The organism is Bacillus sp. MRMR6, from assembly GCF_001940785.1.
GTDB lineage: Bacteria > Bacillota > Bacilli > Bacillales > Cytobacillaceae > Neobacillus.
The window spans coordinates 57,672-173,014 of sequence record NZ_MSLS01000004.1; the positions used below are offsets into that span (position 1 = coordinate 57,672).

Consider the following 115,343-nt stretch of genomic DNA (forward strand, 5'->3'; position numbering starts at 1 on the left):
CTTCACGGGTTCAGGTATTGATTATCTTGCTGGAACTGGAGAAAAATCACTATATAATTTTGAACTTGATGGTGTTGATATGGGGAACTTTGCTACAAAGCCTGATGGCTTAAGGTATTCTGTAAGAGGTCTTGAAGAAAAACCGCATACACTAAAAGTCTCTTTGAAAGATAATCCAAGACTAGACACCTTTATGGACTACCGTGGCGTCAATATCTATAGTACACCAAAATTTGATGCTCCTAACAGCAGTATGATCTTCAATTTCGAAGGATCTGGTTTCAATTTATTTGGTGCAACCTCTGATGCATTAATTGATGTCTATATCGATAATCAATTAATGGATGAGAATTTTAGAATATATGCAAAAGGAGATAGACAAACATCTTATAACATCCGAGGCCTTAAAGATACAAAACACACCGCTAAAGTTGTAGTTAAAGGTGGGACGTTTATCTTAGATGGAATTGATATCATTACCGGCAGAAATAAAGTGGAAGTTAATAAAACAAAACTACAGGTGCTGTATGATGCCCATCAAGATAAAGATCATAAAAACTACACAAAGGAAAGTTGGAAAGTCTTCCATAAAGCATTACAAGACGCTAAAATGGTATTACAAAATCCAAATACTACATTAGAGCAAGTAGTTGCGGCAAGAACATCCTTACAAAACGCGGCAGACGAATTAGTAGAAATCATGAATAATTAAGTTCTTTTACTTTCAATCCTGGGCAAAGTAGTAGTACTGCTTTAACCCAGGTTTGTTTTTTTATATTTAATTTTTGATAAGAAGTAAAAAAAACCTCTAAAGTGGTCAAAAAAGTGCTTATACAAGTCTATAACTTCCAACTAAACTATTTCAATAAGTTTATATTAGAGGGAGGAATTATGGTTATGGAATCAACAGAATGGTTAGGCAGGTTTTATAGTATCTGCCAATGGATTACCAGGTTAGCCTATATTAATCTCTTATGGATGCTTTTTATGTTGTTTGGCTTATTGATCTTCGGTGCTGCTCCTTCAACAGTAGCATTGTTAACGATTATTCGTAAATGGCTTCAAGGTGAAACTGATTTGCCTATATTTAAAAACTTTTTGAAAATTTATAAAGAGGAATTTATTAAAGCAAATACTCTTGGGGTGCTATTACTAGGGATTAGTATTATTTTATATTTAGATTGGCGTTTAATCAGTTCTGTCCAAGGTTTTTTATATCCAATCCTAATGGGATGTTTACTAGGAGTAGCTCTCCTATTCCTAGTTGTGTTGATCTATATCTTTCCTGTATATGTTCATTACGAATATAAAACTTTGCAATATATAAAAACTGCCTTCTTGCTTGGAATCTCCTATCCAATGTATACAATGGTTATGGTTTCTTCAGTAATATGTGTTTCTATCATTTGTATATTTTTTCAGGGCGTTGGCCTTCTCTTTTTTGGGAGTGGTTTAGGTTTTGTTCTTATGTATATTTCTAATCTACTTTTTAATAAAATTGCAAAGCAATTTAATGTATTATCTTCATAATCAATAATTTTAATAATGTTTAAGTAGTTAATTCCTAAAGAATGTCAAAATTGTCTTATTAATAGTAAATTTATTGATATGTTGGTAAAAAGGGAATTTGTTAAACTTGCAATGTAAGGGTTTACAATTAACAAACTTATTAATAGGGGGCATGAAAATGAAGAGAAAGTTATGGACAGTTCTGCTATGCACGGTAATTTTTACTCTCATGTTATCTGCGTGTTCAGGTAGCGGCAGTAAAGAACAGGTAACGTCTGATGAAACGAAAAAAGACGAAAAAGTAACAATCAAATTTCATACACATGGGAACGAGGCATCCTACAACTGGAAATCTACAATTGCGGGTTTTGAGGAAGCTAACCCTAACATCAAAGTTGATCTTGTCATCCTTAGTGAAAAGGGAGATACACAGGAAGCATTAAAAAAGCTAGATCTAGCAGCAGCCTCTGGAGAACAACTTGATGTTTTAATGTTTAGTGATCCAGCTAGTTACGCACAGCGTGTAAGTATGGGAATGGTTGCACCAATTGATGAGTTAATTGAAGAAGAAGGATACAAGGTTTCAGAAGAGTACAAAGTTGATACACAAATCGATGGTAAATATTATGCGCTGCCTGGTAAGTTTAATCCGTGGTACGTTCTTATTAATAAAGACCATTTGACAGCAGCTGGTCTTGATGTACCAAGTGATTGGACATGGGATGAATATACAGAGTACGCAAAGGCAATGACAAAAGATGGTCACTACGGAACATACTTCCATGGTCCCCAAGGCGGAGGCTGGATGGAGTTTATGAAGCTTGCACTTGCAAGTGAAGCTGATAATACCGAATTCACAACTGCAGATGGTAAATCAAATCTGGAGAATCCACTTTTCAAGAAGACACTTGAGTTAAGAGTGAAGATGGAAAAAGAAGATAAATCAGCTGTTCCGTATACAGATATTTTATCTCAGAAGCTGCATTACCGTAACCAGTTCTTTGGACAGGATGCAAGCTCCATCCTAATTGGAAGCTGGATGAATACTGAGCTGGGAGGAACAGACCAGTTCCCATTAGAATTTGATGTGGCGGTTGCTCCGTATCCGAAGAATGAAAAGGGTGACCAAGGTGGTTATACACCCGTAACAACAGACTTTATGTCAGTTGCAGGTACTTCTAAGCATAAAGAAGAAGCATATAAGTTTATTCGCTGGTACACAACTGAAGGTCAAATTGTTCAAGGCAAAAATATCCCTTCATGGAGTAAAGTAAGCGAAAGTGATTTAACGGGTATTATTGATAAGATTCTTAGTGGAACAAAGAATCCTGAAAAGGTCGATAAAGAATCTCTAGTAAATGTTTTAACAAATGCCAAATCATCAAAGATTATTTCTCCTGTTTCATATCAGTCTGAAATTTATAAAGTAATTAACGAAGAGTATGAGAAATTAATTTATGGTGAACAGGATGTTGATCAGACAATTAAAGCATCACAGGAAAGGGTTCAGGAAATTATTGACAGTAATAAATAATATAGACAATAACAAAAAATAGTATAATATGTTAAAAAAGGGGTTGTAATCGTTTACAACCCCATCTTTCTTTTAGAAGGGTGGTCTGCATATGAAGAATGAAAAACAGCCTATGCTGGCACCTCGTTCTTTCCGTTTTAAGGTCCTATTTATCTCTATTATATGTCTAGTTATTCCTGCAACTATAACTCTATTTATCTATAACTACTTAACAAAGGATACCCTTAAGGAACAAGCTTTGTCCAATGCTACTCGCGAACTTACAATAGCAAATGAATATGTAGAAAAGCTACTAGAGGATATGCTCTACATTACCAACTTCATTCAGCTGGATGCTGAAATGAATACGATACTAAAAGAGAAAGCAAAAAACACATTGGAAAAAGATACAAGCCGTTCAGAATACCAACAGTACATGGATGAAAGTAGAATAAATAAGACAATTGAGAATATTACCCTAGTTGGGGAAAAATCGTATGTAACCGTCCTATTAAAAAATGGTGTATCTTATACCAATTACTCCAACTGGGACTATAATCCAAAGGAATTGGTTAATAAAGAATGGTTTGAGCAGCTGAATCAATTACGAGGATATGAATCAATTTGGATTGACAGCCAACCAACAATGATTAAATCGGAGAAAAAAAACAATCCACACCAAATATCTGTTGCTAGAACATTAAGAGATGAAAACTATAAGATTTATGGCTATGTAATCGTAACGATTATGGAAACTAAGATTAATCAAATATTTGAAAATATGGATGGCCATGAGGATATGATGATCTTGAACTCATCTAATCACATACTTTCACATGTGGATGATTCTAGAATCGGTGAACTTTTCCAGTATAGTGCCCATCTAAAGCAAACGAATTCTTCAAATATTTTTCAAATATCAAATCAAGATTATTTAATTGCTGAACATGACATTGCATTTAATGGATGGAAGCTCGTTTCCATCATTCCATATAAGCAAGCTATAAATAAAATCAATTTAATTTTCAATAAAGTCTTTGTTGTTCAAGTTGTTTCCTTCACACTTTTCCTTATCTTGATGGCATATCTATTACGAACCATAACTAAGCCTATCGTCCATTTAGGTAATGTAGCCGAAGCTGTAAAGAAAGGAAATCTAACGGTTCGTTCCCGACTTCGCAGCAAAGATGAGGTTGGACAATTGTCTGATTCCTTCAATCATATGCTTGACCGTGTCAATGAGATGATCAATGAAATTACTGATTCAGAGGCAAGAAAAAGAAGAGCAGAGCTTGCAATGCTCCAAGCGCAAATAAATCCTCACTTTCTTTTTAATGTCCTCAATTCAATCAGAATGAAGGTGCTAGTAAAAGGTGACAAAGAAAGTGCAGAGATGATTAGCTCTTTGTCAAAATTATTACGAATGACCATTGATAAAGATAAAGAAACAATAACCTTTTATGATGAAATTCAAATTGTCTTGGATTATATTAACATCATGAATATGAGGCAAAAAGATAAGGTGAATGTTGAAATTTCGGTTCATGAAGAAGCATACGGGTTTAGAATTCCAAGATTTATCTTACAGCCTATTATCGAAAATTCAATTATTCACGGGTTAAACCAAAGTGCTGGGATTATTATCGTAAACGCAGAAATACGAGAGCATGAACTAGTGATCACGATAGAAGATAATGGCCAGGGGATGGATGCTCATGCATTGCATCATTTAAAAGGAAAACTTGTTTGCTCTAATGGACTAGAAAATGCTAAAAGCATAAATAACAAAGGTTTTTCCTCTTTAGGTGTATCGAATGTTTACGAACGAATGTATATATTATTTGGCAAAGCATTTAAAATGGATATTAAAAGTGAGCTGGGAGTGGGAACGAAGGTCATTTTGACGATTGAAAAAGGGGGCAGTAACTCTGATGTACAAAGTAATGCTAGTTGACGATGATTATCCGGTATTACAATTGTTATCCGAGGCAATTGAATGGGAACAGTTGGGGGTAACGCTTCAAAGTACACACGAAAATGGTGCCAGTGCCTACGACAAGGCAATGATTGAGATGCCTGATATATTAATAACTGATATCGGAATGCCTAAAATGAATGGTATAGAATTGACGAGAAAGCTAAAGAATTTAAATCCAAAACTACAAGTTGCTATTTTATCCTGTCATTCTGATTTTGAGTATGCCCATCAGGCATTAAAGTTACAAATCCAAGATTATCTAGTTAAAGACACCTTTGTTCCTGAGGAGTTATCTAAATTAATAATGAAGTTTAGAGATTCCCTTGATGTCCAACATGACCAAGCTTTTAAACAAACTCAAATTAAGAGTATGCTTGATAGAAACCGAGAAAGTGTGAAAGAAAGATTCATAAAAAAAACGATCGACCCTACGGCGATTAATGAAAAGGAATGGCTGGCAGAAGCAAGATCTTTAGGTCTTCACCTTGGGAATATAGGATATATTGGATCTCTTGCTACGATACATAATTTTAATCTATTAATTGAGAGATTCAAATCAGAGGATACGGTCCAATTTGCGATTAATAATGTCATTACAGAGGTAATACAACGGTGCTGCCCAGGTACAGTGCATTTCAAACTAGGGCCTAGAGAAATGATTGTATTTTTCCCGTCAGCATTATCATTTAAGATGAAAGTACTTAATGAAGTATCTGAAGGTATGAGAAGAATTCAACAAGAACTGAAAAAATCATTAAACATTTATCTGTCATTTATAATAGGTGAAGGATGTACAAATATTTTAGAATTAAAACAAGAGTTAGTGCATCTTTTGGATAGCACGCATCAGAGCTTTTATTTAGAGCCCGGCAGCATTGTAGAAATGAAAAAACAACTGGATATAACTAGTAATTTGTTTTCGGTATATGATGAAGCAGCGGCTGAAATGCGAGAACTGATTTTGAAAAAAGAGGATGCTAGAGTTATCATTTTTGTTGAAAAATGGACTTCTTTTCTTGAAGAAAAACAATATCCTCCTGAATTAGTAAAGGATTGGGTCCTAAAATTATTATTAGATTTAAGAGTAAAATTGCAAGCATTACAGTTTTTCCGTTCAGACCATCCCATCGAATCCATCCACAATGAAGTTTTAGAGATTCAATTTCTTAGTGAGCTAAAGATGTGGCTTATGGATTATTTTAGAACAATCACGTCATTTGTTAATCAGGTATATGATCAAACAAGACGGAAGGAAATCATAGATGCATTTAAATATGTCTCTATGAATATAGAAAAGAAGATCAGCCTTGATGAAGTTTCTAGTTATCTATACTTAAACCCAAGTTATTTTAGTCGGTTGTTTAAAAAAGAGGTTGGCGAGACGTTTGTTGAATATGTAACTAAAATGAAAATAAACAGGGCAAAAGAATTGCTAGAGCAAACGGCAGAATCAGTAGGGAAGATTTGTGAACGGCTTGGGTATGACAATCAGAGCTATTTTATTAAAATATTTAAAAATTACGTTGGAGTAACACCGATTGAATATAGAAGCGGAAAGTGACCACTGTTGCTTTCATAGTCCAGACCATAATGGTACTGGGCCTTTTTGTTATTTTTCATTGAAAATTGATTAAATTAAATCATTAAAGAGAAGAAGTCAAAATTGTATGCGGATACATCAAAATAGCGTTAATAAGCGAATCTAGTGGTACTTTATAATAATAATATACTAAAAAATGAGGTGAAATAAATGAGTGTCAAAACAGAACTCACCACACCCGCAAAGGTTGTAGAAAAAGTAAAAAAGAATAGGATTGGCAAGGAGAAAAGTGAGAATTTAGTAGGCATTTTCTTTGTATCTCCCATGCTTATTGGTGTGTCAATCCTAGTTTTACTCCCCATTTTTGCTACATTTGCTCTTAGCTTTGCAGATTGGAGTTTCATTACCCCCTTATCTCAGTTAAAGTGGGTCGGCTTTGATAATTTTAGCAGATTATTCGAGGATACAGTTTTTTTGAAATCACTTAGAAACAACGCTATTTTCATTCTTACTGTCCCCATTTGTATGATCATTTCACTTGTGTTGGCGATTACCATTGACAGAAATGTTTATCTAAAAGGCTTCTTTAAAGTAGCATTTTTTATGCCGTATATCTCCAGTGTTGTTGCAATTGCTGTTGTTTGGCAGGTTTTGTTCCATCCATCAGCAGGACCAATTAATCAATTCTTAATGTCATTAGGAATTGAAAATCCTCCTTTGTGGATCGCAGATCCTAATTTCGCGCTCATTTCAATCATGATTATACAAATATGGATTTCAATTGGCTTTAATATGATTATTTATTTAGCAGGATTACAATCAATTCCAAGAGACCTTTATGAAGCTGCTGATATTGATGGGGCAAATGGATGGGTAAAATTCAAAAATATCACAGTACCAATGATATCTCCAACATCCTTTTTCTTATTTATAACCGGTATCATTTCAACATTTAAGGTATTTGACTTGGTTGCTGTATTAACAAAGGGTGGACCGATGCATTCTACCTCAATGATTGTTTGGAACCTTTATGATACCGCTTTCGTTAATTTGAAAATCGGCTATGCTTCGGCGATGGCAGTTGTTCTATTCTTAGTTGTTTTCGCAATTACCATTTTCCAATGGCTTGGACAGAAAAAATGGGTGAATTATTAAGGAGGGTAAGGGTATGGTAAAGTCATTAACAATTAGAAAAAGTATTATTACATTGATTATGCTCGTTAGTAGCGTCCTGTTCCTTTTGCCTTTTGTGTGGATGCTTTCAACGTCCTTTAAAATTGAGGCAGATGTTTTTAAATTCCCAATCCAATGGATTCCGGAAAGATGGAATGGTTTTGATAACTATAAGGAAGTATGGTTCGGGGACTACCCCTTCTATATCTATTACTGGAATACGATTAAGGTTACGGTAATCACTACAACTGTTTCCGTTGTTGTTTCAGCACTTGCAGCATATGGTTTCTCAAAAGTTAAATTCCCGTTTGGAAAGTTCCTGTTTATTATTGTATTAGCGACTTATATGGTCCCGCCACAGGCGATTCTCGTCCCACAATTCATTTTATTCCGAAAGATAGGATTATTTGATAGCCATTTGGGTTTGATCTTGTTAGGAAGCTTTAGTGTTCTCGGGACGTTCATGCTACGTCAATTTTTCATGAGTATTCACAACGATCTAATAGAAGCGGCAAAAATTGACGGAGCTGGGCACTGGAAAATCTTTTGGAAAATTGCGCTGCCGATTGTAAAGCCGGCAATTGCTACTTACGGAATACTAAGGTTTATTTGGACATGGAATGACTACCAAAATCCATTAATTTTCTTGCGTACTGATAGTTTATTAACGATTCAAATAGCAATGCAGAAATTTACGACCATTAATGGTGAGTTCTATTCCTTGATAATGGCTGCCGCTGTATCTGCAATCCTTCCATTGGTTATTGTGTTTATTATTGGCCAGAAACAAGTAATTGAAGGAATTGCATTAGGAGGAGTAAAAGGGTAGGAGGTTGAACTTTATGAATTCTGCAGATTTAAGTAGGTTATTGGTGTCTGAATCTCCATTATTTCTAGAAATAGATTCAAAGTATAAGTGGTGGACAAATACAAGAACGGATCCGGAATATCAAGTCCACCTAGATGAAATTAGAGTTGAGGCAAAAAGACTGCTGCAGGAAGAGGATCAAGAGTTAACATACTCGTTGTTTAAGATTTTTGCAGAGAATGGCTCTAGGGTTGAATTTGAAAAGGTGTATTTTAAAAAGAGAAGACGTCTTACCACATTTGCCATTATGATATTTCTTGAACCTGAAAATAAAAGATATGTAACTGCCTTAGAAAACACGATTTGGTCTATATGTAATGAGTATACTTGGTGTTTACCTGCACATTTAACGGATGGTCCAGAAGCATCGACGGAATTAAACTATACATTGAAAGAGACTTCTGTAAAAAGATGCTCAATTGATTTATTTGCAGCTGAAACGGCTTTTTCTTTAGCTGAAATTCTGCAGTTGAACAAAAATACTTTAGATCCACTAATATGTAAGCGTATTTATGAAGAGGTATTTACTCGGGTGCTTATCCCCTTTAAAACAACAAAGTACAAATGGGAAAACGAGACGCACAACTGGGCAGCTGTGTGTGCCGGATCAGTGGGTTCGGCTGCAATATATTTAATTCATGACCTCCAGGAACTAACCGTAATTTTGGAGCGGATACTTCCAGCAATGAGTTCTTACTTAAGCGGCTTTAATCCTGATGGTATTTGCCTGGAAGGCTATGGATATTGGCAATATGGTTTTGGGTACTTTGTATATTTTGCGGATTTACTTAAGAAAAGAACGGCTGGACAATTGGATTTATTTAAAAATGAAAAAGTACATGAGATTGCATTATTTCAGCAAAAGTGCTTTCTCGATGAGAATTTAGTTGTCAATTTTTCAGATGCCAGTCCGACTGCAACGATCTTTTTAGGGCTCAGCCATTATTTAAGTAAGGAGTATCCTGACTTTGATATACCCAAAAAACATCTGCGTGCTAAATATACGGATGATCACTGCAGCAGATGGGCTCCAGCTATTCGGAACATTATCTGGTTTGACGATTCTCTACCTGATAAATCCTGGCGAACGGGAACGATTTATTCAAAGGATTCTCAATGGTTTATATCAAAATACCAATCCACATTTGGAAATTTTTCCTTTGCCGCTAAAGGTGGACATAATGATGAACCCCATAATCATAATGATATCGGTCATTTTATCCTTCAAGCTAATAATGAAGTGTTTTTAAAAGATTTAGGTTGTGGATTGTACAATAAGGAGTATTTTGGTGAAAAGCGCTATACCTTCTTATGCAATGGCTCACAAGGGCATTCTGTACCGAGTATTAATCATCAGTTTCAAAATGAAGGATTTCTGAGCCATGCTCGTGTTATTCAAGTGGACGTCGGGGATGAAGTTGAAATCTTTGAGATAGATATAACGAGAGCATATGAAATAGAGCCTCTTCAAACATTGCTTCGCAAATTTTCCTGGATTAAAAAGGCTCAGCCAAAATTAATTTTGGAAGACTTCTATACCTTTACGGATCAGCCGATTTCAGTCATAGAACGTTTGATTACTCCAGCTTTTGCTATCACTGAGGAAGAAGATGAAGTCATCCTAGAAGGAAAACAGAGATTAAGAATTTTATATGATCGAAGCCAGCTCTATTTAGAAGTGAAAAAATTGAGTTTTATCAATCATTTCGGTGAAGTAGAAGAGAATTTTGCACTTGATTTTACAGTGTTAGCACCAGTAAAAGAGTTCAAGGTTCAACTAGCTTTCCAATTTGAATAGAAAAGGGTGAAGAGGATGACAGAACAATTACTTTGGGTAAATGAAGCATGGCAGAAAGTAAATGAAAAGGTAGCAAAAACTAGCAAAAGAATTGGAGCAAATTTCCCTCATGCGAGTGAGAACGGACAATACGTTTTAGCAGAACCATACTGGTGGACAGCCGGATTTTGGCCGGGATTATTATGGCAATTATACCGTGAACAGAAGACCGATGAATTTAAAAAAATTGCGGAAGAGTGTGAAGTAAAGCTTGATGCTGTTCAACACGATTATTACCGGCTTGATCATGATATCGGCTTTATGTGGACTCTAACAAGTGTTGCGCGTTATAAGCTTCTAGGTGATGATGAGTCCAAAAGGCGTGCATTAGTGGCAGCCAATCTCTTAATGGGGCGCTTTAACGTAAATGGTAACTTTATCCGAGCTTGGAATCCTTGGACAGAAGGAGAAGACAATAGTGGTGTAGCAATTATCGACTGCATGATGAATCTTTCACTATTATATTGGGCATCTGAAGAAACGGGTGACCCTAGATTTAAAGGCATTGCGAAAAAGCATGCGGATACTGTTTTAGAGCATTTTATTCGAAGTGATGGCGCTGTACATCACATTGTGAGATTTGATCCTGATAGTGGAGAAAAGATTGAGCCTTTGGGTGGCCAGGGATATGCTCCTTATTCAGCCTGGTCCAGAGGGAATGCCTGGGCAATATATGGTCTCGCTTTATCCTATTGCTATACAGGAGAAGAAAAATACTTAGAGGCGTCAAAAAAAGCAGCTCATTTCTTTATTTCTCATTTGTCAGACGATTTTGTTCCGAATTGGGATTTTCGTATTCCGGAAGATGTTCCTGCCCTAAAAGATTCTTCCGCTGGTTCCATTGCGGCATGCGGTCTTCTTTTACTTGCCGAACAAGTTACTGCATTAGAGTCACCTGTTTATCAAAGAACTGGAGAGAAAATCCTCGAATCTTTATACAGAAATTATGGTGATTGGGAAGGTTCTGAAGAGGGGCTAATCTTACACGGAACAAGTCATTACCCTGAAGGTAAATTCACCAATAATCCTCTAATCTATGGAGATTATTACTTTGTTGAAGGACTTGCTAGATTAAAAGGTTACAAGGACTTATTTTGGTAAAAATCCACTAATAGATCTTGATCCGCTATAGTTAGGAGGTTTGTGTAAATGGCAGAATATGAATTACCGATACATAGGAACCCGCTCAACTCACGAGAAGATTTTGTGGAAGCGGTAAAGCAAGTTGTAAACCCTCTAAGGCAATACTACAGCGCGGGCAAAGCACATCTTGAAATCGGAAATACTGGTGCAAGCTATTCTAGTTCCATTGCTGGTCTAGAAGGGTTCTCCAGGGTTCTTTGGGGTTTGGTGCCTCTTTTAGCCGGAGGGGGAAAATCAGAACTTTGGGATGTATGTTTGCAAGGAATTAAAAATGGTACAAACCCTGCCCATGATGAATATTGGGGGGGGATTTCGAATTTCGATCAGCGTGCTGTTGAGATGGCAGCTTTCGGTTATGCGCTTGCGCTGATACCTGATAAAATCTGGTCACCGCTGAACGACGAAGAAAAAGAGAACCTATACTCATGGTTGAATCAAATCAATCACATCAATGTTTATGATTGTAACTGGCTGTTTTTCCCTGTGGTTGTAAACTTAGGTTTCAAACAGGCAGGATTACCATTTAATGAACAAAAAATAAAAGAAAACTTAGAGCGAATCGATGCGTTTTATTTAGAGGATGGATGGTACGCGGATGGTGTGGATGCTCATTGTGATTATTATGGTCCGTTTGCAATCCATTTTTACAGCCTGATTTATGCAAGATTAATGAAAGAAGACGATCCTGTAAGGGCACAGAAGTATAAAAGCAGGGCAAAGTCTTTTGCTAAAGAATTTATCTATTGGTTTGCAAAGGATGGATCCGCTCTTCCCTATGGCCGGAGCCTTACTTACAGGTTTTCACAGTCTGCCTTTTGGAGCGCACTTGTATTTGCGGAAGTAGAGCCGTTTTCTTTAGGCGTGATAAAAGGAATCCTTCTCGGTAATTTACGTTGGTGGTTCAAGCAGCCAATCTTTGATTCCAGCGGTTTGCTGACCGTAGGCTATCGATATCCGAATTTAGTTATGGCAGAAAACTATAATGCACCTGGTTCGCCATACTGGGCACTCAAAACTTTTATATTCCTAGCTTTGCCGAAAGAACATCCTTTTTGGCAGGTAGAGGAAGAGTCATTACCATCCTTAGAGGAGAAAATTGTCCAGCAATCACCGCATTTTATTCTATGTAGAAATGAAGAACAAAGCCATGTTGTAGCATTTAACGCTGGTTATAAACATACAAATGAGCACTCACATGTAGCATCTAAATATGAGAAGTTTGCCTATTCTAATGTGTTTGGATTTAGTGTCCAAAAGGGAGATTGGGGGCTTTCACAAGGTGCGTTTGATTCCATGTTGGCTGTCAGTGAGGATGACAATATTTATCGAGGTAAAAGAAAGTGTGAGGAATATGAGGTTACGGAACATACGATTTATACTAGATGGAAGCCATGGAATGATGTTGACATCAAAACATGGCTAATAGCAGGAACACCTTGGCATATCCGAGTTCATTGCATTATAACAGGTAGAAAGATTGATGTTGCTGATGGCGGGTTCGCTTTAGGTTTAGAAAAGAAGGAATATAAAGGTCAGCAAGCAGAAATCATTCAAAATTCACAAGAAAGCTTGGTAGTATATCCTTGGGGAGCCAGCGGTATTAAAAGTATATATGGAGACAGCCAGCCAGAGCTGATTTATCCGAATGCCAATACCAATCTCATCCATGACCGGACCGTGATTCCTGCCATTAAAGCAAGTTTCAAGTCAGGAAAGCATTGGCTGGTACATGCTGTTTTTGGAGAACCAGGAAGTGTAAACATTAAGCAGAAATGGAAGAACTGTCCGAAAATTGAAGTCACTGATGGAGAAATTATTATTAGACAAGGAACAGAAAAAATTGTTATTCCCACAGAGTGTTGAATAGGAGGAGAAAATATGGAAACACGTTATGCACATCATCCTGTAGATATGAAGAAATATACAACAGAAGAATTAAGAAGAGAGTTTCTCGTAGAGACTTTGTTTGAACCAGGTCAAGTACACTTAACCTATACTCACGTTGACCGAATGATTTTCGGAGGAGTGACACCTGCTGAAAAGGAATTAACGATTAAACTTGATAAAGAACTGGGTGTTGAATACTTCCTAGAGCGCAGGGAGTTAGGCATTATTAATATCGGCGGAGAAGGTACAGTGGTCCTTGACGGAACAGAATACGAAATGAGTATGCGTGATGGCCTTTACGTAGGAAAAGGAACAAGAGAGGTATTTTTTCGTTCGAAAGATACCAATAATCCAGCAAAATACTATATCAATTCAGCACCTGCACATCATACTTATCCAACTGTAAAAATCGATATTAAGAATATCGATCCGCTTCAAATGGGCTCACCGGGAACATTAAATGAACGGAAAATCTATCAATATGTTCATCCTAATGTTTGTCAAAGCTGTCAGCTTCAAATGGGATTGACGATGCTTGAACCAGGCAGTGTTTGGAATACAATGCCTTGTCATACACATGAGCGGCGAATGGAAGTATATTTATATTTTGATATGGAACCGGATACTCGTGTGTTCCACTTCATGGGAAAACCAGATGAAACTAGACACATTATTATGAAAAATGAGCAAGCCACCATTTCTCCTAGCTGGTCTATCCATACTGGTACTGCTACTAGTAATTATACGTTTATTTGGGGTATGTGCGGGGAAAATATTACCTATTCTGACATGGATCAAGTAAAGATGGAAGAGTTGAGATAAGTTTTAGAATGTAGCCTAAAATTGGAGGTTAAAAATGATTTAAGGGCATTTTCACTAGATTATTTTAACTTAACCGGAAAAATTGCAATTCTAACCGGAGGAAATACCATCCGTGCCGACGAAAAACATAATGCTGAGATTTTGTCGCGTATTCCTGCAGGCCGTTGGGCAACACCTGCAGATCTAATGGGTGTAGTGGTATTCTTATCAAGTAGAGCTTCCGATTATATGAACGGACATATCTTAGCAGTTGATGGCGGCTGGTTAGCAAGGTAAAGGTTAGAAAAAATAGGGATCTTGAAGCTTAGAAGAATATTCAATCAAAGGTATATTATATATAAATTACTAAAGTTGAAAACAACAGATGGACCTTATCGTCTGTTGTTTTTTGTCGATACTATCTTCGACAATCTTCTTCCGATTTCCCGGGAAAAAACCCTTTATTTCCAAGGATTAATGAGGAACTAATCAAACGTTTAATTAAATGACAAAATTCTACCTAAATTACGCTAAAAAGGCTGTATTACCAGGGGAAAAGGACAAATTAATCAAACGTTTAATTACCGCTTCGTGGAAAAAAACTTGTCGATTATAGCAAGTGGTTAGCCATTCTGTAAAAAATCTCAAAAATCCACCCATGATTCGACAATAAATACAGCAGATTTTTATGCTAAAGCTTAATTTAGCAGGCTTAAGGAATAATCTAATTAAACGTTTAGTTAACCGACAAAAAACTGCCCTTATTTAACTAGAATTCTAGACTTTTCAAGGGGTTAATGCCCTTTTAACCAAACGATTAGTTAACAACAAAACATGACAATGACAAACTGGCTTAATAAGCACTATCGTTGTAAGGAAAACTGGAAAGGATTATCATGAAGGAAAAGGAAGGGGTTTTGGAATTGAATTTAAATGAATGGTTTGAAAAAGGAATGACCGCAGAAGAATACATCAACTCCATGACGAAAAACAAGGAAGAAATGCTTTCGATTTATGAGGGTTTCAGAGCAACGGCTGCCGACAAGCAAACACTCGAATCAGTAAAAGAAAAAGGATTGCGTGTTCTCGTTTTAACAGAGGATTGGTGCGGGGATGCGATGCTCAATAATCCAATTTTATTAAGGATCGTAGAAGCTGCTGGCATGCAGGTCCGGTTCCTTTTGCGTGATCAGAATCTAGAGTTGATGGATCAGTACTTAACAAATGGTACCTCAAGGGCTATCCCTATTTTTATTTTTATTGACCAAGAAGGAACCGAAGTAAGCGTATGGGGGCCAAGGGCTACAGAAATGCAGGAACTTGTCGCCAAGGGACGAGCGGCCTTACCTGATAAGGAAGCACCAGATTTTCAGGAAAAGCAAATAGCTTTGTATAAGAGCCTCGGTAAAGCCTATCAAGAAGACTCTTCTATATGGCAAACCGTTGCAACCAGTATCATTAAAAATCTTATCAAATAAATAAAACATCCCTAGGCCGTGGCCAGGGATGTTTACATTTTAATTCCTCCGCCTTTTGGCGGAATTCGGTCATTGATTAAGTTCTTATCATTGATTTTTGGCTCAATTCCAAGGATAAGGTTGCGAATATTGGAGCGGTGTAAATAGAGTAAGAATAAAGTAAATAAAACAAAAATAAGTTGATAATTAACATTAGTTGAAATTAAAGAATAAATCAGCAGGCTAAGTCCGACTGAGATACTGCCAAGGAACACATACTTTGTGAGGAAAATGACTAGGAAAAAGGTAGCAAAGGCAATAACCGCCAATGGGAAATTAGCAACAGCTAGTGTTCCAGCGGTTGTAGCAATGGCCTTGCCGCCACGAAAGCCTGCAAAAACCGGAAAACAGTGGCCCACAACAGCGATAAGCCCAAAATAGAGCGGCTCGGCATCAAGATTGAGTATAAGAGGCAGGGAGGCGGCCAAGGCACCTTTTCCAACATCGACAATGACAACGATGATGGCTGAAGTTTTGCCGAGAACTCTCAAGGTATTTGTCGCGCCAGGGTTTTTGCTGCCATGATCTCGAATATCAATGCCAAACAGGAGCTTGCCCACAATTAAGGCAGTAGGAATACTGCCAATTAAGTAGGAAGCAATAAGCAGCAGCCAGATCATAAGTATCATTCCTTTGCTCACGAGTATCTTTATCCCGCATTAACGGGCAGTTAGCCCCCCACCTCAGTTATAGGTAAATACGAGAAATGCTAGGTGGGGGCTAACTGCCCGTAAAAGCTCGGGTAGGTTCAACTTACCATCAGTGAGGGATGAAGCCCCCCACACTAATGGAAGATTCACTTTATTATTTAATAGCATTGTACCATAACTCAATGGTATTATTTTGGTAGAATCCTAATTTATAGAAAAAGGGGATACTTTGATGGATATAATTAATTATGGCCAAGTTGCTAATAGTTATGCTCGGTCAAGAGAAGATATACCAGTAAGTTTAATAGATAGTCTTTATATTCGAGGGATCTTTCTTGATGGAAAAAAAGTAGCTGATATTGGTTGTGGAACAGGTGTATTAACTAGAAAATTGGCGATTAGAAAGGCAGAAATGGTTGGAGTAGATCTTTCAACAGAAATGCTGGAAGAAGCAAAAACCTTAAACCGGTTAAAAAATTTCCAAATTCCCTATTATGTAGGAACATCTGAAAACACAGGTCTAGCAGCAAATCATTATGATATGGTAACAGTAATGCGTGCCTGGCACTGGTTTGACAGAGAAAAAACACTTGAAGAAATCAAGCGGATACTAAAAGCACAGGGGACTTTAATTGTCATCGACTCTGGATTTTTAAAAGATTCAGATGTTGTTAATAAGACCATCGGGGTTGTCTCTAACTTATTCGAGGGAGGGTTAAATCCTTCTGGAACTAAAGCAAAATCGAAGCAGATGATCAATGATTTTCCAGTAGAGTGGTTTGAAGAATGGAGCAACAGCGGCTTTGAGTTAAGGGATTTTTATAAGCTGAATTATTCAGTAAGTTTTACTAAAGAAACCTGGTTAGAACGAATCGAGTCTGTTTCATGGTTAGCTAGGTTAGATTCAGAAACGAGAAAAAATGCGCTAAATACACTTGCGGAAATATTGACTGACCAAGAACCATATGCCATTCCTCATGAGTGTAATGTTTGTATATTAAAATTAAGAGAATAACGGATATTAGATAAAGAGGACAGCGATCCTCTTTTTTTTTTGGCAAATTTACTAGTAATTTTTCTACTATGATGAAATAACCAAAAATATTTTTAACTATCGTGTAGGGTTTTGGCAAATTCATTTCGTCTAATAGTTGTACGATAAAGAGAAAGGGGGAGAGAGCGATTAACGATATAGTTTTAATAGAGAAAGTGTTGGCCGGTGATGATGATGCCTTCCGTCTTTTGGTTGAGAAGTACCGCAATGATGTGTTCCGGACTGTCTTTGCCGTACTACGTGACCTAAAGGAAGCGGAGGATGCTGCGCAAGAAGTGTTCTTGAAAATTTATACCTCTCTCCCCCGTTACGAGCATCAAGGTTTTAAAACATGGATGACCAGGATTGCAGTTAACCATGCGATTGATGTGCAAAGAAAGCAGGCAAGGCAGAGCGTTGAGGTCGTTGAGGCTTTAGAGCAGCAGGCATTTGGGACACCAAAGGATAGTATTGAAAAAGAAATGATTCAAAACGAGCGGCAGAGGCAGGTCAGAAAAAGACTAAATGAACTGCCTGACAATTATCGTGATGTCATCTATGGATTTTATATAGCAGAAAAAAGCTATCAGCAGATGGCTGAGGAACAAAAGGTACAGGTGAAAACGATTGAAACGAAACTTTACCGGGCCAGGCACTGGATGAAGAAGAATTGGAAGGAGGACGATTTTTCGTGAAACATTATAGCTTTGATGAGTGGTTGAAATATGTAAGAGATGAAGTTGAGGAAAAAGAACGTGGGAAAGCAGAAGAGCATTTATATTCTTGTGACACATGTCTAGAGGAATACCTGCAAGCTTTATCGGAACATGAATCTTCCTTTCCAGTTTTATCCGATGAAAGTGTATTTACAGACGCTGTAATGGCTGAGGTATTAATGCATAAGGAAATACAAACTGACGTAAAGGTAGCTAAGGTAGTAAAAAAGAAAAAGCCTTATTATCAGCAGGTAGCCTTTCACTATTTTCTCGCAGCAGCTGCGACTCTAATGCTAATGTTATCAGGTGTTTTTCAATCACTTGTATCGTATGCAAGTACGATAGAAGGAGCTAAAACGAAGGAAGTAAAGCCCTCTGTAACGGAAGGGATGATTGATAAAACGTTTGCGTGGATGGATTCATTAGAAAAAAAGGAGGCAAATAAGAAATGAAAAGTTCAACAAAGGCATTAACACTCTCGCTTTTCCCAGGCCTCGGCCATATCTATTTCGGAAACATGTTTCGTGGTGTCTTTTATTTATTAAGTGTTATCGGATGTGCATTTATTACCGTAATTGGGCTGTTAACAGGTACCGGAGAAATTGCCATCTTGGCCTTTATGGCAGGAATCTTTCTCTACTTAATCAGCTTTATTGATATGGGTGTTCAGATCTCCAAACAAAAGAAAAGGATAAAAGCTTCGATAAATCCAAACGATCCGCAATTTCAAAGCTCCCAGGATTCAGAACGTTTTTATACGATTGTCTTGTCGTTTATTCCGGGGTTAGGACATTTCCAGCTTGGCTTGATGAATCGTGGACTGACTTTATTAGCAGCGTTTTTAGGTCTTGCTGTCATGGTCATTTTTGTAACAGCATTAAGTAATCGTTCGGAGTTCCTTGTTTTCTTAGCAGCATTACCTGTTATCTGGGTATATGGTTTCTTTGACTCCGTCCAGCAGCTCAATAAAAAGCAGCGCGGGGAGGAGCTTGTGGATCGGACTATTTTTGAAGACTTTGAAACCCGTCGTGAGGACGGGAAGAAAAGCAAGGCAATTGCCACATTCTTATCAATCTTTCCAGGTGCAGGGCATTTATATTTAGGTCTTCAGCGCCGGGGAATTCAATTAATGGCAGCCTTTCTCTTTTCTATCTATATCTTAGATGTTTTACGGCTTGGAATCTTCTTATTTTTAATCCCGATTATTTGGTTTTACAGCTTTTTTGATAGTATGCAAAAGGTATCACGCTATGGTGAGGAAGAAATCGAGGATGTTCCGATTATTTCTTATTTAATTAACCATCAAAAGTGGGTAGGAATTGGGCTTATTCTTTTAGGTTTATATTATCTGCTGTTGAATGTATTTATTCCTGTTGTGTCACCGGTCCTGACGAATGCCCTCAATTTTGATTTTATGTATTGGTTCAATACTTATTTCCAGACGGGGCTTGTATGTGTGCTGTTAATTGGCGGCGGGATTAAGCTTTTATCTGGCAGTAAACATAAGAGGGAGGCTGGAAGTCATGAGTAAATGGAAAAACACGTTAGCAGGAGTAGTCTTAATCGGAGCCGGGATTGGGTTCCTTTTTAGAAATAGAAAGGAGGGGCAGGAATGAGAACATGGCGTGTTGGTACGTTTTCGATGGGGGCATCGCTCATTTTTCTTGGGATCTTCCTTTTTGTATCTAAATTATCGGGTTTTAATCTGGCCCATGTGATGATGGGGTGGTGGCCGCTCTTATTAATTGTGCTTGGTGCTGAGATTCTTCTTTACTTATTATTCTCAGGTCAGGAAAAACCTGTACTAAAATATGATATTCTTAGTATTCTCTTTATAGGTGTGCTTGGAACGGTTGGAATCGGGTTTGCTATTCTTAGTACTTCTGGGATCATGGGGAAGGTTGAGGAGGTTGTGGCCAGGGAGGAGCGGTCATTTTCACTTCCTGATTTTTCTTATCAAACCGATGAAAGTATTAAGCGTGTTGTCTTAAGACCTGCAAGCTATCAACTAACGATTGAAGCAACCGACGAGGCGGAGGTTTCGATGTTTGGGACATATCGGACGCAGGCTTCTAGAGATAAAGTGATTGTATCGCAGGTGGATGAATATGTTTCTGCAACTAAAAAGGGAGATACTCTCTATGTGAATGTGAAGACTCTTCCAAATGAAACAGGACCATTTTATTCTCACCAGGAAGTGGCGGCTACCATTTTGATTCCGAAGGACATGAAATTGGAGGTAATCGGCAATGGAAATCAGTTTAACTTAAAACCACGGGCGCTTGAAAATGATTGGAGTATTCATAGTGCATCATCCTTGGATATTGAGGTAGAAAAGGAAAGTGATTTAAGGATTTCTGCGGTTGGCATTACGGATGTATTTGATGAGGACAGTGAGTGGGAAGTTACGGAAACAAGTGATTCAGGCAGTGAATATGAAGGTGTTGAACGAAATGCGGTTTATCAGTCAGGGGACGGAACGTATCAGATTAACATCAATAATACTCATCGTATCAGTTTGATTACTAATCAATAATCATCTTACTTTTTTGCAAAATAATAAAAATCGAGTATGATATTAGACGGTAGGTAAAAAGGACAAACTAGAACTTATGGATTCACAATGATTGTAAGCTTTAATTGTAATTGATAGAATAAAGTAGAGAAAATATACTGGATTTGATTTCAAAAATAGGATGATGAAACTTGAAAAGAGCACGACTAATCTATAATCCTACATCCGGACGGGAAATTCTTAAGAGGCATCTTCCGGAGATTCTTGAAAAGCTTGAACAGGCTGGCTATGAGGCATCCTGCCATGCAACAACGAGTGCTGGTGATGCAACGAATGCGGCACGGATCGCAGTTGAACGACAATATGATGTGGTGATTGCAGCAGGTGGAGATGGAACGATTAATGAGGTAGTAAACGGACTCGCTGAACAGGAGTATCGGCCGAAATTAGGGATTATTCCTGCAGGTACAACAAATGACTTTGCGCGTGCCCTTCATATCCCAAGAGATATTGGTGCTGCTGTCGATATTATTACCAAAGGTGACCGAATCCCGGTAGATATCGGCCGCATTAATGATCGTTACTTCATCAATATTGCAGGCGGCGGAAGAATCACCGAGCTTACATATGAAGTGCCAAGTAAGCTAAAGACGATGCTCGGTCAGCTTGCCTATTATTTAAAAGGTATGGAGATGCTCCCATCCATTAAAGCTTCGGATTTAACAATTGAGTATGATGGTAAGCTGTTTGAAGGTGAAGCGATGTTGTTCCTTGTTGGACTCACGAATTCAATTGGCGGATTTGAGAAAATTGCTCCTGATTCCTCGATTAACGATGGTTTATTTTCATTGTTGATCGTGGAGAAAATTAACCTGGCAGAGTTTGTACGCATTGCTACTTTAGCGATTCGCGGAGAGCATGTGAATGACCCGCATGTGATTTATACAAAAGCCAGTAGAATTAAAGTTCATTCACAAGAGAAGGTCCAGTTAAACCTAGATGGTGAATTTGGCGGCCTGCTCCCAGCTGAGTTCGCGAACCTATATCGCCATTTAGAAGTATTTGTTCCGATTGACGACATCCGGCCGCTCGATTTACCAATAGATTGGGTGCCGGAAAAGAGATATAGCTAAAAAAGCTTGTTCCTTAGTGGAACGGCTTTTTTGTTTTATAAAAAAAGGAAATTGTTTACTATACCGTATTAAGTATATAATGAAAAAAAACGGTTTGAAAGAAAAGGGGCGAGGGGAATGAAGGCATTCATTAATATCGATTATACATATGATTTTGTTGCAGATGCTGGCAGATTAACATGTGGACTGCCTGGCCAGGCAATTGAAAAGAAAATCGTGGAGTTGACGGAGGAATTTATCGCTAATGGTGATTATGTTGTCTTTGCCGTTGATGTACATGATGAAGGCGATGAATATCATCCGGAAACTAAGCTATTTCCACCACATAATATTCGCGGGACTTCTGGCAGGGATTTGTTTGGCAGCCTGATGGGGGTTTATGAGTTGAATAAAGAGCGTGAAAATGTTGTTTATATCGATAAAACAAGATATTCTGCCTTCGCCGGTACTGATTTAGAAATTAAGCTCCGTGAGCGCGGTATAACTGAGGTTCATTTGGTTGGAGTATGTACAGACATTTGCGTTCTTCATACGGCTATTGACGCCTATAACAAAGGCTTTAAAATTGTAGTCTACAAGGATGCTGTTGCCTCTTTCAACCAACAAGGTCATGAATGGGCATTGGGGCATTTTGAACAAACGCTTGGAGCTATGGTGAAATAGATTTTATCATGATAAAATGATGTAATATGTTGAAAAAGCAGGTTTTCGGAGGTTATTATGAAACACATTTATCAGGATGATAGTTTGACGCTGCATACCGATCTGTACCAGATCAATATGGTAGAAACCTATTGGAGAGATGGAATCCATAATAAACGTGCAGTATTTGAACTATTTTTCCGCAAGCTCCCGTTTGGAAACGGCTATGCTGTTTTTGCAGGTTTAGAAAAAGTAATCCAGTTTATCCAAGGCTTCGGCTTCACTGAAGAGGACCTTAACTATTTGAAAAATGAAGTCGGCTACGAAGAGGACTTCCTTGAGTATTTGAAAGGAATTCGGTTTACAGGAACCATTCGCTCCATGAAAGAGGGAGAGCTCGTATACGGAAATGAGCCGATCTTAAGTGTGGATGCCCCGCTGGCTGAAGCGCAATTGATTGAAACGGCTTTGTTAAATATGATTAACTATCAAACACTTATTGCGACAAAAGCATCACGGATTAAGCAAGTGGTCGGTTCTGAGGTGGCGATGGAGTTTGGTTCCCGCCGCGCGCAGGAAATGGATGCAGCGGTCTGGGGAACAAGAGCAGCTTACTTGGCTGGATTTGAAGCGACAAGTAATGTCCGTGCCGGTAAAATGTTTGGTATCCCAGTCTCTGGAACACATGCACACTCCATGGTCCAGGCTTATAAGGATGAATATACCGCATTTAAAAAATATGCCGAGTCACATAAGGACTGTGTGTTTTTAGTGGATACCTACGACACACTGCGTCTCGGTGTGCCAAACGCGATTAAAGTGGCGAGAGAAATGGGCGATAAGATTAATTTTAAAGGAGTCCGTCTCGACAGCGGCGACCTTGCTTATCTTTCAAAAGAGGCGCGCAAACAGCTTGATGAAGCAGGATTTAAAGACGCGAAAATCTTTGCGTCAAGTGATTTAGATGAGTACACGATTTTGAACCTGAAGGCTCAAGGGGCAAAAATTGACAGTTGGGGAATCGGTACGAAGCTGATCACTGCTTACGAGCAAGCGGCACTTGGTGCGGTGTATAAGATTGTTTCTATTGAAAACGAAAAAGGCGAGATGGAAGATACAATAAAAATTTCATCAAATCCTGTTAAAGTCACTACACCTGGTTTAAAGAAAATCTACCGGATAATAAACAATAAAAACAACCACGCTGAGGGAGATTACATCGCGCTAGAGGAAGAACGGATCCCAGAAAAGCGTTTGAGAATGTTTCACCCAACCCACACTTACATTAATAAGGTGGTAACAAACTTTACAGCTCGAGAGCTTCACGAAGATATCTTTATCGGCGGTGAACTGGTCTACGAAACACCATGCCTTAGTGTATCAAGAGAGTATTTGAAAAAAAACCTCGATGCCCTTTGGCCAGAATACAAACGCACCATGAACCCAGAAGAATACCCCGTCGACCTAAGCCAAAAATGCTGGGACAACAAAATGAAAAACATCCAAGAAGTACGCGAAAAAGTAAAAGCAATGAAAGAATAGGAAGCATGGGGACGGTTCTCCTGCTTCTTTTTTTTATTCCACCTATTTTCCAATAATTGTAGAAAGGGACCTATTTATTGTAGAATAAGCCTTCAATTTTGTAGAATAAGGGCTGGATTTTGTAGAATCCCGAACTCAAACCACTCAAATAACAAGATAATGAACAATGTGGAGGAGACATTTCGTTTTTTACTAGTTAGTATGTTACAATTTCCTAGTCAAAACTGAGAAAAGGAAGAAACCAATGACAAGAACAATACCTGTAACTAAAAATGATTACATAGATGTTGTATTTGAAGACTTAACCCATGATGGGGCTGCAGTTGCTAAAGTTGAAGGCTACCCGTTATTCGTTCCAAATGGTTTGCCTGGTGAAAAGGCTAAGATAAAAGTCATTAAGGCGAACAAGGGATATGGCTTTGGGCGTCTAATGGAATTATATGAAAAGAGCCCCTATCGGGTGGAAGTTCCAAATGACGAGGCTCATAAATATGGTGGAACCCAGCTTTCACATATCAATTATGAAGGGCAGCTAAAGTACAAGGAAATCCAAGTTCGCCAGGTGTTGACCCGAATTGGCAAACTGGAGGATGTAAAGGTGCATCCAATCCTAGGAATGGACAACCCATGGAATTATCGAAACAAAGCGCAAGTTCCCGTTGGTGTAAAAGATGGAAAGCTGGTAGCTGGCTTTTTTAAGCCGAGAAGCCATGAAATTGTGGATACGGATGAAAGTGTGATTCAGCTTCCAGAAGTAAATGAAGCCATTCAGACGATTAAGGAAATATGCATTGAGCTAAATATTTCTGCTTATGATGAAGAGAATCATAAGGGTGTACTTCGCCACATTATGGCTCGATACGGTAACCAAACTGGAGAACTAATGGTGGTTATTGTTACTAGATCTTTAAAAATTCCAAATAAAGAACAGTTAGTTGAAAAAATTGTTGCGCGGCTGCCTAAGGTAAAATCGATTGTCCATAACATCAATTCAATACGTACGAACGTGATTCTTGGTGAAAAGACAACAGTCCTCTGGGGCAATGAGGTCATTTATGATTATATTGGTGATGTGAAATTTGCGATTTCTGCTTTGTCGTTTTATCAAGTGAATCCAGTCCAAACGAAGGTACTCTATGATAAGGCCCTTGAGTATGCTGGGTTAAGCGGTGATGAATCTGTTATTGATGCGTACTGCGGGATCGGGACCATTTCATTATTTTTAGCGCAAAAAGCAAAAAAGGTTTTCGGTGTTGAAGTCGTAAAAGAGGCAATTGAGGATGCAAAGCGGAATGCTGAACTGAACGGATTTACAAACGCTGAGTTTGCTGTAGGGGAAGCAGAAGTAGTGATACCGAAGTGGTATAAGGAAGGCAACAGAGCAGATGTACTGATAGTTGACCCGCCGCGCAAAGGCTGTGACGAAGCGTTGCTGCAAACGATTATTGAGATGAAGCCGAAAAAGGTTGTCTATGTCTCCTGCAACCCAGCAACATTAGCACGGGACCTAAGAATTCTAGAAGACGGGGGCTATAAAACAGTAGAAGTCCAACCAGTAGATATGTTCCCACATACGACGCACGTGGAGTGTGTATCGCAGTTAATTTTGAAATAGTCTGCGATTACCACTCAAGCCATGTTGAATGCGTTGTGCAGCTAGTATTTAAATAGTAGAGATAACGTTCAGCCCAGCTACAAAACTGGGCTTTTTGTATGCAAGCTTTTTTGTCGTTCATATTTGGGACATAATGATAAAAATCGCCAAAATGAGGCTTGTGCCAGGCACCTGATTGTTAAAATTCTTTTAAATGTATAGATAAAATCTATACCATCTGCTTTTTTGTTTATAAAAAGTACCATTCAGGACCGATTTTCGTTAAAATAATATTGCCGATTTCACAATAGTTTTGCACAAATTAAAAATGTCCAAATGTACTTGTGTTTGATAATAAGTTATTAAGCATGATATAAGTGTAAAAGAATTAGAACATTTGGTTTTATATTTTTTGACCGAGAGTTTGAAGTTGTATCCATATTGAGGGGATTTGAGTTTAAAATGATAAATAATTTTTGGCGTGATTTACCACGACCATTTTTTGTACTTGCACCTATGGAAGATGTAACAGATGTTGTTTTTCGTCACGTAGTAAGTGCAGCCGGTCGACCGGATGTGTTTTTCACAGAGTTTACAAACTCGGATAGCTATTGTCATCCAGAGGGCATGAAAAGTGTGCGTGGTCGTTTGACTTTTACAGAAGATGAACAGCCATTGGTAGCACATATTTGGGGGGATAATCCCGCATATTTCCGTCAAATGAGTATTGGCATGGCAGAGCTAGGATTTAAAGGCATCGATATAAATATGGGCTGCCCGGTACCGAATGTGGCATCGAGAGGGAAGGGTAGTGGCCTTATTCTCCGTCCAGACGTTGCGGCAGAACTTATTCAAGCAGCAAAAGCGGGCGGTCTGCCTGTTAGCGTGAAAACACGACTTGGCGATAAGGATGTCAATGAGTATGAGGAGTGGCTAACGCATATTTTAAAACAGGATATTGCGAACCTTTCTATTCATTTACGTACGAGAAAGGAAATGAGCCAAGTAGATGCGCATTGGGAGTTAATTCCGGAGATTAAAAAATTACGTGACCGTATTGCACCCAATACGCTATTAACAATCAATGGAGACATTCCTGACCGTCAAACTGGGCTGAAGCTTGCTGAACAATATGGTATTGATGGCGTTATGATCGGGCGAGGGATTTTTAAAAATCCTTTTGCTTTTGAAAAAGAGCCAAGAGAGCATAGCAGTAAAGAATACCTGGATCTTTTAAGACTGCAGCTTGATCTTCAAGATCAATATGCGGAAGTACTGCCACGTTCAATCACAGGACTTCACCGCTTTTTCAAAATTTATGTCAAAGGATTTCAGGGAGCTGGAGCATTAAGAAATCAATTGATGAACACGAAATCAACAGATGAAGTACGAGCATTGCTTGATAACTTTGAAAAGAATGTTGATGGGACGGGGACAGTGAAATGATGTAACTCTCAAAAAGTTAGAGAGAAAATGAGTCACATCAACTCAGGTGTACTTATTTTATTTAGTTTTAAGTTCCTTTGCAGCCGGCAACTTTATCTATAAGGAGTCATAGGGAATTTGTGGATAAGGGTGTGAATAAAACGCAGGACAAAGAGGGTGGGAAGAGAAAAATCCTACCCTTTTTCCTGTGCAAAAAGCTAGAGGGGAACACAACTTTAGTCTAATTAAAAGCTCTGTTAAAATTTAATGTTGATAACGGATAAAAAACGATGGCACACACTGCATTTGTTTAAATAGAAAGCTGGTTGAACGGAAGTTTTTTAAGAGTGAGGCATTAAAAAAACATTAAAGAAAATATTAATAAAGATTTGATATGAACGAGGGTTAAAAATAGATAATAAATTTAAATTGGAGGGTAATAGTTGAAAACGATATACAACTTTTTATTTATTTTAAGTGTACTCTGTTTAGTTGCATTTGTTTTATTAGCTAATATATATGATTCTGATTTCGTGAAATACTTCGATATTCAAACAATAAAGTCTATTCAAGGATTAGAACAACCAATCCTAACTACTATCATGAAATTTTTTAGTTATATCGGCGATACAATACAAGTAATCATTATTTCCATAATAATACTAGTAATTCTCTATAAGGTGTTTCATCAAAGAGTTGAGTTAATTCTCTTTACGATTGTGTTAGTTGGGTCCACAACCTTAAATGTGTTACTAAAGACCTTTTTTCAAAGAGAACGTCCTATCTTTTATCAAATGGTTATCGAAGAGAGTTTCAGTTTTCCTAGCGGGCACTCAATGGCAGCATTATCATTGTATGGAATCATTAGTTTTCTGTTGTGGAGGCATATACCTAAACAAAGTGGTCGTATCGTTTTAATTACAGTAAGTGCTATTTTCATTCTTGTTATTGGGATAAGTCGAATATATCTAGGTGTTCACTATCCGAGTGATATAGTAGGTGCCTATTTAATTAGTGGTTTTTGGCTTATGTTTACAATATGGGGATTCATAAATATTAGGGAAAGAAGTTTAAGAAAAGATAGAACAGCTGTAAATGATTCTCCTCAATGAAATAAAAGCAATATAGCTAAAATCCATTCATATTAGAAAAAAGAAATTAATTGTAAAGTAAGGCGGTTACCTTCATGTTTTTATTTGAACCTATTCCGTGGTATTCAATTCTGATGTGGTTTATAGTGGTTGCTTTCCTAATACTAGTAAATGAAATTGCTCGGAGGAGCAAGTGGTTTTCACTCTTTTTGTTTTTGCTATTGCCGATTATGTTAGCTTTTGCAGTTTGGCCAAAAACAGTTGAAAAAGACTCTGAAATAGGGACATGGTTTGATTGGTTAAAAGTCTATTCTGCATTATTAAGTTGTTTAGGCTTCCTTGCTATGAGGTTTATTAAAGGATTGATCACCAACAAGTATATTTTAATGTTTCCTGCAATTGCTTTAGTATTAAATATTCTTTTAGCTGTTATGGTTGATTTTCAAGTCTATCCTCTTAATGGAAATGTAAATGGGGTAATGCGGATTGGTGGACCTTGGAACATCATGAATGGGATTGCTGGTATCTTCAACATGGTCACGATTTCAGGCTGGGTTGGTATTTTTAACAGTAAAGATAAATATAAAGATTTAATATGGCCAGATCAAATGTGGTTTTGGATCATTGCATATAATCTTTGGAACTTTGCTTTTGTCTATAACTGTATTACAGACCACGCCTTTTATTCAGGTGCAGCCTTATTAATTTCATCAGTAATTCCAGCCTTTTTGATTAAAAAGGGAGCCTGGCTTCAACATCGGGCACAAACCTTGGCTATTTGGATGTTATTTGTCATGTCCTATCCGGCCTTTGTTAGTGATTCTATATTTGCTGTACAATCCTCCCATAGTATAGCAGCACTTTTGTTTATTAGCAGTCTTTCACTAATTTCAAATCTCGCAGTTTTGGTTTATCACTTGTATAAAATAATAAAACATATGCGTAATCCGTTAAAAGAGGAAGTCTATATTGATTTAGCTGGGTACAAGAAAATAGTTGAACTACACTCATCAGCAAAAGGAAAGTAATGTTTTACATTTAGACCATTGTAAATAATAGCTCATTTCAAGGACGAAGAACCTATATATTGCAGTAGTGCAAAATTGTCGTACTAACAATGTTTTTTATTTATAAGAGGTAGTATAAGGGGGTCATAAAAATAGATAAAAAACCATAGCAACATGGTAATTGCAGAATGGGCAAACGAAGAAGAGGAAAAATTGAAAGAAACTATTCGAAGGCATAGAGAAAATGAATTGAACATGGAAAAGCAAAGAAATGAACGTTTTGAGTAAAAAGTGTTAGATTTTAATTGGACGTAATGTAAAAAAATAAGGTGAGCTTATTACATCTCATAATGTTAATTTCCTACCGTCAGCATTCCACACATGTTGAGTGCGTAGCTCAACTCCAGAAATAAATACTGAGAACCCCATGCAGTCCAATATTACACAAAACCCTCGATAACTCTTATTGGAGCAGCGAGGGTTGAGAGTTTATATAATCGTTAGGAAGTTTTGCATCAATTTTGAATGGTAAATACCTGGTGTGAGAGGCGGGGGAGAGTTACCCCTACCTCTCATTTCTGATTTATTCTTGCTTTTTTGCTAGACCCGCAGGCATTTGTTTTACATGAATATCTAAAGCAGCCTGCATTCCATTATAGACAACAGATACCTTCGATTTCCCCTTTTTAACTGCCTGAACTATATTTTTCTCAATAGAAACGATAGAATCATCTTCGCTTGTGAAAACTAAACCTGAAGATAACACCTTTTCAGAACCATCAAAATAAGTCCCTTTAATGACAACTTGGGCGGTTTCACCCTCTCTCAACGAGCCAGGGCCTTCAATAGAAATGGATACTGGGTTGGCAGCAATTGCTCCCACTATCCCATTTTCTGTGCCTGCAGTATTCAATACACTTTCAGGAGTAATTCGCAAGAAATTGCCATAAAGAATATTACCTTCTTCATCTCTTGCAAACTTCTCAGGAACTTCAATACTGACAAAGTCTTTTGCTGAAATGACGGTTCCTTTGCTATTAGATGTTTGTGTTCCGTTAAAGAAGAAATTCGTATGATCCCTGTTTCCTGAAACAAAATCCTCTACCGCACCAGATTTTGTTCGGAAGGAAAGATTGTTTCTAAATGTCCCTTGCTCTTCTGCCGAAAAATACGGATTGATTCGAAATACATAGTTAAAACGCTTGTTATCAAAAGATGTATTGTTTTCAACAATCATTTTACCTGGGTTAAAGTTGTCTGTGAACCCATCCATGTTGTTGTCAAACGCGATATTGCTGCGGAGAATATGCGCAACTGGCAGACCTTCTCCACCGACTTTAAAGCCACTTCCAGAAGTTCCTTCCTCGTTGTAGCCATTGCTAAGCTTTCCATTGGAGTAAGAAATATTTCCTTCTAGCGTGACTGGCATATTAGCGCCTTCGTTTGTTCTGTTGTACAGATCCCAACCATCATCGATATTGTGATGAGCAATGTTCCCTCTAAACACGTTGCCAACACCGACACCTAGTTTCGCTGCAAACCCATCTGCATTGATATCAGAGGTATCACGGTTATCATGCGATTCACAGTTTAAGATCAAATTATACTTTGGCCATAAGTCAGGGTTTGAGCCACTTCCGCTGATATGAAGACCGGTATCGCCGTTATAGTTGAATACCATTTGCTCGATAATATTATGATCTCCACTTACTCTCATTCCTGTGGAAGCTGATTTTGTAATCTGAATTCCAGCAATTTGCCAGTAATCTGCATTCAATTGAAGAATGTTACTAAGTTTACCTTGACCGTCAATCACAACCTTTTCACCATTATAAGCGGCCAATGTTTTCAGATTATCCTTCGTACCACTATATTCTTTTTTTATGTTAACCACTGCACTAGGAGTATACGTTCCTCCGCGCATAAAAATCGTCTCGCCAGGAAGAACATATTTAATTGCTGTTTCTAGATCCAATGGATCCTCGAGCGTTCCTTTGGCTGTGCTGCTTCCCTCTTGGGAAACAAATAACCCTTTGCCGCTGTTATAAATTTTCTTCGTTACCGTGATATTTTTTGTAATAGGCGTTGTAGATGGTCCTTCTGTTGGTGTGTAGGTCACCCTAAAGTTTGCTGCTTCGTTTACTAACTGTGTATTAAACGAATAAACTTCATTTTCTTGAACGGCTGCGGTATTGACGACTTCCTCTCCATCTTTTTTCACGGAAACCGTTCCGTTATAATTCGCCAGTACTTTCAAGTCATAGTTTTCAGAACCTACTTCTTCTGCAGAAACGATGTTCATCGACGGATTAGCTTGTGCAGGCGGTTCCGGTTTATATGGGACTGTATCGGCTTCACTGATAGTTAGCTTCGCATTTTCAATCGTCATTTTTGCATTTCTGGCCGCATAAAACCCAACATACATGTTATCTGGGTCAATCACTTGAACGAAATCAGCCCCTTGGACTCTTTGTTCGAATGTTTTTTCTTCATTATCAAGGGTGAAGGTGGCTGACATGATGAACTCTGTATTCGTTCTTTCTAGCTTGACCTTTACAGGTTTGCCGGTCAGAAGCTTATAATCAGAATTAGACTTGGATATAAATGCTGAAGCCTTTAACTGGCTTCCAAGATTTCCCCAAGGATATAAAACCCCTGTTCGGTAAATAGGAGAAACACCATGGCGCATCATTCCAACGCCAAAAATATTGGAAGCTGCCGGAACTTCTTCGTATCCTAGAATCATTGGGTCCTGTCGCGCACCGCCAATGGCGTCTCTTACCATGATCCCAGCACTTTCCTGCCCGTTTGCGTTCGCCCCTGTTTCTGGCCCGAAATGGTCAATCGTCATATCTGCTTCTAAGACAAAATTATCTGTGTTAGGATCAAGCTTTGTATAGTAAAAAGTCAATCCATCATGCCCGGGTGCGAGCTTGCCTCCCCGGCTCTCCAACGTGATTTTTCCATCAATTGTGCCAGGATTTTCCGGTACTGCATAGTTTGTACCAACTTTCTCAGGTAACACATTTGCAGAAAAATTTAAATCGGTTGACTGACCAAATGTATTACCTTGCCAAGTTAAGCTTGTTGCATCCGTTATCTCCTTGCTTTCAGCCGTTTCAGCCGTAAATGCCATCGGGGCCGAAGCCGATACCATTAGCAAAGCAGCTAAAGAAACGCTGAGAATCTTCGAAAACGTTTTCAAAATTACTCACTCCTTTTTAGAGGTTTGGATTGTTTGGGGCATCGGGACAGGCTCCATGTTCCATTTTTCATCAGGACTCCCTTTCAAAATAGAGATGTTCCCTTAATCACCAATTCTCACAAAATCTTCGCCGAAACATTTAATTGTTCGTAGAGAACTCTAAGAAAGTAAAGCTTCATTTAGGATGGAAACCGCCTTTTTCCTTTCCCAATTCCACTAATTGGTCTAAGCTTCTCGTCATCAGTGTCCTATGTACCCATCCTCTTTGTAAGCGTTAACAAACAAAAGGAAAAATTGTTTTCCATTCCTTATGAACTGAATATCAAGGAATTTTGCAGCATTGCGAACATTAATACCAGGGGCAACTTTTCCTTTGGACGTATTACAACGAGGACGATAAAGTGGTACCTGGTAGAGGAGTGCAAAAGTTGCTGTTCCCTAACAACAATTCAGCCTATCAAGATAGGCCAATGACCCGTAATCTAAAAGAGAGCCATTCTTGTTCCCTTTTAAATTATCTTGAACATACTCACCCTCCTTCCTGATTCTTAGGCATATTATATAAAAGTTCAATTTTTAAACAAGATAAAAACTTAAGATAAATGTTTAATATTTTAAGAGTTTTTCCCACCGATAATTTGAACTGAAACAAATCCATCTCCTATCTTCATCGACGGTTCTGTATATAGGTACTTAAAAATTTGCTCATTAATCTTAAAATCTTTAATTTTTTATGAAATCGTTTTCTCTTACAATGGGAACAAGGTAGCGGATTGAAAGTAGGAGGGCATCGATATGAAAAAGTATGTTATTTGCGGTGTTAGTAATCGGGCAATACAAATGTTTATTGGTCCAATTGTAAATGAGTTTTCCAAAGAAAATGAGGTTGTCGGTCTGCTAGATTCTGACCCTCAGCGCTTTACTGTCTGCAAAGAAAAGTTCCCGGCCCTTGAAAGAGTTCCCTCGTTTTCCCCAGAGCAATTTGAAACAATGATTGATCAAACAAAGCCGGACTTTTGTATTGTGGCTGGCAGGGATGATACTCATGTTGAATATATTTTAAAATCTTTGAAGAGACAGGTTAACGTGATAACAGAAAAACCAATGGTGACAAACTCAGCTGATGCCTGCAAAGTAATTCAGGCTGAAGCTGAGAGCACTGCCGAAGTTATTGTCACGTTTAATTACCGATATAGTCCTTTTCATCGAAAAATTAAAGAGATGATCCTTGAAGGAAAGGTTGGTAGAATCACTTCTATTGATCTCAATTGGTATATTGATACCTTCCATGGTTCTAGTTATTTTAGAAGATGGAACCGGGAGAGGGAACTTTCTGGAGGCTTGTCCATTCATAAATCGACCCATCACTTTGATCTTGTAAATTGGTGGCTTGATCAAAAACCAGAAGAAGTGTTTGCATACGGGGATTTGAATTATTACGGTCCGAATGGAGAATTGAACCCACGGAAAGTACAAAGTCGTTTTTGCGGAACATGTGATGATAAGAATAACTGTGCTTATTTTAGACGTTGGAATCCGCGAAGCGGTTCTAGTAATGTAAGAGATGACCACCTTCTGGCAGGGGTTTATGAGGAGGTCCCTTATACGAATTACCGCCCTGATGCTTGTATTTATGATGAAGAGATAAAAATTGAAGATACGTATGTGGCTGCAGTTAAATATGATGGCGGCAGTCTGCTGAGCTATTCCATTAATTTCTCTGCTCCTTATGAGGGGTATCGTCTCGCCATCAATGGGACGAAAGGTAGGATTGAGACGACTGAGTTTCATGAACCATCAAGAATTCACTTTGAATATCGTGAGCAAACAATCAATTATTTTCCTCTCTTTGGTGCAAAAGAGATGATTGAACTGGTCAAAAATCCGGGAGGTCATGGCGGCGGGGATCCAATCCTGTTGGAGGATCTTTTCCTTGGACCAGACCCTGTCCGAAACTATCCTATTCTTGCGGGAGCAGCTGCTGGAGCCTATTCCATTGCTGTTGGGGAAGGTGTATGGAAATCGGTTCGAGAAAAACGGCCAATTACTATTAAGGAACTTCTTTGCCAAGCCTACACTGCAAAATATTAATCTTGAAAACAGGTAAAAGAATCTTTTAATGATGCCTATTGATTAAAAAACAACTAATTGTCTATTTAGAGCAGAAAAAGGTTAGGCAAAAATTTTAATTAAATATCTTAAAATTTTAATCAAATATCTTAAAATCTTCACTTCAACAAGAAACCGTTTTCATTTAGTATAAGGACATGGAAGGAGGAAACCAGATGAGTTATCCACAAAGTGTTACCGAAAGAGTCGTTAAAAGCAAAAAGGCGGTTAATAAGAAGAAAATTAAAAGTGAAAGTGTTATTCCTTATCTCTTTATTCTGCCATCTTTTCTCATTATACTAGCATTTCTTTTTTACCCGATTGGAACAGTATTCTATTTTAGTCTTCAACACTATGATGTGGCGGCCCCATTCTACAATAGCTTTGCAGGTTTTGAGAACTTTGTAAAAATCTTTACACAAGATAAGATGTTTATACCCAGTTTAGTAAATAGCTTGAAATGGGTTGTATCAGAAGTAGGCCTCCAATTAGTATTTGGAATGATTTTAGCACTGTTATTGAATCAAACCTTTAAACTCAGAGGAGTCGTTCGTGCAATTGCGTTTATCCCTTGGGCGATTTCAGGGGTGCTGGCTTCAACAATGTGGTCATTAATGTTTAATGAGCATATGGGTGTACTAAACGATTTGCTGATGAGATTAGGGCTTGTCAGTGAGCCGCAGGCCTTCCTGTCAAGTACTTCAACGGCATTTGGTGCCGTTATTATAGCAGAGTTATGGAGGGGGATTCCATTCTTCGCAATCACACTGCTGGCTTCTTTACAAAGTATTCCGTCTGAATTATATGAAGCTGCCAAAGTAGATGGGGCAAACAGATGGAAGACGTTTATATTCGTTACTTTGCCGCAATTAAAAAATACAATTATTTTAACCACATTACTAAGGGTTGTATGGGAATTCAACAACGTTGATCTACTGTTTAACTTAACAGGTGGTGGTCCTGCTCATGCAACAACCACACTTACCATGTATATTGCTGATTTAGCTGTTCATGGAAGTAATTTCGGATATGGGTCGGCATTAACAGTTGTATCCTTTGCTATATTGCTAGTATTTGCCATTCTATATCTGAAACTATCCCGATTTGAAAAGGAGTGATCTTAAAGATGTTTTTTAACAAAAAAGTAGACAAAATCTTAACATTATATCTGCCTTTAACTATGATGCTGTCTTTTACGGTTTTTCCTCTCTACTGGACAATAAATACAGCATTTAAGCCTGAAGGGGAAATAGTAAAACGTCCGCTGCAATATTTGCCGGCTAGCCCGACAATTGACAACTTTGTCAATGCTTGGACGAATATTGGTTTTGCTACTTTCTTTAAGAATAGTTTAATCATCGGGATCGCTACGGTTATTACGGTCCTGATATGCTCAACCTTATCCGGTTATGCGTTAGCAAGATACAAATTCAAGGGTAAAAGAAGTTTTATGCTTATGCTCTTATGTACACAATTTATCCCAAGATCGATGATGATTATTCCGTTGTTCATCATTTTCAAAAATCTTGGATTAATCAGTAATCCCCTTTCACTGATCATTACGTATACAGCAATTGAAATTCCGTTCACAACGATCCTAATGAGCGGATTTATCTCAAATGTTCCGAAAGAATTGGAAGAAGCAGCAATGATTGATGGCTGTTCTAAACTGCAATCCTTAAGATATGTAGTCTTGCCATTACTGATGCCAGGTATTGTAGCAACAGCAGTATTTACTTTCATATACACCTGGAATGAATTCTTAATCGCATTGATGTTGACAAACCAACAATCCAAATTTACGCTCCCTGTAGGATTAAGTTCGATGCTGGGTGAATTTAACGTTAACTATGGAGCGCTGGCAGCTGGAAGTGTAATCGCTTTAATTCCTGCAGTTGTATTATTTGCCTACGCACAGAAGCACCTGGTAAATGGAATGGGTGGAGCTGTGAAAGGCTAATTTATTAAATAAAAAAAATTAGGGGGTATTACCATGTTTAAGAAAAAATTAGTAACTTCTGTTTTTGCACTAACAATGGCATCTAGTATGGTGCTTACAGCATGCGGTGGCGCAGGTGAAAAAACGGCGGCTCCAGATAAAGAACCGACAAAGAAAACAGAATCCACTGAACCGGTTAAGATTACTTTCTGGGATGAAAATGCCGGTCCAGCACGTACACCGCATTGGGAAGAAATCATTAAACGATTTGAAGAAAAAAATCCTACTATTGATGTCGAGTATGTTGGGATTCCGAATGCTTCTGCAAAGTCGAAATACGATGCAGCGATCGCAGCTGATGATATGCCGGACATTGGTTCTGTTCAAACAACATGGCTTCCAGAATTCGCAGTTCGTGAAGCATTGCTTCCTATTGATGAATATTTCGAGAAGTCAGACATTAGCAAGAAAATTAACAAGAATGCAACTGATGTAAATAAGAAAGTCACGCATGATGGTAAGCTTTATGGTATTCCTTATGCACAAAACCTGGATGCGTTATGGATCCGTGAAGATTGGTTTAAAGAAAAAGGTGTGAATGAGCCTAAAACATGGGATGAGTTCTTTACTACGATTGAAACAATGAGGGATAAGGATCAAGGGCGTTATGGATTTACGATCCGTGGCGGTGCAGGGGCGTCTTTCACCATTCAAAGAGCGATGTTTGCTTACAGTGGTTTAGACTATTTTGATAAAAATGGCAAGCCGAACATTAACGATCCTAAACACGTAGAATTTGTAGAGAAGTATCTTTCTTACTATGACAAATTTACTCCAAAGAGTGATATTACAAATGGTTATAAAGAAATGATTGCAGGCTTTGACACTGGTGTTGTAGGGATGGTACATCACAACCCTGGTTCATATGGCGAGCACGTTAAGGCTTTACCAGAAGGCACATTCAAGATGATTCCACTGCCAACTACAGAAGACGGCAAATATGTTGCAGAAGGTGGAAATGCAGTTAATTTGGCTATTTTCAAAACTACAAAGCATCCTGAAGCATCATGGAAATTCGTAGAGTTCGTAAACTCTGATGAAGGACAAAGCTACTGGAATTCACAAACTGGACAAATTCCAACTAACAAAGATGTATTAGACGATGAATGGGTACAAAAAGCACAGCACGTTAAGGTAGCAATGGAAGTTTATAATAACCCTGAAACGAAGCTATATGAGCCTCCATTCTATCTTCCAGACTACCGTTCTATTCTTGATAGTGTAGTTGACCCTGGCGTACAAGCAGTAATGAGTGGAAAAATGACAGCGAAAGATTTCCTTGATGAATGGGCAAAAGCAGTGGAAGATTCTAAAGCTAAATATGATCAAACATTTAAAAAGTAATTCATGATCTTTCTGCTGGGTGTTGATTCTATTAACACCCAGTTCCTTTATGTGAAAAATCGGGATCCAAACATCAAATTTTCAAAAAGGAGATAAGGAATTGGTATGAAAACTCAACAAATTGCGAAAGAAACTCCGTTATTGATAGCTGAAAAGGCATGTCAACAATTAATGAAAACGTTCCGTGCCGAGGAGCTGCCTCCAGTGGATTGGTTCCATTATCACCAAGGTGTTTTTCTTTATGGAATGTACAGGGTATGGCAAGAAACAGGCAAGGAAGAGTATTTTCAATATATCCAGGCGTATTATGATCATTTAATTGATGAATATGGAAATGTTGTTTTCGAGAGAGACCAGCTTGATTCTACAATGACGGGGATTCTATTATTCCCATTATATGAAAGAACAAAGAATCCAAAATATATGGCTGCGGCAAAGAAATTAAGAAGTGCGTTGGATTCGATTAACAGAACCTCTGAAAATGGTTTCTGGCATAAGGAGAAATACCCTTATCAAATGTGGTTGGACGGCCTCTTTATGGGTGGCCCGTTCATGCTTATGTACAGCAAGCATTTTCAAGAAGAGGAATTGGTACAGCATGTTCTGCTTCAAGAAAAGTTAATGAGAAAACATATGACAGACCCTAAATCAGGTTTGCTTTTCCATGCGTGGGATGAGAAAAGGGTGCAGCCATGGGCTGATCCTGAAACAGGCTGTTCTCCGGATTTCTGGGGCCGTTCCGTTGGTTGGTACGGTGCAGCACTTATTGATATGCTGGAGGTTTTAGGTGACAAGAAACGTGGTCAAGAGGAATGGATTAAATCCCTTCAAAACTTCGTACCGGCAATTGTAAGATTCCAGGATGAAAAAACCGGCCTTTGGCATAACGTTGTCGATAAAGGAGACCTTCCTGACAATTGGTTAGAATCCTCTTGTTCTGCTTTATTCTTATATTTTATTGCGAAGGCCGTTAAGCATGGTATTGTTGATGAATCATACCGAGAAGTTTGTGACAAAGCCTATGCTGGTTTATTAGAGCATATGGTAGAAACCGACGGCTCTTCCTTTACCTTAAAAGGAATTGTTGTCGGTACATCTGCTGGAACTTACGATTACTACGTGTCCCGCCCAACTTCTGAAAATGACCTTCATGGAATGGGTGCCTTCCTGTTAGGAAGTATGGCTTATTACGATCTTATTAATAATCGTTAAAATGGGCTGCTGACTGTTTAACTGTACTAACCATTGTAATATGAACCTTTTCTTATGCCGCTTCTTTTTGTATAGGAAAAGGTTTTTTATATACTTTTTTTTGGAAAAGAGGTTGATAGAGATAACTTCGGTTGTAAAGGCTTCACCAAAGACAATGAAAGGTGGTAAAATTAGAAGAGATAAAAGTTTCAATATTTCCACTTATAAAAATATTGATATGATAGTAAAGACAAATATCACAGCGGTAATTTGGTTAAATAGGTAAAATATACATGTTTACCACTGAATTTCTGTAATCTAATGTTTAGAGTAGGAGACCTATTTTTTACATATATCGATGGGGGGATCCTGCAGCCATGATAAAAAAAGTAAGATGTTTGATTCGAAAGTATTTTCTTTTTTCTATTAAATCAACGATTAATACTTTGTATCTTCCTATCATTATTATTTTTATATTCATTATTGGATGGGGATCCGCAAAAATTGCTACCGATCAAATAGAAGAAAATGCTTATAAAAATGTGAATGATACGGTTTTTCAAACGAAAAATTATCTGGAATATATGCTTTTTGATGTTTTTCAGCAGCTAGTGGCCTTGGCAAGGGACCCAAAGGTTCTATCATTAATGGTTACCGAAGATTCTGAGATTAAACCACAGTCATATATTGAAATCGATAAAAATTTGCAGAATATTTATTCCCGTAAAAGCGTCATCCTCGATTCGGTCCTTATCGATCTTAATCAAAGTGATTTTTTGCTTTATCGGAGCTATTATGAACCAAAGCCTATCCTTGCATATGAAGATTACTTTTCAAAATTTGAAGGAAGCAAAGAAGGGTATTACTGGGAAAATATACATCACGATCGATTCTTTAACAGTAATGAAAAGGTAATGTCCGTTTTTCAATTAATTGAAAGCGATTCACCTGCACGAAAGGGAATCATTTTATTTAACCTGAAAACGAGCTTTTTTGAACAAGTATTAAGCAAATCATTAATCGGAGAAAATGGTTATCTCGCCCTAGTTAGTCCTGATGGCGTTTTTCGGTCTAAGCAGGTATTAGAAAAATACAAGGCAGATGAACAAACATTACAGAGTTTTCAAAATTTAGAACAAGAAAAAGGTCAATTCTCCTTTACTAGTAAAGAAGGAGAAAAGATGATAGCTATTTATGATACAATAGATGTTAATAATTGGAAATTGGCAGCTATCTTTCCTGAAGCTGAAATTTTAAACAATGTGAATTATATTAAACATTTTACTCTTGTTCTTATCGTACTATTAGTACTCAGCGCCATATTTTTAACAAACATTGTTGGAAAGTACATTTCTAAACCATTTAAACAAATGGCTCAGCAAATGGACAAAATTAATGATAAAAATCTTGAATTAAACTATGAACTGTCAGGTCCGGATGAAATGAAAGTCCTTCACAATGGCTTTAATGAATTAATTTTTAGAATTAATGCCTTAATGGATCAAATTCTTTTGGAACAAGAGGAGAAACGGCAGTTGGAATTCGCAATCATGCATGCTCAAATCAATCCCCATTTCTTATATAATACGCTTTATTCCATTAAAGGGTTGTGTGATATGGGGCTTAATAAGGATGCCAGTCAAATGGTAAGTGAACTTTCAAGCTTTTTCCGCATTGGAATCAGTAAAGGAAAGGAAATTTTGACAATAAAAGAAGAAATTGAACATATTCAGCATTATTTGTATATCCAAGAAATGCGGTATGGTGACGATTTTTCCTATGAGCTTGACGTGGACATAGAGATTCTTTCCTATAACATTATTAAGCTATCATTGCAGCCGCTTATCGAAAACGCCATTTACCATGGTGTAAAGCAAAGACGAGGACGAGGTAAAATCTGTGTCAGAGGATATCAGGCTAAAGATACGATTCATTTTGAAGTGGCTGATAATGGCCATGGGATTGAAATAGAAAAATTAAAGGATATAGTAACCGATTTAGAAACCTCTTTTAAGGAGAAAAAGAAATTTATTGGCGTTGGCCTAAAAAGTGTCAATGAACGGATTAAAATCCACTTTGGACTTGAATATGGTCTTACCATTACTAGTGAACCTGATAAAGGAACCGTAGTTAGCATCATTATTCCCAAAACAAGAGGGGAGATCAGTTAGTATGTATAAAGTGATTGTGGTAGAAGATGATCGAATAATCCGCCGAGGCATTCGTCAGGCGATTCCTTGGGAGGAGCACGGATTTGTTATCGCAGGTGAAGCAGGAGATGGTGAAGTAGCACTAGAGTTAATTGAAAAGGAACAGCCCCAGGTGGTAGTTTCCGATATTAATATGCCTTTTATGAATGGTTTGGAAATGGCAAGACTAGTAAAAGAAAAAAGTGCGGAAACGAGAATTATTTTTCTGACAGGCTATGAAGATTTCAAATACGCCCATGAAGCTCTAAAACTAAAAGCGTTTGATTACCTGTTAAAGCCGGTGGATTCTGAACAATTACTGCAAAAAGTAAAGGAGGCTGCAGTTGATTGGGAAAATGAAGCCAGAATAGAAAAAAGAATAATAGAATCAATGCCATTGCTTCAGCGAAGATTTTTCCAAAAGCTGCTAAAGGATGAAGAACAGCGGATTGATGTGGAGAAGGAGTTATCCGATTTCGGGATAATAATGGAAGGACCAGCCTTTGCGGTTATTCTTGTTAAGAGCTCTGTAGAGGTAATAAAGGATGTCTGTGCCTTTAAGGAAATAATTACAACGGCTGCTTCCCCCCTTTTAACTGATTTAAACTTTGTAGTCATGAATGTTGGCGATTATGAATCTGCTATTCTGTTGTCCCTTGAAAATGAGCATGATTCAAGTAAAGGCCAGCTTGCTCAGTCATTGTTTGACCACCTGAAAAAACAGCAAACGGAACACCCTGTAACCATCACGCTAGGGAGAACTTATTCTAATCTGTTTGAAATTGGTCAATCATTTATAGAAGCCCGGCTGGCTATGGATATGAGACATATTATGGGAACGGGCAGGTTTTTTTTCTTTGATGAAACCGTTTCCACAGGAGAGCAAGAGGAGGATTACATCAAGGACTTAGAGGCGAAATTGGATAACCAAATCAAATTGGGACTTCCGGAGAAAGTTAAGGAAACTCTTGATAAGTTACATAAGGCAATCTTAGAAAGAAAAACGGTTCCATTATCCGAATTAAAAATAGTAACGTTAAAATATAGTACGATGCTCCTATTTGAAATAGAAAAATGGACGAAAGTTGAAATTAAAAGCTTTAACACATCTGAAATCTATAAAGACATCATGGGAATAGAATCTCTTGAGGAAATGATGGAGATTCTTCAAGGTCTAATTCAGCAATGGTCTGTTGCCATGCAAAAAAAGATAGAAAAAAACAATTTCTCCCATGTAGACGAAGCAATTAAATATATCAAAGAAAATTATCATGACAGCAGCTTAACTCTCCAAAAGGTGGCCGATTTAATCCATGTGAGCACCCCCTATTTAAGCAACCTGTTCAAGCTTGAGAAGGGTTTTAACTTTGGAGACTACCTATTGGAGCTGAGAATGATGAAGGCGATGGAAATTTTGCGTGAGGAAAACGTTAAAACCTATGAGGTGGCTGAAAAAGTAGGCTACAGCAATTCTCAATATTTTAGTATATGCTTTAAAAAATATACCGGATATACTCCGGCAGAGTACAGGAAAAAATATTAATAGTTTTTAATTAAAAAGGGGGTCTGCTTCCTTTTTTTTGTTTTTTAGAAATTTCTTTTTAGAACCCCCTCCCTACATTTATCAAGGATTGTATATTTTTTTAAGGGAATAGTTTAACATTTTAAGAACATGGCCAAATCAAATTGTAATCCCTTTCATTCGCTTGTATACTCAACATGTAATCTTTAGATCGACATATGAATTTCCAATCTGACACGATGACGGGGTGAATCTGTTGATGCTGTGTGTGACCATTAGGCAAAGTTCAAAGAATGAGATTCAGAGATTTGCAGAAAACTGCCCAGGTAAGATTGTACGATATACATTACATAAAAACTACAGGAGGAATAAATAGTGGAAACTCGTTATGCCAACCACCCGGAAGAAATCAAAAGATACAACACTGATGAGCTGAGAAAGCACTTTTTATTTGAAACCCTTTTTGAACCGGGGAAGGTTCATTTAACATACACCCATATCGATCGAATGATTTTTGGGGGAGTTACTCCAACCAGTGAGACGTTGACGATTAAACTTGATAAAGAATTAGGAGTCTCCTATTTCCTTGAGCGCCGTGAATTAGGAATCATCAATATCGGCGGCGAGGGAGTGGTGATTCTTGATGGAGTGGAATATGATATGCAGCGCCGCGATGGCCTGTATGTAGGCAAAGGAACAGAGCAAGTCTTGTTCCGTTCAAAGGATCCAAACAATCCGGCCAAGTTTTATATCAATTCCACTCCAGCGCATCATCAGTATCCAACCGTGAAAATTGATATAAATCAAATTAAGCCTATAGAAGCAGGCGAACCAGGAACATTAAATGAAAGAAAAATCTATCAGTACGTTCACCCGAATGTTTGTGAATCCTGCCAGCTTCAAATGGGATTAACGATACTTTCACCAGGCAGCGTTTGGAACACAATGCCATGTCATACTCATGAACGCCGGATGGAAGTGTATCTATACTTTGATATGGAACCTGAAACACGCGTGTTCCACTTTATGGGACAACCAAATGAAACAAGACATTTGATCTTAAAAAACGAGCAGGCAGTCATTTCTCCTAGCTGGTCAATCCATACAGGAACAGCTACAAGCAATTACACCTTTATTTGGGGAATGTGCGGGGAAAACATTACCTATACAGACATGGATCATGTCAAAATGGACGAGTTGCGATAAAAAAAATAAATAGAAGAATAATAGGGGGGATTTATAAATGACAACACAATTCAATGATTTTTCTTTAGATATTTTCTCATTAGCAAGCAAGGTTGCGATTGTTACCGGCGGTAATACCGGCTTGGGACAAGGTTATGCAGCAGCCCTTGCCAAAGCTGGTGCGGACCTTTTTATCGTTACGTATGACAATAACTGGGATGAAACACGAGAACTAATCGAAAAAGAAGGACGCCGGGTTGAATTTTTCCAAGCAGATTTAACGAAACGCGAAGTGATTAAGGATGTTGTATCCGCATGCTTACAGGCTTACGGTAAAATTGATATTTTAGTTAACAATGCAGGCACAATCCGCCGTGCTCCGCTTCTTGAATATAAAGCAGAAGACTGGGATGCTGTAATGGATATCAACTTAAACTCTGTTTACTTCTTAAGCCAGGAGGTAGCCAAAGTGATGGTTGAGCAAAAGAGCGGAAAAATCATCAATATTGCTTCCATGTTATCTTTCCAAGGCGGAAAATTTGTACCGCCATATACCGCCAGCAAGCATGGAGTGGCAGGAATTACAAAAGCTTTTGCTAATGAATTAGCTGAATTTGGAGTACAAATCAATGCCATTGCTCCAGGTTATGTGGCGACAGCCAATACAGCTCCAATTCGTGAAGATGAAAAGCGTAATGCAGAGATTTTATCGCGTATTCCTGCCGGACGTTGGGCTACTCCTGCAGATTTAATGGGTATTGTCGTTTTCTTGGCAAGCCAAGCGTCTGATTATATGAATGGCCACATTTTAGCCGTTGACGGCGGATGGCTCGCGCGATAATTGTAATATACCGTATCACAAATGGATGTGATACGGTTTTTTTCAAAAATGATTCTCCAAAATTTTGCCTTAATATGTTTACGTTAACATTTGAGGTGTAAATTGTTTTATAATATAAATTAGTGAAGGCTGAGGATCAAGATGGAAATGTTTAGCAAGAAATTAATTGCTGATTACGAAAAACGTCCGGAAAAAGTATTGCAATTTGGCGAAGGGAATTTTTTAAGAGCATTTGTTGATTGGCAAGTCGATGAATTAAATAAGAAAGCCGATTTTAATGGCAGTGTTGTGGTTGTCCAGCCGCTTGAATTCGGATTAGTGGATAAACTGAATGAACAGGATGGATTATATACCCTTTACTTGCAGGGGATGAAAGAAGGGAAAGCGGTCAGGGAGCATACATTAATCGATTGCATCAGCAGAGGCCTTAATATTTACAGCCAATATGATGAATATCTTGAGCTTGCTGAAAACCCGGAACTTCGCTTTATTTTTTCCAATACAACAGAAGCAGGGATTGCCTTTGATGAAAATGACCGGTTAGAAGACCGTCCGGCAAAGAGCTTTCCGGCGAAATTAACAGCTTTCTTATACCGCCGTTTCAAAGTATTTAAGGGAGATAAAGAAAAAGGCTTTATTATCATCCCTTGTGAACTTATTGATCGAAATGGAGAGAAGTTAAAGAAGATTGTACTTCAGTATGCTTCGGTTTGGAATCTTGATGACAGCTTTGTTCAATGGGTCGAAGAAGCAAACACCTTCTGCTGCAGTCTGGTAGACCGAATTGTTCCAGGATACCCAAGAGATACTATCGATGAAATTACCAAGGAACTCGGTTATAAGGATGACATGGTTGTTGCTGGTGAGCGGTTTCACTTATGGGTCATTGAAGGTCCGCAATGGATTCGCGAGGAATTTCCCGCTCATTTGGCAGGACTTAATACCCTGTTCGTGGAAGATATGACTCCATATAGAACAAGAAAGGTTCGAATTTTAAACGGTGCCCACACGGCAATGACCCCTGTCTCCTATTTATATGGGATTGATACAGTAGGAGAGGCGGTCAATCATGAGGTCACTGGCCAATTTGTAAAAGAACTAATTTTCGACGAAATTATCCCAACGTTGGATCTTTCACCTGAGGAATTACATTCATTTGCAGATGCTGTTATAGAAAGATTTATGAATCCATTTATTGAACATTTCCTATTAAGTATTTCTTTGAATTCCATGTCTAAATTTAAAACAAGAAATTTGCCTTCTTTAATCGAATATTACAATTGTAAACAAGACTTGCCTCGAAAGCTTGTATTTTCTCTTGCGGCACTTATCTCCTTCTATAAAGGAAAAAGAGGAGAAGAGGACATTCATCTTCAAGATGATCAGGATGTGCTCGATCTATTTAAAGAGCACTGGGGCCAATACAACGACACGCTTGAAAGCGTGGAATCCATTGTGACAAGCATCTTGGGATACGAAAAGATTTGGGAAACGGATTTAAATCAAATACCTGGATTAACGGCTGCTGTTACAAATTCTCTCTTTGAAATTGAAACAAAGGGAATGAGGCAGGCGGTAGGAGAGGTATTAGGAAAAATTACAGTAAAATAAGTACAGGGTTTTTAGCATACAACCTAGATTTTATTGATTTCATCATATAAAATATCAAACTGTCATTGTCAACGTTTATGAACATAATTAAGGAATAAAGAAAAAATTAGATGTCGATCCTTTAAATGGTAAATGGATTCGACAAAAATAAGGGGCCGAAAAATAGGCAATGACTATGTTTTTAGAAACGGATTTTTATAAATAATTTACTGCTGACGAAAATGGGGGATGATAACTGTGGAACAACTACATTCTATTATTGAAGGGTTAAAGCAAGGGAAGATTGCATCTGAAAATTCAACTATTAAAGTTTATGAAAAATCACTAACCATACATGATAACGTAAACCTTCTTATGGTGAAAGATAAGGATGGGAAATGGTTATTGGCATCTGGAGAAGGTGCACTTTTTGATGAATTAGCAGGTACTGCCTTTGAAGGGGCAAAAGTTTGCTCATTATCTCATGAAAACCGACTTGTGTTAAATCGTTATTTCGATTACACTGTGCCAAAAGCATTTGGAACAAAAATTGCAACAATGGGTCTTGGAGACCGATTGGGGCTTGCTTCACCGGGACATATTGAAACAGTAAAAGACCATAATGTAAAACCAGTTTTAGCACAACAAAGTATTCGTGAATTAACTCTAACTAACCGGACGATGAATGATATCCTTGATGCTGCAAGCTTTGCTGTTTTCCAAGAGGGCTATACGGGTGGCTTTGGTGCTGATGGTGACCATTTGAAGGAAGAATCAGATATTAAAATGGTATTGGAACTTGGGATGTCGATGATCACCTTAGACTGTTCGGATTATATTCAAAAACGTGTTGAAGGATTATCGAAAGAAGAAATCCGAGCAGAATTTGAAAGTCTTCCAGAAAGCACCAAAAATCAGTTTAAGGATCGTTATTTTAATAAGGTAATTGATGTTAAGGGACTTTCTATCAGCTTTGATGAAGATACCTTAATGAAAAATGTATTAGTATATGGTAAAGCTCTGGACTATATGGTTCACGTATTTAACACTTATATTAAAACTAGTGAACGGAAAATTGACTTTGAAATTTCCATTGACGAAACAGAAACTGTCACTTCTCCGAACGCACACTTCTTTGTAGCCAATGAATTAACGCAAAGCGGTGTTGTTGTAACAAGTTTGGCCCCAAGATTCTGCGGAGAATTCCAAAAGGGGATTGATTACATTGGGGATGTAGAACAGTTTGAAAAAGAATTAAGGGAACACGCATTAATTGCTGAATACTTCGGATACAAGTTAAGTATCCACTCAGGCAGTGACAAATTCACCGTTTTCCCAATCATTTCTAAATATACAAAAGGTGTTCTTCATGTGAAAACTGCGGGAACAAACTGGTTAGAAGCGGTAACAGTTATTGCAAAGTTCAATCCTGGACTATATCGCCGCATGCACCAATATGCACTTGAGCATTTGGATGAGGCGTTAAAATACTACCATATTACACCTGATTTAAGTACCATTGTTCCATTAGATAGTGTTTCAGATGCGGATCTTCCGGAATATATGAAAAATGATGCAGCCCGCCAAGTGATCCATGTAACATATGGCATTCTTTTAACAGCAAAAGACGAGGCAGGAATTTTCTTATTTAAAGATGAATTCTTCCAAACTTTAAATGATATGGAGGAAGAGTATCGTCAGGCGCTCGTTTCTCATATCGGAAAACATGTTGAATTATTAGGTTTGTAGAAGTGTTGCCAATTACGGTTCACTCGTTGAGTGCGTGAACACATCTCATGTTAAGAAGGGCCTTTAATATTTCGTACTGCCCCCAACAGTTAGAGTGAAATCTGACTGTTGGGGTGTTTTGTTTTTTACTGGGAAATTGGACTTTTATCATTCGTATTAAGGTAATCAGAAGATACAAGAAGGCAACTAACCATATGGCGTTGCCTCTTCTATTTTTAAAAACACCTTATATGACTTTAATGTATAATGACCATTTAACCCAAAAACACCCCACCATATACAAGTGCGCCTACAATTACATAAACAGGATGAACCTTCATTTCTCTAGTAATAAAAAGCTAATTACGCTAATAACAAGTGTCTTCAAAATGCCAACTCCCACATACGATGAGAAAAGGAATTCATAAGTCATTATTTATATGTATTCAATAACCTTAGCAATACAATCATTAATATAATGCTAGGTAAAATAGATGCGAATAATGCGTTGAAGAGTACTAATACACCGCCAACCCGATAACCAATATATCCTGCCATCTTTGTGCTAATAGGTCCTGGAAGTGTATTAGATAGAGCCAAAATGTCACCAAATTCATCAGAATTCATCCATTTAAAGGTATCAACCACTTCCTTTTTAACTAGAGGGCTAACATAGGGACGGTTAAAGCGGACAATCGGAAGTTTTGCGCGTAAAAAGGCACAACTAGTGTAATGAGCTAGTTGTGCCTTAGATGTTTTTTGGAAGAAAATCCATACGCAAAATTTTTGATTGCCAGAGAAGAATGAAGTCGCGGCCCTGGCTTTTAATCTAAAATAATGTGATTTAGCCAAAAATAAATTTTTATTCGCAGAAGGATTTTTGTCATTTACGTCGTATTATGGAGATTCAATCGATCAACCATATTCTATACATTTTTATACAAGTGCTCGGAACTATTATACAGTATAATTGCTTAAATATCATTTGAATTTTCTTTTAGAGCCATCGCATAGCGATTTCGTTCTTCTCCTGCTTCCTACTATTACCTACACTTAGTATATAAAGTTGAAGCATATAGATACTATGCCAATTTCGTTGACAAAATGTCAACACTTCGGTATATTTCAGTAGTGAAAAAATGTTTTTACTAGAATTTAAATGTAGTTGTTAGGGGGTCATAAAAATAAATAATGAATTAGGGTTATTATTAAATAAGTTATTAAAAGAACATTCTTTAACTTTGAGAAAGTTTAGTGAACTTACAGGTATAGATAAAGCCACACTCTCTAGAATTACGAATGGAAAAAGAAGAGCAACACCTGAACATTTAGAGAAAATGGCAAATTGTCTACATATAAGTATTAATGATCTATATATTGCAGCAGGCTATCCTATCGAACAAACCAATGGACAGAAGATTTCAGATTTACATTCATCAATTGACAGTCTTCAAGAAGTGCTGACTACATCTGGAGTAGATCATCATACCTTTTCTATTGACAGAATTGAGGACCAATTGGAAGAAATGAAGGAGTATTCTCAGACTACCGAGGGGGAAAAAAAAATCACCCAAAATTTTGAGTCGAAAATTATCAAAATTGGAAGTGTTGGCCCTTTTATTAGTGAGCTAAAGGGTTTGTATGAGAGGTTTAGAGAAAAAAAAGGCACCCCAGCAGAAATTGCAATAATTGGCAGTGTCCTCATTTACTTTATTATATCAGTAGACGTAATCCCTGATTATATTTTTCCGATAGGATATTTAGACGATGCCATTTCAGTAAAATTAGCTTTAAGTTTATTGATCAAAAAACCATGGGAATAACTCAGGTGAGCAATACAATAAGGTGGTACTTATAGTGAAAAAAACCAGATATTCTAGTAAAAAGAAGAGAAACATAGTTATATATATTCTCTTAGCTTTTCTCCTGTTCTTTGGATCAATAGTATGCTATTCAATCCATCAATATAGAAAAGGAGTTATGGAAGCAAGTAAAGAAGAAGTGAAATCTCAGGACAAAATCATAGTTGATGATTTCCAGGGAGCCGATCCTGAATTTGGAGAAATTAATATATTATTAATTGGCACTCACTCGAGAGGAGAAAAACATTCACGTTTCTGACGCCATCATGATTGCTCGGTTTAATCAAAATACCAATGATGTAAAACTTGCTTCGATTATGCGTGATACCTATGTGGAGATACCAGATTATGGATTTCAGAAAATGAATGCAGCTTTTGCGTTTGGGGGTCCTGAACTGGTCCGTAAAACCATAAAAGAAAATTTTGAGATCAACCTCAATTACTACGCAGTAGTTGATTTCGAGGGGTTTTCCAAATTGGTCGATATCGTTGCTCCAGACGGGATACAAGTCGATATTCCATATGAAATGTCCTACGGAATAGATACAGTTCTTGAACCGGGGAAACAGGTGTTACATGGAGACAATTTGTTAGGTTATGTACGGTTTCGCCACGATCGTCTTAGTGATTTTGGTAGAGTGGAAAGACAGCAGGAAGTAATGAGTAAACTAAAGGAACAAGCAGTAAGTATACACAATTTATACAATCTTCCTAAAATTATTGGGACAGCAACACCTTATATTGAAACAAATGTAGACGCACCAATCCTTCTTGCAATCGGGAAGGGGTTAGTTAAAAGTAAGTCTCAGGAATTAGAGAGCATTCGAATCCCAGTTCAGGATTCGTACGAGAATGATACCGTAGACGTAGGGGCTGTTCTTAAAATTGACTTAGATAAGAACAAGGAAGCCTTAAAGTCCTTTCTGAATTAAACGAAACCCGGTCAATATAAATATCGGCGCTATTCTGTATTTGTTAAGTTTCAAAAAAAATGGTTGTTCTAGTGGGAAATCTTAGAACACCTAGGAGGAAAAAAGATGGATAGTAAGGAACTCTTCCTAACTGACCATATGGATGATTTAAGAAAAAGATTGATTATTACTGCTGCTGCATTCTGCATTTTTTTTCTTTTGGGATTTATTTATGTTGAAGATATTTATCAGTGGTTTGTAAGAAATTTAGAGTTTAAGTTAATAGTCTTAGGACCTAGTGATATTATTTGGATTTATGTTATGTTAGCAGGGCTAATAGCACTAATCGGGACAATACCAGTATTATCACTAGAAATCTGGCTATTTATAAAACCAGGCTTAAAACCAAAAGAGAGAAAATATGCATTAATGTATGTTCCAGCTCTGTTTATTTTATTTATACTAGGATTAGCTTTCGGGTATTTTGTCATTCTTCCAACTATTTTTGACTTTCTTGTGGGTTTAAGTGGAGATTTAGTATTGATCCATTTCACGGTGGAAAAGTATTTCCAATTTATAATGAACATCACTTTACCCTTTGGCTTCCTATTCGAACTTCCTGTTGTTGTATTGTTTCTGACCTCTCTAGGTATAGTAAATCCCAACATTTTAAAAAAGATGAGAAAATACGCTTATTTCGTTCTAGGAATAATCGCGACGGTGATTTCTCCCCCAGACTTTTTAAGTGAAATCCTTGTGCTGATCCCCCTTCTCTTTCTATATGAAATTAGCATCATCTTATCTAAATTAGTTTTTAGGAAAAATGCAGTCAAAGCAAAAGAAGCGGAGCTTAGAGGATGAAAATAAAAATAAACCAACCCACACTTTTTGAAAAGTGTGGGTATACTGCTTAAATAAACCCTTTTTACAGATATGAATGCCTATACCGATTTTCTCAAAAATGGAATGATACCATACCTAATTATTGCCCCTAGTAAATTGTTAAACAGATCATCAACGACAAACTTGCCGTATCTAGTTATGAACTGGACACTTTCAATAAAAAGGGTAAATAATAATGCTGCTCCGAAGATCCAAAGAACCACCGTCCCAATCTATAAAGTACCGAGCTATACAAAGGCTGCTGCTGATGAATTTGTCGGAGGTTTTTTTAGGAAAAAGAATGTTGGTATTTCGAATATGGAAATGACTATTTTAATTCCTGGTATGTTAAAAGGATCCTAGCCATATAGAGATAATAGCATGAGTTTTTAAGGCAGCTAAATTAATAGTATTGATAAAAAACTGCAGAATTACTTACTAAGTAAAGGTGAGGGTGTCCCAAAAGTACCAACTTTAGGGGGCACCCTATTGTGTTACACTCGATAGTGGGTTATAGGATATATTATTAATAAATAATAAAGTGGTTACTATTGAAGTTATGAATACTAATATTCGCTATACAAAGCAGGTACACTTATGTTCATCTATAGGAACAAGATTATTAACAAATAGATCCATAGATTTATGTGGATGATTTTTGTACAATATTGAAAGACTTGTTGTTTTCGCAATAACAGAAGTAACTGGTAGGAGCAATTACATAAACATGAAAAGTTAAAAGTAATATTCATATAAGTCTTTGAATCGTTAACCACCATAGGAGGCTGACCAAATGATTCGAATTGCAATTGTAGAGGACGAAACTAGCTACCAAGAACAGTTGGTAGAATTTCTTCGGAAGTTCGAGCAAGATAGGGGAGAAAATATTGAAATAGAGATATTTTCTGACGGTGATGAAATCGTTGAAAATTATAAGGCCCAGTTTGACATTATATTAATGGATGTTCAAATGCAGTTTATGGATGGAATGTCTGCGGCAGAAGAAATTAGAAAAGTGGACTCTGAAGTGGTGATTATTTTTATTACGAATATGGCACAGTACGCTATCAAAGGATATGAAGTGGATGCATTGGACTATGTTTTAAAGCCGATCTCATATTTCCCATTTTCACAGCGCTTGAATCGAGCTATAGACAGAATGAAAAAAAGGGAAAGCCATTTTATTACCATTTTATTAAAAGGCGGCGTTAAACGCCTTAAGATTTCTGATATCTATTATGTGGAAAGTCAAGGACATAAACTTATCTTCTGCACTAAAGAAGGAGAGTATATTGCATCAGGAACTATGAAGGAATTAGAAAAGGAATTATCAAGCTTTCACTTTTTTCGAGGAAATAAAGGCTATTTGATTAATTTGGAACATGTGGATGGAATGAATGACAGTTGTGCTGTAGTGAGGGGTGAAAATCTTATTATAAGCCGTACTAAAAGAAGAGCATTCATGGAATCTTTATCTAATTATTGGGGAGAGGTTATAAAATGAGCGATGTCCTTCCAGAACTACCTAGATTATACACAGCATTAGCTGAGTGGCTTGCTTGTATTATTTACATCTTGGTATTAAAAAAACGAATTAATGGATGGAAGCTTATTTCCTTTTCCGGTGGGGTTCTCATTATACAATCTGTTTTTTTGGTATTAACAAAGGATTTACCGATTGGTTTTTGGATTCCATGTATGGTTGCAGCGATTGGAATGATGTTTTTTTTCATTTATAGGAGTTGCGAGATCACTGCTCTTGAGGCAGGTTATTTTAGCGTAAGGGCATTTGTTGCTGCAGAATTTGTGGCATCATTGGAGTGGCAGGTGCATTTCTTTTTTTTGAAAGGCCAGAAAAGTGATGCCGTAAATGAATTGCTTTTACTTTGTGTTATTTATGGATTTGCGTTTCTATTAATCTGGTTACTTGAAAAACGCCACATTCCAGAGGATGGTAAATTAAATATAAGGCAGCGTGAACTATGGTCAACTGTTGTTATAGGTGCAGCTGTTTTTGGTATAAGCAATTTAAGCTTTGTGACTACTAGAACACCATTTAGTGGAAAATATGCTCAAGAAATACTCAATATCCGAACTTTAGTAGATTTAGGTGGATTCGCTATATTATACGCTTACCATATACAATTAAACGAGTTAAGGACAAGGCATGAACTTAGGGCAGTACAAAATATACTTCAGAATCAGTATGTGCAATATCAGCAATCCAAAGAAAGTATAGATATAGTAAACTACAAGTACCACGATTTAAAAAATCAAATTATTGCTTTAAGAGCTGAAGATGATCCACGCAAGAGAAATGAATATTTAACAGAGATGGAAAACGAAATCAAGTCATACGAAGCACAGAATAAAACGGGAAACCGAGTGTTGGATACAGTACTCACAAGCAAAAACATGTATTGTATAAAAAATGGGATTACCCTAACCTGTGTGGCGGACGGTACCTTGCTTAATGGCATGGATGTAATTGATATTTGCACCATTTTTGGAAATGCTTTGGATAATGCGATAGAATATGAGCAACAAATCGAAGAAGAAGAAAAAAGGCTAATACATGTTTCTGTATTTGCTCAAAAAGGATTTTTAATGATTCGATTTGAAAATTATTATGAAGGGGAGCTTAAGCTTGAAGGGGGCTTACCTGAAACGACAAAGAAAGATAAGTATATTCATGGTTATGGATTAAAGAGTATTCGATATACAGTACAGAAGTATGATGGTGTAGTTAATGTAAATCAAAAGGACAATTGGTTTGAACTAAAGATTCTAATGCCTCTATTGACCTAGGTTTGCATATGATAGAAATAAAAAGGTAAATGAAATGGCTTGGGTTATGTGTAATTTGGCATATCCAAGCCTTATTTTTTTAAAAAATATGTTCTACCATTGCAGTTCATGCAGAAATTCATACAGTTCATGCAAGATTGATTTATCCAAAAAATAATATGGTAATATTTCAATATCAAAACGTTAGGAAGGCGTAAGGAGATAATTTTTGAAATGTAAGCCTTCACAACATGTTTGTGATGATTAATAGAAGTTTAATAGAAGATAGGGGGAAATTTTGAAATGGCTAAAAAGAAAATGAGTAAGAAGAAGTTTCGCATAGTATGGAGCTCTGTACTATCTGTTCTACTTGTAATTGTTGTTTCAGCGAACGTCGCATTAGCTCAATTCTCGGATGTAATCTCATCGTACTTTTCTACAATCGATTTAGAAAGTGCAGAAGCAGTTGAAGCACGCGAAAACTCAGAGGTACTTGTTGGGCAGATCGCAGATGAAGGTACTGTTCTTTTACAAAACAATGAAAACGCTTTGCCTATCCAAACTTCAGAAGATAATAAAACAAAGGTAAACGTTTTTGGATGGAGCTTTACTGCTCCAATTTATGGTGGTACGGGTTCAGGTGCATCAGATGCCTCGAAAGCAGTTACACCAAAAGCTGGTCTTGAAGCGGCAGGTTTTGAAATCAATGAGGAATTATATAGTGCTTATATTAATACAGGTATTGAAAGACCGATTGTAGGAATGGATGGCCAAGACTGGTCGATTCCAGAACCAAAACCATCTGAGTTCTACACAGACGAACTAATGCAACAGGCTAAGAATTATTCAGATGCAGCTATTATTTTTCTTGCTCGTTCAGGTGGCGAGGGGGCAGATCTCCCACGTAGTATGGCTGGCCCAGACACATTTAATCCTAAAGGTGGTCCATTTGGTCCAACAGGTCAAAAGTTTGGCTATGAAGATGATATGGATGCGAGCAAACACTATCTAGAACTTAGCAATAGAGAACTAGGCATGATTGATGCTGTTACTAAAAATTTCGATAATGTAATTCTTGTTGTAAACAGTGCAAATTCATTCGAACTTGGCTGGGTAGAAGAATACGGCCAAATTAAGAGTATCCTGAATGTTGCAGGTCCAGGACAAAATGGCTTTAATTCATTAGGAAAAGTCCTTTCTGGTGAGGTTAACCCTTCTGGTAGAACAGTAGACCTTTATACGAAAGATCTTCTTGATCCACCTGCAATGGCAAACTTTGGCGATTTCGATTATGTAATTAAAAATGAGGATGGATCATTTTCACAAGCGGTAGACTCAAGTAATGTTCTTTTAAAATATGTTGATTATACAGAGGGTATTTATGTTGGGTACCGTTTCTATGAAACTGCTGCAGCGTTAGGCGCAATTAATTATGAAGAAAAAGTACAGTATCCATTCGGATATGGTTTAAGCTATACGAGCTTTGAACAAGAAGTTGTAGCAGACAGCTTAAATTGGACTGACGAAGAAGTAACTGTGAATGTTAAAGTTACAAACACTGGCTCAGTAGATGGGAAAGAAGTAGTGCAACTTTATTACTCAGCACCATACACTGGAAAAATTGAAAAATCTTCTGTAGATCTTGTTGCATTCGAAAAAACAGGAGTAGTCAAAGCAGGAGAATCTGAAACAGTTACACTTTCTTTTAAAGTTGAAGACATGGCTTCTTACGATGCAAACAAAGAATATAGCGATACTGGTTCATACGTTCTTGAAGCAGGCGAATACAAGCTTATGCTGATGAGTAACTCTCATGAAAGAATCTCTGATGTTGGATCTAAGAACCTTTCTGAAGTTGTTTATGATTCAGGCCGTTCAACTGATAAGCAAGTAGCTGAGAATCAGTTTGATGATGAAGTAACGGGTGAAGGAAGTATTACCACATATCTTACAAGAGCAGATAAATTTGCTGGTCTTGCAGATATTAACAAAAATGAAGAGTTTACTGTAACGACAGCGGATGGTGCTGAAAAGAAAGTAAAAGGAAGATTAGTAGATTCTAAATTTGTTAACTTAATTAACAGCCTTCGTTACGATGTACCTACTGATACACACGATGCAGCGCCTACAACAGGAGCTGATAATGGAAAACAGCTAAAGGATTATACGGGTGTAGATATCAACGATGAGTCATGGAACGAACTACTTGACCAGCTTACTGCTGATGAATTAGTTAGCTTATCAACACTTGGCGGTTATAGAACGGTTGAAATAGAGTCTGTTGGTAAACCTGCAACATTAGATTACGATGGTCCTGCCGCAATTAATAATATGAATATGGCAGCCAACGGACAATCTGGTACTGCATTCCCTTCTGAAATAATGATTGCATCAACCTGGAACCTTGAACTTGCCGAAGCAATGGGAGAACATATTGGAGCTGAAGCAAAAGCATATGGTGTGACTGGTTGGTATGCTCCTGCGATGAACGTGCACCGTACGGCATTCGCTGGTAGAAACTTCGAATATTATTCAGAAGACGGACTTCTTTCCGGTAAGATGGCAGCAGCTGTAACAAAAGGATTCCAAAGCCACGGCGGATACGTATATATCAAGCACTTTGCATTGAACGATCAGGAAGCAAACCGTACTTTCGGTGTATTAACTTGGAGTAATGAACAAGCAATTCGTGAAGTGTACTTAAAGCCATTTGAAATCGCTGTTAAAGAAGGCGGCGCTAAGGCTGTGATGTCTTCATTTAATAGTATTGGTAATAAGTGGGCTGGAGCGGACGACGGTCTTCTAAAAGAAGTTCTTCGTAAAGAATGGGGCTTCACTGGACATGTTATTACAGACTTTTATATGAATGGCGGCGGGATAAACGCATATCCTTACATGAATGTTGAGCTAGCTGTTCGTAACGGTAACGATCTAATGCTTACTGGTGCAGCACCTATGGGTGTACCGCAAGTAAATACTAACAGCAATGATACATTATGGGCATTAAGAGATTCAGCTCACAATATTTTATACACTGTAGCTAACAGTAGTGCGATTGAAGGTAATTTAAGTTCTGATACACCTAAGTGGGTTGTGATCACTATTGCAATTGATGTTCTTCTATTATTAGGTTTTATTGCTGCATTCTTCTTTGTCTTTCGTAATAGCAGGAAAAGAGACGAAGCAGTAGAAACTTTACAGTCTGCATAAAACAGAATAAGAACATTGTCCGTGAAAAAATAAAATGAAAATAAGTGTTTAGGCGGTACTTCTTCCGGGTTCCGCCTAAATTACAAAAAGAGGAATCGAACATGAAATATAAAGACTTAATTAAAAAAATGACATTGGAAGAAAAGGCATCCTTAATGTCAGGAAAAGATTTCTGGCAAACCATGGATATAGAACGCCTAGGAATCAATAATATGTTTCTTGCCGATGGACCTCATGGAATTAGAAAACAGGCGGAAGCAGCGGACCACTTAGGTCTTAATGCAAGTCTACCAGCAACATGTTTCCCAACAGCTGCGACAGTTGCAAATAGCTGGAACGAAGATTTAGGAGAAATAATTGGTGATTATCTAGGGAAAGAGGCTGTTGCGCAGCAAGTGAACGTACTACTTGGACCTGGTATTAATATGAAAAGAAACCCTCTTGCTGGTAGAAATTTTGAATATTTCAGTGAAGATCCATATCTTGCGGGTAAAATGGCTGCCGGTATGATTAGAGGGATTCAATCCCATGGGATTTCGGCATGCGTAAAGCACTTTGCAGTAAACAATCAGGAAGAAAGACGGATGTCGATTGACACAATCGTCGATGAAAGAACTCTTAGAGAAATCTATCTGACTGCATTTGAAATTGCAATAAGAGAAGGTAAGACAAAGACCGTCATGTCTGCTTATAATATGTTGAATGGCTCCTATACAAACGAAAATATCCACCTAATGCAAGAAATTCTACGTGATGAGTGGAAGTATGATGGTGTTGTTGTGACGGATTGGGGCGGAAGCAACGACCGTGTAGCAGGGTTAATAGCTGGTAATGAGTTGGAAATGCCGACAACTGCTGGTGAAACAAATCAAGAAATTATTCAGGCTATTAAAAATGGAAGAATCAAAGCAGAAGTACTAGATGAGTGTGTAGACCGATTACTTGATTTGATTTTTACAACGGAGCAAGTGTATAAATTGCCTAAAAAGGAAATTGATAAAGAAGAGCACCACAGAGTAGCACAAAAGGCAGCGGAAGAATCCATCGTTCTTCTTAAAAACGAAGGAAATATATTACCACTTCAAAAGGGTAAAAAGGTAGCTATAATAGGGGACTTTGCAAAAGATGCACGATACCAAGGTGCAGGATCATCTATCGTCAATCCCACTAGGTTGGAACATACATTAGATTGCCTTGAAGAATCGGGAATTGTTAGCATTGGATTTGAACCCGGTTTTGAACGATATGGAAAAATGAGCAGGAAAAAAGTAGATAAAGCATGTGTACTTGCAAAAGATGCAGATGTCGTTCTTTTATATATTGGTCTAGATGAAGCTACAGAAGCTGAAGGATTAGACAGACAAGATATGAAAATCCCCGAAAATCAACTTGAGTTATTACATGCTTTGCACAAAGTGAACCCAAATATTGTGGCGGTTCTTTCTTGTGGAGCAGCGGTAGAAATGCCATGGATTGATAAGGTAAGAGGACTGGTTCATGGATATCTAGCTGGCCAGGCAGGAGCGAGAGCTGTTCTTAGAGTTTTATCAGGTGATGTGAATCCATCTGGTAAACTAGCTGAAACGTATCCACTTCGTTATCAGGACACACCTTCTTTTTACAATTTTCCCGGTAAGGAAGTAAGCGTAGAATATAGGGAAGGTATGTATATTGGATATCGATATTATGATACTGCGAATGTAAATGTTCTCTTCCCGTTTGGGTACGGTTTGAGTTATACAACCTTTGAATACTCAGATATTAAAGTTACAAATGATGGAGTAACATTTAAACTTACAAATAGCGGGCATGTTGCTGGAATGGAAGCTGCACAGTTATATGTTGGATGTAAAACGGGTGGTATCTTCAGGCCAAACAAGGAACTAAAAGGCTTCAAAAAAGTTTTTTTGAATGCAGGTGAAACCAAAACGGTTACCATTCCGTTTGATGATAAAACGTTCCGTTATTTTAATGTGAAGACAAATAAGTGGGAAATAGAAGAAGCAAGCTACGAAATTATGATTGCAGCATCAAGTGTTGATATTCGATTAGTAGATACTATTTTTATTAAAGGCACAGGAGCACCGCTTCCATATGACAAGTCAAAGCTGCCATCTTATTATTCTGGTAAAGCAAACAATATAAGTGTAGAAGAATTTGAAAACTTACTTGGCCATAAAGTACCCGTCGCAAACTGGGACCGCTTGAAGCCGCTTGGATATAACGATACGATTGCACAGTGTCAGTATGCTAAGGGTGTTTTTGCTAGAGTTGCTTTCCATTCTATTACCTTTGCTCACTGGTTCTTACGAAATATTGGGAAAAGAAGCACTGCGAATTTAATTATGATGTCCATCTATCATATGCCGTTCAGAGGTATTGCTAGAATGACTGGTGGAATTATCAATATGCCTATGTTAGACGGAATATTGATGATGGTAAACGGTCAGTTCTTCAAAGGCTTGAACCATGTTTTAAGAGAAAGAAAAAAGATGGTAAAAGTCGATAAGGTAAAAAGCACCATAGCGGGAGCGGCAAAGGAGATGTAATATAAATGAGCAATTTAAATACCAAAAATAATAAAATACTTGCAGGGCCACTAGGTTTCTGGAATAATTACAAGGCAAAACATCCTAGTATTGCACAATTTTTAGTATTCTTTATGCTAAGCAATGGGATTACGGTATTACAGCTAGTTTTAATGCCTGTTTTTAAAAGTATATTTGCTAAGACAGCATTAGTAACTACTAGTTTTCAAATCTTACAGTTTGGGCATAATTTTGATGGAAGTGCCTATTATGTGTTTGATTATGCTGCCGGTTCCCTTGGATCAGGGGGCGGGGGTGGGCTTGCCTACTTTCTAGCAGTTCAAATAACGATTGCAATTGCCCAAATTATTAACTTCTTTGCACAGAGAAGCATCACATTTAAATCAAACAGCAACATTTGGACGGCAGCTTTTTGGTATTTTGTTGCTTACATTGTAATAACAATCGGTGCAGCGGCAGCTCAAGGATTCTACAAAGCTCCTATTTATAACCTATTAATGAACACATGGGGAATGGGATCAGTTGGTGAAACAACTGCAGACGTTATTACGATGATTATAAATAGTGCTATTTCTTTCTGGGTATTTTTCCCGATATTTAAAATTATTTTCAAACAAGAGCCTGAAAAGCAGGCTTAGTAAAAGGCAGGTTGAGGTATGAAATTATTATCAGTAGTTATTCCTTGCTACAATTCACAAGATTATATGAGATACTGCATAGAATCCCTTTTACCTGGTGGGGAAAACGTCGAGATACTGATAGTAAATGATGGCTCAGTTGACAAAACAGCAGAAATTGCGGATGAATATGCAAAAAAGTACCCCACCATCGTAAAAGCAATCCACCAAGAAAACGGTGGACATGGAGAAGCTGTCAATGCAGGAATCCGCAATGCAGCCGGCGTGTATCTAAAGGTAGTTGATAGTGATGACTGGGTTGATACAAGGGCATATCTTAAAATCTTAAATAAGCTGAACGAATTTGTTAGTGACAGAAAAGCAATCGATATGATTATCAGCAATTTTGTTTATGAAAAAGAAGGCGCGAAATATAAAAAAGTTATGAAATATGAAAATGTACTTCCGATAGGAGAAATCTTTACTTGGGATGACATTAAGCAATTTCGTAAGGGACAGTATCTGTTGATGCATTCGCTCATTTACAGAACACAATTGTTAAAAGATTGCAGGTTGGAACTTCCAAAGCATACTTTCTATGTAGATAATCTGTTTGTTTATGTTCCGCTTAATCATGTAAGGTCAATGTACTATATCAATGTAGAATTCTACAGATACTTCATTGGTAGAGAAGACCAGTCGGTTCATGAGAGTGTTATGATTAGAAGGATCGATCAACAAATTAAAGTAAATAAGCTAATGATAGATCTTGTGAAACTAGATAATCTACCAAGTCCAAAGCTTCGTCAGTATTTGTTTCACCATCTTGAAATTGTTACTGTAGTGTCAGCAATTTTGTTAATCCGCTCAGGTACAATAGAGAATCTGCAAAAGAAAAAAGAGTTATGGAATTATATTAAGAAAAACGATATTGAGTTGTACCATGATATTCGGTACGGAATGATGGGCCAGTTAATGAATTTACCTGGCCGGTTAGGACGAAGTATATCTGTAGGTGCATATAAGATATCACAAAGACTTGTAGGATTTAATTAATAAAAACTCACTCTTGCAATGTATAGAGATAGTTAATAGCTTTCTATGATGGAAGAATCATAGAAGGCTATTTTTATTACTTGAATTTCATAGTTAATACTTACCAAATTGGGCAAAATAAATTATTACTTAAAAACCGAGACTCCATATCAATTGTAATGGGCGATGGAGTTAATAGGAGGTAAAACGGATGAAATACGATTATTTAGTTGTTGGATCGGGTCTGTTTGGTAGTACATTTGCCTTTGAAGCAGCCAAACGAGGAAAAAGAGTAAAGGTAATCGACAAGCGGGACCATATTGGAGGAAATATTTATACAGAAAATATTGAAGGCATAAATGTACATAAATATGGTGCACATATTTTTCATACAAATAATAAGGAAATTTGGGATTATGTGAATCAGTTTGCTGAATTCAACCGATATACCAATAGCCCTATTGCTATTTATAAAGGGGAAGTTTACAATATGCCCTTTAACATGAATACCTTTAATAAACTATGGGGTGTAATGACACCTGAAGAGGCTAAAAACAAAATAGAGGAACAAAGAAAGAAAGCTAAAATCGAACAACCTGCAAACCTAGAGGAACAGGCCATATCATTAGTTGGCACCGATATATATGAAAGATTAATAAAAGGATACACTGAGAAACAGTGGGGACGAAAAGCTACTGAATTACCTTCTTTTATTATTAAACGTCTTCCTGTACGTTTTACCTATGATAACAATTATTTCAACGACAGCTTTCAAGGAATTCCTATTGGAGGCTATACCCAAATAATAGAAAAAATGCTTGGTAGTGAAATGATTGATGTGGAATTAAATATGGACTTTTTTATGAACAAGGAAGAGTACCTACAAAATTATCCGAAAATCGTATATACAGGGATGATTGACCAATTTTTTGATTATAAGTATGGTGAATTAGAATATCGCAGTTTACGTTTTGATTCGATTGTATTAGATCAAGAAAATTATCAGGGCAATGCTGTAGTCAATTATACGGATGCTGAAACCCCTTATACTCGTAGCATTGAGCACAAACATTTCGAGTTTGGAAACCAGTCAAAAACTGTCATAACGAGAGAGTATCCTAAAACATGGGAAAAGGGTGATGAACCTTTCTATCCAATAAATGATGATAAAAATAATGAAAATTTTAGAAGGTATCGAAAGTTGGCTGATGAGCAACCAAATGTAATTTTTGGAGGTCGACTAGGGACGTATAAATATTATGATATGCACCAAGTAATTGCTGCAGCGTTATCAATAGCAAAAAAAGAATTGAGCTGAAGATAATAATACAAGTTTAATACTAAATAAAGGATATGAATGATGATAAAACAGGCTTATAATCCGTATTTACCTAGTTATGAATATATTCCAGACGGGGAGCCTTATGTATTTGGAGATAGAGTATACGTGTATGGCTCCCATGATAAATTTAACGGGAAACTTTTTTGCATGAACGATTATGTCTGCTGGTCTGCGCCGGTTGATAATTTGAGTGATTGGAGATATGAAGGTATTATTTATAGAAAAAAGCAAGACCCAATGAATAAATTAGGATTCTATCATATGTATGCTCCTGACGTTGCAAAAGGTTTAGACGGAAGGTATTACTTATATTATGGCCTTAATTTCCTGAGCGTTATTGCAGTGGCAGTCTGTGACACACCGGCAGGAAAATTTGAGTTTTATGGATATGTTAGTCATCCGGAAGGAGATATCCTATGTAACAAAAAGGGAGATCCATTCCTATTTGACCCCGGTGTCCTTGTCGATGATGATGGACGCGTTTACCTTTATTCGGGATTTGCACCTAAGAAAAACCTGCCTTCCTTTATAACAGGTGGGAAAAAGCATACATTTTATGGTGGATATGTTATCGAACTGAAATCTGATATGAAGACTGTAATTGGTGATCCGAAGCTTCTCTTTAAGAAGAAAGGAGAAGCAGCTGGTACCGGATTTGAGGAACATGAGTTCTTTGAGGCAAGTTCGATAAGAAAAATAGGTGATAGCTATTATTTTATCTACTCCTCCATAAACGGTCATGAACTTTGTTATGCCACAAGCAAGAATCCAACTGGAGATTTTGTATATGGAGGAACGATTGTTAGCAACGGAGATCTTTATCTAAACGGTTATAGTAAGGACAAGGAGGCTTATAATTACATTGGTAACAATCATGGCAGTATCGTTAAGATTAAAGATAGATGGTATGTATTTCATCACAGGCAAACAAACAGGCACCACTATTCCAGACAGGGTCTTGCCGAACCAATCGAGATAAAAGAGGATGGTTTCATTCCGCAAGTAGAGATGACATCCTGCGGATTGAACAACGGACCTTTAAGAGGAAGAGGAGAATATGAAGCACGGATAGCATGCAACCTTATGTCAGGAAAAGGTGCAGGCAGATATGGTGTATATTTTGGAAATGTTACTTTTAAAGAACATCCCTATTTTACTCAAAGCGGCAAAGATAGAGAGAACAATCCTAATCAATTTATAGCAAATATGAGAGATGGAGCAATTGCTGGGTTTAAATATTTTTTGATTAAGGATATAAAAGAAATTGCTATCCAAGTCCGCGGTAATGCAAAAGGATATATGAATATATCAACCTCGCTTAATTCTGAACCAATTGCTAGTATTCCGATCCAATCTACAAACAGGTTCACCTATTTCAGTTCAAAGGCGAATATTGAAAATGCTAAACAGGCACTTTACTTTACCTTTCGAGGCACTGGAAAACTGGACTTTTTATCATTTGTATTAAGGTGATCTATTGAGTTTTAACAGGGGTCAACGTATACTAGTAAATCGCTATTTTAAATGTCTCTTTCAAAGAAAATAACCGCCGTCCATTTTTTGACGGCGGTTATTTTCTTATATTTACTTACTTGTTAGCTGTGCTTTCTTAAAGTCAACTGTTTTAAGGTCGTAGCGATCTGCGTTCATTACCTTGACCCATGCTGCGATAAAGTCGCGAACAAACTTCTCTTTGTTATCATCCTGAGCATAAACTTCTGCAATGGCACGAAGAACGGAATTTGAACCAAACACTAGGTCCACTCTTGTTGCTGTACGAACTACTTCACCTGTACGGCGATTACGTCCTTCATAGAGGTTAGCTCTGACAGGCTTCCACTCTACTCCCATGTCAAGCAAGTTAACAAAGAAGTCATTCGTGAGTTTACCTACAGAATCAGTGAATACGCCGTGCGCTGTACCGCCATAGTTTGTACCTAGTACACGCATACCGCCAATAAGAGCCGTCATTTCTGGTGCAGTTAAGTTTAAGAGCTGAGCTTTATCTACTAAAAGCTCTTCTGGACTAACACTATACTGTTTCTTTTGATAGTTTCGGAACCCGTCGGTGATAGGCTCTAGTACATCAAAGCTTTCTGCGTCTGTTTGTTCTTGTGTAGCGTCTCCACGTCCAGGGACAAATGGAACCGTAACGTCAAAGCCTGCGTCTCGTGCAGCTTTTTCGATTGCGGCACAACCGCCTAATACAATTAGATCGGCAATACTTACTTCTTTTTCGAAGTCGTTTTGAATGCCTTCGAGAACATCTAATACTTTTGCAAGCTGTTCAGGCTGGTTCACTTCCCAATCCTTCTGTGGTGCAAGACGGATACGTGCACCGTTCGCACCGCCGCGATGGTCAGAGCCACGGTACGTACTAGCTGAAGCCCAAGCCGTTGTTACTAGCTCGCTTATTGTAAGCTCAGAATCGATAATTTTTGCTTTAAGTGCAGCTACTTCAGCTTCTGTTAATTCATAATTACCTGCTGGTACGGGATCTTGCCAGATGAAATCTTCTTCTGGTACTTCTGGACCCAGATATCTTGCTTTAGGACCCATGTCACGATGTAATAATTTGAACCATGCACGAGCAAATGCATCTGCAAATTCCTCAGGGTTCTCATGGAATCGACGGGAAATCTTCTCGTATATTGGATCATAACGTAAGGCCATGTCAGCTGTGGTCATCATCGTTGGAACTTTAATAGACGGATCTTCTGCATCTGGTGCAAGATGCTTCTCATCTGCATCAACAACATGCCATATCCAAGCACCTGCAGGACTCTTTGTCAGCCACCATTCATATCCGAATAATAGATCGAAGTAACCATTATCCCACTGTGTTGGATTAGCAGTCCAAGCACCCTCAATACCGCTGCCAATCGTATCACGACCTTTACCACTACCGTAAGAGCTTTGCCAGCCTAATCCTTGCAGTTCAATAGGAGCAGCCTCTGGTTCTGGACCAACATGCGAAGCATCTCCTGCACCGTGAGCCTTACCGAAAGTGTGTCCCCCAGCTATTAGTGCAACGGTTTCTTCATCGTTCATTCCCATACGTGCAAAGGTGTCACGAATGTCGCGACCCGATGCAATTGGATCTGGCTTGCCGTTTGGACCTTCTGGGTTAACATAGATAAGCCCCATTTGAACAGCAGCAAGTGGATTCTCAAGCTCACGATCACCAGTGTAACGATTATCAGCAAGCCATTCTGTTTCAGTACCCCAGTAGATGTCTTCTTCTGGCTGCCAAATGTCTGCGCGTCCTGCTCCAAATCCACTGGTTGGGCCACCCATGTCTTCAATCGCCGCATTTCCTGCTAGGACAAGCAAGTCAGCCCAAGAGATCTTGTTACCATATTTTTGCTTAATCGGCCATAGGAGCCGCCTGGCCTTATCCAGGCTAACGTTGTCAGGCCAGCTGTTAAGCGGAGCAAAACGCTGGTTCCCGGTTCCGCCGCCGCCACGGCCATCGCCTGTACGGTATGTACCAGCCGCATGCCAAGACATACGGATAAAGAATGGTCCATAATGTCCATAGTCTGCTGGCCACCAATCTTGACTATCTTTCATTAAATTTTGAAGATCCTGCTTAAGAGCATCATAGTCTAGTTTTTTAAATTCTTCAGCATAATCAAAGTCTTCTCCCATTGGGTTAGATTTTCGGTCATGCTGGTGGAGAATATTCAAGTTTAACGCGTTTGGCCACCAGTCGCGATTTGCAGTACCACTTGATTTGTTACTTGTAGCACCACCGTGAAACGGGCATCCCTCGATATTAGCATTTTCTTTAGCATCCATACTTTACATCTCTCCTTTTATGTAGGTTTAGTAATATATAATTATGCATCTAGTTTTAAGAAGCACAGAAACTAGAATTATAATAATAATTATTATTATGTAATTACTGTCATGAATTATGAAATAAATCGAAAGAAATATAGACTATGAGAATGAGAATGTAATGTAATGGAATTTCTAGAAGAATTAGTGAAATCGTTGCAGCGTTGGATAAAAGTTGTAAAAAACTTCGCAGTATTTTCTTATATTACCATTATAAAGAAATTAAACGAAATTAGGCAAGTTATAAGGACATTCTCTATAATAGGATTAACGAAAGAAAGCAGGAAAGGGGGGACTTTTTTATGATCCCAGCAAAAGTAGATGCCGATTCCATTACTACGATAAGAGATAATGGCGTGGAATCCATCGCTGTTTGGTTCGAACAGCATATCCAAACGTTCTATACACTTGGTTGGTCCTATCTTAGGAATCAGCAGCAAATGGAAGAACTTTTTTACCTTTCCATAATAAAAGTTCACAAGGAATTGCCTCGATATAAAAATAACACTTCATTTGAAACGTGGGTTACATCTATCATTTTACAAACCTGTCGGGAGCTTTCTGATGATAGAAGTTTACAAGCTTCAGAGGGAAATGAAAAACGGCCGGATGCTTTTAAGGCTTTGGGTCAATTGAAAGAATACGAGAAAGAAGCGATAGTCCTTACATATTTTAAAGGATTTTCTAAGGAGGAAACGGCTCATCTACTTCAAGTTTCAATGGAAAAGCTGAAAGACCTATTGTTTTCTGGAATCCGGTCTCTTAGGAATGAAATAGGGTACGGGTCAGCCTTTAATGGCTGTGAGGAGTATCATCAGGATTACATTGATTATCTAGAAGGAAATCTGGAGCGGCCGAAAAAGATTGATTTAGAGGTACATGTTTATCATTGTCAAAACTGTCAGGAGGATTTGGGCAGCTTTCAGGATGTCATGCTAACCATGTTAAATCTTCCTAAAAAAATGGAAGAATTTCATGTGCCACCTGGTTTTATGGAAAATATTAGAGAAAGGCTGGCAGAAAAGGAAAGGCACAGACAACAGAAGAATAAGAAACGAATTAGATTGGGACTTGTTTCTGCAAGTGTTTTCGCAGTACTAATGGCTATAGTTTTCTTCACAGGGGCTCCTTCTAACCTCTACTATTCCTTGACAGAAGAAGATCAAGAATTGCGTGCCTTTTTGCAACAAGACCTGGGTGAAAGGCTGAACCTGGAAGCGGAAAGCGATGGGATGAAAATTACAATCAAGAGCGCGATAGCTGATGATGTTCAGACGCTGGTTTTTTATGAAATAGAAGATACAGAAGATGACAATCAATATATGTTGGTTAATTATGATGGGGTTTTTGTAGAGAACGAACATGAAATCATGGATCCTTCAGCATATCCAAGGTACTTTCCACCCGAACTTGATACAGATGTAAATAATGAGAAAAAGAACGTGTATCAAGGGAAGATTAGTCTGCTGCCACTCAAAAAGGATAAAGGGACAATTAAACTGCATATCACAAAACTTCAGAGATTGATTCGTGACCCCTCTAACCGGAATGGTTTTATGGCTTACGACAGCATGAGACAGGAGGGAGAGTGGAACTTCGAGATTCCTGTAACAAAACAGCCTTCCGTCGAATATGCATTGGCTGAAGAAACAGAAGTCGAGGAAATCCCGGTTCGCTTTGATAAACTAATCATTGCCCCAACAGCGACGATTCTGCAATATGCTATTAATAATGAACAACCAAACAAGAGGATAGATGTTGTAAATTTTTCCAATCTAGAGGTGAACAATAAAAAAGTGAAAGCTGACCGGTATGGAAACTCTTTTTTCGGGTTACAGTACGACATAAGCTGGACTACTGCTCAAACAGTTTTTGAGCCTCTTTTTGGAGAAAAGCCAAAAGAGGTCAACGTTCAATTTGAATCTGTCTATTTAACGTTTGAAGATCAAAAAATCATCGAACTGGATGCATCTAGAGACTATCCTCAAACCTTTGAATATGCAGGCAGTACCATCTCCATTGATAAGGTGGAAATTGGCCAGCCTTCTACTGTTGTCATAAGTAATCATGAAATCGAGAATCGAGCATATCATTCGATGCAATTCCATATTGTGGCTGAGGGTGAGGATGAATCTAGTTCAATAGAGATGAATTCTGAAGGAGTGCTTGTTGATAAAAACGGAACGGTATACGATCTGTATAAAAACCCTGTTTCATATGAAGAAATCGAGCAGCCCCGGTATTTCACTACAGTTGAAAACGTGATATTGCACGGTCACCAAGTGATTCCTAAAAGGATTGTGATTTTTGGATATAATGCAACAAAATATCTAGATGATGTTGTGAAGATGACGTTGGAATAGACGAAAGGAGAGAGGAACTTAAGAAAGTAACATACATATAAAGCTGAAGTATTTAATGAATCTATAATGGAAACCGCAAATCGAGCTTACACAAAAAAGCTATAGTTGAAAGGAAGCATGAGAACCGTCCCCATGCTTCCTTATTTTACTTTGCTGGTGCACAAGAGGTGCGTTCTGTAATGGTGGGTGTTAATGGTTTGATGTGCGGTATTGTTTGTTTGTTTTTTATGATGGAAAGTAGGGTTTCTACGATATGATGGGCGATTTGCTCTACTGGGACGCCTACACATGTTATTAGGATTTCCATATTGGTCATTTGCGAAATATTGTCGTAACTAATAACCGAAATGTCTTTCGGGATGATTATATTTGCCTCTCTTAATGCACGGACAATACCGGCACTTATATCGTAGCTTGAACCAATTATGGCTGTAGGCATTTCGCCGGATGATAACAAACGCTTCGTTGCCGTGAAGCCGTCATACCAGTCTAAGCCGCCAGTATTAATTAGGTGGCTGTTATGGATGGGTAGCTGGAATTTCTGCATGGCATTTTGAAACCCGTAATATTTCTCTAATTGGCGGTCATCAATCGGTGGAAATTCCCCCATGTAAGCAATTTTCTTATGTCCAAGCTGGTATAAATACTCCACTGCTGTCTGCATAGCTTCTTGATAGTTCACGTCAATGACCGGGAGGGACTTATTTTTTCCGACTCCATATGTTACTACGGGAAGGTCAATAGACTCCAACATGGAATGGTCTTTTTCGTCAAACACAATTACCCCATCAACCTGGAATCGTTTAAACATTTCAATCGAGGTTTTTATTGGACTTATGGAAAGAATCATAGAATATGAATGTTTGCTAATTTCTTCGTTTAGTTTCGTAACTAATACAGAAGGAAGCACACGCTCTAATGTTGGCCAAATTAAGCCAATTACTTTGGATTGTTTGGAAACGAGCTGCTGAGCTGCAAGATTTGGCTGGTAGCCCATTTCTTTGGCAATTTTAACTATTTTTGCTTTTGTTTCGGGCTTGACTAGCGGGCTGTCATTTAGAGCTTTTGATACGGTTGAATAACTTACACCTGCTACTTGAGAGATATTCTTAATGGTAACTGTCATTTTTCTCACCTGAAATCTGAATGATCTTTGTTTAACTATACCAAAAGATAATAACGTTGTTAATATTTAATCTAAAACGAATAAAAAACTTATAGTTGGCTTTATTACGTTCAAATATAATTCGAATTTCACACTTGTAAACGTTGTAATTATCTTTTAAAATTATAATTACAACGTTATTATTTTTATTTTAACCTGATTTTCATAAATGAGAAAGAGATAGGAGAGACAGTATGAAAAAATTAGCTGCCTTAAAAAAATTAACCGATTGTGGTGTTGTTGCTGTTGTTAGAGCAGACTCGAAAGACGATGCGATCCGTATTTCTGAAGCATGTGTGAAAGGTGGAATCTATGGAATTGAGGTCACTTTCACGCTTCAGGAGGCGGATGCTGTGATTAAAGAACTTATCTCCTTTTATAAGGACAACAGCGAAGTCGTGATTGGTGCTGGAACCGTACTTGATGCAACAACTGCGAGAATTGCTATTTTAGCAGGTGCACAGTATATAGTAAGCCCATGCTTTGATGAGGAAACAGCAAAGTTATGTAATCTCTACCAAATTCCATATATGCCTGGCTGCATGACCATTACAGAAATGAAGGAAGCACTAGAATTTGGAGTCGATATTGTAAAGCTGTTCCCTGGAAATGCCTTTGGACCGGATTTTGTAAAAGCCGTAAAAGCACCACTTCCTCAGGTCAATATTATGCCAACTGGCGGGGTAAGCCTCGAGAATGTGGATCAATGGATCAAAAATGGTTGTGTCGCTGTCGGTATCGGTGGAAACTTAGTAGCACCTGCAAAAACAGGTGAGTTTGAAAAAATTACTGAACTTGCTAAGGCCTATGTCGAAAAAGTTCAAGCTGCCAGAGGGGCGTAGGAATATGAAAAAAGTTGTTACTTTTGGAGAAATTCTGCTTCGATTCTCAACAAAAATCGGTGACCGTCTTTTCCAAACAAATGAGATTCAAACACATATTGGCGGAGCAGAAGCAAATGTCGCTGTGTCTCTTTCAAATTTCGGGCATGATGTCTATATGGTCAGTAAGGTACCAGAAAACCCAGTTGGTTCTGCAGTAGAGAGTCATTTACGGTTGCATGGAGTTAAAACAGACTTTTTATTAAAAGGGGGAGATCGGCTAGGTACTTATTATGTTGAGTCAGGGGTAGGACCAAGAAGTGCCCAAGTAACATATGACCGAAAATACTCAAGTATTTCGCAGCTCTCTTTGGAAGAGGTGAATTTTGAGGAGGTTTTTTCAGGAGCATCGCTTTATCATGTTACTGGCATCACTGCTGCATTGTCTCCAAGCATGAAAGAATTGGTTCTATATTCATTGAAAAAAGCAAAAGAACTCGGGGTCACAACGAGCTTTGACTTTAATTATCGTGCTAAATTATGGAGCCAGAAAGAAGCAGCAGAAACAATCAAAACCTTTCTGCCATATGTAGATATTTGCTCTTGCGGAGAATTGGATGCACTCCATTTATTAGCAATCGAAAAAGCGGATGATTCCTTAGGGGCACGTGAAAAACTTGCCTATTATTACGAGCAGATCCAGCAAAGGTACCCGAATATTCAGTGGATGAGTTCCACATTTCGTGGCGTGATCTCTGCTTCGACCAATACACTTCAAGGAAATGTTTTCGTTGATGGAGTGCTTTATCAGTCAAAGGTATATTCTATTGACCATATCGTTGATCGGGTTGGCGGCGGTGATGCATTCGCAGCAGGCATCCTCCATGGAATCATTGAACAAAGAGCTCCTGAAGAGATCGTTTCGTTTGCAACGGCGGCATCCGTCCTGAAACATACGGTTCACGGAGACTGTAACATATTCTCTGAAGGGGAAATCCATACATTTGCGAATAATACTCCTGGCAAAATTGTTAGATAAATAATGTGTATTTTTTGTTAAAAGGATTGCTAACTATCCATTAACTAGATAAAATTAAATTGTTCACGTTAACATTAATCGCTTTTTTTGTTAACGTGAACAATCTACTCAACTACATGAAAGTTAATTAAAATGTTAGCGTAAACATTAATCCTGCTTCACCCGAGAAACCATCAAATTGGGGTAAGTAACTCCACTGATGGAGGTTTTACTTTAGTATAAAATCTAAAAATGAAAGTTGGTACTAATGTGCAGAATTTTATGAATGACAATTTTCTTTTGAAAAACGAAACAGCAATCAGCTTATATCATGATTTTGCAAAAGATATGCCAATTATTGATTATCATTGCCATTTAAGTCCAAAGGAAATTTACGAAAACAAAACGTTTAAAAATATTACGGAAATTTGGCTATATGGTGATCATTATAAGTGGCGTGCCATGAGAAGCAATGGAATTGAGGAAAAGTATATTACGGGTGACGCAAGTGATTATGAAAAGTTTCTTGCCTGGGCAAAGACCGTCCCAATGACTATCGGTAACCCGTTATATAATTGGACACACTTGGAATTACAAAGGTTTTTTGGAATTAATGAGCTGTTGAACGAAAAAAGTGCACCGCAAATTTGGGAAAAGGTGAATACTCTTTTAAATAATAGTGCTGGTTTTGGAGCAAGAGATTTGATTAAGAAGTCGAATGTTCAGGTTGTTTGTACCACCGATGACCCGGTTGACTCACTTGAGTACCATTTACGCTTACAAGAAGAGGGAGACTTTGATGTTCAAGTGTTGCCCAGCTTCCGTCCGGATAAAGGCCTAGAGATTAATCGTGAAGGATATTTACAATGGGTCCAAACCCTTCAGAACGTTTCCGGCATCGAAATCACATCGTATGATGACTTCTTAAAAGGAATGGAATCACGCATCCGCTTCTTCCATTCTGTTGGCGGCAGGGTTTCTGACCATGCGATTGATACAATGATGTTTGATGAAACAACAAAAGAGGAAGTAACCCTTATTTTTAAAGAAGCCTTACTAGGAAAGAAAGTTTCCCTTGAAGATGAAAAGAAATACAAAACCTATACGATGAAATTTTTAGCAGGTTTATATACTGAGTTAGGTTGGGCCATGCAATTTCATATTAATGCATTAAGAAACAATAATACGAAAATGCTAAACATCCTTGGTCCTGATACTGGGTATGATTCCATAAACGATGACCTAATTGCAAAGCCTTTGGCACGTTTATTAGATGCAATTGATCAGGAAAGCGGCCTCCCTAGAACGATTATTTATTCCTTGAATGCAAAAGATAATGACGTCATTGGGGCGATGATCGGTGCCTTCCAAAACGGTGGAGTACCTGGAAAAATCCAGTTTGGAACAGCTTGGTGGTTTAACGATACGAAAACAGGCATGCTTAACCAAATGGTCTCACTTTCCAATTTAGGATTATTCACTCGTTTTATTGGAATGCTAACGGATTCTAGAAGTTTTCTTTCTTATACACGACATGAATATTTTAGAAGACTTGTTTGTGCATTAATCGCTGAATGGGTTGAAAATGGAGAGGTACCAAACGATATTGAATTTTTGGGAAGCATCGTTCAGGGGATCTCGTATACCAATGCTAAAGAATATTTTCAATTTGACAAAGTAGGGATCTTATCGGGATCGTGAATTCCGTGCTGAGGGGCTATGAAATTCCAAGTTTTTTGATATGATAAAGTGTAGGACTGAATATTGTAAAGGATGGAATACATGGTTACCATTAAAGACATTGCCAAGATAGCAAATGTTTCCCACACTACAGTTTCAAGAGCTCTGAATGACAGCCCGCTAATTAAACCTGGGACAAAAAAGAAAATATTAGAGATAGCCGCTCAGTTAAAATATACACCGAACTATAATGCGAAAAGTCTGGTAATGCAGAAGTCCCATACGATTGGACTATTCCTGACGAGTATTACGAACGGAACTTCTTCAAGCTTCTTTGTAGAAACAGTAAAAGGTGTAAATTCAATTATCGATCAACATTATAATTTGTATGTAAGAGGAATTGAAGATCTGGAAGATTATACGACGATTCATAATAATCGTTTTGAAGGGATTATTTTAATGAGTCAAAGTGATGTCGATGATGATTTCATCGATTATTTGAAAGAAAAAGAGATCCCATGTGTGGTTTTAGGCAGGGATATTAGTGATTCATCGCTTACGAATATTGTTTCGAATGACCGCGATGGGGCAACTCAAATGGTCAACCACCTAATCCAAAAAGGTCACCGAAGTATTGCCATCGTCGAAGGGATAAAAGGATTTAAATCGACGATGGAACGAAGAGAAGGGTATTTAAAAGCGTTAATTGATCATCAGCTTCCGATTAAAAAAGAATATATTGTCCAAGGAAACTATGACATGGAAAGTGGTTATAAAGCCTTTGAAAAGCTAATTGCTTTAGAAGAACCCCCGACAGCCATATTCTGTTCAAACGACGATATGGCCATCGGAGCCCTGAACGCAGCATTCGCAAATGGTCTTATAGTACCGAATGATATTTCGATTGTCGGTTTTGACGACATTGAATTTGCAAGGTACACAAATCCATCTCTTACAACCGTGAAACGGCCGATTGAAAAAATCAGTTCATTAGGGGCACAAAAGCTCCTGAAATTGCTGGAGAAGGAAGAGAATACTGAAATGCCAGGGGAAAAAATCTATGTAGAAACAGAGCTTGTTATTAGACGGTCGGTTTCACCTTTACCATTGTCATAATCGTTACTAGTCAATTGACTAGTAACTTTCATCTACTAAAATGTTAACGTGTGCATAGGAGGAATACTCATGGAAAAGTTATCAAGAAAGATCATTAAGGAAGCAAACCAATATCCAGAAAAGGTTTTGCAGTTTGGCGAAGGGAATTTTTTAAGAGCGTTTGTTGATTGGCAAATCGATGTATTGAATAAGAACACAGATTTTAATGGAAGTGTAGTAGTAGTTCAGCCTCTTGGTCAAGGGGTGGTTGAAAAATTAAACAAACAGGATGGGTTATATACCCTTTATTTACAAGGTGTTAAAGAAGGAAAAGCGGTGAAGGAGCATTCAACCATCAGTGCTGTCAGCAGAGGCTTAAACCTATTTACACAGTACGACGAATATACGAAGCTTGCTTACAATCCAGAACTTCGCTTTGTTTTTTCTAACACAACAGAAGCTGGTATTGCCTTTGATGAAAATGACAGGTTGGAGGACCGCCCGCAAAACAGCTTCCCAGGGAAGTTAACGTCGTTCTTATACAAAAGATATCAAGCCTTTAATGGTGATAAGGAAAAAGGCTTTATCATTATCCCTTGTGAACTTATCGATCGAAACGGGGAAAAGTTAAAGAAGATTGTGCTTCAGTATGCTTCCCTCTGGAACCTTGAAGACAGCTTTGTTCAATGGATCGAAGAAGCAAATACCTTCTGCTGCAGTCTCGTAGATCGAATTGTTCCGGGATACCCAAGAGATACTATCGATGAAATTACCCAGGAACTCGGCTATAAGGATGACATGGTTGTTGTCGGCGAACAGTTCCACTTATGGGTCATTGAAGGACCACAGTGGATTCGCGAGGAATTCCCAGCGCATAAGGCTGGACTTAACACCTTATTTGTTGATGATATGACACCATACAGAACGAGAAAGGTAAGGATTTTAAATGGATCGCATACAGCCCTGACACCAGTTTCGTACTTATATGGATTGGATACAGTAGCTGAAACAGTTGAGCATGAAGTAATGGGCTCATTTGTTAAGGAACTCATCTTTGACGAAATTATTCCAACATTGGATCTTTCAACTGAAGAACTGAACTCGTTTGCAAATGCAGTATTAGAGAGATTTGCAAACCCATTTATTCAACATTTCTTATTAAGTATTTCCTTAAATTCAATGTCCAAATTTAAGACAAGAGACTTGCCTTCTTTACTTGAGTATTATGACCAAAAGCAGGAGCTGCCTAGAAAACTAGTATTCTCTCTCGCAGCACTGATTGCCTTTTATAAAGGAAAAAGAGGAGAAGAAGACATTCGGCTCTCAGATGATCAAGATATACTTGATTTATTCAAGGAACGATGGAGTCAGTTTGATGGAACAATTGAAAGTATAGAAGTGATTGTTAAGAACATCTTAGGATTTGAAAAGAACTGGGAGATGGACTTAAACAATGTACCTGGGTTAACAGCTGCTGTTACAAAGGATCTTTTTGAAATTGAAACAAAGGGTATGAAGGAAGCGGTTGAATCCGTTTTGAACCAAAAGGCAATCATCTAAAGGGGGAGTATAATGTTAGACATCATTCAACTCAATGAACATGATAATGTAGTGGTTGCGTTAAAAGACCTGCAAGCCGGTCAAACGGTTATCGTTCAAGGAACAATGATCGAGCTTAAGGAAGGCATCAAAAGAGGACATAAGGTTGCTAGTAAGGACATTGCAACTGGTGAAGATGTCGTAAAATACGGCTATCCGATCGGTCATGCGATTAAAGAGGTAGCGGTTGGCGAACATATTCATACTCAAAATACCAAAACGAACCTGGATGGCATCAAGGAGTACCAATATCAGCAAAAGCTAACGTCCAATCCCTATGAAAATGAGAATCTATCATTCAATGGATACCGAAGAAAGAATGGAGATGTCGGAATACGCAATGAGCTATGGATTGTTCCGACGGTAGGCTGTGTTAATGGTGTAGCCGAGCGGATGCTAAAGCTGTTTGAAAAAGAGGTTGGAGATATTAGTCCCTTCGATAATGCCCTTGTCTTAAAGCATAATTATGGCTGCTCTCAGTTAGGCGATGACCATGAGAATACGAGGAAATTATTAAAAGATGCTGTGTTACATCCTAATGCCGGTGGGGTGTTGGTATTAGGTCTAGGATGTGAAAACAACAATTTGTATGAATTCAAGGAAAGCTTAGGCGATTTTGATGAAGACCGTGTCAAGTTCCTTGTTTCCCAGGAGGTAACAAATGAAATTGGAGCTGGTGTTCAATTACTAAAAGAAATCTTTGAGAATGCAAAAGGCGACAAGCGTGAATCGGTGCCATTTTCCGAACTGAAGGTCGGTCTGAAGTGCGGTGGCTCTGATGGTTTCTCTGGCATCACAGCCAATCCGCTCTTAGGAAGATTCTCTGATTTCTTAGTGGCCCAAGGTGGAACAACGGTCCTAACGGAAGTTCCGGAAATGTTCGGTGCGGAAACAATCTTAATGGAACGTGCAGCAAATACGGAAGTTTTTGAAAAAACAGTGAGCTTAATTAACGAATTCAAAGAATACTTCCTTGAAAATAAACAGCCAGTCTATGAAAATCCTTCTCCAGGAAACAAGGATGGAGGGATTACAACATTAGAAGATAAATCTCTTGGTTGTACGCAAAAAGCAGGTACGTCCACTGTAGTAGATGTTCTGAAATACGGCGAACGATTGGAGCATAAAGGTCTGAATCTATTAAGTGCTCCTGGGAATGACTTGGTCGCTTCTTCTGCCTTAGCGGCAGCAGGCTGCCAATTGGTTTTATTTACAACTGGGCGCGGGACGCCATTTGGGGCCTTTGTCCCAACCATGAAAATCTCAACCAATACTCCCCTATATGAAGCAAAGCCACATTGGATTGACTATAATGCAGGAGTGCTGCTAGAACAGGAAACAGATGTTGTCTTGCGAGATTTCACGGAATATATAATTAAGGTAGCTAGTGGCGAACTAGTGAATAACGAGAAAAATGAGTTTAGGGAAATTGCGATTTTTAAAACAGGCGTTACATTGTAAAGTCTACTATAGTCATGCGAAAAACGATAGGGGGATACCCCTATCGTCAGATTGTCGAGAAAGGATATATTTCTCGGCAATTTTTCATTTTGTCTAATATTAAGTCTATCTAAATGTATTATACCTAATTAATGCGGTGAATTATTAAAGAATTTATATAAAATAAAAGGATGACTAAAGTTTCTTGACATCCTGAAGGTGCCTTCCTATAGGGAGGCACCTTGTTTTGTGTAAATAACAGCTTATAAATTTCCGGTTAATCTAGGAATCCATAGTGATAGCTCTGGAACAAAGGTAACAATTAATAAGGCAATAATAATCGCGAAATAATACGGAATTAATGGTTTAATGACCCTATCAATATCAATTTTTCCAACCTTACACCCGATAAACAAGCAGTTTCCAACTGGCGGGGTGATACTTCCAATACATAGGTTCATTGTAATCATGATCCCGAAATGAACTGGATCCATCCCTAATTTTGTGGCAATTGGCAACAGAATTGGTGTAAAGATTAGGATGGCTGGTGTCATATCCATAAAAGTCCCAATGATCAACAATATTAAGTTCATGATTAATAAAATCGCAATTGGATTGTCAGTAATTCCAAGAATACTCTCGCTAATTAATTGTGGAATTCCTGCAACTGTCATTACATAGCTCATGATAGTCGAGCCAGCGATTAAGAACATAATAATCGCAGTTGTCTTCGAAGTTTCAATTAAAATTTTAGGGATATCTTTCACTTTAAGTGCACGGTAAACAAACATTGATAGGAATAATGCATAGACAACTGCTACGGCTGCTCCTTCAGTTGCCGTGAAAATCCCTGCAGTAATCCCTCCAATTACAATGACGATTAGCAACAGCGAGGGGATTGCATCCAAAAATAGTTTGAACTTTAACATTGCTGGAATTTTTTCACTGACAGAATATTTGTTTCGTTTTGCAATAATAAACCCAACTAACATGGTTAATAGTCCCCAGAGGAGCCCAGGCAAGTAACCAGCCATGAATAAGGCTGCAACTGATGTTCCGCCTGAAACGAGAGAATAGGTAATTAATACATTACTAGGCGGAATTAATAAACCAGTAGGTGCAGATGCGATATTTAGAGTAGCTGAAAAGGTTTTATCATAGCCTTCTTTTTCTTGCATTGGTCCAAGGATTCCACCCATCGCAGCAGCTGAAGCAACTGCAGAACCAGAGATTGAACCAAACAGCATATTTCCAACTACATTTGTTTGTCCTAGTGAACCAGGAATTCGTCCAGCCATTACTTTGGCAAAATTGACAAGCCGGACGGCTATTCCTCCATTATTCATAATGATACCAGCTAAAATAAAGAATGGAATGGCTAACAACGACAGCTTATCAACACCGGTGGCAGCTTTTTGTGCTGCAATAATGATAGAGGTATTGATTGGGAAGATTACGAATGCTGTAACAACAGATGAGATAATAATACTAAAGGCAATAGGCATTCCTATGAACAGTAAAAGGGCAAATACGATTAATAAAATAATTCCTGCTTGAACTGCGACATCCATCTCTTTTCCTCCTTCTATAAAGCTATATTATTTTCACTTTTTAACCTAGTAGTAATATGTTGGATTGCATAAAGAATAAACATGAAGCCTGCAATTGGTAATGCTAGATACATATATCCCATAGGTAATCCCATTCCTGGTGATATTTGAATCATCGTAGCCGATACAATTTGGTAGCCTCCATAAATAAGGACAATCGTGGAGAATATGGAAACGGCAGTATCAATTAAGACTCCAATTACTTTCACTAATGATGGCTTCAGTTTATTAGCAAAAAAGGTGATGGCAAGGTGGCCTTTTTCTCCATAAACATAAGCTCCGCCTATAACCGAAACCCAAATAATGGCGTAGCGCATTAATTCCTCAGTTTGTGCACTTCCTTGCCCAAATATATATCGGGATAATACTTGCCACACAGCAGAAATCACCATTAATGCTACTAAAACCATTAGCAAATACTCAATTCCTTTATTAAATGACTTCATTAACTTACTCATGGTTTAACCTCCCTTTCTAGTACAAAACAGTTACTGTTCTTTTCCTAAACGATTAACGGTTTCAATAAACTCTGGATATTGTTTCGCGACCTTTTCATGCATTGGTTTTACGCTATCAATGAAGGCCGGAATATTTGGTTCAGAAAAGTTGACACCCTGTTCTTTTGCCTCTTTAATCGATTTTTCTGTTTGAACTGCCCATAATTCGCGTTGCTTCAAACTCAATTCACGTAACTCATTATCTAAAATTTCTTTTTGGTTACTTGTTAGTTTATTTAAGGTTTTTGTATTTACAATTAATACGTCAGGTGCAAATAAGTGCCTCGTGTTAGAAAACTCTTTCGCTACTTCCGCATGTTTATTAACGGTTAAAGCCAATTCGTTATTTTCTAAACCATCAATAACGCCTTGTTGAAGTGCACCATATACCTCTCCCCAGTCAAGAGGGGTAGGATTTCCTCCCATTAAACTTACCATTTCCATTAAGGTAGGAGATGCCAATGTTCGCATTTTTAATCCTTTTAAATCAGAAGGCTCTGTGATTGGGGTGTTCTTTGTATAAAAGCTGCGGGCTCCGGCGTCAAACCATGTTTTAACTACGAAGCCTATTTCAGCTGTTTGAGGAAAAATCTCCTCTTGCATATACTCACTGTCCATCATCCGATAGTAATGTGCTTTATCACTAAATAAATAAGGGACGCTGAACAAAGAGTACATTTTTTCATAAGATTCAATTGTCGATACACCCGTAGACACCATATCGACTGCTCCAAACTGAACTAACTCTAGTACTTCACGGTCAGACCCAAGTACACCGCTAGAGTAGACTTTTGCTTTCATTGATCCTTGTGAGTTCTCCTCGATTTTCTTTGCAAATTCTTTTAATGCAATAACGGTTGGGTGTGTATCTGGTTGATTACTAGAAATAATAAACTCAAATGATTTATCTTCAACCACATCACTGGCTGATGTAATGGATGAACAGCCACTAATTATGCCCAATAATAAGAGTAGACTCATTAAAACACCAAGATTTTTCTTGTTTTTCATCTATATATTCCTCCATTCTATTATCTTAAAAATATCTGACCTATGTTTTTTATAGATTTCCTGTTAGACCAATTAGTAACATGTATACTTCAATAAGTAATCGTTTTCATTGCCAACCTCTGCAAGGGATATTACTCAACAATTTATCATTATTTCTGCTAAGACTTTATTCTGAAGATTATTCCACTTAATTTTTGAAAATGTTAACGTTAACAAAATTAAAAACAATAAATAAAAACAGTTTTGGTAAGGATGATCCTGCTTGTTTCTTAAGATTTTGGTAAATTATCTTGAGGTTATGAATGGAATGTTAACGTTAACAAAATTCGTTAACAATAAAACTCACTACCTAAAACTGAACGGTGAATGCCAGTTTTATAAAATTTTATCTATACTCAATCAGTTCGTCTTGCACCCTTTCTTTCTTTTTTATTTGTACAACCGAATGTACATCTTAAGTACTTTTATATTACCAGATTGGATTCGTGTAAGATAGTATATTTTCAATTTGTTGAATTTAAGACATAATTTAACGAGATAATGTGTAAACCAATCCAAAACATATACTATGAGGGTGGGGATGTAGGCGTGCCACTTCACTTCTTTGAATTAACAAAATTAGGTTAGATTTAGTCAGTTCATGTTATAAGAACTGTTGATTAAATTGGTTTCCTGCTCTATACTTTTTGAATATGAGTGAAGATAGGTGAACCCATGAACAAGTCAAAAGGTACGATTGAAGCAGAAATTAGTAAGAGCATCACGCAGTGGGAGAAAGATTTTCTCGGGCGCGGTCCCATATCTGTCAAGACCGATATATTTAAAGATATGATTATCGTGACGTTAAAAGGCATTCTTACCCCTGCTGAGTATGAGGTTTGCAGAACAAAAGAGGGTATTTTATCGATAAAGAAAATCCGTTCTGAAATGGTTGAATTAGGTTTGGTAGATCTAACTAAAATGATTCAAAACATAACGGGGCATGAAGTGAAAAGTTTCTTTACTGACCTGAGCACTCGAACAGGTGAAAGAATAATGATCTTTAAATTGCATACTGACTATGAAAAGAGCTTTTAATATAGAAATGGATTGACACCCTAATGAATTGGGCTTATAATCATGAACAATGCAGATGGCTTTTGCTAATGTCTATTTGACAAGGGGAAAAGAAATCAATTAAAGCCTACTATAATCATATAATTTTTGTGGTTGCTAACGTAAACACTATATGTGAGTACAGAAGAGACCAACGCTGATGAACTATTCCATCACCGTTGGTCTCTTCTTTTTTTGATTTTGATTATTCTGAAAAAACGGGAGGGAATACGATTGAATCGATGGTTAGTAGTTTTAGGGGCAGTGCTCATTCAATTAAATTTGGGGGCTGTGTACGCTTGGAGTTTGTTTAATCAGCCTCTTATTGATAAATTTGGCTGGGCGCGAGAGGATGTAGTTGTCACTTTTTCCATTACCGTTGCTGTATTTGCATTCGTTACCATTTTTGCAGGCAGGCTTCAGGACAAAAAAGGTCCTAGGTGGGTTGCGACGATAGGCGGTATATTACTTGGAATCGGGGTAATATTAGCCAGTCAAGCAACGACTCTTTTTCAACTATATTTCTTTTATGGGGTCATTGGTGGTATCGGTATTGGTATGACGTATGTTTGTCCACTTTCAGCATGTGTAAAGTGGTTCCCTGATAAACGAGGGTTTATAAGTGGTGTAGCGGTTGCTGGGTTTGGATTAGGAGGGCTCATCTATAAGCCAATCATCAGCAATTTGATTGAGCTTACAGGAGTATCGGACTCGTTTATTTATATCGGTATTATTTATTTGGTATTGGTTGTTGCAGGGGCTCAATTATTAAAAAACCCGCCAGCAGACTATCAATTGCAAGTTGGTCAACCAGGCTCTGATGTAGATAAAGAAGGACAATATACAGCGAAACAAATGGTTGGAACCTATCAATTTTATTTATTATGGGCGATGTTTTTATTTGGCAGTGTCTCAGGTCTTATGGTCATCAGCTTTGCGGTGGATATCGGTGTTGACTTGGCTCAGTTAAGTCTTGAACAAGCTGGAAATGCAGTGATGATGATTGCTTTATTTAATGCAACAGGCCGAATTGCTTTAGGGAAATTATCTGATCGGTTTGGACGAATGAATACATTGATCGTAAGCTATGCTGTAACAGCTCTTGTCATGTTTTATATGAGTACCGGAGTATTGAATTATCCGTTGTTTTTACTAGCTGTTTCATTAATCGGCTTTTGCTTCGGCGGCTTTTTGGCGCTTTTCCCATCCGTAACAGCGGATTACTATGGTACGAAGAATATGGGAAGTAATTATGGCTTTATGTACCAAGCATACGGTCTATCAGCTTTTGTTGGACCACTGGTTGTAAAGGCACTGCCTTTCACACAAGCTTTTCTGCTCGCTAGTCTTCTCTGTATCTTGGCCATTGTTATGGCTAGATTTGTGAAAAAGCCAGAGATTGTCCTTGCTGAAAGACTAAAAGAGGGAAGAGGGGTAATTGCAAATTAGCTAATCATAAGTTATTTGTTGGAAGCTCTTATTCCCATGAAGGATTTTTTTAATAAAAAGCCTTATATCATAAAAATACAAGGGAGGGTCATCTAGTGATGACCCTCCCTTTTCTAATTGGAAATATATTTATTTTAGGAAAAATTTCACATTTTAAATCTCTCTACTAGTCTTAAATTCCTGATTTATAATGAACTAGCACCATTCTAAAGATTCAATTTTCTGAAGATGATAACTATTCTGTTTCATTTATCCCCGCTATCATTTAAAATTTATCTCGAGTCCCGAAATAAAAGAAATACATAAAGTTAATTGGGACAAACATTTAGGAGGGATTTTATGAAAAAGAAGTTTTCAAAAGTCATCTTACCAACAGCGCTGGCTCTAACTGTAAGTGTATCTTCTGCTGCCTTCGCAAATCCGCAATCAACACCAAACGGACCTTACATTGAAGACAACCAGAATATTTCATTATCAAGCTATATGTCAAACGAGGAATTAGCAAAGAAGCTTCAAAAGCTTGAAGCCTCCTCAAAGGGAAAGATGAAGCTTGAAATCGCCGGTTATTCTAACCTCGCTCCTGATGGCTATCAAACAGAAGCGGACAAGGGCGAACCAATCTATGTAGCAAAATTCGGAGACAATGATCCGAACAAGAAGCGAATTCTGATTACCGCTCAAATTCACGGAAATGAACAGATTGGTGCCGAAGCAGCCATTGATATCATTCAAAAGCTTTCTTCTAATGGAGCGGAAGTCGAAGAAATCTTAGAAAACGTATCGGTCTGGATTATGCCTCGTATTAACCCAGAAGGATCAGATAATCTATTCGACGGTAAGTGGTATCCGACTCGATATACGCATCAGACTTGGCTGCCAGAAAACATTGGCCTGCCAACTGAAACAGTAGCACCATGGTATTACAACAGCGATGGCAGTGAAAGAGCTCAAAATAATGACGGTCGTGTCGTTTATGGTATCCCTGGTTACGACCAGAACAGGGATTATAATCCGAACCTCGATTTCAGAGTGGAGAACCAGAATCTTAGTGAGGTTGCAGAATTCTTAAATTCAAGGGCAACAAATAACAGTAATTATGGCGGTTTTTATGTCACAGCAGAAGCACGCACTGTTACAAGTGTTTTCCAGGAATTCCAACCGGACGTATTTGTGGATGTGCATCACCGCGGTTTCAATACGGTTTCCGATGAAGATAATCGCTCGGTACCTGTCCAGTTTGCAGCGGTAGTCGCTGATCCATATACAGATCCATTTACGGGTAAACAATATGAAGTGGATGAGGATGTCCTGAAGCTTGGAAAACAAGTAAATGCCCTATCGGCACTAACACTGCAAAAAGGTCAATCTCATTTTGGTGCAGTTCAAAAATATCCGGATGTGAACTTGCCGGGTACTGCTCTTGGTGCATTCGCATTAAACGATACCGCCATCATGCTGATTGAAATTAAAGGCCAAAGCCAAACTCTGGGACAAAAGCAGGCAGGTATGCTGAAGGAAACGGTAACTCAACCACTATTTGCAGTCTTTAAGGGACTAGCCGATAGTTCTATTCACGATGTTGATACAAAAGTTTATGATGATATCCCAGAATCAACAAACCGAATCACCGATCCAACTACTAGGGATTAATAACTAAGGGGATAAAAGGACAATCTGAATACCACTGGAGAAAATTATGTTTTATAGATGTTCGGATTTGACAGTATTTTAATGGAATTAACAGAGGCAAAACTTATTGGACATGTCTAATAAGTTTTGTTTTTTTCAATTTCCACTATTTATATCTTATCGTACTAAAAAAACATTTCTACTATTATCGGAACTCCATATATATAAGAGTAAAAAGCTAACAGGAGTAGAAATCCTTGGACAAACAAAATAGCAGGTTTAGATGGGTCGTTTTTGCGTCTGTATTGTTTACCTATTTGTTAATGGCAAGCCAGCGGACTGCTCCTGGTTTGATTACCGATCAGTTGATGAGGGATTTTAGTGTAACAGCATCAACGATTGGGCTGCTGACAAGTATTCAGTTTTTAGTCTACACAGGCTTACAAATTCCAATGGGGCTTTTGGCTGATCGTTTTGGGCCTAATTTTTTTCTCATCATTGGCTCCTCTCTTACAGGTGTTGGTACCATCCTTTATAGTCTTGGAACCCATGAAGTTATCCTGTTTTTTGCTAGAATACTTACTGGCATAGGAGATGCGACCATCTGGGTCAATATGGTGTTAATTTTGAGTCAATGGTTTAAGGGGAAAGAATTTGTCCGATTAATTGGCTGGGCGGGGATGACTGGGAGTTTAGGTTTCCTTTTAGCGACTGTCCCTTTCTCAGCCTGGATTGACATACTAGGGTGGAGGGGTGCATTTCTTTCAGCGGGAATGGTTTTATGTCTGTGTGGTATTCTCCTTTATTTTGTCCTAGTAAAAAAACCAAAACAATTCCAAATAATATCCGCAGAAAATGAGAAAAATCGCGAAAATACGTTAGATTTATTACGAAGAATCTTTAGGAACCGGCAAGCCTGGGCTTTATTCTTTTGTCACTTTGGTGTTGTTGGGGCTTATATAGGGTTTATTGGTTCATGGGCAGTGCCGTATGGAATGACTATGTATGGAATGTCGCGCTCGGATGCCAGTCAGCTGGTCATGATTGGTCTTATTGGTGCACTGATAGGGGCTCCGCTAGCAAGCTGGATTTCAAGTCGTTTAGGAACCATTAAACAACCTTATGTTGCTGTTCATTTTACAATCTTATTGTGTTGGGCAGCCTTTCTCTTATTTAAAGGGAGTCCACCATACTATTTGCTAATTGCACTTTTTTTTATTATTGGCTTTGGCTTTGGGGCAAGTGCGTTAACCTTTGCAGTCGTTCGTCAGACGTTTCCAATTAGTGAGTCGGGCATTGTCTCTGGATTTGCGAACACGGGAGGATTTCTAAGTGCTGTTCTCCTGCCAAGCATTTTTGGTATGATATTGGATCATTTTGCTTCAGGAAGTATTGGTAAAGGATATTATTATAGTTTCATTACACCGGTTATTTTTTCGATCATCGGTTTGCTAGGAGTGGCGTCGATTAAGGAGAGGATGCAAGGGGACGGTTCTACTGCTTCAAGGAAGCAGTAGAACCGTCCCTTTGCCCTTTTAAAGAATATTATCTAAACTTCTCGGGGAACTGTTTCACGATTCCTGTTGAGATGGCATCTGACATGATGATGATATGTGTTACCCCTTCATCTATCGCAGTAATCCTTGAATCCCAATCTTTTACTAGGCTTGCGGATAAGTCATTTGTCACCAATTCTAAATGTCTATACAGCAACTTCTTTAGGTCTACCATTTTTAAATTAGGGTTGGCACCGCTGAGGAATGCCGCTAGATCGTCAGCATTTCTATGCCATTCTTTGTCTAGCTGCTTAACCATGTCTCCCTTACCAGCTTTAGCTGCATCTACAATCTTTCCGGCAATCACAATATGCTCTTTAAGTAAATCAGTTAGTTTTTTCCCAGCATCTTCGCCGTATATCGGCTTGATTGCGTTACCGATATCCTCTTGATTTCTTAGAAGCCTTGCGAGCACCTGTTTCTGGTCCTCAGATCCTGCTGTTGTGGCACTGGTAATATAGTTGCTCGTCCATAATACATGATCAAACCAAAGTCTTCTAAATTCATTGTGGAACTTTACCTCTGATAGGGTAATGGATTGTTTCTGGGGTGCTGCATGGGCGTTGTTTGCTCCAACTTGTATGTTAAACAGAAACATCAAACTTAGTCCCATTACTAATAATTTTTTCATCAAACCTGCTCCTTTTAAAAGTATAAGTTTCCTTTATATTATTGATAAATTGAGATTATACATTCATATCTGTATGCGAATATTTTGGGTGCACAGGGACGGTTCTACTGCACGCTTTTTATGTTGTGGACCCATCCCTGTGTCCTTTCCGAAGATAACCAAAGTTCGGACAAAGGTGACTTAGATCACTGCGCTTGTCCGAAGATAGCTCAAATTCGGACGAAGTTTCCCCTTAATCTTCCAAGAACATCTAAGTGGACATTCGATCCTGTAATTTAGAGTACAACAGCAAATTATATATAAAATCCCTAATATTGGATATTTTTCCATAAACTTTACGATAATAGAGAGGAAAATAGAAGTGAAGAAATGAATGGTTAAGGTAGCAATATTTTATAAGAAAACTAGGAGGTACATATGGGAAGATTAGTTCATTTCGAAATCCATGTAACAGATATGGAGCGGGCAAAGAAGTTTTACGGTGATGTGTTCGGGTGGTCCTTCCAGGATTGGACGGAATATGCGGGTATGCCTTATTACGGGGTAGTAACCGGTGATGAAAATGAACCAGGGATCAATGGGGCTTTGATGCAGCGTCAAAGTGCTCCGCCTGAACCAAACCAAGCAATAAATGGGTATTCCTGTACAATGGGTGTGGAAGATTACGATCAAGCGGAAGCAAAAATCTTAGAGAACGGCGGCCAGGTTGCCATGCCGAAGTACGCTCTTCCAGGAATGGCTTGGCAAGGGTACTATCTTGATACAGAAGGCAATGTTTTCGGAATTCATCAGCCGGATGCGAACGCAAAATAAAGGTATAAGAAGATAATGTAGAAAGGCGGAATACTCTGCCTTTCTTTTTCTTGTGACTTTGAAGAATATTTAAATGACACCATCATTTTCCTAATGTAGGATAATAATAGTTACAACTAGGAGGGGTATTCATGTTACATATTGGCATTATTGGTTTAGGGGCAATTGGCCAACGTCTAATTAACCAGTTCAGAGAACATCCACAGGTTGAAATTGCAGCTGTATGTGACACTTTGGAGTCACTCGCAAAAGCAACAGCAAATGAGCTTGGGAAAGTACATTTTTATACGGACTATAAAAACATAATAGCTGATCGGCAAGTAGACCTTGTCTATGTGGCGGTTCCGCCGAAATATCATCATCAGATTGTAATGGATGTTTTAAAGGCCAAGAAGCATGTCTTATGTGAGAAACCTTTGGCCAATTCTTTAGAAGAGGCAAAGGAAATGGCTGAGGCGGCCGAAAAAGCAGGTGTCATTCACTCGATGAACTTCCCGCTGAATTATGGTCAGGCAGCAGCAAAATTTGCTGAATTGATAGGTGAAAATTATACAGGCAAGCTGCGAAGGTTACAGCTTATGATGCAATTTCCAGAATGGCCGCGCTTGTGGCAAAAGAATGATTGGGTTGGCGGGAGAGAACAAGGGGGTTTTGTTTTAGAAGTGGGTGTCCACTTTATTCAACAAACCTTAAAGCTATTTGGCGAGGTTAAAAATATCCAAACACGGTTGGAATTGCCAGATGATCTAGAAAAATGTGAGACTGGCATTATCGCAACCGCAGAGCTTGCTGACGGGACGCCTTTCTTAATTGAGGGCTTAAGTCAAATTGCCGGAAAAGAATATATTGGCTTTACGGCGTTTGGCACAGAAGGGATCTTGTCTCTTGAAAACTGGGGCGAATTAAGGGGAGGAAAAAGTGGTGAGGACATAAAGGACATCTCCTTTGAGGAAGTAACACCAAACCGCTTAATTGATGAACTAGTAAAAGCAGTTAATGGTGAAGACGCAGAGCTCTATGATTTTACAGCAGGTTATCAAGCTCAAAAGATGCTGGAAGCTCTTCGGAAACGATAAGACCCTAAAAATGCTTGTGTAGTTTGAAGGAGAATGGGTAGATTCCATCACTATGAAATTAACAAAAGAATATGGGTCGTAATACCTTTAAACCGATTTGAAATATTTGTACATTGTGTGTTAAAACACACATCTGCTATTCTAGTACTGTGCTATTCTTTTTATATATAACTTTTGGAGGTTAAGAGCTATGCAACTTACATTGGAAAATCCTGAAAATACCAAAAGTGAAAGTCTGCCATTCTCGAGGAACAATCCATTTCAAGCGAAGGTTCTGAAAAATAGTAATTTGAATGGAACAAGTTCTAGCAAGGAAACGAGACATATAGAGTTATCATTACAAGGTTCAGGCCTTTCTTATATGCCTGGGGATGCACTTGGAATTATCCCTGAAAATGATCCAGAGCTTGTGGCTTCCCTTCTTACAGAAATGGAGTGGAATGAGGAAGAGCTTGTTATTGTTAATAAACAGGGCGATACACAGCCACTTAAAGAAGCATTAACAACCTATTTTGAAATTACACTGCTGACGAAAAAGATTTTACAACAGGCAGCTGCCTTTACAGAAAACGAAGAGCTACAAAATCTAGTGTTAGTTGAAAACAGTAACCGACTAAAGGAATATTGCAATGGGCGTGATTTACTTGATTTGTTCCGTGATTTTGGCCCATGGAAGGCATCTGCTCAAGAAATCGTTTCTTTATTAAGAAAAATGCCTCCGCGCCTCTATTCCATTGCAAGCAGTATTGCCGCTAATCCAGAGGAAGTTCATCTAACAATTGGTGCAGTACGCTATTTGGCACATGCTCGTGAGCGCAAAGGGGTTTGTTCTATTTTATGTGCTGAACGTATTCAGGAAGGTGATACGGTTCCTGTATTTGTTCAAACCAATAAGCATTTCCGATTGCCGGAGTCTCAGGATAAAGATATCATTATGGTGGGTCCTGGAACCGGTATTGCGCCTTTCCGTTCGTTTATACAGGAACGAGCAGTCAACCCGAAAGCTGGACGTTCATGGCTGTTTTTTGGGGACCAGCATGCGGCATCTGATTTCCTCTATCAAGACGAATTGGAAAACTATCAGCAGGATGGAGTTTTAACTAGAATTGACTCTGCATTCTCTCGTGATACGTCTCAAAAAGTTTATGTTCAACATAAAATGCTTGAAAATAGCAAGGAACTATTTGAGTGGCTTGAAAATGGAGCTTATTTCTACGTTTGCGGGGATAAAGAATACATGGCAAAGGACGTAAACGAAGCACTGATTACTGTGATTGAAAATGAAGGTTCATTAGATCGCGATGCAGCTGAAGCGTATCTTAAAGATTTGCAGAAGCAAGGACGTTACCTACGCGATGTGTATTAATTGAAAAAGGTAACATCCTCTTAAATAGAAATCCTTCGAATCGTTTGGTTCGGAGGATTTCTTTGTATTTAAGGTTATTTTCAAATGAATACTGTGTTTTGAGTTGTGAAAAGGTTATGAACGAAAGAGTTCACATGATATTATAAAAAGGGTTATTTCAACATTAGTGGATTAGATTTCAGCAGAAAATATATGATCTCAAAACATACAGGAGACGGAAATGAACAAATATAAACAAACCTTAATAAAAAATATTAGAAAACAGCTTGAGGCATGGTTAAACGAACCCGGGACTATCGATCATACTGAATTATACAGATTTCTTCACTCCATTATTGGTACCGCTGCCACCATCGGCTTAGACCGGGCCGGTGATACGGCACAATCTTTAATGGGCCAATTAGAGGAGAGTGAGCAGAGAGAATGGTCAAAGGCAGAGCTGCAACAATTTTTATTGCCCTTAATCTCGAACTTTTATTATGAGGAATACACAAATATAGATGAAATAATCGGACAAAGGCAAGAGATAAAATTAAAAAAACTAATCGTATTAATCGATGATGATACCAGTTTAATCATGTATTTAAAAGATGTTCTAGAAGAAAATGGCTGGTCTGTAATCGCTATCGCAGACCCGGAGCGAGCGGTTCTTGCCATTAACAAATTGAATCCGGATTGCGTCATCATTAATTTCCAGATAAATGGTGATCGCGGTCAAGAGGTATTGATGAGTTTGAGGGGTATTATGGAGCAGCCCCATATTCCGGTTGTTATGATGAGTAATGGTCTTTCGAAGGAGATAAGATCTGATAGCTTTCGAAATGGTGCGGATGATGTGATAGTGACTTCTATTGAGATTGGAGAGTTAATAGTAAGAATCAAGCGGCAGCTGGAGAGAAAACGTGCGATTGATGAATTAATACATCAAACAAAGAATATCTTAGGCAATCAAAACCGAAATAATAAAAAGATCATCAATGTTGGGGTTGTGGATGATGACCCTATTATCCAAACAATGCTTACAGACTTAATTAGTAAGAGTAAGATGATTGAAGAATTTACGTTAAACATCAAATCCTTTACGGATGGTATGGAATTTTATGACTCAAAATGGTATCTCGAAAGTGAACACCCGTATTTGATAATCCTTGACGGGATGATGCCGCGAATGGATGGTTTAGAAGTTCTTCAAATGCTAAGGGATTTGCCGAACCAAGAAAAATACACCATTATCATGCTTACAACACGGAAAAGCGGCCAAGACATAGCAAGGGCGATACAACTAGGAGCAGATGATTATATTACAAAGCCCTTTAAGCTATTGGATTTAGAATCCCGTCTAGGCCACTTAATCAAAAGGGTGAAGTAAATGATTGAAATCACGTTAGTTACCCTTTTCATCCTATTCCTTGCTATGTTATTTATTCAAACGAGCCTTTTTTTGTATTTGGCTGTGAAAAAATACTTTAATAACAAAATAAAGCAAAGAATAATTCAATTAAAAGAAGAAATCCGCTTAGATATGTTTCATTATTTGCAATCGGGAAATGGTGGACTGTTAGAGCTTAAGCCAGAAGGGGAAAAGCTTCAAGCAGTGATAGAGCTTTTAGGTGAATTTTCTAATGTTCTTGATGATTCAGATGTTAAGGACAGGATTCGGATATTGGCAAAGGAAAACTTAACACATTATATTAAGCGAGAACTTAATAAACAACGCTGGAGTCTTAGGATTAACGCTCTATATTTGGTTGAGGTTTTCTATATGGACCATTTATTACCTACTTTACACAGAGTATATCAAAAACGCCGGACGACCATTGCTGAAAAAACGCAAATTATCAAACTATTGGCTAACTTCAATGACCCTAAAACGCTTCAGTATTTAAAAGACATCCATCAGAGTTTATCGGAATTTTCGCTGTTATCCATCCTATTAACGATTGAGGAAGATACGCTTAATCAATTTTTAGAGGATTTTAATGAATACCCTAAAAAAATCCAATACATGTTGATCGAAACGATTGGGAAAAACCAAATGATTAATAAGCATAATCTCTTACAGAAGCTGCTTAAAGAAGATGATGAGGAATTACGAATTCGTGCCTTAAAAGCGTATGCGAATTCAGGAGTTCCGATTGATACAAAGCTAATTGGACCGTTCTTTGATTCTGAAAATTGGCAGATTCGAATGATGGCTGCAAAGGTATCAGGGGTTCAACGATTAGAGCAATACAAGGACCGGCTGATCAGCCAATTGTCCGACCGCGAATATGTGGTTCGTGCGGAAAGTGCGAAGGCAATTCTAAGGTTTAAAGATGGTGAATCTACTTTGCAAAATGTAATAGAAGAAACAAGCGATTCCTTTGCAAAAGATATGGCAATAGAATGGCTAGAGAAAGGGCGTGGTCATTATTCCTATTAATTGGTCTGATGTTATGATGGCAGCTAGCTGGCTTATTTTAATTTATATGGCCATGATCATATTGGTATATGGTGCTATGCTCATCTCCTCCCTTTTGCAAATTCGGAAAACTTACCAGTTAGATGATTTTGACCCCTATGAAGATTTGTTACAGTCTGAATACACAAAGCCGGTATCCATTCTTGTACCGGCATATAATGAGTCGGCCGGTATCTATGGAAGTATTCGTTCGTTAGTAAGTATTGAATATCCAGAGTACGAAATTATTATTATCAATGACGGCTCAACAGATGATACGCTTGAAAAACTGCAGTCAAAATTCAAGTTAGTAAAAACAAACCGAGTGATCCGGCAGCAGCTAGAGACAAAACGGGTAAGAGGTATCTATCAATCAACCATTTACTCGAATTTGATTGTTATAGATAAGGAAAATGGCGGGAAAGCAGACGCCTTAAATGTTGGAATTAATTGTTCAAGATATCCATATTTCTGTTCGCTTGATGGAGACTCGATCATTGAACGGAATGCCTTCCTAAAAGTATTGAAACCAATTATAGAATCGGATGATGAAGTGATTGCTTCAGGAGGAAGTGTGCGAATTGCGAATGGCTGTAACATTCAAAGCGGTGAACTGGTTCGTGTAGGCTTATCGAATAAGCCCATCGTGATCATGCAGGTTATTGAGTATTTACGGGCCTTTTTGACCGGACGTGTCGGTTTGAGCCAAAATAATCTGCTGCTAATTGTTTCGGGTGCATTTGGTGTTTTCTCGAAAAAATGGGTAGTTGAAGCAGGAGGCTATGCCCATACGGTTGGGGAAGATATGGAGCTCGTTGTTCGGCTTCATCGACTAGTGAAAGAAAAAGGATTAAATAAAAAAATAGTGTATGTTCCGGACCCAGTCTGTTGGACAGAAGCCCCTGAATCAATCAAGTTTCTGCGGCGCCAGCGAAAAAGATGGCATCGAGGCTTGTTTGATAGTTTATGGAGACACCGCAAATTGATGTTTAATCCGAAGTACGGTTCAATTGGCTTAGTTTCTATGCCCTACTTCTTCTTTATTGAATTTTTAGGACCATTAATTGAACTGATCGGGTATATATTGTTAATCGTTTCAATTTTTACAGGAAATATTTATTTGGAATACGCTCTTGTTTTTTTCGTGCTCTCTTTAATATATGGATCGATTTATTCGATGGCTGCCGTTTTGTTAGAGGAATGGAGCATGGAAAGGTATCCAAGCGTACGTCATTTTGCTGTTTTATTTTTTGTTTCTCTTACAGAAACTCTTTGGTACCGGCCGCTCACCGTACTTTGGAGAGTGGAAGGCATATTTGAAACGTTAATTGGAAAACGAGGCTGGGGAGAAATGGTTAGAAAAGGTGTATCAAATGATTAGAAAAAATAGAATGATTATCGGCGGGATTGTCCTTCTCTTTCTTCTGTTCTCTGCACCCATATGGTTATGGATCGCCCAGCCTGGTAAAGAGTTAAATGTTCTCATCTTAGATAAAACGGTACCAGATCAATCCTATCGTGAACATAAAGGGATTATATGGCTTCTCAACCATCTGAAGTATACAAAGAATGGAAATGAAGTATATCAAGCAGATATCGACTATGCGGGCTTTATCCCAACGGATGAACCGCCGATATTTCATACAAGAGAAATGCCAAACGATTTATCAAATTATGATGTGCTATACGTAGCAGATAGCTATGGTGTTTACGAGAATGAATACCTTGCTGAAAATCCAGAAGGTAATCGTTCCAAATTATTGTATGGCGGGATGACGAGAGAAGAGGTAAATATCATCAGCTCCTCTTTAGTCGAACATAATCAAACGCTAATCGCTGAATTTAATACATTTGGTTCCCCAACCGAGCAGCAAACAAGGGAAGAATTTTATCAATTGCTGAATGTACGGTGGACAGGCTGGATGGGGCGGTATTTTAATGATCTGAGTAATACGGAGGTTCCAGTCTGGCTCAAGCAAAATTATGAAAAACAGTATGGTAAAGTCTACTCCTATAGAGGTAATGGCTTAGTCTTTGTTAACGAAGAGGATCAGGTTATTGTGTTGACAAATGAGGATATCAGAGACCAGCCGGTTCTTTTCAAGCTCACAGAAAGCGGCTCTAAAGCTTATCATCTAAAAAAGGCTTTCCCCTACAATTACTGGTTTGATGTCATTGAAGCAAGGGATCCTAATGAGGTAGAGGCAAACTTTGAAATGTCTCTTACCAAAAGCGGTAAGGATAAACTAAAAGGGGCAGAATTGCCAAGTACCTTCCCTGCAGTCATCCATCATATCGCAAAATCCTATGATAGTTACTATTTTGCCGGCGATTTTGCCGACCAGGAAAATTTACCTGCCATTTATCAAATGAAGGGTATTGCCTGGTGGCAGAAGTTATTTTCCTTTGAAAAGAAGGGCAGAACAGATACCTTCTATTGGAAAGCATATGTGCCGATGATGAAAGAAATTTTAAGGGCTGATAAAAAAGTAGAGCAAGAAACAAGTTTTATTGAACCAGAAGTGAAATTGGAGGCTGGAATGAAGATAAATGGACAAGCAGGTGATGAGTATCTGCAAGTCTATAAGAATGGCAAGTGGAAGAATATGCTTGTCAAAGGAGTTAATATGGGAATTGCCAAGCCAGGCTCTTTCCCGGGCGAAACAAGTATTACCAAGAATGAGTATGCACGGTGGTTCGAGCAGATCAGTAACATGAACGCGAATGCTGTCCGAGTTTATACCATTCATCCACCTGCGTTTTATCAGGCATTATATGAGCATAACCGCAATCGAGTAGCTCCGCTTTATTTATTTCATGGTGTCTGGGTAAATGAAGAGGTATTTTTAGCAAGGAAGAATGCCTTTGATGCGGCTGTTACAGATGAATTTAAAGAAGAAATTAAACGTACAGTTGATTTAATCCATGGAAATGCGGAGCTATTAGCAAGGCCAGGGCATGCAAGTGGAAAATATATTCATGATTTGTCACCTTATCTGTTAGGCTGGATGATCGGGGTGGAGTGGGACCCTGAAGCGGTTGTGGGGACCAATGAACATAATCCTGATCATACTAGCTACGATGGAACCTATATGATGACGGAAAATGCAACACCATTTGAGGCTTGGCTTGCAGAAATGATGGATTACACAGCATCTTATGAGGCAGAAGCTTATAGCTGGCAGCATCCGATGAGTTTCACGAACTGGGTAACGACAGACGTACTCTCACATCCTGCAGAACCAGATGCTGCGGAAGATTTGGTCTCAGTCAATCCGAATGTAATTAAGGCTAAAGAAAGCTTTTTTCCAGGCATGTTTGCCTCTTATCACATCTACCCCTATTATCCTGACTTTTTAAATTATGAGGAGAAGTATGTGGAGTATGTCGATCATCGTGGCAATAAAAATAATTATGCCGGGTATTTAAACGATATAAAGCAGCATCATACCATGCCTTTGGTTGTGGCGGAATTTGGAATTCCCGCGTCAAGGGGTTTAACTCATGAAAATATCTACGGTTTTGACCAAGGAAATCATTCTGAACAGGAACAGGGCAGGCTGTTAACGAGTTTATTTGAGGATATCGTTACAGAAAATTTAGCCGGTGGTCTTGTGTTTTCATGGCAGGATGAGTGGTTTAAACGAACTTGGAATACGATGGATTATGATAATCCGAATAGACGACCATTTTGGGATAACATCCAAACAAATGAACAGCATTTTGGTTTACTGAGCTTTGAGCCAGATACAAAGGAAACGCAGTTACAAGTCGATGGTGGTTCACACGACTGGAAGGTAAGAAAAGCACAGCCCGTTCAAAGCGATCAAAATGGTCCAATTAAAGATGTATATCTATCAAGTGATAGCAGGGCTCTATATATCCGACTTGATTATGATGAAGCACGTTGGGAGGATCATGAATTTAAAGTTTCCATCTTATTGGACACGTTACAAAATCAGGGGCAATCGTCTGTGCCTAATCTTCCATTCGTGCAGGAAGCAGGGATTGATTTTCTGATTGAGTTGGATGGCAAGGATCATTCCCGAGTGTTGATTGATAGCTATTACGATACCTTCTATTATCACTATGGACAGATGCTGAAGATGATTCAGACAAAACCAGAGGTCAGTAAAAAGAATAACGGTATTTACCATCCAATCCGCCTTACATTAAATAAAGAATTAACCATCAACAGGCAGGAAGGCTCTATAACAGTGCCATTTTCCTCCGATGAAACAGGAAAATTACTTTATGGCAATGGAAACCCAGAGAGTGAAGATTACAACTCGCTTGCAGACTTTTATCATAAAGATGGCGTCCTTGAACTTCGTCTGCCGTGGCTGATGTTAAATGTAAAGGATCCAAGTCAAAAACAAGTGATGGGAGATGTATGGTCGAGTGTCGGGATTAATAGCACGGTGACAATCGATTCCATTTCAGCAGCTATTCTCGTGTCAGATACTAAACAAGAACTGATCCAGAGACTACCAAGCACGAATGGCGATTGGATGCACTATACATGGGAAAACTGGGACAAACCCGTGTACCATGAACGCTTAAAGAAATCGTACGACATCTTGAAAAATACCTTTGAAAAAGCAAAAGCTAAGTAATAAGCAAAAAAGATAGTCTGGCATATAAGAGATAAAAACTATGCCAGTCTATCTTTTTACGTAAAAGTGTTGGGAGGTGCCGATCAATAATGGCGAAGATTTTACTTGCAGAAGACGAGGAAGTTCTACGAATGCTAGTTGTAGATACCTTGGAAGACGAGGGGCATGAGGTCGATGAAGCCTGTGACGGAGAAGAGGCGTACGAACTTATCCGAAAAAATTCATACGACCTGATTCTAGTAGACTATATGATGCCCGTATACACGGGGCTTGAACTAATCCAAATGGTTCGTAAAGAACACAATCAGACAAAAATCATGATGCTCAGTGCCAAAAGTCAGTCTGCCGAACAGCAAAAGGTATTAGATACAGGAGCAGATTATTTTATGAGTAAGCCGTTTAGTCCACTCGAACTTGTTGAACGAATTGAGGAAATCTTAAAGTGCAGCTAAATAAGTATTTGAAGACAAGCTTAGCAAAACAATTCAGCGTTCTAACCATGACGATTATCTTAGCCTTTAGTTTATTAACGACCATCCTAATCGTGTATCAAAACGAGCAGCAGCAAGAGTTTGAAACAACGAATGGAAAATTGGTGCAAAAGGAAATACTTGCGTCTGGGCTTGATTATGCGTTTAATATGGCAATATCTGAGATGAGAGCTTATTTTGCCTTTAAAGGAGAAATAACATATTTTCAAAGGGTACAGGAACAAGAACAGATTGTTCAAGAGAAATTAGCTGATTTAAAGAGGATTGCAGACAGTGCGGAAGATTTCGTGTTTATTGAGCACACAGAGGATTTTTACAACTATTATTTTTTCAATAATATGCCAAAATCAAAGCAGCTGTATGATTCAGGTAATCTTGACGAGGTCGCCCGGATTGCTGTAAATCAAAATGGCTCCAAGACCATCCGCGCCTATCAAAGCAGCTTGAAAGAATATACAGATAAGTTGAATCAACAAAGCTTGGAAATTCAAGAGGAGCAAACGAAAAAAAACTTTATAAGTCAATTAGTATTTGCTGCTATCCTTTTTGTCCTAATAGGTGGGATGGCTTTACTGACCCGTATTACTCTTGGGAAGATTGGGCGTCCTCTTAAAAATCTGACCATAGCTGCAAGTAAGATTGCAGATGGGCAGACGGTCTTGTTTACAGACACTACCAATCGTCAGGATGAGTTAGGGCTGCTTTCAAAAGCCTTTGAAAAAATGAGTAAAAGCATCCAAGAAAAAGAACAAGATTTACTCCGTCTGATTGAACAGTCAGAAGGAGAGCGACTGTTAACACAAAATATTTTGGACACCATTAAAGAGGGCATTCTATTGGTTGACCCTTCCGGCAGGGTTATTCAAGTGAACGAAAAGATGTGTGATTTGATTGGCTCCCGTCCTTCTGAAATAGTCGACAAAAAGTACGAGGACTGGATTGAAGAATTAGGAAACTCAACGGAAGATGGAGCGGAAGTAACTAAGTTTTTCGAACAGATTTTGTTCCAGGGAAAAGTGAGTGAGCCGTCGATCATCTATCATCAGCATGTGCCTGCAGAGCGAGTCATACAGGTCTATTGTGAAGCACTGGAAAGGGACGGCCAAAAGATTGGAACCGTTATTGTTCACCGAGATATCTCGAAGGAATACGAAGTCGATTTAATGAAGTCTGAATTTGTCAGTACGGTCAGTCATGAGCTCCGAACCCCGCTTGCGAGTGTATTGGGTTTTACCGAGCTGATTTTAAATAAAGAATTAAAGCCAGAGCGGCAAAAGAAGTATTTAACAACCATTTACCAAGAAGCAAAAAGGCTAACCGCTCTCATAAATGACTTCCTTGATGTCCAGCGAATGGAAGCAGGAAAACAAACGTATGAAAAGAAATATGAGGACGTTGCTCCGATTCTTCAGGATATCATTGAAACCTATCAGCTAAATAATCCTAACCATGCGATTCATTTAGAAGCGGATACCAGCCATACAATGGTTTACGGAGATAAGGATAAACTAGCACAAATCTTTACTAATATTTTGAGCAATGCGATTAAATATTCCCCTAATGGCGGGAATATCTTTGTTACTCTTTTCGAAGAGGGTTCAAACTTGAACATTGCCATAAAGGATGAAGGCCTGGGAATTCCAGAAGATGCTCTTGATCAGTTATTTACGAAATTTTACCGGGTAGATAATTCGGATCGCAGAAAAATCGGCGGGACCGGACTTGGTCTGGCAATTGTGAAGGAAATTGTGAAGGCGCATGAAGGGGATATAACGGTTCAGTCTGTCCCGAGAGAAGGAAGTACCTTTACCATTAGTTTCCCGCTGGTTGTCGGCATTATGAGGGACGTACATGAATTAAATCCTCAAGACCGCTCAAACCAATCTGGTAAAGTAAATGTGATTGTGGTCGAGGATGATATTAGTCATGCCAATCTGCTGCAAGCCGAACTGCAAGAGAGTAATTTTCATGTCAAAGTTTTCTCCAATGCAGAATCTGCTTTAGCGGCAGTTAAGGCGGAGCAGCCTGATGTCATCGTGCTAGATATCATGCTTGGTGAGAATACGATGAACGGATGGGATTTTATTAAGCAGGTGAAAACCATCGATGAGCTGAAGCGTATTCCGATCTTTATTTCCTCTGCTTTAGATGATAAAGAAAAGGGAATGGCCCTTGGGGCGAATGAGTATTTAATCAAACCATACCCGCCGAGTAAGCTTTCAAAGTTCATTTTTCAAACGTTATTGGAAAAAGATTTGAATGGACAAATTCATATTCCAAGTCAAACTGAGGATTAATAACTGTTCATAAAATTAATAAGTGCCTGACACCATGATGGTGTCAGGCACTTATATTTGGCTCTGTTGGATTTACGCTCCAGGTGCTTCACTTTCCGCAGGAGGTCCGGGGAGCCTCCTCGACGCTAATGTGCCTGCGAGGTATCCCCTGTAGCTTTTCTCCTGCAGGAGTCTCGCACCTTCCGCTCTAATCAACTTATGGTAATTATCAATAGTTTTCCTTCACAGCTAATATTTAAAAAAATAAATCAAGCAGGCGGGTCCAGAAGCTTTTTGTTTCTTTGACGGGTTTTTCTTTTGGTTCTTGCTCTTCTATCTTGATACTTTCTGTTTTGATGACAAATTGAACTGAGTTGATCTTTTCATTGTCAGTGGAGACAAAGGATACCGGTTTGAAATCAGATTTATCATAGTCTCCCATCATCTTGTCGATTTCATCCTGCATTTGATCTGGCAGATTTTTAGTGGAATTATACAAGGTATCTGTCCCATTGTGTAATTCCCCTGCCCCCGCCTCTAATTTTGCTGTTCCTCCGGATAATTCTGTCATTCCTGAATGAAGCTTTTTATAGGATGCTGAAAGTTCGCCGACACCCTTTGTGTAGCTCACCAATCCGGAGTGAAATTGACTATAATCAATAGCTAATGTTTCCATTTCAGCTTGCAACTGTGACACTGAGGAAGAAAGTCCATTTGAAATACCGGTTAATGTGTTACTCATTTGGCTGATCGATTCGCTGAGCATGTTTAAGGTTGGATCGACGGCTGCAAAGCCTTCTTTAACAGCAGAATAAGTACCTTTAGCTATCTGGGCAGTTGAATAAGTTTCAACCAGTTTATCCAATACCTCAGAGTCTGCCCCGCTCGCATATAATGCTTGTATTTCCTCTTTAGAAATCTGATAGTCTGGTATATTCTTCATTGCACTATCTAAAGTGTTATAGGCAACAGTGTAGTTCTCTCTAAGCGTAGTAATTCCAGCTGCCGTTTCATTCAGTCCATTTGCCATTTGTGATAGTCCAACAGGCAGATCTTTCAGGCCGCTTACATCCATTTTTGTTGTGCCGCTGCCATTAAGGGCTTCATTTATAGAAGTGAGGGCATGATCAATGGAAACGGAAGCTCCCACAAGTTCGGAGGATGCCTGATCAAGTTTGGACATACCTTTTTGATATTGTTCTGAGTGCTTATGCAAGTTTGCAACACCATCGTTTAGTTTGGAAACACCATTTCTTAATTCAGCCACACCATTGTTGATTTCTTTGATCGCATCTGCTAAGGATCCCATCTCATTAGTCATTTCCCCAATATCGGGTGTGTCAATTGACATCGAGGAAGGAACCGCTGCCATTTCAATACCCTGAAGCTCAAAGCTTGTTGCCTCAGCCCGGAGTGAAAAATTTCCTTCTTGATCAGGCATTGCGGTAAATGTTACCTGCTTGTTTTTTCCCACGTTTGCCAACATTCCACTGGGAGCCTCTATATTGCTATATATCCTTGAATCGAGAGTAAGAGAGATTTGTAATAAATAGTTTTCAAAAAAGACTGGATCAATACCGTCATTCTTTGTAGTTCGAATGGTGATGGCAACTTGGCCGTCTTTCCCAGCCAGGTCCGCAGGCTTGATGTCTTTTCCATCTAATTGATAAGAAACAGCAATACCCCATGGCAAGGGTGCATCCTTCAAATTCCCTTGATAATAGAATTTTCCCTTTTGGGCGGGGAATTGCAGTTTAGTATCTTGTTGTTGAATTTCGGCAAGATCGGATAAGTTTTTTAGAGTTGAGTAGGCTCCATAATCAACGATCGTTCCTGCTTTGACCACATCGAAAACATTCACCACATAGATTTCCTGCTGCTCTCCGGTGGAACTGAGGGTGGCGTATATCACCTCGTCCTTAGAAGCAATTTCTCCTTCAGTTGAAGGCGGGACCTGCTGTTTCGTTTCATTTTTCTCAGCATTGACTAGAAATGACGGCAAGACCAGGGTTATAGCAATAAGAACGAAGAGGAATCTTTTTTTTCTCATCATCATTTCTCCTTATGAAAATTTGCTTTCCATGTTGTTTTATTAATCAGCTTATCAAATACAAGCAGCATAGCTGGAAGGAAGCAGACGACCAGTATGAAGGCAAGCAGTGCTCCTCTGCCAAGAAGCAGTCCAATAGATGAAACAATCGGATTGGATGAGGTGAACCATAAGATAAACCCTACGCTTGATAAAATGGAAGCAGATATGGCGATTGAGAAAATCTTCTCATCAACGGTTTTCTTTATCGCTTTTAACGCACTCATTTCCTTACGATGTTCTTTATAAGCTTCTGTGAAGAGAATCGCATAGTCAACTGTTGCAGCAAGCTGTACGGTGCTGATAATCAGGTACCCTACATACACTAACGAAGAATCGCTAAAGTAAGGAACGGATAAATTCATCCAAACAGCAGATTGAATCGTCAATAGCAGCACCACAGGGATGCTGCTGGATTTAAAGGTTACAATCAAAACAATGGCAATCGAAATCACAGTCAGCAGATTAACGACCATATTATCTTTTTCGACTGCGTGCTTAATATCAAATAATGTCACGCTTTCCCCTAGAGAATAGGCGTCTTTTCCATAGTATCCAGCGGCCGTTTTTTGGACCTGTTCTACTAACGAAAATGCCTCTTCGCCCTCTGTTGCTGTACTCGTATGAACAATGATCCGGCTATAGTTTTCTGAATAAAATTGTTCTGTAATTGATTTTTCCAAGTATTCAGGCGGAATAACAGAGCTGATTAAATTCACATAGGAAATAACACTTGTCACATTTTCAAGCTGTTCTAGCTCCTGGACAAGTTCTTCCTCCATAGGTGTATTTCCTTTCGGCACGAGTAACACCATCGGGGTAAACTTCCCGAACGTCTCTTCAATTTTAACAAGATCACTTCCGGCACGTGTATTCTCCGGAAGTTCTCCAAGCCCATAGGTGAAATTTGTTTGGCTTTGTGCTAAAAAGGCCGGAACCATGATCAGGAATACGATCAATAGACTTGGTATTCTTAATTTTATAACGGTACTGCCAATTTTCTTAAAGCTTGGAAGCAGTGGTTTGTGCTGTGTTTTATCAATCCATTTATAACAACTAACCGTAAGTGCTGGTAAAAAGATCATGACACTGAAAAAGCTTAATAAAATACCTTTTACTAAATTAAATCCTAGGTCAGAACCAATCTCAAAGGTCATGAAGGATAAGGCAATAAAGCCAAAGAAAGTGGTCGCTGCACTGGCAGCAATCGCAGGAAAGGACTTTTTAATGGCAAGTGTCATTGCTTCTTCAGGGTCCTTCTTTTCCTTACGATAATCAGAAAAACTATGAAGGAGGAAAATCGCGTAATCCAACGATACAGCCAGCTGTAAAATCGGTGCAACCGATTGGGTAACGAAGGAAACCTCACCGATAAAAATGTTCGTCCCCAAGTTGATGAGGACAGATACGCCGATTGCCAACAGGAAAAGCAACGGTTCAATCCAGGAACTTGTTGAAAGAACTAATATAAGGATGATAATCGGCACTAACAATACCGCAGCATACATCGATTCAGTACCAGCCATTTTCTGTGAAGTAGCTGTATTGAGTGCTTCTCCAGCCATCGCATCTTCTTCACCAATCAGTTCATAGATGCGATTGGTTATTTCCACTTCATCTCCATTGCGAATGCTAAAGGAAAACAAAGCTTTGTTGTCATGATAATACGCCTCCACTGTCTCTGGATCAGCCATTTCAAGCGGTGTTGTTAAGTCAATGACATCATCAAGCCAGGTTACATCTGTCACTCCGTCAATCGCGCCAAGCTTTGATTTAAATAACAGTGCTTCCTGAATCGAGACATCTTGAATCATGATTCTAGTATTAGGAACAGCACCTTCAAACTCCTGCTCCATGATCTCTATTGCTTTTGTAGATTGTGCGTCTTCCGGTAAATAATCAACCATATTATAATTAACAGTTACAAAAAACTGTGCAAAGACACAGATAATCGTGATAATACTGAAGCCAATAACAATTGCTTTTTTATGTTTTAAAATTCTTGCTGCGATGTTGATTGAAACCATCTCCTTCTTGCATCCATTTACCTGTACAATTATAATGGACATTGTGTTGGTTTTACAACAAACAGTTCATTAAGATTTGTTATATATCCAACATATTTCAGTGTAATGTTGGATAAGTGGAGGAGTTTTTACATTGAGTTCAAAAATAGACAGACGAGTAAAATATACGAGAATGGTTCTAAAGAATAGTTTGATGCAATTGTTAAATGAAAAACCAATCTCGAGCATTTCAGTAAAAGAGTTGTGTGAGTTTGCAGACATCAATCGATCAACCTTCTATTCCCATTACGCTGATCAATACGACCTTCTTACTCAAATTGAAGAAGAAATTATTCAGGATATGACGGAAACCCTTACAAAATACGATTACCAACAAGATGAAGAAACATTACGAATGACTGAAAAAATATTTGAGTATGTGGCGGCAAACAGTGATATATGCAGGACGCTGTTAAGTGAACATGGTGATTCCAGCTTTAAAAAACGGGTGATGAAGGTGGCTCATGAATTTACAGTGAAAAACTGGATGGCTACGTATTCAATTGAGGATTCGGAAATTTTTGAGTATGGAAGCTTGTTTGCTGTTAGCGGGAGTATTCATGTACTGGAGAAATGGCTAAATAATGGGCTCGATAAGTCACCGAAGGAAATAGCAGAAATTATTACAACACTTGCCATTAAGGGGCTTTCTTCGTTAAGAAACTAATAAAGAAGTCTGATTTTTTAACTTTTTAAATAAACATCTATATGCGATAATAAAGATGGAATTATATTAAATAGAACTTTCGTGTTTTTGGAGGAGTCTGTCACAATTGGGTACTTGTGTCCTAATGAGGCAGACTTTTTATTTTAATATAAAAATAAATTATTAATTTTATAGAAAGGGATGATTGATATTTGAGTGTTCTTGTTTCTAAATTAAAGGAAGTTTTATTTGCGGTTCTCCCCATAACAGTAATTGTTTTAATCTTAAACTTTACGCTAACTCCTCTCGATTCATCATTAATTATTCGGTTTATGCTTGGTGCGATCTTAATTATTATTGGATTATCGATCTTTTTATTTGGGGTTGATATTGGGATTACTCCTATTGGTCAATCGATGGGAAAAACGATTGCTAAATCTAATAAAATTTGGATCGTTATTATTGCTGGTTTAGTTCTGGGATTTTTCATCTCGATTGCAGAACCAGATTTACATATCCTTGCAGGGCAAATCGAGGCAGTTACTTCCGGGCTGGTATCAAAGGGAAGTATTGTCGTCATTGTATCAGTTGGGATTGCTGCCCTTGTTTCTGTTGGTCTTGTCAGGATTGTCTACAATTTCCCCTTATATAAATTATTGACAGTTTTATATTTGCTTGTTTTTATTCTAGCTGTGTTTACCTCACCGGAGTTCTTAGCGATTTCCTTTGATGCCTCTGGCGCAACGACAGGCGCATTGACCGTCCCATTTATTCTTGCACTAGCAGTAGGGGTTTCTATTCTAAAGAAGGATAGTAAAGCATCTGAAAAAGACAGCTTTGGACTTGTGGCTGTTGCTTCCACCGGTGCTATCATTTCTGTGATGATTATGAATATCATTTCCAAATCCGATAAAATAACTGGAAGTCTACAACATCATTTAGTAGACTCGAATTCGATATTTGGCCCCTTTATAAAAAAGACCCCGATCCTAGCGGGAGAGGTGGTCCTAGCATTACTTCCCATCATCCTCCTTTTTTTTATATTTCAGAAGATATCCTTTAAAATGTCTAAGGAAGCAGTTCGGAAAATCTTAATGGGGCTGTTACTGACATTCGTAGGACTTGTCCTCTTTTTAGTTGGAGTCAACGCAGGGTTTATGGATGTTGGCACAACCGTAGGACATGACATAGCATTATTAGATAATAAAGCATACCTTATTATTGTAGCCTTTGTGCTCGGGTTCGTGACAATATTGGCTGAACCAGCAGTTCACGTCCTAACACACCAGATAGAGGATGTTACGAGCGGATATGTAAGAAGGAAAGTGGTGATGAATACACTTTCTATCGGGGTAGGCCTTGCTGTAGCATTATCGATGCTAAGAATCCTCATACCGGAACTTCAATTGTGGCATTATCTCTTGCCTGGTTATCTCATAGCGATTATGATGACTTACTTCGCTCCGAAATTATTTGTTGGGATCGCGTTTGATTCGGGAGGAGTTGCATCTGGCCCGATGACAGCAACTTTTATATTGGCATTTGTTACTGGAGCAGCGGAAGCGATAGAAGGTGCAAATGTGTTAGTCGATGGATTTGGGATGATCGCGATGGTAGCGTTAACACCTTTAATTGCTTTGCAGGTTTTAGGCCTAGCCTTTAAGCTAAAATCGAAAAGAGGGGGACTAGAAAGGGATGTCGAGTAATTCTGAAATGACCGAGTTTGAACTAGTTTGTGTCATCGTAAATTTCGGCTTAGGAACGAAAGTGATGCAGACAGCTAAAAAATACGGTATTTCAGGGGGGACTGTGTTATTGGGGAAAGGCACCATAAAAAACCGCCTCTTGAAATTTTTAGCAATATCTGATGTTAGGAAAGAGATTGTCATAATGGTCTCTACTAAAAAAACAATCAATCACGCCCTTGAACAGCTTGATAACAAATTTAAGTTTGCTAAACCAGGTCATGGGATCGCCTTTACGATTCCCGTTTGCCATGTAATTGGAGCCAGGAGCTGCAAAAGCGAGCATATTAATGAAGGAAGAGGTGCAGATGATATGATGTTTCATTCCATTACGGTAATCGTGGAAAAGGGTAATGCGGAGGCTGTTATCGAGGCAGCAACGGAAGCAGGTTCTAAAGGCGGTACCATTATTAACGCAAGAGGTTCTGGAATACATGAAACAAGTAAGTTATTTGCAATGGAAATTGAGCCTGAGAAAGAAATTGTGATGATTCTGTCTGCAAAAGACAGCACTGAAGCAATTGTTACCTCAATCAGAAACAAGCTTAAAATAGATGAGCCTGGTAATGGAATTATCTTTATCCAAGATGTTAACAAAACATATGGTTTATATAATTAGTTCCTAGTTTACTTACATTCTTGAAGGAGAGCCCGTCAGCGTTCGGGCTTCTTTTCTTTTGCTAATATCTACTAAACATGAAATGTTTTCATAATGGCTGCTTGTCCTTTATACTTGGATAATGTTTATTTAATATGTTCTTAGGTTACCATTCTATAAAAATAGGGAAACAGTATGAAGGAGGTACTCAATTTGACCATTACTATTGGAGAAAAGATGGTTGCCGAAATCAGCCATTTAGATGAAAAAGGATCAGGACAAGCAGTCATTTGGCGCAAAAATGAACTGGGTAATCCGAAAAAGCTAAAGCTTACGATTCCACAAACTCTACCTGGAGAAAAGGTGAGAGTAACGGTCGATCAGCCTGAACGGAGAAGAAGAAAGGCTCAGCCAGAAGAGGTTCTTGAGGTTCATTCAGAAAGAACAACAGCACCATGTCCACATTTTGAAAGATGCGGAGGGTGTGTATGGCAGCATTGGCAATACGAAGGACAGTTAAAACATAAAACAACCCATGTAAAAGACGTCATCACAGCGCAAGGGTTTGACCCGAATTTGGTCCTAGATACGATAGGGATGGATGAGCCTTGGCATTATCGTAACAAAATGGAGTTTACTTTTGCCCCAGATGGATCTCTTGGTCTGCATGAACAAGGAAACTTCCGTAAAGTGATCCCCCTTGAGACGTGCTTTATTGCAGGAAAAGAAATGGTAGAGGCAGCAATGGAAGTAGCCGCTTGGGTGAAAAATCAGCAATTAACAGGGTATAACAAAGATACTCATGAAGGACTGCTGCGACATTTGATGGTAAGACAGTCCTTTGCCACAGGGGAAATCATGCTGGGGATATTTGCAACAGAGGCACCTTCTGGTCAGCTTGAAAAGGCAGCTGATGACTTGGTAAGACGTATAGCTGAAAAGTTTCCCCAAGTAAAAAGCTTAATGTGGCTCGAAAATACACAGTGGGCCGACCGTACACAATCAGAAAATAGTTATCTCTTAGCTGGAAGAGACTTCATCTATGATGAAATGAGTGGTTACCGTTTCCGTCTATGGTTTGATACTTTCTTTCAAACAAATCCAACCCAGGCGCAAAAATTGGTTGATTTAGCAATCGAAATGGGAGCGCCGAAAAAAACAGAAAAGATGATTGACCTTTTCTGTGGAGTCGGTACGTTTTCTCTGCCATTTGCTAATCGAGTAGGGAAGTTGGCAGGAATTGAAATTGTTGAAACATCCATTGAGTCGGCGAAAAGAAATGCTATGGACAATGGAATTTTTAACACCTCATTCTTAGCTAAAGATGCGCGTAAAGGAATTGACCAGGTGCTTGAGGACTTCGGTAGTCCGGAACTGTTACTGCTTGACCCGCCGCGTTCAGGTGCAGGTGGAAAGGTAATGAGAAGAATCGGCCGTTCCAAACCAGAACGAATTGTCTATGTATCATGTAATCCAGATACATTCGCTACTGATATTAAGGAGCTGCAACCATTTGGCTATACGTTAAAAGTTGTCCAGCCGGTTGATCTATTCCCTCATACCGTTCATGTCGAATGCGTGGCACTGCTCGTTTTAAACCAATAGTTTTATAAGAATTTGTAACTGCACTTTAACTGAAGTGCAGTTTTTTTAATCTGTGTCGAAGGTAAATTCAAATTAATGTGGAATCTAAGAATGAGGAATAATAGTGTTGAGTATGAACCGGTCTTGGGAGTGATTTGAGTGATTGTGAAAGAAAAGCCTGTAAAAACAACGATTATACATACAGAAAACCCGTTTGAGATGATAAGAACAGTGTCGAATCTAGATAGATGTGGAACAGATCGTAAAGTGAAAAGAGTAATATTTATTAGATACATTGGTGTTTCTACCGATGAAAAAAGCCATCTAGACATGCTCGGGCACATGGACCAAGATTTGCGAAAGCTAAATACAGGATACTTGCGATTAGAAGGTGGTCTCTATAATGGTTTCTCTCAAAGTGAGATACAAATTGCGGAACAAAGTTGGAATGAATATCTGAAACTAGAAAGTCAAATCCCTTTTGACCACAGCCAACTTTACAAATTGAATCTGGGCTATTTAATCAGAGAGAACACGCTAGAATGGACAAAAAAGACTCTTTTTAAAGAAATAATAAAGCTATATGATCAAAACAATGCTGCGAAAGGTTCCTCAGCAAGAAGAAACTTTGGGATTAAATTTCTCATCTGGATGAATTGTTATGTAAAAGAATTATTTGATGAGTATTTCAATTTCAATCATATACCCAAGGTTATTTATTATGGTGATATAAAAAAGCATGAGCAGTATTTACTATTGTTTTTGTCAAACATGGGTTGTGATGTACTATATATTAACCCGAAGGAAGATATGAAAGAGATTCTCCCGCAAATCAATAATAGATCCATCCTGATTAAACAACCGTATACAACTCAGGGAATTAGTAAATGGCCTGTAATTTCGGTGCCTGCTAAAAAAGAGGTTCAAGTAACACTCAATGCTGTAGATGAGAAGCCAATAAAGAAAACATCTGCTGAGCAGAATTTTAGCAGCAGGAAAACAGAAAAGAGCTATGAGGAATTAGCTGAACTAGCCCAGTCCGTTGTATTAATAAATGTTTATAATAATCAAAAGGAATTATTAGGCAGAGGTTCGGGAGTGGTCATCACCGAGGATGGTTTTATCTTAACCAATTTTCATGTGATTCAAAAAGGTGAAGTTTATGGCATTACCTTCGAAAATAACGAAACGGAGTATTTTACGAATAGGTTAGTGAAGTATCACCAAAATTATGATTTAGCCTTATTAAAGATTGATCAGCGAACCGAACCGCTTTTGATCAATCCACAAGAGAAACTGGTAAGGGGACAAAAAATAGTCGCTATTGGCAGCCCCTTGGGTCTTTTTAATACCATTTCAGACGGGATTATTTCAGGTTTTAGAGACTTTGGAGACATAGAAGTACTTCAAATAACCGCACCCATTTCGGCAGGAAGCTCAGGAGGGGCATTAATTGATTTATACGGAAATCTTATTGGCATCACCACCGCAGGCTTTGACGAAGGACAGAATTTAAATTTAGCCGTGGGAACAAAATATATCAAGCTTTTCGCCGATGCGATTTTAAAAAAGATGGGGTAATTCCTTTGGGGATTGCCTTTTTTTCTTTTTTGTTGACAATTTAGCCAAAACAAAATATATTATCTAATAGTATTAGATAATTAGAAAGGGGTTACGTATGGATTACAGGCTGTTGGCGAATGAACTGTTTCAAAGCATGATTAGGGCCCCTAAAATGCCGTTCCAGAAAAAAGTAGATGACATTTCACATGGGGAAAGAAAAATATTAGGGTATCTGACATTTGGAAAAAACGGGGCTACATCAGGTGAACTTAGCGAGCATCTTGACCTAAGCACTCCTCGGGTTGCTTCCGCCCTCAATAGCTTATCAAAAAAAGGATTCATTGAACGTAATAGGGACACTGCTGATAAACGGATTGTCATTGTAACGATTACGGAACCTGGAAGAAGCTTTATGCTCGAAGAACACGAGCAGGCAATGCGGATGATGGAGAAAACACTTAGGAAACTTGGTGAACATGATGCAAATGAATTTGTACGAATCATTAAACGGATTACTGAAATTCATCAAGAAAGTGATTGAGTAAATGCAGGCTATGAAAATTAGCGTCTGCATTATTTTAAAATAAGTATCTAACACTATTAGATTTATAGGGTAGCTTCATTAGGGGGTATATTCACATGTTGAAAATTTTTAAACATCTGCAGATGAAAGAGTGGTTATTAATTGTTTGTAGTTTAATCTTCATTGTGACACAGGTTTGGCTCGACTTAAAATTGCCTGACTATATATATGAGATTACTATGCTGGTTCAGACAGAAGGCAGTAAGATGAGTGAGGTTCTTGTTCAAGGCGGATATATGCTATTGTGTGCTGTTGGAAGTATGTTCGCGGCGATGATTGTGGGCTTTTTTGCGGCAAAGGTTGCTGCCGGTTTTTCTGTCCGTCTTCGCGGTATGGTGTTCGACAAGACCTTGTCCTTCTCGATGCAAGAAATCAATGGCTTTTCAACTTCAAGCTTGATTACGCGCTCAACAAATGATATTACCCAAATTCAGCTGCTGATTGCAATGGGACTGCAGGCGATTGTTAAGGCTCCCATATTAGCTGTTTGGGCGATTTTGAAGATTATGGGAAAAAGCTGGCAATGGACGGCAGCAACAGGGTTGGCGGTTGCTTTCCTTATTGTAATGCTATCGATTATCATTTTAGTGGCATTGCCAAAATTTAAAATTATACAAAACCTGACTGATAACTTGAATCGGGTTACAAGAGAAAACCTGACAGGTATACGTGTGGTCCATGCTTATAATGCAGAAGGATACCAGGAAGAAAAGTTTGAAAAGGCAAACAGCGAACTGACACAGACAAATCTATTTACTAACCGAACGATGGCGATTATGATGCCGACGATGGGTCTGATTATGTCAGGGATGACTCTCGCTATCTATTGGATTGGTGCATTTCTCATTAGCAATGCTTCGCTTCCGGCAAGATTGCCATTGTTTAGCGACATGGTTGTATTCTCTTCATATGCCATGCAGGTGATTATGGCCTTTATGATGCTATCCATGGTGTTTATTATGGTTCCTCGTGCTTCTGTTTCCGCAAAGAGGATTAATGAGGTATTAAATACCGAAGCAAAAATACTGGATGGAAATGCAAGAGAAGGGAAGAAAGGCTTTTCTGGAGCAGTAGAATTTCGGAATGTTAGTTTTAAATATCCGGATGCAACTGACTATATTCTACGAAACATAAGTTTCACTGCACACCAAGGAGAAACAGTAGCCTTTATCGGATCAACGGGGAGTGGGAAAAGCACATTGATTAACCTGATCCCGCGATTCTATGATGCCACGGAAGGTGAAATTTTAATAGACGGAATGAATGTCAAAAATTATTCCCAGGATGCGTTACGAAATAAGCTTGGTTATGTGGCACAGAAAGCGGTCTTGTTTAGCGGTACCGTTTCTTCTAATGTTGCCTATGGAGAAATTGCAAATGACTCTTTAGATAAGTCTGGCATCATGAAAGCAGTAGAGATTGCTCAAGGTAAGGAGTTTGTTGAAAAAATGGAAGGAGAGTATGAGGCGAAGATTTCACAAGGCGGTACGAACCTGTCTGGTGGACAAAAACAGCGATTATCTATCGCCCGTGCCATCCACAGGCAGCCTGAAATTTACCTATTCGACGATTCATTTTCGGCACTAGATTATAAGACAGATAGAGTCCTGCGTTCATTGCTCAAAAAGGAAATTAAGGATGCAACCACCTTAATTGTTGCACAGCGGATTGGTACGATTAAGGACGCGGACCGGATCATTGTACTGAACGATGGTGAAGTGGTTGGTATCGGCACTCATAATGAGCTATTGGTGAATTGCAGTGTTTATCAGGAAATTGCTTATTCTCAGTTATCAAAGGAGGAGCTTGAAATTGGCTAAAAACGATTTGGCAAAACGTGAACACAATCAGATGAACCCTCCTCATGGAAAAGTTGGATCGCCAGGGGGGCCTCCCACACCAGGCGGCCCTATGGCAGGACCAGGTGCAAAGGCAAAAGATTTCAACAAAACGATTAAGCAGCTTTTATCTTATTGTAAAGTTTATATACCATTCATGATTATTGCCTTGGTCCTTGCCATGGCAGGAGCAATTTTCAATATCATTGGCCCCGAGATGCTAAGCCGAATTACAGATTTAATTACAGAAGGATTAATGGCAGAGATTGACCTAGATGCTGTAGTGTGGATTGGAGCCATACTGGCCTTCCTTTATGGCTTAGGCTTTATTTTTAATTATATTCAAGGCTTTATTATGGCAACGGTCACGCAGCGGGTTTCAAAGAAATTACGAACGGATATTTCAACAAAAATCAACCGCCTGCCTTTAAAATACTTTGATTCTACTAGTACCGGGGATGTACTAAGCCGGGTTACGAATGATATTGATTTAATTGGTCAGACAATGAATCAAAGCCTAGGAACGCTTGTTACAGCTATTACCATATTCGTTGGTTCACTCATCATGATGTTCTACACCAATTGGATTATGGCCATATCTGCTATTCTTTCAACAATTATAGGCTTTGCTTTTATGACTTTCATCATCTCCAAATCTCAGATCTATTTTGCAGAGCAGCAAAAAGAGCTTGGGAAGCTGAATGGGCATATTGAAGAAATTTATTCTGGACACCATATTGTTAAGGTTTTTAATGGTGAAAAGAAAGCAAAGGAAACCTTCCACGAAATTAACACGAGATTATATAACAGCTCTTGGAAATCACAATTTCTCTCAGGACTTATGATGCCGTTAATGATGTTTGTGGGCAATTTTGGCTATGTGGTTGTCAGTATTGTGGGAGCGGTGCTTGCCGTGAATGGCACAATCACCTTTGGTGTCATTGTGGCGTTTATGATTTATATTCGGCTGTTCACCCAGCCTCTTGCGCAGCTTGCCCAGGCAGCAACGAGCTTACAGTCAACAGCTGCTGCAAGTGAACGTGTATTTGAATTTCTTGCTGAAGAAGAACTTGCAAATGAGAGTGAAAAGACCACATGCCTCGAGAAGGCAAGTGGATATGTTGAATTTAGGAATGTTCGCTTTGGCTATAGTGAAAATAAAATGGTCATCAATAATTTTTCGGTAACGGTAAAAGCTGGACAGAAGGTTGCAATTGTTGGACCTACCGGTGCAGGGAAAACAACTCTCATTAACCTGCTCATGCGTTTTTATGAAGTAAACGGAGGGGAAATATTAATTGACGGTGTTCCAATCAACAGGCTTACTCGCGGAAATATTCACGACCTTTTCTGTATGGTTCTGCAAGACACGTGGCTGTTTGAAGGTACTATCCGTGAAAATATTGCTTATGCTAGAAAGGGAGTAACCGACGAGGAGGTTGAAGCAGCCTGCAAAGCGGTAGGACTTCATCATTTTATTAAAACCCTGCCAAAGGGATACGACACGGTGCTCGACGATAAGGCTAATCTTTCTGCCGGACAGAAACAGCTGATCACCATTGCTCGTGCTATGGTTGTAAATGCTCCACTGCTAATTTTGGATGAGGCGACAAGTTCTGTTGATACCCGTACAGAAGTATTGATTCAAGAGGCGATGGACCAGCTTACCGTGGGCAAGACCTCCTTTGTGATCGCCCATAGGCTCTCGACCATCAAAAATGCTGACTTAATACTTGTCATGAAGGATGGAGACATTATCGAAAGCGGAAATCACCAAGAATTACTTGGAAAAAATGGTTTCTATGCGGAACTTTACAACAGTCAGTTTGAAAATGCATC

At 38.4% G+C, this 115,343-nt stretch carries 88 protein-coding genes and 2 pseudogenes (2 of these 90 cut by a window edge); 78 read left to right on the top strand and 12 right to left on the bottom strand.

Features of this window, described 5'->3' with window-relative positions; all coding sequences use genetic code 11:
- The 13 genes and pseudogenes from BTR25_RS06140 to BTR25_RS06200 all read left to right on the top strand — a co-directional run.
- A protein-coding gene (locus tag BTR25_RS06140) for an S-layer protein (protein WP_254842639.1) crosses the window boundary here: on the top strand, positions 1 to 712 show its final stretch. Its footprint begins 3,071 nt before the window's first position; the window shows 712 of its 3,783 coding nt (coding positions 3,072-3,783); its start codon lies off the left edge, out of view; it ends in the stop codon at positions 710 to 712.
- A 185-nt stretch (positions 713 to 897) separates the two neighbouring features.
- Positions 898 to 1,530, top strand: a complete 633-nt coding sequence (locus tag BTR25_RS06145) for a YesL family protein (RefSeq protein ID WP_075687172.1) — start codon at positions 898 to 900, stop codon at positions 1,528 to 1,530.
- Positions 1,531 to 1,687: 157 nt separating this feature from the next.
- Complete coding sequence (locus BTR25_RS06150) at positions 1,688 to 3,043, top strand: ABC transporter substrate-binding protein (protein WP_075687173.1); 1,356 nt, start codon at positions 1,688 to 1,690, stop codon at positions 3,041 to 3,043.
- A 91-nt stretch (positions 3,044 to 3,134) separates the two neighbouring features.
- The gene (locus tag BTR25_RS06155; RefSeq protein ID WP_075687174.1) at positions 3,135 to 4,976 is read left to right on the top strand and encodes a sensor histidine kinase; all 1,842 of its coding nucleotides are present in this window, start codon (positions 3,135 to 3,137) and stop codon (positions 4,974 to 4,976) included.
- Complete coding sequence (locus BTR25_RS06160) at positions 4,954 to 6,561, top strand: response regulator transcription factor (protein WP_075687175.1); 1,608 nt, start codon at positions 4,954 to 4,956, stop codon at positions 6,559 to 6,561. Before BTR25_RS06155 ends, BTR25_RS06160 begins: the two co-directional genes overlap by 23 nt.
- A 189-nt stretch (positions 6,562 to 6,750) precedes the next feature.
- Positions 6,751 to 7,695, top strand: coding sequence for a carbohydrate ABC transporter permease (locus tag BTR25_RS06165; RefSeq protein ID WP_075687176.1), 945 nt, complete (start codon positions 6,751 to 6,753; stop codon positions 7,693 to 7,695).
- 13 nt (positions 7,696 to 7,708) lie between these two features.
- Positions 7,709 to 8,542: a carbohydrate ABC transporter permease gene (locus BTR25_RS06170; RefSeq protein ID WP_075687177.1), complete on the top strand. Its 834-nt coding sequence runs from the start codon at positions 7,709 to 7,711 to the stop codon at positions 8,540 to 8,542.
- A gap of 13 nt (positions 8,543 to 8,555) precedes the next feature.
- Positions 8,556 to 10,379 carry a heparinase II/III family protein gene (locus BTR25_RS06175; RefSeq protein ID WP_075687178.1) on the top strand — a complete coding sequence of 608 codons (1,824 nt, stop codon included), beginning with the start codon at positions 8,556 to 8,558 and terminating at the stop codon, positions 10,377 to 10,379.
- Positions 10,380 to 10,394: 15 nt separating this feature from the next.
- Positions 10,395 to 11,519, top strand: coding sequence for a glycoside hydrolase family 88 protein (locus tag BTR25_RS06180; RefSeq protein WP_075687179.1), 1,125 nt, complete (start codon positions 10,395 to 10,397; stop codon positions 11,517 to 11,519).
- Between the two features lie 48 nt (positions 11,520 to 11,567).
- Positions 11,568 to 13,424, top strand: a complete 1,857-nt coding sequence (locus tag BTR25_RS06185) for a DUF2264 domain-containing protein (RefSeq protein ID WP_075687180.1) — start codon at positions 11,568 to 11,570, stop codon at positions 13,422 to 13,424.
- Positions 13,425 to 13,439: 15 nt separating this feature from the next.
- Positions 13,440 to 14,270 (top strand): 5-dehydro-4-deoxy-D-glucuronate isomerase, encoded by an 831-nt coding sequence (gene kduI, locus BTR25_RS06190; RefSeq protein WP_075687181.1) that lies wholly within the window; start codon positions 13,440 to 13,442, stop codon positions 14,268 to 14,270.
- A gap of 108 nt (positions 14,271 to 14,378) precedes the next feature.
- Positions 14,379 to 14,546: pseudogene (locus BTR25_RS06195) on the top strand (SDR family oxidoreductase); the annotation flags it as partial.
- A 626-nt stretch (positions 14,547 to 15,172) separates the two neighbouring features.
- Entirely contained in the window at positions 15,173 to 15,727 is a 555-nt protein-coding gene (locus BTR25_RS06200; RefSeq protein ID WP_075687353.1) for a thioredoxin family protein, read from the top strand.
- 32 nt (positions 15,728 to 15,759) lie between these two features.
- On the opposite strand, the gene plsY is transcribed toward BTR25_RS06200, so the two are convergent.
- Positions 15,760 to 16,386: a glycerol-3-phosphate 1-O-acyltransferase PlsY gene (gene plsY, locus BTR25_RS06205; RefSeq protein WP_075687183.1), complete on the bottom strand. Its 627-nt coding sequence runs from the start codon at positions 16,384 to 16,386 to the stop codon at positions 15,760 to 15,762.
- Between the two features lie 262 nt (positions 16,387 to 16,648).
- Between plsY and BTR25_RS06210 the strand changes: the two genes are divergently transcribed.
- The 13 genes from BTR25_RS06210 to BTR25_RS06265 all read left to right on the top strand — a co-directional run bounded on the left by BTR25_RS06210 (position 16,649) and on the right by BTR25_RS06265 (position 29,135).
- Positions 16,649 to 17,431: a class I SAM-dependent methyltransferase gene (locus tag BTR25_RS06210; protein ID WP_075687185.1), complete on the top strand. Its 783-nt coding sequence runs from the start codon at positions 16,649 to 16,651 to the stop codon at positions 17,429 to 17,431.
- A 197-nt stretch (positions 17,432 to 17,628) separates the two neighbouring features.
- Complete coding sequence (locus BTR25_RS06215; RefSeq protein ID WP_254842640.1) at positions 17,629 to 18,144, top strand: sigma-70 family RNA polymerase sigma factor; 516 nt, start codon at positions 17,629 to 17,631, stop codon at positions 18,142 to 18,144.
- On the top strand, positions 18,141 to 18,617 hold the full coding sequence (locus tag BTR25_RS06220) for an anti-sigma factor (protein WP_075687188.1): 477 nt from the start codon (positions 18,141 to 18,143) through the stop codon (positions 18,615 to 18,617). Before BTR25_RS06215 ends, BTR25_RS06220 begins: the two co-directional genes overlap by 4 nt.
- Positions 18,614 to 19,696, top strand: coding sequence for a hypothetical protein (locus tag BTR25_RS06225; protein WP_075687190.1), 1,083 nt, complete (start codon positions 18,614 to 18,616; stop codon positions 19,694 to 19,696). The genes BTR25_RS06220 and BTR25_RS06225 overlap by 4 nt, the downstream gene beginning before the upstream one ends.
- Positions 19,689 to 19,781: an LPXTG cell wall anchor domain-containing protein gene (locus BTR25_RS27045; RefSeq protein WP_139311184.1), complete on the top strand. Its 93-nt coding sequence runs from the start codon at positions 19,689 to 19,691 to the stop codon at positions 19,779 to 19,781. The genes BTR25_RS06225 and BTR25_RS27045 overlap by 8 nt, the downstream gene beginning before the upstream one ends.
- Positions 19,778 to 20,701, top strand: coding sequence for a hypothetical protein (locus tag BTR25_RS06230; protein ID WP_075687192.1), 924 nt, complete (start codon positions 19,778 to 19,780; stop codon positions 20,699 to 20,701). The genes BTR25_RS27045 and BTR25_RS06230 overlap by 4 nt, the downstream gene beginning before the upstream one ends.
- A gap of 170 nt (positions 20,702 to 20,871) precedes the next feature.
- Entirely contained in the window at positions 20,872 to 21,813 is a 942-nt protein-coding gene (locus BTR25_RS06235) for a diacylglycerol kinase (protein ID WP_075687193.1), read from the top strand.
- Positions 21,814 to 21,930: 117 nt separating this feature from the next.
- Positions 21,931 to 22,476 carry a cysteine hydrolase family protein gene (locus tag BTR25_RS06240; RefSeq protein WP_075687195.1) on the top strand — a complete coding sequence of 182 codons (546 nt, stop codon included), beginning with the start codon at positions 21,931 to 21,933 and terminating at the stop codon, positions 22,474 to 22,476.
- Between the two features lie 57 nt (positions 22,477 to 22,533).
- On the top strand, positions 22,534 to 23,997 hold the full coding sequence (locus tag BTR25_RS06245) for a nicotinate phosphoribosyltransferase (protein WP_075687197.1): 1,464 nt from the start codon (positions 22,534 to 22,536) through the stop codon (positions 23,995 to 23,997).
- Positions 23,998 to 24,241: 244 nt separating this feature from the next.
- Complete coding sequence (rlmD, locus tag BTR25_RS06250; RefSeq protein WP_075687199.1) at positions 24,242 to 25,612, top strand: 23S rRNA (uracil(1939)-C(5))-methyltransferase RlmD; 1,371 nt, start codon at positions 24,242 to 24,244, stop codon at positions 25,610 to 25,612.
- 441 nt (positions 25,613 to 26,053) lie between these two features.
- Positions 26,054 to 27,037, top strand: coding sequence for a tRNA dihydrouridine synthase (locus tag BTR25_RS06255; RefSeq protein WP_175596705.1), 984 nt, complete (start codon positions 26,054 to 26,056; stop codon positions 27,035 to 27,037).
- Positions 27,038 to 27,459: 422 nt separating this feature from the next.
- Entirely contained in the window at positions 27,460 to 28,128 is a 669-nt protein-coding gene (locus BTR25_RS06260) for a phosphatase PAP2 family protein (protein WP_075687202.1), read from the top strand.
- Between the two features lie 74 nt (positions 28,129 to 28,202).
- A complete protein-coding gene (locus BTR25_RS06265) occupies positions 28,203 to 29,135 on the top strand; it encodes a DUF5692 family protein (protein WP_075687203.1) in 933 nt (310 codons plus the stop codon).
- A 562-nt stretch (positions 29,136 to 29,697) separates the two neighbouring features.
- Here BTR25_RS06265 and BTR25_RS06270 read toward each other — a convergent pair.
- A complete protein-coding gene (locus BTR25_RS06270) occupies positions 29,698 to 32,319 on the bottom strand; it encodes a right-handed parallel beta-helix repeat-containing protein (RefSeq protein ID WP_075687205.1) in 2,622 nt (873 codons plus the stop codon).
- A 795-nt stretch (positions 32,320 to 33,114) separates the two neighbouring features.
- On the opposite strand from BTR25_RS06270, the gene BTR25_RS06275 reads away from it, so the two are divergent.
- From BTR25_RS06275 to BTR25_RS06325, 11 genes are all read left to right on the top strand, one after another.
- A complete protein-coding gene (locus BTR25_RS06275) occupies positions 33,115 to 34,410 on the top strand; it encodes a Gfo/Idh/MocA family protein (protein WP_075687207.1) in 1,296 nt (431 codons plus the stop codon).
- A gap of 194 nt (positions 34,411 to 34,604) precedes the next feature.
- Positions 34,605 to 35,546 carry a carbohydrate ABC transporter permease gene (locus BTR25_RS06280; RefSeq protein ID WP_075687208.1) on the top strand — a complete coding sequence of 314 codons (942 nt, stop codon included), beginning with the start codon at positions 34,605 to 34,607 and terminating at the stop codon, positions 35,544 to 35,546.
- Between the two features lie 8 nt (positions 35,547 to 35,554).
- Entirely contained in the window at positions 35,555 to 36,388 is an 834-nt protein-coding gene (locus BTR25_RS06285; protein ID WP_075687210.1) for a carbohydrate ABC transporter permease, read from the top strand.
- A gap of 33 nt (positions 36,389 to 36,421) precedes the next feature.
- The gene (locus tag BTR25_RS06290; protein ID WP_075687211.1) at positions 36,422 to 37,771 is read left to right on the top strand and encodes an ABC transporter substrate-binding protein; all 1,350 of its coding nucleotides are present in this window, start codon (positions 36,422 to 36,424) and stop codon (positions 37,769 to 37,771) included.
- A 105-nt stretch (positions 37,772 to 37,876) separates the two neighbouring features.
- Positions 37,877 to 38,983, top strand: a complete 1,107-nt coding sequence (locus tag BTR25_RS06295; protein WP_075687213.1) for a glycoside hydrolase family 88/105 protein — start codon at positions 37,877 to 37,879, stop codon at positions 38,981 to 38,983.
- A gap of 356 nt (positions 38,984 to 39,339) precedes the next feature.
- Positions 39,340 to 41,133, top strand: coding sequence for a sensor histidine kinase (locus BTR25_RS06300; protein WP_139311185.1), 1,794 nt, complete (start codon positions 39,340 to 39,342; stop codon positions 41,131 to 41,133).
- Between the two features lies 1 nt (position 41,134).
- Positions 41,135 to 42,694: a response regulator gene (locus tag BTR25_RS06305; protein ID WP_075687215.1), complete on the top strand. Its 1,560-nt coding sequence runs from the start codon at positions 41,135 to 41,137 to the stop codon at positions 42,692 to 42,694.
- Positions 42,695 to 43,048: 354 nt separating this feature from the next.
- Positions 43,049 to 43,879 (top strand): 5-dehydro-4-deoxy-D-glucuronate isomerase, encoded by an 831-nt coding sequence (gene kduI / locus BTR25_RS06310; protein ID WP_075687217.1) that lies wholly within the window; start codon positions 43,049 to 43,051, stop codon positions 43,877 to 43,879.
- Positions 43,880 to 43,916: 37 nt separating this feature from the next.
- Complete coding sequence (gene kduD / locus BTR25_RS06315) at positions 43,917 to 44,699, top strand: 2-dehydro-3-deoxy-D-gluconate 5-dehydrogenase KduD (RefSeq protein ID WP_075687218.1); 783 nt, start codon at positions 43,917 to 43,919, stop codon at positions 44,697 to 44,699.
- A gap of 141 nt (positions 44,700 to 44,840) precedes the next feature.
- Positions 44,841 to 46,310, top strand: coding sequence for a tagaturonate reductase (locus BTR25_RS06320; RefSeq protein WP_175596706.1), 1,470 nt, complete (start codon positions 44,841 to 44,843; stop codon positions 46,308 to 46,310).
- A gap of 228 nt (positions 46,311 to 46,538) precedes the next feature.
- Complete coding sequence (locus BTR25_RS06325; protein WP_075687220.1) at positions 46,539 to 48,038, top strand: tagaturonate epimerase family protein; 1,500 nt, start codon at positions 46,539 to 46,541, stop codon at positions 48,036 to 48,038.
- 414 nt (positions 48,039 to 48,452) lie between these two features.
- Here the strand turns inward: BTR25_RS06325 and BTR25_RS27055 are convergent.
- Positions 48,453 to 48,695, bottom strand: a pseudogene (locus tag BTR25_RS27055) (chromate transporter); the annotation flags it as partial.
- Positions 48,696 to 49,195: 500 nt separating this feature from the next.
- Between BTR25_RS27055 and BTR25_RS06335 the strand changes: the two are divergent.
- The 4 genes from BTR25_RS06335 to tatC all read left to right on the top strand — a co-directional run bounded on the left by BTR25_RS06335 (position 49,196) and on the right by tatC (position 51,651).
- Complete coding sequence (locus tag BTR25_RS06335) at positions 49,196 to 49,840, top strand: helix-turn-helix domain-containing protein (protein ID WP_075687221.1); 645 nt, start codon at positions 49,196 to 49,198, stop codon at positions 49,838 to 49,840.
- A 34-nt stretch (positions 49,841 to 49,874) separates the two neighbouring features.
- Positions 49,875 to 50,138 carry a hypothetical protein gene (locus tag BTR25_RS28045; protein WP_254842641.1) on the top strand — a complete coding sequence of 88 codons (264 nt, stop codon included), beginning with the start codon at positions 49,875 to 49,877 and terminating at the stop codon, positions 50,136 to 50,138.
- A gap of 7 nt (positions 50,139 to 50,145) precedes the next feature.
- Positions 50,146 to 50,811, top strand: a complete 666-nt coding sequence (locus BTR25_RS06340) for an LCP family protein (RefSeq protein WP_254842642.1) — start codon at positions 50,146 to 50,148, stop codon at positions 50,809 to 50,811.
- 105 nt (positions 50,812 to 50,916) lie between these two features.
- Positions 50,917 to 51,651, top strand: a complete 735-nt coding sequence (tatC, locus tag BTR25_RS06345; RefSeq protein WP_075687223.1) for a twin-arginine translocase subunit TatC — start codon at positions 50,917 to 50,919, stop codon at positions 51,649 to 51,651.
- Positions 51,652 to 51,731: 80 nt separating this feature from the next.
- Here tatC and BTR25_RS28610 read toward each other — a convergent pair whose 3' ends face one another.
- Entirely contained in the window at positions 51,732 to 51,896 is a 165-nt protein-coding gene (locus BTR25_RS28610; RefSeq protein ID WP_175596707.1) for a VanZ family protein, read from the bottom strand.
- On the opposite strand from BTR25_RS28610, the gene BTR25_RS27060 reads away from it, so the two are divergent.
- The 9 genes from BTR25_RS27060 (at position 51,832) to BTR25_RS06390 (ending at position 64,685) form a co-directional block, all read left to right on the top strand.
- Positions 51,832 to 52,035, top strand: coding sequence for a hypothetical protein (locus tag BTR25_RS27060; RefSeq protein WP_139311186.1), 204 nt, complete (start codon positions 51,832 to 51,834; stop codon positions 52,033 to 52,035). The two genes, BTR25_RS28610 and BTR25_RS27060, sit on opposite strands and share 65 nt — an antisense overlap.
- A gap of 430 nt (positions 52,036 to 52,465) precedes the next feature.
- Positions 52,466 to 53,176, top strand: coding sequence for a LytR/AlgR family response regulator transcription factor (locus tag BTR25_RS06355; protein ID WP_075687225.1), 711 nt, complete (start codon positions 52,466 to 52,468; stop codon positions 53,174 to 53,176).
- Positions 53,173 to 54,480: an ATP-binding protein gene (locus BTR25_RS06360; RefSeq protein ID WP_075687226.1), complete on the top strand. Its 1,308-nt coding sequence runs from the start codon at positions 53,173 to 53,175 to the stop codon at positions 54,478 to 54,480. Before BTR25_RS06355 ends, BTR25_RS06360 begins: the two co-directional genes overlap by 4 nt.
- Before the next feature lie 282 nt (positions 54,481 to 54,762).
- On the top strand, positions 54,763 to 57,669 hold the full coding sequence (locus tag BTR25_RS06365; protein ID WP_075687227.1) for a glycoside hydrolase family 3 protein: 2,907 nt from the start codon (positions 54,763 to 54,765) through the stop codon (positions 57,667 to 57,669).
- A gap of 101 nt (positions 57,670 to 57,770) precedes the next feature.
- Positions 57,771 to 60,218 (top strand): beta-glucosidase family protein, encoded by a 2,448-nt coding sequence (locus BTR25_RS06370; protein ID WP_075687228.1) that lies wholly within the window; start codon positions 57,771 to 57,773, stop codon positions 60,216 to 60,218.
- 5 nt (positions 60,219 to 60,223) lie between these two features.
- Positions 60,224 to 60,856, top strand: a complete 633-nt coding sequence (locus BTR25_RS06375; protein ID WP_075687229.1) for a hypothetical protein — start codon at positions 60,224 to 60,226, stop codon at positions 60,854 to 60,856.
- 18 nt (positions 60,857 to 60,874) lie between these two features.
- A complete protein-coding gene (locus BTR25_RS06380) occupies positions 60,875 to 61,891 on the top strand; it encodes a glycosyltransferase family 2 protein (protein WP_075687230.1) in 1,017 nt (338 codons plus the stop codon).
- A gap of 190 nt (positions 61,892 to 62,081) precedes the next feature.
- Entirely contained in the window at positions 62,082 to 63,188 is a 1,107-nt protein-coding gene (gene glf, locus BTR25_RS06385; protein ID WP_075687231.1) for a UDP-galactopyranose mutase, read from the top strand.
- A gap of 39 nt (positions 63,189 to 63,227) precedes the next feature.
- The gene (locus BTR25_RS06390; protein ID WP_368482972.1) at positions 63,228 to 64,685 is read left to right on the top strand and encodes a family 43 glycosylhydrolase; all 1,458 of its coding nucleotides are present in this window, start codon (positions 63,228 to 63,230) and stop codon (positions 64,683 to 64,685) included.
- Positions 64,686 to 64,796: 111 nt separating this feature from the next.
- Here the strand turns inward: BTR25_RS06390 and katG are convergent, their stop codons facing one another.
- The gene (gene katG / locus BTR25_RS06395) at positions 64,797 to 67,013 is read right to left on the bottom strand and encodes a catalase/peroxidase HPI (RefSeq protein WP_075687233.1); all 2,217 of its coding nucleotides are present in this window, start codon (positions 67,011 to 67,013) and stop codon (positions 64,797 to 64,799) included.
- Positions 67,014 to 67,357: 344 nt separating this feature from the next.
- Between katG and BTR25_RS06405 the strand changes: the two genes are divergently transcribed.
- Positions 67,358 to 69,418, top strand: a complete 2,061-nt coding sequence (locus BTR25_RS06405; protein ID WP_075687235.1) for a DUF4179 domain-containing protein — start codon at positions 67,358 to 67,360, stop codon at positions 69,416 to 69,418.
- A gap of 145 nt (positions 69,419 to 69,563) precedes the next feature.
- On the opposite strand, the gene BTR25_RS06410 is transcribed toward BTR25_RS06405, so the two are convergent.
- Positions 69,564 to 70,544, bottom strand: a complete 981-nt coding sequence (locus tag BTR25_RS06410) for a LacI family DNA-binding transcriptional regulator (protein ID WP_075687236.1) — start codon at positions 70,542 to 70,544, stop codon at positions 69,564 to 69,566.
- A 233-nt stretch (positions 70,545 to 70,777) separates the two neighbouring features.
- Here BTR25_RS06410 and BTR25_RS06415 point away from each other — a divergent pair, with 233 nt between their 5' ends.
- The 6 genes from BTR25_RS06415 to BTR25_RS06440 all read left to right on the top strand — a co-directional run bounded on the left by BTR25_RS06415 (position 70,778) and on the right by BTR25_RS06440 (position 78,257).
- Positions 70,778 to 71,425 (top strand): bifunctional 4-hydroxy-2-oxoglutarate aldolase/2-dehydro-3-deoxy-phosphogluconate aldolase, encoded by a 648-nt coding sequence (locus BTR25_RS06415; protein ID WP_075687237.1) that lies wholly within the window; start codon positions 70,778 to 70,780, stop codon positions 71,423 to 71,425.
- A gap of 4 nt (positions 71,426 to 71,429) precedes the next feature.
- Positions 71,430 to 72,443, top strand: coding sequence for a sugar kinase (locus tag BTR25_RS06420; protein ID WP_075687238.1), 1,014 nt, complete (start codon positions 71,430 to 71,432; stop codon positions 72,441 to 72,443).
- Between the two features lie 231 nt (positions 72,444 to 72,674).
- On the top strand, positions 72,675 to 74,123 hold the full coding sequence (uxaC, locus tag BTR25_RS06425; RefSeq protein ID WP_483295235.1) for a glucuronate isomerase: 1,449 nt from the start codon (positions 72,675 to 72,677) through the stop codon (positions 74,121 to 74,123).
- Positions 74,124 to 74,204: 81 nt separating this feature from the next.
- Positions 74,205 to 75,218 carry a LacI family DNA-binding transcriptional regulator gene (locus BTR25_RS06430; RefSeq protein ID WP_075687239.1) on the top strand — a complete coding sequence of 338 codons (1,014 nt, stop codon included), beginning with the start codon at positions 74,205 to 74,207 and terminating at the stop codon, positions 75,216 to 75,218.
- Positions 75,219 to 75,287: 69 nt separating this feature from the next.
- Positions 75,288 to 76,757, top strand: coding sequence for a tagaturonate reductase (locus BTR25_RS06435; protein WP_075687240.1), 1,470 nt, complete (start codon positions 75,288 to 75,290; stop codon positions 76,755 to 76,757).
- Between the two features lie 12 nt (positions 76,758 to 76,769).
- On the top strand, positions 76,770 to 78,257 hold the full coding sequence (locus tag BTR25_RS06440; RefSeq protein ID WP_075687241.1) for a UxaA family hydrolase: 1,488 nt from the start codon (positions 76,770 to 76,772) through the stop codon (positions 78,255 to 78,257).
- 242 nt (positions 78,258 to 78,499) lie between these two features.
- Here BTR25_RS06440 and BTR25_RS06445 read toward each other — a convergent pair whose 3' ends face one another.
- Genes BTR25_RS06445 through BTR25_RS06455 form a run of 3 tightly spaced genes read right to left on the bottom strand, consistent with a single transcriptional unit; the run spans position 78,500 to position 81,354 of the window.
- Positions 78,500 to 79,807 (bottom strand): TRAP transporter large permease, encoded by a 1,308-nt coding sequence (locus tag BTR25_RS06445; RefSeq protein WP_075687242.1) that lies wholly within the window; start codon positions 79,805 to 79,807, stop codon positions 78,500 to 78,502.
- A 14-nt stretch (positions 79,808 to 79,821) separates the two neighbouring features.
- A complete protein-coding gene (locus tag BTR25_RS06450) occupies positions 79,822 to 80,304 on the bottom strand; it encodes a TRAP transporter small permease (protein ID WP_075687243.1) in 483 nt (160 codons plus the stop codon).
- Positions 80,305 to 80,334: 30 nt separating this feature from the next.
- Positions 80,335 to 81,354 carry a TRAP transporter substrate-binding protein gene (locus BTR25_RS06455; RefSeq protein ID WP_075687244.1) on the bottom strand — a complete coding sequence of 340 codons (1,020 nt, stop codon included), beginning with the start codon at positions 81,352 to 81,354 and terminating at the stop codon, positions 80,335 to 80,337.
- Positions 81,355 to 82,068: 714 nt separating this feature from the next.
- Between BTR25_RS06455 and BTR25_RS06460 the strand changes: the two genes are divergently transcribed.
- The 4 genes from BTR25_RS06460 to BTR25_RS06475 all read left to right on the top strand — a co-directional run bounded on the left by BTR25_RS06460 (position 82,069) and on the right by BTR25_RS06475 (position 87,044).
- Positions 82,069 to 82,431: a Na-translocating system protein MpsC family protein gene (locus BTR25_RS06460; protein WP_075687245.1), complete on the top strand. Its 363-nt coding sequence runs from the start codon at positions 82,069 to 82,071 to the stop codon at positions 82,429 to 82,431.
- A 252-nt stretch (positions 82,432 to 82,683) separates the two neighbouring features.
- Positions 82,684 to 83,898, top strand: a complete 1,215-nt coding sequence (locus tag BTR25_RS06465; RefSeq protein ID WP_075687246.1) for an L-lactate MFS transporter — start codon at positions 82,684 to 82,686, stop codon at positions 83,896 to 83,898.
- A gap of 339 nt (positions 83,899 to 84,237) precedes the next feature.
- The gene (locus BTR25_RS06470; RefSeq protein WP_075687247.1) at positions 84,238 to 85,548 is read left to right on the top strand and encodes a M14 family zinc carboxypeptidase; all 1,311 of its coding nucleotides are present in this window, start codon (positions 84,238 to 84,240) and stop codon (positions 85,546 to 85,548) included.
- 236 nt (positions 85,549 to 85,784) lie between these two features.
- A complete protein-coding gene (locus BTR25_RS06475) occupies positions 85,785 to 87,044 on the top strand; it encodes an MFS transporter (protein ID WP_075687248.1) in 1,260 nt (419 codons plus the stop codon).
- Positions 87,045 to 87,072: 28 nt separating this feature from the next.
- Here BTR25_RS06475 and BTR25_RS06480 read toward each other — a convergent pair whose 3' ends face one another.
- Complete coding sequence (locus BTR25_RS06480; RefSeq protein ID WP_075687249.1) at positions 87,073 to 87,714, bottom strand: glycosyltransferase; 642 nt, start codon at positions 87,712 to 87,714, stop codon at positions 87,073 to 87,075.
- A gap of 417 nt (positions 87,715 to 88,131) precedes the next feature.
- Between BTR25_RS06480 and BTR25_RS06485 the strand changes: the two genes are divergently transcribed.
- From BTR25_RS06485 to BTR25_RS06525, 9 genes are all read left to right on the top strand, one after another.
- Positions 88,132 to 88,527: a VOC family protein gene (locus BTR25_RS06485; RefSeq protein ID WP_075687250.1), complete on the top strand. Its 396-nt coding sequence runs from the start codon at positions 88,132 to 88,134 to the stop codon at positions 88,525 to 88,527.
- Between the two features lie 131 nt (positions 88,528 to 88,658).
- Positions 88,659 to 89,603, top strand: a complete 945-nt coding sequence (locus BTR25_RS06490) for a Gfo/Idh/MocA family protein (RefSeq protein ID WP_075687251.1) — start codon at positions 88,659 to 88,661, stop codon at positions 89,601 to 89,603.
- Positions 89,604 to 89,793: 190 nt separating this feature from the next.
- The gene (locus BTR25_RS06495) at positions 89,794 to 90,969 is read left to right on the top strand and encodes a sulfite reductase subunit alpha (protein WP_075687252.1); all 1,176 of its coding nucleotides are present in this window, start codon (positions 89,794 to 89,796) and stop codon (positions 90,967 to 90,969) included.
- 220 nt (positions 90,970 to 91,189) lie between these two features.
- Positions 91,190 to 92,338 (top strand): response regulator, encoded by a 1,149-nt coding sequence (locus tag BTR25_RS06500; protein WP_075687253.1) that lies wholly within the window; start codon positions 91,190 to 91,192, stop codon positions 92,336 to 92,338.
- Complete coding sequence (locus BTR25_RS06505) at positions 92,339 to 93,391, top strand: HEAT repeat domain-containing protein (protein WP_075687254.1); 1,053 nt, start codon at positions 92,339 to 92,341, stop codon at positions 93,389 to 93,391.
- Between the two features lie 13 nt (positions 93,392 to 93,404).
- Positions 93,405 to 94,790, top strand: coding sequence for a glycosyltransferase family 2 protein (locus tag BTR25_RS06510; RefSeq protein WP_075687357.1), 1,386 nt, complete (start codon positions 93,405 to 93,407; stop codon positions 94,788 to 94,790).
- Complete coding sequence (locus BTR25_RS06515; RefSeq protein ID WP_075687255.1) at positions 94,783 to 98,025, top strand: hypothetical protein; 3,243 nt, start codon at positions 94,783 to 94,785, stop codon at positions 98,023 to 98,025. Before BTR25_RS06510 ends, BTR25_RS06515 begins: the two co-directional genes overlap by 8 nt.
- Positions 98,026 to 98,114: 89 nt before the next feature.
- Positions 98,115 to 98,477: a response regulator transcription factor gene (locus BTR25_RS06520; protein ID WP_075687256.1), complete on the top strand. Its 363-nt coding sequence runs from the start codon at positions 98,115 to 98,117 to the stop codon at positions 98,475 to 98,477.
- Positions 98,468 to 100,813: an ATP-binding protein gene (locus tag BTR25_RS06525; protein ID WP_075687257.1), complete on the top strand. Its 2,346-nt coding sequence runs from the start codon at positions 98,468 to 98,470 to the stop codon at positions 100,811 to 100,813. The genes BTR25_RS06520 and BTR25_RS06525 overlap by 10 nt, the downstream gene beginning before the upstream one ends.
- A gap of 235 nt (positions 100,814 to 101,048) precedes the next feature.
- On the opposite strand, the gene BTR25_RS06530 is transcribed toward BTR25_RS06525, so the two are convergent.
- Both BTR25_RS06530 and BTR25_RS06535 read right to left on the bottom strand, forming a co-directional pair.
- A complete protein-coding gene (locus BTR25_RS06530; RefSeq protein WP_368482973.1) occupies positions 101,049 to 102,842 on the bottom strand; it encodes a YhgE/Pip domain-containing protein in 1,794 nt (597 codons plus the stop codon).
- A 2-nt stretch (positions 102,843 to 102,844) separates the two neighbouring features.
- On the bottom strand, positions 102,845 to 104,908 hold the full coding sequence (locus tag BTR25_RS06535; protein ID WP_075687259.1) for an efflux RND transporter permease subunit: 2,064 nt from the start codon (positions 104,906 to 104,908) through the stop codon (positions 102,845 to 102,847).
- A 133-nt stretch (positions 104,909 to 105,041) separates the two neighbouring features.
- Here BTR25_RS06535 and BTR25_RS06540 point away from each other — a divergent pair, with 133 nt between their 5' ends.
- From BTR25_RS06540 to BTR25_RS06575, 8 genes are all read left to right on the top strand, one after another.
- Positions 105,042 to 105,614, top strand: a complete 573-nt coding sequence (locus BTR25_RS06540; protein WP_075687260.1) for a TetR/AcrR family transcriptional regulator — start codon at positions 105,042 to 105,044, stop codon at positions 105,612 to 105,614.
- Positions 105,615 to 105,805: 191 nt separating this feature from the next.
- A complete protein-coding gene (locus BTR25_RS06545) occupies positions 105,806 to 107,299 on the top strand; it encodes a DUF1538 domain-containing protein (protein WP_075687261.1) in 1,494 nt (497 codons plus the stop codon).
- Positions 107,289 to 107,957, top strand: coding sequence for a P-II family nitrogen regulator (locus BTR25_RS06550; RefSeq protein ID WP_075687262.1), 669 nt, complete (start codon positions 107,289 to 107,291; stop codon positions 107,955 to 107,957). Before BTR25_RS06545 ends, BTR25_RS06550 begins: the two co-directional genes overlap by 11 nt.
- Before the next feature lie 216 nt (positions 107,958 to 108,173).
- On the top strand, positions 108,174 to 109,541 hold the full coding sequence (rlmD, locus tag BTR25_RS06555; protein ID WP_483295238.1) for a 23S rRNA (uracil(1939)-C(5))-methyltransferase RlmD: 1,368 nt from the start codon (positions 108,174 to 108,176) through the stop codon (positions 109,539 to 109,541).
- A gap of 138 nt (positions 109,542 to 109,679) precedes the next feature.
- Complete coding sequence (locus BTR25_RS06560) at positions 109,680 to 111,101, top strand: YceG family protein (RefSeq protein ID WP_075687264.1); 1,422 nt, start codon at positions 109,680 to 109,682, stop codon at positions 111,099 to 111,101.
- A gap of 97 nt (positions 111,102 to 111,198) precedes the next feature.
- Entirely contained in the window at positions 111,199 to 111,624 is a 426-nt protein-coding gene (locus BTR25_RS06565) for a MarR family winged helix-turn-helix transcriptional regulator (RefSeq protein WP_075687265.1), read from the top strand.
- Between the two features lie 98 nt (positions 111,625 to 111,722).
- Entirely contained in the window at positions 111,723 to 113,486 is a 1,764-nt protein-coding gene (locus BTR25_RS06570) for an ABC transporter ATP-binding protein (protein WP_075687266.1), read from the top strand.
- Between the two features lie 31 nt (positions 113,487 to 113,517).
- On the top strand, positions 113,518 to 115,343 hold the 5' portion of the coding sequence (locus BTR25_RS06575) for an ABC transporter ATP-binding protein (RefSeq protein WP_075687358.1). 4 nt of this gene lie beyond the right edge of the window; 1,826 of the gene's 1,830 nt are visible here — the first part of the coding sequence; the start codon lies at positions 113,518 to 113,520; the stop codon falls past the right edge of the window.

Coding starts and splice junctions, on each gene's coding strand:
- BTR25_RS06145 (WP_075687172.1), top strand. CDS start 898: ATGGAATCAACAGAATGGTTAGGCAGGTTTTATAGTATCTGCCAATGG.
- BTR25_RS06150 (WP_075687173.1), top strand. CDS start 1,688: ATGAAGAGAAAGTTATGGACAGTTCTGCTATGCACGGTAATTTTTACT.
- BTR25_RS06155 (WP_075687174.1), top strand. CDS start 3,135: ATGAAGAATGAAAAACAGCCTATGCTGGCACCTCGTTCTTTCCGTTTT.
- BTR25_RS06160 (WP_075687175.1), top strand. CDS start 4,954: ATGTACAAAGTAATGCTAGTTGACGATGATTATCCGGTATTACAATTG.
- BTR25_RS06165 (WP_075687176.1), top strand. CDS start 6,751: ATGAGTGTCAAAACAGAACTCACCACACCCGCAAAGGTTGTAGAAAAA.
- BTR25_RS06170 (WP_075687177.1), top strand. CDS start 7,709: ATGGTAAAGTCATTAACAATTAGAAAAAGTATTATTACATTGATTATG.
- BTR25_RS06175 (WP_075687178.1), top strand. CDS start 8,556: ATGAATTCTGCAGATTTAAGTAGGTTATTGGTGTCTGAATCTCCATTA.
- BTR25_RS06180 (WP_075687179.1), top strand. CDS start 10,395: ATGACAGAACAATTACTTTGGGTAAATGAAGCATGGCAGAAAGTAAAT.
- BTR25_RS06185 (WP_075687180.1), top strand. CDS start 11,568: ATGGCAGAATATGAATTACCGATACATAGGAACCCGCTCAACTCACGA.
- kduI (WP_075687181.1), top strand. CDS start 13,440: ATGGAAACACGTTATGCACATCATCCTGTAGATATGAAGAAATATACA.
- plsY (WP_075687183.1), bottom strand. CDS start 16,386: ATGATCTGGCTGCTGCTTATTGCTTCCTACTTAATTGGCAGTATTCCT.
- BTR25_RS06210 (WP_075687185.1), top strand. CDS start 16,649: ATGGATATAATTAATTATGGCCAAGTTGCTAATAGTTATGCTCGGTCA.
- BTR25_RS06225 (WP_075687190.1), top strand. CDS start 18,614: ATGAAAAGTTCAACAAAGGCATTAACACTCTCGCTTTTCCCAGGCCTC.
- BTR25_RS27045 (WP_139311184.1), top strand. CDS start 19,689: ATGAGTAAATGGAAAAACACGTTAGCAGGAGTAGTCTTAATCGGAGCC.
- BTR25_RS06230 (WP_075687192.1), top strand. CDS start 19,778: ATGAGAACATGGCGTGTTGGTACGTTTTCGATGGGGGCATCGCTCATT.
- BTR25_RS06240 (WP_075687195.1), top strand. CDS start 21,931: ATGAAGGCATTCATTAATATCGATTATACATATGATTTTGTTGCAGAT.
- BTR25_RS06245 (WP_075687197.1), top strand. CDS start 22,534: ATGAAACACATTTATCAGGATGATAGTTTGACGCTGCATACCGATCTG.
- rlmD (WP_075687199.1), top strand. CDS start 24,242: ATGACAAGAACAATACCTGTAACTAAAAATGATTACATAGATGTTGTA.
- BTR25_RS06255 (WP_175596705.1), top strand. CDS start 26,054: ATGATAAATAATTTTTGGCGTGATTTACCACGACCATTTTTTGTACTT.
- BTR25_RS06265 (WP_075687203.1), top strand. CDS start 28,203: ATGTTTTTATTTGAACCTATTCCGTGGTATTCAATTCTGATGTGGTTT.
- BTR25_RS06275 (WP_075687207.1), top strand. CDS start 33,115: ATGAAAAAGTATGTTATTTGCGGTGTTAGTAATCGGGCAATACAAATG.
- BTR25_RS06280 (WP_075687208.1), top strand. CDS start 34,605: ATGAGTTATCCACAAAGTGTTACCGAAAGAGTCGTTAAAAGCAAAAAG.
- BTR25_RS06285 (WP_075687210.1), top strand. CDS start 35,555: ATGTTTTTTAACAAAAAAGTAGACAAAATCTTAACATTATATCTGCCT.
- BTR25_RS06290 (WP_075687211.1), top strand. CDS start 36,422: ATGTTTAAGAAAAAATTAGTAACTTCTGTTTTTGCACTAACAATGGCA.
- BTR25_RS06295 (WP_075687213.1), top strand. CDS start 37,877: ATGAAAACTCAACAAATTGCGAAAGAAACTCCGTTATTGATAGCTGAA.
- BTR25_RS06300 (WP_139311185.1), top strand. CDS start 39,340: ATGATAAAAAAAGTAAGATGTTTGATTCGAAAGTATTTTCTTTTTTCT.
- BTR25_RS06305 (WP_075687215.1), top strand. CDS start 41,135: ATGTATAAAGTGATTGTGGTAGAAGATGATCGAATAATCCGCCGAGGC.
- kduD (WP_075687218.1), top strand. CDS start 43,917: ATGACAACACAATTCAATGATTTTTCTTTAGATATTTTCTCATTAGCA.
- BTR25_RS06320 (WP_175596706.1), top strand. CDS start 44,841: ATGGAAATGTTTAGCAAGAAATTAATTGCTGATTACGAAAAACGTCCG.
- BTR25_RS06325 (WP_075687220.1), top strand. CDS start 46,539: ATGATAACTGTGGAACAACTACATTCTATTATTGAAGGGTTAAAGCAA.
- BTR25_RS06340 (WP_254842642.1), top strand. CDS start 50,146: ATGATTGCTCGGTTTAATCAAAATACCAATGATGTAAAACTTGCTTCG.
- tatC (WP_075687223.1), top strand. CDS start 50,917: ATGGATAGTAAGGAACTCTTCCTAACTGACCATATGGATGATTTAAGA.
- BTR25_RS27060 (WP_139311186.1), top strand. CDS start 51,832: ATGAACTGGACACTTTCAATAAAAAGGGTAAATAATAATGCTGCTCCG.
- BTR25_RS06355 (WP_075687225.1), top strand. CDS start 52,466: ATGATTCGAATTGCAATTGTAGAGGACGAAACTAGCTACCAAGAACAG.
- BTR25_RS06360 (WP_075687226.1), top strand. CDS start 53,173: ATGAGCGATGTCCTTCCAGAACTACCTAGATTATACACAGCATTAGCT.
- BTR25_RS06365 (WP_075687227.1), top strand. CDS start 54,763: ATGGCTAAAAAGAAAATGAGTAAGAAGAAGTTTCGCATAGTATGGAGC.
- BTR25_RS06370 (WP_075687228.1), top strand. CDS start 57,771: ATGAAATATAAAGACTTAATTAAAAAAATGACATTGGAAGAAAAGGCA.
- BTR25_RS06375 (WP_075687229.1), top strand. CDS start 60,224: ATGAGCAATTTAAATACCAAAAATAATAAAATACTTGCAGGGCCACTA.
- BTR25_RS06380 (WP_075687230.1), top strand. CDS start 60,875: ATGAAATTATTATCAGTAGTTATTCCTTGCTACAATTCACAAGATTAT.
- glf (WP_075687231.1), top strand. CDS start 62,082: ATGAAATACGATTATTTAGTTGTTGGATCGGGTCTGTTTGGTAGTACA.
- BTR25_RS06390 (WP_368482972.1), top strand. CDS start 63,228: ATGATGATAAAACAGGCTTATAATCCGTATTTACCTAGTTATGAATAT.
- katG (WP_075687233.1), bottom strand. CDS start 67,013: ATGGATGCTAAAGAAAATGCTAATATCGAGGGATGCCCGTTTCACGGT.
- BTR25_RS06405 (WP_075687235.1), top strand. CDS start 67,358: ATGATCCCAGCAAAAGTAGATGCCGATTCCATTACTACGATAAGAGAT.
- BTR25_RS06410 (WP_075687236.1), bottom strand. CDS start 70,544: ATGACAGTTACCATTAAGAATATCTCTCAAGTAGCAGGTGTAAGTTAT.
- BTR25_RS06415 (WP_075687237.1), top strand. CDS start 70,778: ATGAAAAAATTAGCTGCCTTAAAAAAATTAACCGATTGTGGTGTTGTT.
- BTR25_RS06420 (WP_075687238.1), top strand. CDS start 71,430: ATGAAAAAAGTTGTTACTTTTGGAGAAATTCTGCTTCGATTCTCAACA.
- uxaC (WP_483295235.1), top strand. CDS start 72,675: ATGAAAGTTGGTACTAATGTGCAGAATTTTATGAATGACAATTTTCTT.
- BTR25_RS06430 (WP_075687239.1), top strand. CDS start 74,205: ATGGTTACCATTAAAGACATTGCCAAGATAGCAAATGTTTCCCACACT.
- BTR25_RS06435 (WP_075687240.1), top strand. CDS start 75,288: ATGGAAAAGTTATCAAGAAAGATCATTAAGGAAGCAAACCAATATCCA.
- BTR25_RS06440 (WP_075687241.1), top strand. CDS start 76,770: ATGTTAGACATCATTCAACTCAATGAACATGATAATGTAGTGGTTGCG.
- BTR25_RS06445 (WP_075687242.1), bottom strand. CDS start 79,807: ATGGATGTCGCAGTTCAAGCAGGAATTATTTTATTAATCGTATTTGCC.
- BTR25_RS06450 (WP_075687243.1), bottom strand. CDS start 80,304: ATGAGTAAGTTAATGAAGTCATTTAATAAAGGAATTGAGTATTTGCTA.
- BTR25_RS06455 (WP_075687244.1), bottom strand. CDS start 81,354: ATGAAAAACAAGAAAAATCTTGGTGTTTTAATGAGTCTACTCTTATTA.
- BTR25_RS06460 (WP_075687245.1), top strand. CDS start 82,069: ATGAACAAGTCAAAAGGTACGATTGAAGCAGAAATTAGTAAGAGCATC.
- BTR25_RS06470 (WP_075687247.1), top strand. CDS start 84,238: ATGAAAAAGAAGTTTTCAAAAGTCATCTTACCAACAGCGCTGGCTCTA.
- BTR25_RS06480 (WP_075687249.1), bottom strand. CDS start 87,714: ATGAAAAAATTATTAGTAATGGGACTAAGTTTGATGTTTCTGTTTAAC.
- BTR25_RS06485 (WP_075687250.1), top strand. CDS start 88,132: ATGGGAAGATTAGTTCATTTCGAAATCCATGTAACAGATATGGAGCGG.
- BTR25_RS06490 (WP_075687251.1), top strand. CDS start 88,659: ATGTTACATATTGGCATTATTGGTTTAGGGGCAATTGGCCAACGTCTA.
- BTR25_RS06495 (WP_075687252.1), top strand. CDS start 89,794: ATGCAACTTACATTGGAAAATCCTGAAAATACCAAAAGTGAAAGTCTG.
- BTR25_RS06500 (WP_075687253.1), top strand. CDS start 91,190: ATGAACAAATATAAACAAACCTTAATAAAAAATATTAGAAAACAGCTT.
- BTR25_RS06505 (WP_075687254.1), top strand. CDS start 92,339: ATGATTGAAATCACGTTAGTTACCCTTTTCATCCTATTCCTTGCTATG.
- BTR25_RS06510 (WP_075687357.1), top strand. CDS start 93,405: ATGATGGCAGCTAGCTGGCTTATTTTAATTTATATGGCCATGATCATA.
- BTR25_RS06515 (WP_075687255.1), top strand. CDS start 94,783: ATGATTAGAAAAAATAGAATGATTATCGGCGGGATTGTCCTTCTCTTT.
- BTR25_RS06520 (WP_075687256.1), top strand. CDS start 98,115: ATGGCGAAGATTTTACTTGCAGAAGACGAGGAAGTTCTACGAATGCTA.
- BTR25_RS06530 (WP_368482973.1), bottom strand. CDS start 102,842: ATGAGAAAAAAAAGATTCCTCTTCGTTCTTATTGCTATAACCCTGGTC.
- BTR25_RS06535 (WP_075687259.1), bottom strand. CDS start 104,908: ATGGTTTCAATCAACATCGCAGCAAGAATTTTAAAACATAAAAAAGCA.
- BTR25_RS06550 (WP_075687262.1), top strand. CDS start 107,289: ATGTCGAGTAATTCTGAAATGACCGAGTTTGAACTAGTTTGTGTCATC.
- rlmD (WP_483295238.1), top strand. CDS start 108,174: ATGGTTGCCGAAATCAGCCATTTAGATGAAAAAGGATCAGGACAAGCA.
- BTR25_RS06565 (WP_075687265.1), top strand. CDS start 111,199: ATGGATTACAGGCTGTTGGCGAATGAACTGTTTCAAAGCATGATTAGG.
- BTR25_RS06570 (WP_075687266.1), top strand. CDS start 111,723: ATGTTGAAAATTTTTAAACATCTGCAGATGAAAGAGTGGTTATTAATT.